Below are 112,357 nucleotides of genomic sequence, written 5' to 3'. Positions count from 1 at the left end.
GACCGCGGCGGTGGTCAGGTTGCCTTCGGCCACCACGGGCAACTCGATCATCTGCGACCACCAGGCAAAAAGATCGGCCTCCGCCACCTCGCCTGCGCCGGTCAGGCTGGCTGCGACCGGGCCGAAGGCAACGTAATCGGCCCCGGCCTCGCCTGCGGTCATGCCGTCATGCTGGGAGGCACCGCAATGGGCGCCGACCACGGCCTCGGCCCCGATCTCCTTGCGGACCTTGCGCACCGAGCGCGCGCCGTCGCCGAGATGGACGCCATCAAGGCCCAGCCGCTCGACCATGCGGAAATGGGTGTCGATCACCAGCGGCACATCCCGGGCATGGGCCACCTCGCGGCAGGCATCCGCCGCGCGTGCGATGCGATCCTCGTCGCGGGTGGACAGCGCCAGCCGCACACAGGCAATCTCGGCCCCGTCCAGAAGACGGGCGAGCGTGCCGGGGAAACTGGATAATTCGATCTCCGGCGGGGTGACGAGGTAAAGCTGCGGCTGCTCGGGCGTGTCGGCCATGGGTGGCTCCTGATTTTCTTGGACGTGCTATAAACCGGCTGGGCGGGCTTGACCATTGCCGTTGCGCGGCTCTGGCCCTATGACGCGGGCCATGACCGACACGCCTTCCCAACCGGCCTTCGTGCTCGTGCGCCCGCAGATGGGCGAGAATATCGGCGGCTCCGCCCGTGCCATGTGGAACTTCGGGCTCGACCGGATGCGGGTCGTGGCCCCCCGGGACGGCTGGCCCAGCGAGAAGGCCGTCGCCATGGCCTCCGGCGCGGGACGGCTGCTGGACGAAGCGGGGCTTTATGGCAGCACCGCGGAGGCGCTGGCCGATGCCGATTACGTCTTTGCCACCACCGCCCGGCCCCGCGACCTGACCAAGCCCGTGGTCACGCCGGAGCGCGCCATGGAACAGGCCCGCGCCCTGATCGCCGAAGGCCAGCGGGTCGCGGTCCTGTTCGGGCCGGAGCGCGCGGGCCTGGAAAACGAAGACATCGCGCTGGCAAACGCGATTGTCTCGGTCCCCGTCAACCCGGCCTTTCCGTCGCTGAACCTCGCGCAATGCGTGCTGTTGACGGCCTATGAATGGGGCCGCCAGACCACCGATACGCCCGCGGAAGTGATGGAGATGGCCGGCACGCGCTACGCCAACGGGGCGGAGATCACGGCCCTTGGCGACCATTTCGAGACGCGGATGGAGGAGGCCGGGTTCTTCTTCCCCGACCACAAGGCCGAGAGCATGAAGCTGAACATGCGCAACATGTGGTCGCGCCTGCCCCTGACGCTCGCGGATGTGCAGACCCTGCACGGGGTGCTGCGGCAACTCGTACGCTGGAAGGATCGCTCCGGGGGCGCATCTTGAAGCGCGCGGCGCAGGGCAATACTGTCCGCGCCAAACAGAGCCGAGGCGAGAAATGAGCAAGAAACGCAGCATTTTCGAAGAGGTCAGCGAGGCACAGCCCAAGGCGCAGCCGGTCCAGCCGGGCGTGATCGACCGGGCGGCCCGCACGGGCGCGCGCGGGGCGGTGCGGGTCTGGCTGATGATGCTGTTCGGGCTGGTGGTGATCATGATCGCCGTGGGCGGTCTGACCCGGCTGACCGATAGCGGGCTGTCGATCACGGAATGGGCGCCGATCGCGGGGGCGATCCCGCCGCTCAGCGCCGAGGATTGGGCGCGGGAGTTCGACCTCTATCGCGCGATCCCGGAATACCAGTTGCAGAACAAGGGCATGACCCTGGCCGAGTTCCAGTTCATCTATTGGTGGGAATGGGGCCATCGGCAGTTGGGCCGGGTGATCGGGCTGGTCTGGGCGCTGGGGTTCTTCGGCTTTCTGGTGACGCGAAAAATCCCGCCGGGCTGGACCGGTCGGCTGTTCCTGCTGGGGGTTCTGGGCGGGCTTCAGGGCGCGATCGGCTGGTGGATGGTGGCCAGCGGGCTGACCGGCACCATGCTGGACGTGGCCTCCTACCGGCTGGCGACCCATCTGGGGCTGGCCTTCTTCATCCTGGGGCTGATCGCCTGGTACATCATGGTCCTGGGCCGTCCCGAGCGCGACCTGTTGCAGGCCCGCCGGTCCGGCGAAGCAGGGCTCGTGACGGGGGCAAACTGGCTCATGGGGCTGGCGGCGGTGCAGATCCTGCTGGGCGCGCTGGTCGCCGGGATCGATGCGGGCCGGACCTATACCGACTGGCCGCTGATGGCGGGCGGGTTCCTGCCCCTGAACATGTGGGAGCTCGAGCCGATCTGGCGCAACTTCTTCGAGGATCCGGGGCTGGTGCAGTTCAACCACCGGATGGTGGGGTACCTGTTGCTGCTCGTGGGGCTCTATGTCTGGTGGCGGTCGCGGCGCAGCGCCCATGTCACCACCAAGCGCGCCTTTGACTGGGTGGCGGTGATCCTTTTCGGGCAGATGGTGCTGGGCATCGTCACGGTGCTGAACGCGGCGCCCTGGACCTGGGCCATCGCGCACCAGTTCGGCGCGGTGGTCACGATCTGCCTGATCCTGCGGGCGCGGTTCCGGGCGCGGTATCCGGTCGCAACCTCCCTGCGCGGGGCCGTGGCATGAGCGCACTTGCCGAGCTGATGGCGTATCAGCGCGAGACCGAAGCCCTGGCGCAAGTCGCCGGGCGGCTCGGCTGGGACCAGGAAACGGTCATGCCGCGCGGGGCCGCGGAGCAACGCAGCGCCGAGATGGCCGCGATGGAGGGCGTGCTGCATGCCCGCCGCACCGACCCGCGGATCGGCGACTGGCTGGCCGCCGCCACGCCCGAGACCGAGGTGGAGGCCGCCAACCTGCGCGAGATCGCACGCAGCTACGCCCGCAACACCAAGGTGCCCGCGCGTCTGGCGGCGGAGCTTGCCCGCGTCACGTCGCTGGCGCAGGGTCGCTGGGCCGAGGCACGCGCGGCCGAGGATGTGCCCGCCTTCCTGCCCGTGCTGGAAGAAGTCGTCGCCCTGCGCCGGGAGGAGGCCGAGGCACTCGCCGACGGCAGGCCTCTCTATGATGCGCTGCTGGACGACTACGAGCCCGGCGCGACGGAGGCCGAGATCGCCGCACTCTTCGACCGGATGCGCCCGCGCCTCGTGGCCTTGCGGGACCGGGTGCTCGGGGCGGATTACGCGCCCCCTGCCCTTGCCGGGACGTTTCCGCGCGATGCGCAGCTCGCCCTGTCACGGGATCTGGCGCTGGCGTTTCAGTACGACCTCGATATCGGGCGGATCGACCTCGCAGTGCATCCCTTCAGCTCCGGCTCGGGCCGGGACGTGCGGATCACCACGCGGGTGGCCGAAGACGACCCGTTCAACTGCTTCTACTCCACCATCCACGAGGTCGGGCACGCCACCTACGAGCAAGGGGTCGATCCCGCGCACCTGCTGACCCCGATCGGGCGCGGGGCCTCCATGGGGGTCCATGAGAGCCAGAGCCGGATCTACGAGAACCAGCTGGGGCGCGGCCGGGCCTTCACCGGCTGGCTGTTCCAGCGCATGGGCGCGGCCTTCGGCGGGCTGGGGATCGACGATGCCGACGCGTTCTACGGCGCGGTGAACCGGGTGCGCCCGGGCTACATTCGCACCGAGGCGGACGAGATCCAGTACAACCTCCATGTCATGCTGCGCTTCGATCTGGAGCGGGACCTGATCGCCGGACGGCTGGAGGCCAGCGATCTTGAGGAGGCGTGGAACACCCGGTTCAAAGCCGATTTCGGGGTCGCGGTCGACAAGCCGTCTAACGGGCTGCTGCAGGACGTGCATTGGTCGGTGGGGCTGTTCGGGTATTTCCCGACCTACAGCCTCGGGAATGTCTATGCCGGGTGCCTGTTCGACGCGCTCAAGCGCGATCTGCCCGACTGGGAAGATGGTCTGACCCGAGGCGATGCCAGTGCCTGCACCGGCTGGCTGCGGGAGCGGCTGCAACGCCACGGCGCCTTGCGGGGCCCGCGCGAGACCATCGAAGCGGCCTGCGGCGCGGCCCCGAAAGAGGCGCCGCTGCTCGACTATCTCGACGCGAAATTTACCGAGATTTACCGGCTCTGAAAGCAAAAAAACCGCCGCGCTCCGGTCAGGAGGCGGCGGCAAGGCAGCGGATCTGTTGGGGAACGGCGCGAGACAGGCAAATCTCGGATCGTCCGGTGCGCAAAACTACGCGGGGACTGGCGTTTCGAGTGGGGGCCCGAGAACGCGGGGCGCCAAGCACAGACCGCAGGCAGATCAGATCAAAACAGGCAGGTGCAGCATGGCCGCGAAGAGGACGAGGATCGCGAGCGCCCCGGTGGCATCCTGCGCCAGAGATGCCGGTGCGCGGGTTACGATAGACTTAATCTCAGTAAACATCTCGACCTCCTCAACCTGTTTGTTGACTCTTTGTTCTCATTTCTAGCAACGGAAGTAAAGAACTTTTTAAGAACAGGTGTGAACAAACCGGATCGGCAGGCTCTACCCCACGGAGATCAGGCGGATCGCCTCGTCCTGCCCGGTCAGCCACAGCAGCATGCGAACTGCCTCGCCCCGCGGACTGTCGAGCTTGGGATCCTTGGCCAGCAGCGCCCGGGCATCCGATTGCGCCATCGCCATCAGCCCGGCCTGGCGTTCGAGATCGGCGATGCGGAACCGGGGCAGACCCGATTGCGCGGTGCCGATCAGATCCCCTGCCCCGCGCATCTCCATATCCGCCTCCGAGATCCGGAAGCCGTCCTCGGTCTCCCGCATCAGCTTGAGCCGCTTGGTCGCCGTCTCGCCCAGGGGCGGCGCATAGAGCAGCAGGCAACTCGACGCGGTGCTGCCCCGCCCCACCCGGCCGCGCAACTGGTGAAGCTGGGCAAGCCCGAAATGCTCCGCCCCTTCGATCACCATGATCGACGCGTTCGGCACGTCCACGCCCACCTCGATCACCGTGGTCGCGACCAGCAATCGCGTCTCGCCCGCCACGAAATCCGCCATGGCCGCGTCCTTCTCGGCCACGGGCATCTGGCCATGGACCAGCCCGACCCGCCCCTCGCCGAACCGCGCGCGCAGATGCTTGAACCGCTCTTCCGCGGCGGTCAGGGCGAGGGTTTCACTCTCTTCGACCAGGGGGCAGACCCAATAGACCTGGCGCCCCTCCGACAGTGCCGCGTCGAGATGGGCGAGCAACTCGTCCAGCCGGTCGGCCGAGACCAGCGCGGTTTTCACCGGCGTGCGGCCCGGGGGTTTTTCATCGAGGATCGAGACATCCATGTCGCCATAGGTCACCAGCGCCAGGGACCGCGGGATCGGCGTGGCCGTCATCACCAGCACATCGACCGCCGCCCCCTTGGCCCCCAGCCGCATCCGTTCGCGCACCCCGAAGCGGTGCTGTTCGTCGATCACCGCAAGGCCCAGATCGTGGAAGGCGACATCGTCCTGGAACACCGCATGGGTGCCCACGAGGATATGGATGTCCCCGGCGGCCAGGGCGGCGAGCTTGGCCGCCCGTTCCCGCCCCTTGTCGCGGCCCGTCAGCACCTCGACCACCACGCCCGCCGCCTCGGCCAGCGGCAGAAGCGCCGCCAGATGCTGCCGCGCGAGGATCTCGGTGGGCGCCATCATCACCGCCTGTGTCCCCGCCTCCACCGCCAGCAACATTGCGACCAGGGCGACCAGGGTCTTGCCCGCGCCCACATCGCCCTGCAGCAGCCGGTTCATCCGGTGGGGGGCTGCGAGGTCCTCGGTGATCTCGGAAATCACCCGCTGCTGCGCGCCGGTGGGGGTGTAGGGCAGTGCGGCGAGCACCGGCCCGACCCGCCGCCCGTCGCCCGTCAACCGCCGCCCCGGGGCCCGGCGGCGGTGCGCCCGGGCCAGGGCCAGCGTGGTCTGATGGGCCAGCAACTCGTCATAGGCCAGCCGCCGCCGCGCGGGCGTGTCGGGCCCAAGCTCTTTCATCGACTGCGGCGCATGGGCCGAGGCCAGCGCGGAGGCGAAATCGGGCCAGCCTTCCTGCGCCACGAGAGCGGGGTCGGCCCATTCGGCCAGATCCGGCACGCGGTCCAGGGCCCCCGCCACGGCCTTCTGCATCGTCTTTTGCGTGATCCCGGCGGTCAGGGGATAAACCGGCTCGAACCCGCCGAGGGTTTCGGCCTCCGCCTCGGTCAAGACGTGGTCTGGATGCGGCATCTGGGCCTGACCGTCATAAAGCTCCACGCGGCCCGAGATGATCCGCCGCGCCCCCGGGGGCAGCAGCTTCATCAGGTAGTCGCCCCGGGCGTGGAAATAGACCAGCGTGATCGTGGTCGCGGCATCGGCGACCTCGATCCGGTAGGGGCGGCCCTTGCCCGAGGGCGGCAGGTGGCGGGTGACGGTCACGGGCACGGTCATCACCGACGGGAACGGGCCGGTCTGCACCGTATCGACCAGCCGCCGTTCGATGCCCGAACTCGGCAGGGTGAAGATCAGGTCCCGCGGCCGCGCGATGTCCATATGCGCCAATGTCTGCGCCGTCTTCTTGCCGATGCCGGGCAGGGTTTCCAGCTCTGCAAAGAGCGGGAAGAGCGCCGCGGGGCGGCTGCTCACGCAAGCCCCGCCAGAACGCGCCAGGCGTCCTCGTCGATCACCTCGATGCCCAGGGCTTCGGCCTTGGTGGCCTTGGAACCGGCCCCCGGCCCGGCGATCAGAAGGTCTGTCTTCGCCGAAACCGACCCCGCGACCTTGGCCCCCAGTGCCTCGGCGGTGGCCTTGGCCTCGGCCCGCGACATGGTCTCCAGCGTCCCGGTGAAGACCAGCGTCTTGCCCGCCACGGGACTGTCCCCGACCTGCGGCGGCGTCGCCGGGGCCGGATCGATCTGCGCCAGCAACCGGTTGACAGAGGCGCGCTCCGCCTCTTGTGTCAGGGTGGTGACCAGGGCGCGGGCCATCACCTCCCCCACCCCATCGATATTGAGCAGATCCGCCCAGGCATCGCTGGTCTCGTCCACGGCCGCGTCGACCGCGGCCAACAGCGCCTCCATGGTCAGGTAGTGATTGGCCAGAAGCGACGAGGCGCTCTCGCCGATATGGCGGATGCCGAGGCCGAACAGGACCTTGGCAAAAGGCGCCGTGCGCGCGGTATCGATGGCACGGAACAGGTTCTCGGCGCTCTTGTCGCCCCAGCCCTCGCGGTTCTTGAGCTGCTGCAACCCCTGGCCGAAGCGCGCGCGCAGGGTGAAGATATCCGCAGGCTCCGCGATCCAGCCGTCGCGGTAGAACTGCTCCACCTGCTTGGCGCCCAGCCCGTCGATATCCAGCGCCCCGCGGGAGACGAAATGCTTCAGCTTCTCGACCGCCTGGGCCGGGCAGATCAACCCACCGCTGCACCGGCGCACCGCATCGCCGGGCTCCCGCGGCGCGTCGGAGCCGCATTCGGGACAGGTCGTGGGAAAGTCGAAGGGGGCTGCGCCTTCGGGGCGGCGCGACAGATCCACATCCCTGATCTTGGGGATCACATCGCCCGCGCGGTAGACCTGCACCCAGTCGCCCACCCGGATATCCGTCCCCCACCGGATCGGCGCGCCGGTGTTGTCGCGGCCCTGGATGTAGTCCTCGTTATGCAGGGTGGCGTTCGACACCACCACGCCGCCCACGGTGACCGGGGCGAGCCGCGCCACGGGGCTGAGAGCGCCGGTGCGCCCGACCTGGATGTCGATCGCCTCCAGCCGGGTCCAGGCGAGCTCGGCCGGAAACTTGTGGGCAATCGCCCAGCGGGGCGTGGTGGAACGGAACCCGAGCCGGCGCTGCAGGTCGAGATCGTCGAGCTTGTAGACCACCCCGTCGATGTCATAGCCCAGCGTGGCACGCTGCGCCTCGATCGCGCGGTACTGGGCGAGCATATCTTCGGGGGTCTCGCAGCGCACGGTCAAGGGGTTTATCGTGAACCCGAATTCGCGAAACCGCGCCAGTGTTTCGGTCTGGGTCTCGGCAAGCGGGGCGGAGATCTCCCCCCAGGCATAGGCGAAGAATTTCAGGGGCCGCGCGCGGGTGATCTCGGCATCGAGCTGGCGCAGCGACCCGGCGGCCGCGTTGCGCGGATTGGCGAAGGTCTTGCCCCCGGTCTCGGCCTGGCGCGCATTCAGCTCGGCGAAATCGGCGTGCGACATATAGACCTCGCCGCGCACTTCCAGCACTTCCGGCGCCCCGTCGAGCCTGTGCGGGATGTCGTCGATGGTGCGCGCATTGGCGGTCACGTTCTCGCCCACGGCCCCGTCGCCCCGGGTGGCGGCCTGCACCAGCGTGCCGTGTTCATAGCGCAGCGACAGGGACAGACCGTCGATCTTGGGCTCGGCGGTGTAGGCGAGCGGGGCGTCTTCGGCCAGCCCGAGGAAGCGGCGGATGCGGGTGTCGAAGTCCCGGATATCCTCGTCGGAAAAGGCGTTTGCCAGCGACAGCATCCGCACCGCGTGGGTGACCTTCGAAAACGTGTCCGAGGGTGCGGCGCCGACCTGGTCGCTGGGGCTGTCACCTCGTTTCAGGTCGGGAAAACGCGCCTCGATCGCCGCGTTGCGCTGTTTGAGCGCGTCGTAATCGGCATCCGACAGGCTGGGCGCATCGTCGCGGTGGTATTCCGCGTTGGCACGGGCGAGCAGCTCCGACAGGCGCGCAAGCTCTTTCCGCGCCGCCGCCTCGCTCAGCGCTTCGACCGCAACATACGTGTCGTTCATCGGGGTCCCCATCCACACTCCCAGCGGGTCAAGGAATAGCAGCGCTTGCCCCGAGGTCCAGAGCCCGCGGGCGCCGAAACGGAAAGGACCGTCCTTCGACATGCGAAGAACGGTCCCGGTCGCCAGTGCGGAGTGGAGGGGTCAACCGGTGGCGAGTTGCGGCGCCGGTGCTTCGACGGGGTCCGGATCGCGCAGCACGTAGCCGCGGCCCCAGACAGTTTCGATATGGTTCTCGCCGCCCGTGGCCTGGCTGAGCTTCTTGCGCAGCTTGCAGATGAACACGTCGATGATCTTCAGCTCGGGCTCGTCCATGCCGCCGTAGAGATGGTTGAGGAACATCTCCTTGGTCAGGGTCGTGCCCTTGCGCAGCGACAGCAGCTCGAGGATCTGGTATTCCTTGCCGGTCAGATGGACCTGCATCCCATCGACTTCCACCGTCTTGGCGTCGAGATTGACGAGGATTTCGCCGGTCTTGATGACCGACTGGGAATGCCCCTTGGACCGGCGGATGATCGCGTGGATCCGCGCGACCAATTCTTCGCGATGGAAGGGCTTTGTCAGATAGTCGTCGGCGCCGAAGCCGAAACCCTTTATCTTGCTTTCGGTATCGTCGGCGCCCGACAGGATCAGGATCGGCGTCTCGATCCGGGCCAGCCGGATCTGACGCAGCACTTCGTGCCCGGTCATGTCCGGCAGGCCGAGGTCCAGCAGGATCAGATCGTAGTCATAGAGTTTGGCAAGATCGATCCCCTCCTCGCCCATGGCCGTACAGTAGACGTTCAGATTGGCGTGGGTCAGCATCAACTCGATGCTCTTCGCCGTTGTCGGGTCGTCTTCGATGATCAGGATGCGCATGGGGGCATTTCTCCGCTTCGGCTCGCAATGGTTAACGCTCACTCTGGCGGGAAATAGTTAATTGCGAGTTACCAACTCGCTTAACTTTGCCAAAACAACTCAGGGTTGTCTATACTCTTGCAACTTTGTTGCCTTCAGGCCTTTCAAGCCGTGGCTTTCGATGGCGGACAACCAGGAGGCGAACTCTTCCTCCGACAATCCGTACCATCGGCAGGCCTCTTCTTCTGAAATCAGGCCCGACATCACCCCCTTGACCACCGCGGCCTTGCGGCTCGCCACCCACCGGCGCGTATTGCGATCCGGCAGATCCGATCGGGTCATGATGCTCCCATCCGGCAAGGTTACCGATGCGGGGCCACTTTCTTTACGCATATACATCGCAGTCTACCTCTTGTCCCTCAGACGGGGTCACTTTCGGCCAACAGCCTTAAGAGGAAGTGAAGCGAGGGCTTGAGAGTAAGCCGTATTTTTCTATATTTGGACTGTTCTTCCGGAGAGACCCAATGACTTCAGCGACAGCGTCCCTGACGCCTGCCCTCAACTCCCTTGGCTTTGCCAAACCGCCCTCGGAGACCCGCGTCGTCGTGGCGATGTCGGGCGGTGTCGACAGTTCTGTCGTCGCGGCGGAGCTGGCCTGCGAAGGCTATGACGTGGTGGGCGTGACGCTTCAGCTATACGACCACGGCGCAGCTCTGGCCAAGAAAGGCGCCTGCTGCGCCGGGCGCGACATCCACGACGCGCGCCGGGTGGCCGAAGAGATGGGCTTCCCCCATTACGTGCTGGACTACGAGAATACCTTTCGCGAGGCGGTGATCGACGAATTCGCCGACAGCTACCTCGGCGGCGCGACCCCGGTCCCGTGCATCCGCTGCAACGAGCGGGTGAAGTTCAAGGACCTGCTGGAGACCGCCAGGGACCTGGAGGCCGACTGCATGGCCACCGGGCACTATATCCAGCGCAAGATGGGTCCGGCCAAGGCGGAGTTGCATTCGGCAGCGGACGCCAATCGTGACCAGTCCTATTTTCTGTTCTCCACCACCCAGGAGCAGCTCGATTACCTGCGCTTCCCCCTCGGCCACCTGGCGTCGAAGGCCGAGACCCGCGCGCTCGCGGCCAAGCACGGGCTGAGCGTGGCCGACAAACCCGACAGCCAGGACATCTGTTTCGTCCCCAACGGCGACTATGCCTCGGTGATCGAGAAACTGCGCCCCGGCGCGGGCGAGCCGGGTGAGATCGTGGATATGGACGGGACCGTCCTGGGCGCCCACCGGGGCGTGATCCACTACACGATCGGGCAGCGGCGGGGGCTGGGCATCGGCGGGCTGGAGACGCCGCTCTACGTGGTCAAGCTCGACCCCGACGCGCGCCGCGTGATCGTCGGCCCGAAAGAGGCGCTCAGCACCCGCCATGTGCCCCTGCGCGAGATCAACTGGCTGGGCGATGCCCCCCTCAGCAGCCGCGCCGAATGGCCCATCGCGGTGAAGGTCCGCTCCACCCGTCCCCCGCGGGACGCGATCCTGCGCCCGATCTCGGACACGGAGGCGACGGTCGAGTTGCTCACACCCGAGGAAGGGGTGTCTCCGGGGCAGGCCTGCGTGTTTTATGACCCGGATGGCACGCGGATCTTCGGGGGCGGCTGGATCTGGCGGGGCGCGTGATCCCGCAGCACGAACGGCAAGACTCCACTACAGAACGGCAAGACCCCGCCACACACGCCGCCCATCCCCGCTCCCGTGCGGTTTTTTGTTGCAAACATCGCGGCACTGCGCCTCATTAACAATTGATTAATTTACAGTCTTGGTCGCATCCGCGACAGGAGGCACATCCATGGTCGCAAGTCTTTCAGGGGTCGTTTTCGGACAAATCTATCCGGACAATACCGGTGGACCGGAGTTCGATTCCGATCTCGATGGCACCGCCAGCCAGGAAGACGAATTCGTCTCGATCACCAACACCACGGGCGCGCCGATCGATATCTCGGGCTGGCAGATCTGGTCCGACAGCACGGGCTCCGGCGCGCCGGACCGGCCCCAGGACGGGCTCTACCATACCTTCCCGGCCGGCTCGACGCTCGCGCCGGGAGAAACCCTCTACATTATCAACGAGATCACGGGCACGCCGCCGGGCTGGGCGCAGGAAGCCTCCGAAGGCGGGGTCGAGTCCGGGCCCGGGGGCCAGAGCACGAACCTACTGACCGAAGGCAGCACCCCGAATTCCGACAGCGAGGCGATCGCCCTCGTGGATCCGGCATCCGGAGAATACATCGTTTTCAACATGGCCGGGCGCGTCCGCGTCGACGACCTGCCAGGCTTTCCGGGAACCGACGAGGTGGGCCGGGTGAACGCCCAGAGCGTGCAGAAGGACCCGGGCGCGGGTTTCTCCTACCAATACGACGCGGCCACCGACAGCTACATCTACGCGGCGGCCTTCGTGCCCTGTTTCGCGCGCGGCACCCGGATCGACACGCCCGAGGGCCCCGTCCGCGTGGAGGAGCTGTGCCCCGGCGACCTGGTGCTGACCCGCGACCACGGCCCGCGCCCGGTGGCGGCCGTGCTCTCTCGCGAGTTGCCGCTGACCGCCGACACCATGGCCGACCACAAGCCGATCGAGTTCAAGCCCGGCAGTCTCGGGCCGAACCAGCCCGCCGCGCGCCTCGTGGTCTCGCCGCAGCATCGGATGCTGCTGCGCACGGTGGAGGGGCGCGAGTTGCTGGTGCCGGCCAAGGCGCTGGTGGATATGGGCGGGGTGCGCGTGATGCAGGGCTGCCGCAAGATCACCTATGTGCATCTGGTGTTCGACCGGCACGAAGTGGTGCGCGCCGAAGGGGCCTGGACCGAGAGCTTCTTTCCCGGCGCCTATGCTCTCTCGGCCTGCGACCGCGCCACGCGGGAAGAGATCTTCCGCATCTTCCCCGAAACCCGAACCGGCGCGACCCCCGCGCCCGTGCGCGCACTCGTGCCCGTCGGCAAGGGGCGCAGCATGGTCGCCGAGAAGGCCCTCAGCCCGGTGCCCGCAGGTCTCTAGCGGCGCAACACCGCCCGCGCGGCCCGAAGGCCTGGCGCCTCCCCACCCTGCCCCAGCCGCGTCATCGTGCTGGTCATCGCCTCTCGCTGGGCCGTCTGGGCTGCGGGATCGTTCAGCAAGCTGACAAGCCCCTGCCCGATCCGCGCAGGTGTGCAGTCCCGGCCGAGGCATTCCGGCACCGCGCGCGTGTCCGACACCAGGTTGACCAGCGTCACCGTGTCGATCCTCAGCAACCATCCGATCAGCAGCCGTGACAGCCAGTTCATGTCATAGGCGATCACCATGGGCGTCCCGCTGGCCGCCAGTTCCAGCGACACGGTCCCCGAAGCCGCAAGCGCAAGGTCCGCCGCCCGGAACGCCGCGCGTTTCTCCGCCAGATCGCTGCCCGAGGTCAGAACCGGCGCGCCGGGCCAGTCGCGCAGCGCCTCGGCCACCATCGCGCGCACGGCGGGGGCCGGGACCACGACAACGCGGGTCTCCGGGCGCGCCGCCACCGCGATCCGGAGCGCTGCGCCGAACCGCTCCGCCAGCCGCGCCACCTCGCCGCGGCGCGAGCCGGGCAGCGCCAGGATCAGCGGCGCCTCCGGCGCGATCCCGTGCGCCGTGCGAAAGGCGTCGGCCTCCGCCTGCGTCGCGACAGGCTCGGCCACGACCGGGTGGCCCACGAAATGCGCGCCCATCCCGGCCTCGGTCATGTAGGGCGGCTCGAAGGGCAGCAGGCAGAGCACCTCGTCCACCACCCGCGCCATTTTCCTGGCCCGCCCCGGACGCCAGGCCCAGACCGAGGGCGCCACGTAATGGACGATGCGCTGCGGCCCTGCGGCCTTCACGATCTTTGCCACCCGCAGGCAGAAATCCGGGCTGTCGATGGTCACCAGCACATCCGGCGCGGCCGCGATCACCGCCTCGGCAGTCTGCGCGATCCTCCGCTTCAGCGCGCAGTATTTCGGCAGCACCTCGGCGATCCCCATGACGCTCAGCTCGTCCATGGGAAACAGGCTCTCCATCCCCTCGGCCTGCATCAGTGGGCCGCCGACACCCTGGAACGTCACCTCCGGGGCGAGGGTCTTCAGCCCCGCCATCAGTGCCGCGCCCAGCTTGTCGCCCGACGGCTCCCCCGCGATCAGGAACACGCGCATCACGTCACGCCCCAGATCGCGATCCCGGCCGCGTCGGCGGCGGTCCGGGTCGCATCGCGGTCGAGGATCAGGATATGCCCGGCCTGCAGCACGATGCCCGCAAGGCCCGCCGCCTGCGCCGCGGCCACGGTGTCCGGACCGATGGCGGGCATGTCGATGCGCAGGTCCTGCCCTGGCTTGGCGCGCTTGACCAGAACGCCGCCCGGTCCCGGATCGGGCCGGGTCTGCGCCACGAAGCGCAGCATCGCATCGGTGCCCGGCAGGGTCTCGATGGCAAGGCACAGCCCGCCTGCAACCACGCAGCCCTGCCCGATATCGAGCGGCCCGGTGACGCGCAGGATCTCCGCCCCCCGCGCGGCCTCGGCGCGCAGCGTCTCGGAAGGCGCGACATCGCCCAACGCGCCCTTGGGGGCCAGCAACCCGGGCGCGATGTCATGCGCCCCCAGCACCCGCAACCCGGCCTCCTCGAAGATCGCGATGACCTCGCGCAGAAGCCGGTCGTCACCGTCACCGATCACCTTCATCAGGCGCGGCACCAGCGGCAGGCTCAGCGGATGCAGCTTGCCCATCTCGACCTTCGGGCGTTGCATGGCGCCGGCGAAACAAACCTCGGTGATCCCGGCCTTGCGCATGTCCCGCACCACGCGGCCCAGGGCCTCGACCCGAAACACGGTGACCTGCGGCAGATCGGGCGCGAAACCTTCGAGCGCATAGACCCGGTAGGGCGTGCCCGCCGCGCCCAGGGACGCGGCCAGTGCCAGGGGCAAGCCGCCCTGCCCTGCGATCAGCGCCAGCATGGGCTAACGCGGGGTCAGGAAGGACCGGTCGGATTCGGCCAGGATGAAGGTGACGATCTCGCGGACATAGGCGCTCTCGGTCTCTTCGCCCAGCCGCGCGGCCCGGTCGAGGAAGGCGCCCTCCCCCTGGGCCAGCATCTGGAACGCCGCGCGCAGGGCGGTGATGTCCGCGCGCGACACCCCGCGCCGCTTCAGCCCGACCAGGTTCAGCCCGTCCAACTCCCCCCGCGGGGCCTGCACGAGGCCGTAGGGGATCACGTCGTTGGTCACCATGGTCACGGCCCCTATGATGGCGCCATGACCGATCCGCACCCATTGGTGAATGCCCGACAGCCCGCCCACGATCACATCGTCGCCCAGCACGCAATGCCCGGCCACGGCGCAGTTGTTCACCAGGATCACCCTGTCGCCGATCACCGCGTCATGGGCCACGTGGCAGCCGGCCATGAACAGCCCGTCATCGCCCACGCGGGTCACACCGCCACCGCCCTCGGTGCCGGTGTTCATGGTCACATGCTCGCGGATGCGATTGCGCTTGCCGATCACAAGGCGTGATCTCTCGCCCGAGAATTTCAGGTCCTGGGGGATCTCCCCGATCGACGCGAAGGGAAAGACCACCGTTTCGTCCCCGATCTCGGTCCAGCCGGTGATCACCGCATGGCTCTTGATCTCGACCCCCGCGCCCAGGCTCACCTCGGGCCCGATCACGCAGAACGGGCCGACCTTGACCCCCGGCCCGAGGGTCGCGCCCTCTTCGATCACCGCGCTGGGGTGGACGGTGGCCGAAGGGTCGATCCCGCTCATGCGGCCGCTTGGGGAAAGCTGATCATCGCGGTGAACTCGGCCTGTGCGGCCACCGTATCCTCCACGATGGCCTCGCCGAGGAACTTCCAGACCTTGCCGCCGGGCTTGCCGCGCATGGTCTCGACCCTGAGCGACATGACATCGCCCGGCACGACCTTGCGGCGGAACTTGCAGTTGTCGATCGACATGAAATAGACGCTCACATCCTCGTCCGCGGACGCCATGGAGTGCCCCACCAGAACCGCCGAGGTCTGCGCCAGCGCCTCGACGATCATCACGCCGGGCATGATCGGCTCGCCCGGGAAATGGCCCTGGAAATGCGGCTCGTTGAAGGTCACGTTCTTGATGCCGAGCGCGGATTTGAACCGGACCATGTCGATCACCTTGTCCACGAGCAGGAAGGGATAACGATGGGGCAGGATGCGCTGGATCATCGCGAGATCCGCTGTCGTTTCAAACTCCGCGGTCTCGTTATCCTTGGCGTTCATCGGACTCTCCTTGTTCTCGGGCCGGTGTGGTGCGCCCTCGCCTAGCAATCCCAGCCGGTGGTGACAAGAGAGACGCGCATGGGCTCACTCCGGCGTCGGGGGTGTTTGGGCCTCCGCCTCGCCGGGCTCCGTGAAGGTCGCATCGATGCGGGAAATCGCCTCGTCCGTCACGTTGATGCGGTCATCGGACAGGAACACCTGGCGCGGGTCGAGAAAGACATAGGCCCCGTAATCCGACAACAGCCCGCCGAGAATGGGCAGCACCAGTTCCAGGAACTGCGCCCGTGCCTGTTCCCGCTGCTCGATCAGGGCCTGGGACTTGGCGTCCTGTGCACTCCGGATCCGGTTGACCCGCGCGTCGAATGCATCGGCGGCCTCGCGAAACGCCTCCGGGGTCATGGTGGGCCGCGACGTGGTCAGGGCCTGCTCTTCCTCGATCAGGGTGCGCTCGATCTCGCGGTTCTCTAGGGCAAGCGCGCGCGACTGCGCGTCGACATCCTCGATCAGCTGTGCGCCCAGCCAGGTTTCGAGGAACAGACGGTCCTGCTCGATCACGAGGATACTGGACTGGATACGTTCCTGCGCACCGGCGACGGTCCCCGTCCCCGCCAGAAGACACAGGGCCAGCGCCACGGCCCGCCAAAGCCGCCAGCCCCTCATGTCAGAAGCGCGTCGAGACGGTGAAGTCGAAGTTGCTCACATCGTCATAGTCTTCTTTCCGCAGCGCCCGCGAAAAGTTGAAGCGCAGCGGGCCGATCGCCGTGTCCCAGAACACCGAAACCCCCGCGGCGGAGCGCAATATGAAGTCGTCATCCACTTCCACGCCACCTGCTCCGGCGGTGTCATCGAGGTCCCAGACCGTGCCGATATCAAGGAACGCGCCGAACTCGATGCCGTATTCCTCCGGCAGACCCAGCGGGAATTCCGCCTCGAACCGGGCAACGACATACTTGTTGCCGCCCAGGGCGTCCTCGTTGCCGGCTTCCCGGTCCCGCGGGCCGATCCCGTTGGACGCGAACCCGCGCATCTGCCGCCGCGACAGGAAATAGCGGTCGGTCACGCGGCTGCTTGCATCGCCGATCGCGGTAATCGCGCCCCCTTCCAGGGCGGCGCGCAGCAGCACCTCTTCGTTGAACACCCGCGTCTGGGCGATGGCGGTCGCCTCGGTGAACAACAGCGTGTTGTCGCCCAGCGGGCTTTGCAACGTCTGGTCGAAGCGCAGCAGCACGCCGGCATTGGGGTTCAGACCCGTCCGCCGGGTGTCAAAGGTATAGGCATAGCCGATGCGCGCCCCGGATTCCTTGCCGGTCTCCCGGAACAGGATCGGCGAAGAGTTGACCGGGTCGAGATCGGACAGCTCCTCGCTGAAATACCCCGCAGACAGGCTGAGGCGCCCGTTCTCGCTCACCGGGAAACCGACGCCGATATCGAGGAAGGTCCGGTCGATATCGAACTCCCGGTTGGAGTTGTTCGAGCTCACCGTCCCCACCGAGAAGGAGAACGACACGTCCCGCGCCAGGAACGACGGCTCCACGAAGCGGAAGGACAGGTTCTGGTCCCCCGACGTGCCGTCGAAATTCAACGAGACGGTCTGACCGCGACCGAGAAAATTGCGCTCCGTCAGCGAGACGATCAACCCAAAACCGTCATCGGGGGAAAACGAACCGCCGAAGGACAGCGACCCGGTGGGCTGCTCCTCGACATCCACATCGACGATGACCGAGTCCTCGGTGGAGCCCGAGCGCGTGTTCACATCCGCCACGGAGAAGAACCCGAGCGCGCGGATCCGTTCTGCGGCCTCGCGGATTTCCCGCGGATTGAACGGATCCCCCTCGACCGTGTCGAACTGGCGCCGGATCACCCGGTCAAGCGTGGTCGCGTTGCCTTCGATATCGATGCGTTCCACGAACACGCGCGGCCCCCGTTCGACCACGAAATCCAGGTCGAGCGTCCCGGCCGCGTCGTTGCGCGTCACCCGGGGTGTCACGCGGATGAAATTCAGCCCCTGGGCCAGCGCCAGCCGTTCGAGCCGGGTGATCGTGCGATCCACCTTGGCGGGGGAATAGACCTCGCCCGGGTCCACGTCGATCGCCGCGATATAGCCGTCGATGTCCACCTCGCTCAGGTCCGAGCTGGCCGTGACCTGGCCGAAGCGAAACTGCTGGCCCTCGCGCAGATTGAAGGTCAGGAACACCGCATCGCGCTCCCGCGACAGCTCCGGCGTCACCGACAGGACCTGGAAATCCACGTAACCGCGGGCCTGGTAGAAATCGGTCAGAAGCTGGCGGTCGAAGGCCACCCGGTCCTCGATGAACGTGTCGGCACGGATGATCTGGCGGAAAATCCCGGCCTGTTTCGTGGCCAGCTCCCGACGCAGGCGGCGATCCGAGAATACCCGGTTGCCGACGAAGCTGATGCGCTCGTTTTCCACCACCGCACCTTCAGTCACCTCGAACACCACGTCGACGCGGTTCTCGCTGCGCCGGATGATGCGCGGCTCCACCGTGGCGGCCAGCCGCCCGCTGAGCTGATAGGCCTCGATGATCGCGGCGGCATCGGCCTCGGCGGTCTCGGGGGTGAAGACCTGGCGCGGGGCCGATTGCAACACGCTCAGCAGCTGATCGTCGTTCAGCCGCCGGTTACCTTCGATGCTGACCTGGTTGATCGTCGGAAACTCCACCACGTCGATCACCAGCGTGTTGCCACGCGGGGTCAGGGTCACGCTCTCGAAAAGACCGGAGTTTTGCAGCCGCACGAAGGCATCGTTGAGCTGCCCGCCGGTGACCGTCTCACCCCGGGCGATCTCGGCGAAGTTGAGGATGGTCGCCGCCTCGATCCGCTGGTTGCCGTTGATCTCGACATTGGTGAAGCGGAAGTCCTGGGCCCGGGCCATATCTGGAGAGGTCATCCCCAGTCCCATACAAAGGATTGTGGTCAGGACAACGCGACCCCCGCACGTCCCCCAGTTCCGTGAACGCCAGCCCATAGATTCTGCCCCGCACTTTGCCTGTCTTCTTCCCGTAGCCGGAAATGGGGGGCATTGTCAAAAAAGCGGCGTCCAAACGTGCAAAAAAATACATGCCCTTGCGGCCTCGCCGGGCCGGGGCGCGGCCGGTCAGAGGCCGGTGAGCAAAGACGTGCCGAGGATCACCGCGGTGCTGACCGCCGCAGTGATCGCAACGGCCACCAGAAAGCTGTCCCCGAAGACGCCCAAGGTCGTCCTGATGCCCGAAAGCCGCTTGCCTGCACGGTCCATTGCCACCTCCCTGTTTGCGCAGGGAAAGCTGCGCCCCGAATAGGGCCGGAATAGGGCGAAACCCGGGAAGTTTGCAGGCAGGACCCCGGGTCAGGGGCAGAAGAGATCGTTGCTCAGCGCGAACACCATCAGCGTCAGCAGGAGCGCAAGTCCGGTGGTCATCATCACCCGCAGTGCCTTGTCGCTGGGCGGCTTTCCGGTGACCGCCTCATAGGCGTGAAACACCAGGTGCCCGCCATCGAGCACCGGCACCGGGAAGAGGTTGAGCATTCCCACCGCCGTCGACAGCACCGCGATGAACCAGATGAACTGGTCCAGCCCCTGCGAGGCCACCGCGCCGGAGGTCTCGGCAATCCCGATCGGCCCCGAGATGTTGCAGGTGCTGATCGCGCCAGTAATCATGTGCCACAGCCCCGACAGGGACGAGCGGATGATGAACCACATCTGCTCCACCCCCTGCCACAGGGCCATGAGCGGGCCCGGGGTCACGGTTTCGGGCTCGAAGAACATCCCCCCTGTGATCCCGATCAGCCACCGGGTCTCGAACCCGCCTTCGGGCAGCGGCAGGTCCATCCGGCGCGGGGCGACCGTGATCTCGACCGTCTCGCCGTCGCGCCAGACCGCCATCACCATGTCCGCGCCCGCCGAGGCCTCCACCGCCTCGCGCAGATCCTCGAAGGCGTAGATCGGCGTGCCGTCGATGGCGGTGATCACGTCGCCGACCTCGAAGCCCTGGTCCATGGCGGCACTGCGCGGCTGCAGGCCCGAGACCAGCGGCGGCATGATGAACGGCCCCTGCACGTTCAGGGTGCTGCCGTCCCGCTCCACCGTGTAGGTCAGCGACGGCTCTCGCGGCAGGGTCTCGCGCAAGGCGTTGAGCGCGGTGTAATCCGGCGTCGCCTCGCCCTCGATCGCGGTGATCACGTCCCCGCGCTCCAGCTCCGACACCCCCACGGGCAGCTCGGTCAACGCCCCGATGGTCGGCCGCTCCGTCGCCGTGCCCTGCCACAGGATCATGCCGCCGAAGATCACGATGGACAGGATGAAGTTGAACACCGGCCCCGCCGCCACGGTCGCGGCCCGTTTCCACAACTTCGCGCCATGCATGGTGCGCGCCAGCTCCGCCTCCGACAGGGTGGACATCCCCTCCCCGTCCTTGCCGCTGGCCGCGTCCGCATCCCCGAGGAATTTCACGTAGCCCCCGAAGGGCAGCGCCGCCACCTGCCACTGGGTGCCGCGGCGGTCGGTGCGTTTGTACAGAACCGGCCCGAAGCCCAGCGAGAAGACCTCCGCATGGATGCCGCACCAGCGGCCGACGATGTAATGCCCGTATTCATGGATCGCGACGATCACGGAAAGCGCCACGATGAAGGCAATGATCGTGAATGCGAGCCCGCCGAATGAGGGGATCAGTCCAACAAGGTCCAAAACGTGTCCTTCGTGTTGCGGTCGGATGGGTTGCGGTCAGATATCTCGCGCTCGGGTCCGGTCAACGCCGCGCGGCGCGGTCCGCCGCCGCCCGCTGCGCCATGTCCCTTGCGAGATGGTCTACATTTGCGACGCAATCAAGGCTTTGGGGTGGAATCGACAGGGAGCCGTCGCGATCCATGCCCTCCAGCGTCGCCTCCACCACCGCCGCCATGTCGAGAAATCCGATCTGCCCGGCGATGAACGCATCGAGCGCGGCCTCCTTGGCGGCGTTGAACACAGCGCCCGCGCGCCCGCCCGTCGCCATGACCTCGCGCGCCAACCGCAGCGCCGGGAACCGCGCCTCGTCGGGCCGCTCGAAACTCAGCGACCCGATCGCCGCCAGATCGAGCCGCGCCACCGGCAGATCGCGCCGTTCGGGCCAGTGCAGCGCATAGCCGATGGCGTGCCGCATGTCCGGCGCGCCGAGATGCGCCATCAGCGCGCCGTCCTTGAACCCCACCAGCGCATGCACGATGGAGCCCGGGTGCACCACGGCCTCGATCCGCGCGGGGTCGAGGCCGAAAAATTCCCGCGTTTCAATCAGTTCCAGCGCCTTGTTGAACATGGATGCGGAATCGATGCTGATCCGCTGGCCCATGTCCCAGTTCGGATGCGCCACCGCCTCGGCCAGGGTCGCCTTGGCGATCGCCTCCAGCGGCCAGTCGCGGAACGGCCCGCCGCTGGCGGTGATCACGATCCGCTCCACCGCGTCCATGTCTTCGCCCACAAGCGCCTGGAACACCGCCGAATGCTCACTGTCCACGGGCAGGATCCGCGCGCCGTGCGCCCGCGCCTCAGCCAGCAGGAGCGGCCCCGCCGTCACCAGGCTTTCCTTGTTGGCCAGCGCCAGCGACCCGCCATGGCGCAGCGCGGCAAAACCCGGATAGAGCCCCGCGGCCCCGACAATCGCGCTCATCACCCAATCCGCGGGCCGGTCCGCCGCGTCGCACAGCGCCTGCGCGCCGGACGCGACCTCCACCCCCGACCCCGCAAGGGCCGCGCGCAAGTCTTCCAGCCGGTCGTCATAGGCGGTGATCGCGATATCGGCGCGCAGGACCCGCGCCTGCTCGGCCAGAAGGGCGATATTCGCCCCGCCCGTCAGCGCCACGACATCATAGGCGTCCGGGTCGCGCTGGATCAGGTCCACGGTGTTCTGCCCGATGGAGCCGGTCGACCCGAAAATGGAGATGCGTCGTGCCATGCCCCTTCTTGCCCGTTTCCCGCTCAGAGAGGAAGGGGCGGAAAGTCGATGATCTGCTCCACGAGCAGCAGCAGCACCGAAGCCCCGAGCATCCCGTCGAACCGGTCCAGCAGCCCGCCATGACCGGGGATCAGCGCAGAGCTGTCCTTCACCCCGGCCCTGCGTTTCAGCGCGCTTTCGGTCACGTCGCCCAGCTGGCTCGCCATGGCCAGGGCGATGGAGATGCCGATCAGCTCTGCACCGGCGATGGTCTGGGTCATGAAACCCCAGCCCACCAGTCCCGCGCCGATCCAACCCGCGACCGTGCCCGACCAGGTCTTCTTGGGGCTGACCCGGGGCCAGAATTTCGGCCCCCCGATGATCCGCCCGGCGAAATACCCCGCCACGTCCGTCACCACCACCAACAGAACCAGCCACAGCATCCAGACCATGCCGAAATCCTGTCGCAGCACCCACAGGCCCAGGCCCGCAACCCCGATGAACGCGGTATAGAGCGCAAAAACCCGCCGGGACGATTCGAACCGGCCCACCCCGATCATCGCGGGCAGGATCAGCAAGGGCAGGGCAAATCCCAAGGGCAGCACCGCGCAGGAGGCCAGCGCCGCCGCCGCAGCCCCCGCCACGACCACGGCGCCGGTCTTGTCCTCGGGTGCCACCATCCGGGCCAGTTCCCACACCATCGCACCGACAACCGCCGCCAGCAGGAACAGGAACAGGTATCCGCCGTACCAGATCGCGACAACGCCCACGAGCACCATCACCACCGCCGACGCCAGGCGCGGCAGCAGGTCTTCGAAACTGGCATTCAGGGGCATTCCGGGCGGTCCGACGGCTGCTAGAGCACGGCGCCGAAGCGGCGCGCGCGCCCGCCGAACCGCTCGACCACTTCGGCGAAGATCTCGGGCGTGAAATCGGGCCAGAGCGTGTCGATGAACTCGTACTCCGCATAGGCCGACTGCCACAGCAGGAAGTTCGAAATCCGCGCCTCCCCGGAGGTACGGATCACCAGGTCCGGGTCCGGCAGCACACAGGTGTCGAGAAACCGGGTCAGGGTGGTCTCGTCCACGCACTCCGCATCGAGCCGCCCGGCGGCGACCTCCTGGGCCAGGCGCTTGGTGGCGCGCGCCACCTCGTCCCGGCCGCCGTAATTCAGGGCGATCGTCAGGTTCACGCGGCAATTATGGGCCGTCAGCGTTTCCACCTCGTCCATCAACTCGCGCAGTTTCGGGTCCAGCCGGATCCGGTCCCCGATGAACCGCACCCGCACCCCTTCGCGCAGGAAACCTTCCATCTCCTTGGTGATGTAGCGCCGGAACAGCCCCATCAGGCCCGAGACCTCGGACTGCGTGCGCTTCCAGTTCTCGGTCGAAAAGGCGAAGATCGTCAGGTACTCGATCCCCAGATCGGGGCAGGCCTCCACCACCGCGCGCACCCGCCTTGCCCCGGCCTGGTGACCGAACAGGCGCGGGCGTCCGCGTTGCTGCGCCCAGCGTCCGTTGCCATCCATGATGATCGCCACATGGCGCGGACCCTCTGCCGGGGGCTTTGGTTTCGGTGCGTGCTGCATCCTGTGTCTCGCTTTCTCGCCCCCCGGTTACAAACAACCCCGCCTGGGTCAGGCGGGGCTCGGTCTCAGACCTGCATGATCTCGCTCTGCTTGTTCTCCAGAGCGTCATCGACCTTCTTGATCTCGGCATCGGTCAGGGCCTGCACCTCGTCGGACCAGATCTTGTGATCGTCCTCGCTCATGCCGTCGGCCTTGAATTTCTTGAGCTGGTCCATGCCGTCGCGGCGCACGTTGCGGATCGCCACGCGGGCGTGCTCGGCATATTGCGCAGCGACCTTGGTCAGCTCGCGCCGGCGCTCCTCGTTCAGCTCCGGGATCGGCAGCATGATGATCGTGCCGTTGAGCTGCGGGTTGATCCCCAGCCCGCTTTCGCGGATCGCCTTCTCCACCTTGCCCACGAGGCTCTTGTCCCAGACATTGATCGTCACCATCCGGGGTTCGGGCACGTTGACGGTGCCGACCTGGTTGATGGGGGTTTTCTGCCCGTAGGCATCCACCATCACCGGCTCCAGCATCGACGCCGAGGCGCGACCGGTCCTGAGAGAGGCGAACTCCGTACGCAGGGAGGCGAGCGCGCCGTCCATCCGGCGCTTGAGGTCATCGAGATCGAGGTCGAAATCTTCGTCGGACATGTGTGTCTCTTGGTTCGTTACGTCTGCTGCTGCCTGTTGGGTGTATGTAGCCAATGGATGCGGACTTGTATAGCGAGCAATCGGGGCGAAGCTGTGGCCCGCCCACGCCACCCCGTGCCGCGCGCGAGGATCAGCCGTTGTTCACCAGCGTATAGGTGCCCTCGCCGGCAAGGATGCCGCGGAACCCGCCGGGCTCGTCGAGGGAAAAGACGATGATCGGCAGCTTGTTGTCGCGCGCCAGGGCGATGGCCGAGGCATCCATGACGCCCAGGTGCTGGGCCAGGCAATCGTCGTAGGAGATCTCGTCATAGCGCACCGCGTCGTCATGCTTGGCCGGATCCTTGTCATAGACCCCGTCCACCTTCGTGCCCTTGAAAATCGCCTCGCAGGACATCTCGTTGGCGCGCAGGGTCGCGGCGGTGTCGGTGGTGAAATAGGGATTGCCCGTGCCCGCGGCAAAGATGCAGACCCGCTTTTTCTCCAGGTGCCGCACCGCGCGGCGCCGGATATAGGGCTCGCAGACCTGGTCCATGGGAATGGCCGAGATCACCCGGGTGTGGATGCCGAGCGCCTCCAGCGCGGCCTGCATCCCCAGCGCGTTCATGACCGTGGCCAGCATGCCCATGTAGTCGGCGGTCGTGCGCTCCATCCCCTGGGCCGAGCCCTGCAGCCCGCGAAAGATGTTGCCGCCGCCGATCACCATGCAGATCTCGACCCCCATGTCGTGGACGGTCTTCACCTCCTGGGCGATGCGCTGCACCGTGGGCGGGTGCAATCCGAACCCTTGCGGGCCCATCAGGGCCTCCCCGGAGATTTTCAGCATCACCCGTTTGTACTTGGTGGCGTGCGGGGCGGCGTCCATGGTGATGACCTCTGTCTTGTATCCGGAAGGGATTTGCGCGCAAAATGGTCCGAAACCCCGCCGGGATCAACGGCGAAACCGCCGCGCCCTGTCCTGAACCGGTTCTCCGATGCCCCTGCCCGACCTCTCCACCCTGTCCGCCGACCAGCCTGTGCTGATCGCCGGGCCCACCGCGTCGGGCAAATCCGCCCTCGCGCTCCGCATCGCCGAACGCCAGGGGGGCGTGATCGTGAACGCCGACGCGTTGCAGGTCCACCATGCCTGGCGGGTGCTCACCGCGCGCCCCTCGCCCCAGGACGAAGCCCGCGCGCCCCACCGCCTTTACGGCCATGTCGCCCGGGGCACGCCCCATTCGGTCGGCCACTGGCTGCGGGAGGTCACGCCGCTGCTGTCGGGTCAGCGCCCGATCATCGTGGGCGGCACGGGGCTGTTTTTCACGGCCCTGACCCAAGGGCTGAGCGAGATCCCCGAGGTGCCCGCAGAGGTGCGCGCCCGTGCCGACGCCCTGCGGGAGGGCGACTTCGCGCGGATGCAGGCGGATCTGGGGGCGCGCGACCCCGAGACCAGCGCCAGGATCGACATGGCCAACCCGATGCGGGTGCAGCGCGCCTGGGAGGTGCTGGAGACCACCGGCCGCCCGCTGGCCCGCTGGCAGGCCGATACCCCGCCGCCGCTTCTGCCACGCTCCCGCGCGGCCCGCTTCGTGCTCGAGGCCCCGAAGGACTGGCTGGCCCCGCGCATCGCCCGGCGGTTTCGCCAGATGCTCGACCAGGGCGCGCTGGACGAGGCCCGCGCCGCCCTGCCGCACTGGGACGCGGCCGCCCCCTGGGCCCGCGCCATCGGCGCGCCCGAACTGATCGCCCATCTGCGCGGCGAAATCACCCTCGACGCCGCCGAAGAGGCCGCGACCCGCGCCACCCGCCAATACGCCAAACGCCAGCGCACCTGGTTTCGCGCCCGGATGCGCGACTGGACCCCGGTCCCCCCCGGATCGGCCTGATTTCGCCGGAATTTCACAGAGACTGGCCCCGCGCGCCCGGGAACGGTAGGGTTCGGCCATGACGACACCCGAGCGCCCCGTCTCCACCTCGTCCCTCGCCGCGATCCTGCAAGCCGGGCGCTGGCGATTGACCGACTGGCATGCCGAACCCACCCCCCTGCTCTACGTGGTCAATCGCGGTCAGGGGCGCGTGTCGGTCTGCGGCAAGACCCGCGGCTTCAGCGGCCCCTGCCACCTCTACGTGCCGGCCCGGGCGACCACCCGGTTCGAGTTTCCCACCCCCGTCTTCGGCCACCGTGTCGCCTTCGGCCCCGGCTTCGATGGCCAGTTGCCCGACACTCCCGTCCTGCTGCGCGCCACCACGACCCAGACCCAGGGCGAGATCACCTGGCTTCTGGGCCAGATCGAGGGCGAGGCGGACGCCGCGACCAAGGATGCGGATGTGGCCATCGCCGCCTATGGCACCCTGCTGGCCCTGGCGGTCACCCGGCTGCACCAGCGCGAATGCGCCGCCGAATGGAGCCAGTCCAAGGCCGAAACTATCGTTGCGGGGTTCACCGCGCTGATCGAACGGGATATTGCCGCCGCGCCCGAAAGCCCACCCTCCGTGGCGGCCTATGCCGCGCGGCTGGGGATCACGCCCACCCACCTGACCCGCGTCTGCCAGACCGTCACGGAGCTGGGCGCCTCGACGCTGGTGCAGGACCGGCTGCTGGCCGAGGCCCGGCGGCGGCTCGCCGACACCCCGGCCCCGGTGCACCAGATCGCGCAATCGCTCGGCTACGGCTCGGCGGCCTATTTCGCGCGCAGCTTCGGCGCCCGGATGGGCCAAACCCCGACCGCGGCCCGACGCATGTTGCGGGCCGAGTGATCCTCGACTGACCCTACGTCAAGCCGCTTTGATCCTCGACCGTTTCGGGGGTGATGTCGCTTTTGGACCAAAAACATGTCGTTTTTTCCCCGATTCGGCCCGGGCTGGCGGTTGACCCCCCGCAGAGAATGAGGCGTGATGCGCGCATCAACAGCTTCCTCCGCCGCGCAGTGACCCAGCGCCCCCAACCGAAGGCATCACAGCTCGGGGGCGAGCGCGCGGAAAATAGCAAGAACACGTATCTCAGGGAGATCAGAATGACGATGTCCACCATCAACGGCAAACCCATGCATCCGGCGGTCGCAACCTACGCCCAGGACTGCCGCACCGGCACGCTCAGCCGCCGCGAATTCCTGTCCTACGCCACTGCCCTCGGCGCCACCTCCGTCGCCGCCTACGGCATGATCGGGGCCAAACCGGCCCGCGCGATGACCGCCACACCGGCCCAGGGCGGCACGCTGCGCATCCAGCACCTGGTCAAGGCGATGAAGGAGCCGCGGACCTATGACTGGTCCGAGCTTGGCAACCACTCCCGCGGGTTCCTCGAATATCTCGTGGAATACAATGCCGACGGAACCTTCCGCGGCATGCTGCTGGAAAGCTGGGAAGTGAACGACGACGCCACCGTCTATACCCTCAACGTCCGGCCCGGCGTGACCTGGAACAACGGCGACGCCTTTACCGCCGAGGACGTGGCGCGCAACATTACCGGCTGGTGCGACAGCTCGCTCGAAGGCAACTCCATGGCCACCCGCGTGCAGGGGCTGATCGACGAAGCCACCGGCCAAGCCCGGGAGGGCGCGATCGAGATCGTCGATGACATGACCGTGCGCCTGACCCTCAGTGCGCCCGACATCACCCTGATCGCCACCATGTCCGACTACCCCGCCGCGATCACCCATGCCAGCTACGAGGGCGGCAACCCGTTCGACCACGGCATCGGCACCGGCCCCTATCGCCCGGTCAGTTTCGAGGCGAACGTGCGCGCCGTGCTGGAACGCGCCACCGACCACACCTGGTGGGGCACCGAGGTCTATGGCGGCCCCTATGTCGACCGGATCGAGTTCGTCGATTTCGGCACCGACCCGGCCACCTGGCTGGCGGGCGCCGAGGCCGAGGAATTCGACCTGACCTACGAGACCACCGGCGAGTTCGTCGACATCTTCAGCGCCATCGGTTGGTCCGTCACCGAGGCCGTGACCGGCGCCACCGTCGTGTGCCGTCCCAACCAGGCCGCCGAGATCGACGGCGTGACGCCCTATGCGGACGTGAACGTGCGCCGGGCGCTTGCGATGGCCGTGGATAACAGCGTGCTGCTGGAGCTGGGCTACAACAACCAGGGCACCGCGGCGGAAAATCACCATGTCTGCCCGATCCATCCGGAATACGCCGATATCGGCGCGCCGGAAACGGACCCGGCCAAGGCCAAGGAGATGATCGACGCCGCCGGCCTGGGCGATTTCACCCACACCTTCATCACCCCCGATGAAGAGTGGCTCGCCAATACTGGCGCCGCCCTGACCGCGCAGCTGCGCGACGCGGGCATCCAGGTCGATCACCGCATCCAGCCCGGCGCCACCTTCTGGGGCGACTGGACCAAGCATGCGTTCTCGGCCACCTCCTGGAACCACCGGCCCCTGGGCGTGCAGATCCTGGCACTGGCCTACCGCTCGGGCGAGGCATGGAACGAATCCGCCTATGCCAACCCGGAGTTCGACGCGGCCCTCGCCGAGGCCCTGGCCATCGCCGATGCCGACAAGCGCCGCGAAGTCATGGGCAAGGTGCAGCAAATCCTGCGCGACGACGGCGTGATCATCCAGCCCTACTGGCGGTCGCTCTACAACCACCACCGGGGCGACGTGGTCAATGCCGAGAAGCATCCGAGCCACGAGATCCACGTCTACAAGCTCGGCTTCGCGGCCTGACGCGACGCACGACACCGGCCGGAGCCCGCCATCGGGCTCCGGTCTTTTGCTCCTGATCCCGCGCGTCACCCGACCAGCCCGACAGAGAGGCCCTCATGTTCGCTTTCATCCTGCGCCGTTTCGGCGTCATGGCCCTGACCGCGCTTTGCGTCACCTTCATCGTCTTCTTCATGACGAACCTGCAGCCCAACCTCGAGAAGGTCGCCAAGAGCGAAGGCTCGGTCCGCATGACCGATGCCGAGGTCGCAAGCTGGCTGTCGAATAACGGCTATGACCGGCCGATGCTGGTGCGCTACGGCGAATGGCTGGGCCTGGTGCCGGGCTGGACCCGCACGCTGGAGGATGGCGGGATGCGCGGGCGCTGCATCGATGGCATCTGGCGCAGCGGCGATCCCGAACCCCCGGGCTTCTGCGGCCTGCTGCAGGGGGATTTCGGCACCTCGACCGTCTTCAAGGCCGATGTGGGCGGCGTGATCGCGGAACGCCTGGCCCTCACCGGCAAGCTGATGTTCTGGGTGATGGTGGTGATGGTGCCCTCGGCGCTGCTGGTCGGTGTGCTGGCGGGAATGCGCGAGGGCTCGCGCACGGACCGTACCCTGTCCACCGCCTCGATCATCACCACCGCCACGCCGGAATACGTCTCGGGCGTGGTGCTGGTGGTGCTCTTCGCCTCCTCTACCGCCGGGCTCTCACCGCTCTTTGCCGAATGGGGCTGGATCGACGGGCGCACGATCCTCAAGGGCTCCGCGGCCTCGGCGGCCGAGGACGCCACGCTGGAAAACTTCACCCTGCCGGTGCTGACCATGGCGCTTTACGGCATGGGCTACATCGCGCGGATGACGCGGGCGTCCATGGCCGAGGTCATGACCGCGCAATACATCCGCACCGCGCGGCTCAAGGGCGTGAGCTTCCGCAACATCGTGCTGAAACACGCCCTGCGCAACGCGCTGATCGCGCCCTTCACGGTGATCATGCTGCAATTCCCCTGGCTGCTCACGGGCGTGGTGATCGTGGAAACGCTGTTCAACTACAAGGGCTTCGGCTGGACCCTGGTGCAGGCCGCCTCGAACAACGATGTCGAGCTGCTGCTGTCCTGCTCGGTGGTGGCGGTGATCGTGGTGCTCGTGACACAGCTGATCTCGGATATCGGCTACGTCTTCCTCAACCCCCGTATCCGGATCGCGTGAGGAGAGCCCGATGGAGCCGATGACACCTCTCGAGATCTGGATCCAGGTCTTCATCCAGTTCATGCCCGTCTGGGTCATGCTGATCGCCACCTTCACCCTGTCCATCGTCTACAAGCGACGTCTGGGGCTTTACGGCAAGCTCTTCGACAGCCCGATCGGGATGGTGGGCTTCGGGATCGTGATGTTCTGGGTGTTCACGGCGATCTTCGCCGACATGATCATCACCCATGACCCGATCCAGGTGGTCTCCGGCATGAAGAACAAGGTGCCCGGCACCCCGGTGCCGGAGGGCACGGCGGGCTTCTCGCACTACCTCTTCGGGGGCGACAACCTGGCGCGCGACGTGTTCAGCCGGATGGTGATGGGCGCGCGCGAGGTGCTCAAGATTGCGCCGGCCGCCACACTGTTCGCCTTCATGGTCGGCATCGTGCTGGGCCTGCCGGCGGGGTATTTCGGCGGCAAGTTCGACACGGTGCTCAGCTTCATCGCCAACCTGGTGCTGGCCTTCCCGGTGATCCTGCTCTTCTACCTGCTGGTCACGCCCGAGATCGTGGCGACCGGCATCCCGACCTACATGGCGGCGGTGCTCTTCGTGTTCCCGATCCTGTTCCTGGTGGTGCTGTGGAATTCGCGCTATTTCACCCAACCGGCCAAGCGGAACCTGTTCGTCGCGCTGACCGTGGTGATCGGCGGCTGGCTCTATCTTGGGCTGGCGTTCAACGCCGATCCGCTGGGCATCGTGTCGATGCCGCCCAACGTGCTGATCGTGTTCGTGTCGGTCGTGTTCGTGAACTCGCCCACGGTGTTCCGGATCGTGCGCGGCATCGTGCTCGACATCCAGACCCGCGACTACGTGGCCGCCGCGCAGACCCGGGGCGAGGGCCCGTGGTACATCATGCTGTGGGAAATCCTGCCAAACGCCCGCGGGCCCCTGATCGTCGATTTCTGCCTGCGCATCGGGTATACCACCATCCTGCTCGGGACTTTGGGCTTCTTCGGCCTCGGCGTCAGCCCCGAAAGCCCCGATTGGGGGTCCACGATCAACGAGGGCCGGCGCCTGCTGTCGATCTACATCCACCCCGCCCTGCCGCCCGCGCTCGCGCTGATGAGCCTTGTGCTGGGCCTGAACCTGCTGGCCGACGGCCTGCGCGAAGAAAGCCTGAAGGACTGAGGGGAACGGTTCGTGGGGGCGCTGCCCCCACACCCCCGGAGTATTTCAGCACAAAAGAAAAGGGACGCGATGACCGAGACCTATGACGGCCCAATCCTCGAGATCGAGAACCTTTCGATCTCCTTCTTCACGCGCCTGCGGGAAATCCCGGCAGTGATGGATTTCTCCTGCACCGTGATGCCTGGCGAGGCCATGGGACTGGTCGGAGAATCCGGCTGCGGCAAGTCCACCGTTGCCCTGGGGGTGATGCAGGATCTCGGCGTGAACGGCCGCATCGTCGGCGGCACCATCAAGTTCAAGGGCCGCGACCTGAACACCATGAGCCCCGAAGAGCTCCGCCGCATCCGCGGCAAGGAGATCGCCATGATCTACCAGGAGCCCATGGCCTCGCTCAATCCGGCCATGCGGATCGGCAAGCAGCTCATGGAGGTGCCGATGATCCACGAAGGCGTCTCCGAAGACGTCGCCTACCAGCGTGCCCTCGACGTGGTCACCGACGTGCGCCTGCCGGACCCCAAGCGCATCCTGAACAGCTTTCCGCACCAGCTCAGCGGCGGCCAGCAGCAGCGCATCGTCATCGCCATGGCGCTGATGGCCAACCCGGCGCTGCTGATCCTGGACGAGCCGACCACGGCGCTCGATGTGACCGTCGAGGCCGCGGTGGTCGATCTGGTGAAGGACCTGGGCAAGAAATACGGCACCTCGATGCTGTTCATCTCCCACAATCTCGGCCTGATCCTGGAGACCTGCGACCGGCTCTGCGTGATGTATTCCGGCGAGGCGGTCGAGACCGGCTCGATCGAGGACGTGTTCGACGAGATGCAGCACCCCTACACGCAGGCGCTGTTCCGCTCGATCCCCCTGCCCGGCGCCGACAAGAACGCCCGCCCCCTGGTGGCCATCCCGGGCAACTTCCCCCTGCCCCATGAGCGGCCCAAAGGCTGCAATTTCGGGCCGCACTGCGACTATTTCCAACCCGGGCTCTGCGACGCCCAGGACATCCGCATGCGCAAGATCCCCGGCGACGACCGCCACGGCTCCCGCTGCCTGCGCTTCGAGGAGATCGACTGGAACGCCCCGGTCGAGAAGGCCGACCAGACCGAGAAGCCCGAGCCGGGCCGCGTCGTGCTGAATATGGACAACCTCAAGAAATACTACGAGGTCGCGGCCTCGGCCCTCTTCGGCGGCAAGAACAAGAAGGTGGTGAAGGCCAACGAGGATCTCAGCTTCGAGGCGCGCGAGGGCGAAACCCTCGCCATCGTCGGCGAGAGCGGCTGCGGCAAATCCACCTTCGCCAAGGTCCTCATGGGGCTGGAGACCGCCACCGACGGCACCATCCTGCTCGACAACCGCGAGATCCAGGACATCGAGATCCAGGACCGCGACACCAAGACCGTGGCCGATGTGCAGATGGTATTCCAGAACCCGTTCGACACGCTCAACCCGTCGATGACCGTGGGCCGCCAGATCATCCGGGCGTTGGAGATCTTCGGCGTGGGCGATACCGAGGACGCCCGCAAGCAGCGGATGCTGGAGCTGCTGGATCTGGTGAAGCTGCCCCGTGCCTTCGCCAACCGCATGCCCCGGCAGCTCTCGGGCGGCCAAAAACAGCGCGTCGGCATCGCCCGCGCCTTTGCCGGGGATGCCCGCATCGTGGTGGCCGACGAGCCGGTCAGCGCGCTCGACGTCTCGGTGCAGGCCGCGGTCACCGACCTGCTGATGGAGATCCAGCGCCAGAACCAGACCACGCTCCTGTTCATCTCCCATGACCTGAGCATCGTGCGGTACCTCAGTGACCGGGTGATGGTGATGTATCTCGGCCATGTGGTCGAATTGGGCACCACCGACGAGGTCTTCTCGCCCCCCTATCATCCCTATACCGAGGCACTGCTCTCGGCCGTGCCGATCGCCGACACCAGCATCCAGAAGGAGCGGATCGTGCTCGATGGCGACATCCCCTCGGCGATGAACCCGCCGCCGGGCTGCCCGTTCCAGACCCGCTGCCGCTGGAAATCCGAAGTGCCCGGAAACCTGTGCGAAACCCAGGTCCCGCCCCAGCGCAAGACCCCCACCGGCCACCAGATCAAATGCCACCTGAGCGAAGAGAGCTTCGCCAGAATGGGCCCGGTCATCAAGATGGCGGCGGAGTGATCCCCCGCCTTCCGACGCCCCTGTCGCCCGGGCCGGATATGCCCCGCGCGGCCCCCCGGGCCATCCGCCCATGGGGCAAACGTCCCATGGATTGCGACAACAGGGTCAGTTTGCGTCAAAAAGAGGTCGTTTTTGTTATAAGTACCCGTTAAGACTACCGACACACTGAGTTTGCGCGTGCCCCGGTACACCCAAAACCAAAGCGCAACAATCGACGCGGCCGCGCGGGACAGGCTCCCTGCGTAAGGCGGCGCAGAGGGAGAAAAGACAATGCCAGTCAAACCGCCGGTCACAGACCTGCCAATTCGAACCGCCGACAGCGGATTTTACAAGGGCTTCACCAAGGACGTCGCGATCACCGGGAAACTCCTGGTCGGCGGGCTGATCCTCTGGGCCATCGCCTTCCCGGACCAGGCCGCCAGCGTGCTCGGCGCGCTGAACTCGATCATCTTGGCCACATTCAACATCTGGTACGTCTACACGATGGCGTTCTTCGTCATCCTGTGCTTCGCGCTGGCGCTCTGGCCCACGGCGGGCAAGCTGCGGCTGGGGCACGACGATGACAGGCCAGAATTTTCCAATTTCTCGTGGTTCTCGATGATGTTCGGCGCGGGGATCGGGATCGGGATGCTGACCTTCGCAACCGCCGAACCGATGTACCATTTCGGCGCGAACCCGGCCACGATCATGGGCGACACCGAAGGCTCGACCGCCGGAAACGTGCGCGACGCCTATATCTGGTCGTTCACCCATTGGGGCCTCGCGGCCTGGGCGTCCTACGCCATCGTGGGCCTGGCCTTGGGCTATTTCTGCTACCGGCGCGGCCTGCCGCTCACGATCCGCTCGGCGCTCACGCCGATTTTCGGCAACAAGCTCTCGGGCCCCGTGGGGCATGTGGTGGATATCGTGGCCGTCGTGGCGACCGTGCTCGGCGTGTCCCAGACCCTAGGTTTCGGGGTCGAACAATTCATCGCCGGTCTCAGCCGGATCGGCGTCGGCGACTGGCTCTACACGGCCACGGCCGATGGGGGGCAGACCTCCTCGACCATGGGGATCATCGTCGCCCTGTGCGTGATCATGGGCCTGTCGACCCTGTCTGCGCTCTCGGGCGTGGGCAAGGGCATCAAGTGGCTGTCGAACCTCAACATGGGGCTCAGCTTCTTCGTGCTGATCTTCTTCCTGATCTTCGGCTCGACCTTCTTCGGTCTGCAAACCCTGTTCGTGGGCATGTTCGACTACCTGGTGTCGATCCCCGGCAATATCTTCACGGTCTGGGTCGGGGCACCGGCCGAGGCGATCATCGCCAGCGTACCGGCGTCGGTGCAGGCCCTGCCGGCCGAGGATCTCGCCGCCATGGTCGAGAGCGCGACCAGCCCCTGGGGCACCCTCGCGTCCTTCACCGAGGGGCTTCCGGCCAGCGCCGCGGCCCTGCCCGCAGCCGACATCGCGGCGGTCTATGCCGCGGCGACCGAGAATCGCCTGTCGGGCTGGCAAGGGGCCTGGACGATCTTCTACTGGGCCTGGTGGATCGCGTTCGCGCCCTTCGTGGGCGTGTTCCTGGCGCGCATCTCCAAGGGCCGCACGGTGCGTGAATACGTGCTGGGCGCGATGATCATCCCGGCGATCATGTGCTTTGTATGGTTCGCCCTCGTGGGCGGCACGGCGATCGACCTCGAACTTCGCGGCGTGGCCGATGGCGCGATCCAGGGGGCGGGTCAGGCTGACCAGCTCTTCGCGATGCTGGCGGTGATGCTGTCCGAGGGGCTGGCCTATGCCATGTCAGTGCTGATCGTGATCCTGCTCTTGACCTACCTGGTGACCTCTGCCGACAGCGCGGTGCTGATCATCAACACGATCAACGCCGCGGGCGACGAGGGTCCCAAGGCCCGCCCGCATATCCTGTTCTGGGGCGCGGCCCTGGCGCTGGTGGTGGGCGGTCTGATCATCGCGGGCGGCCTGGGCGCGATCCAGACGGCCATGGTGATCGGGGCGCTGCCCTTCTCGGTGGTGATGGTCCTGATGGGCCTGTCCCTGATCAAGGCGGTCTACCGCGACGGGCTGCGGCTCAAGCACGGGCTGCCCGCCACCCATGTGGAGCCGGCGGACACGGACGCCGCCCCCACCCCCGCGGAATGACGCGGACCCTTTGACAAGGACACAGGGCGGGGATCTTCCCCGCCCTTTTTCGTGGCCACACACCCCAACAACCTCGCCCGCCTCACGGGGCCACGCCGAAAACAGACCGCGCGATGTCGGGAACGGGCGGGCCACCGACCCGGGCCAGACGCCACCGTGTCCCAACGGCAGGAGGCGCACGATGAAATCCCACACTCAGGTCTGCGTGATCGGCGGCGGTGTTGTCGGCTGTTCGGTGCTCTACCACCTGACGAAGCTTGGCTGGTCCGACGTGATGCTGCTGGAGCGCTCCGAACTGACCTCCGGCTCCACCTGGCACGCGGCGGGGGGCTTTCACACCCTGAACGGCGACACCAACATGGCCGCCCTGCAAGGCTACACCATCGGGCTCTACAAGGAGTTGGAGGCACTGACCGGCCTGTCCTGCGGTCTGCACCACGTGGGCGGCATCACCCTGGCCGACACTCCCGAGCGCTTCGACATGCTCAAGGCCGAGCGCGCCAAGCACCGCTACATGGGGCTGGAGACCGAGATCCTCGGCCCGGCCGAGATCAAGGCCATGGCCGATCTGGTCAACACCGACGGGATCCTCGGCGGGCTCTACGACCCGCTCGACGGCCATCTCGACCCCTCGGGCACGACCCACGCCTATGCCAAGGCCGCCAAACTCGGCGGCGCGCAGATCCACACGCACACCATGGTCACCGCGACCACACCGAACCCCGACGGCACCTGGACCGTCGAGACCGACAAGGGCACCGTGATCGCCGAACACTTGGTCAATGCCGGCGGCCTCTGGGCGCGGGAGGTCGCGGCGATGGCGGGTGTCTACCTGCCGCTTCTGCCCATGGCGCACCAGTATATCGTCACCGACGACATTCCCGAGATCTACACCCGCGCCACCGAGTTCCCCCATGTGATCGACCCCGGCGGCGAAAGCTACCTCCGGCAAGAAGGCCGCGGCCTCTGCATCGGGTTCTACGAGAAACCCTGCGAGGCGTGGTCCGTGGACGGCACGCCCTGGGACTTCGGGCACGAATTGCTCAACGACCAGTTCGAGAAGATCGAGGATAGCATCGCCTTCGCCTACCGCCGCTTCCCGGTGCTGGAAACCGCAGGGGTCAAATCGGTGATCCACGGCCCCTTCACCTTCGCCCCCGACGGCAACCCGCTCGTCGGTCCCGTGCCGGGGCTGCGCAACTACTGGTCGGCCTGCGCGGTCATGGCGGGCTTTTCGCAAGGGGGCGGCGTGGGCCTGGCGCTCGCGCAATGGATGATCGAGGGCGAGACCGAACGCGACCCCCGCGCCATGGACGTCGCCCGCTTCGGGCGCTGGACGACGCCGGGCTACACGGTCCCCAAGGTAATCGAGAACTACCAGAACCGCTTTTCCGTCAGCTACCCCAACGAGGAACTGCCCGCCGCGCGCCCCTTCCGCACCACGGCGATGTACGACATCTGGGACGGCATGGGCGCGGTCTTCGGCCAGACCTACGGGCTGGAGGTCGTCAACTACTTCGCCCCTGAAGGCGCGCCGCGCTTCGAAACCCCAAGCTTCCGCCGCTCCAACGCCTGGGGCGCGGTGAAGGCCGAGGTCATGGCCGTGCGCACTGGCGTCGGCATCAACGAGTTGCAGAATTTCGGCAAGTTCCGCGTGACCGGCCCCGGCGCGCGGGCCTGGCTCGACCGGATCATGGCCGGCCGCATCCCCGCCCCCCGACGCCTGTCGCTCAGCCCGATGCTCGCACCCTCGGGGCGGCTGATCGGGGATTTCACCATCTCCTGCCTTTCGGAGACCGAGTTCCAGCTCACCGCCTCCTACGGCGCGCAGGACTATCACCTGCGGTGGTTCCAGACCCATCTCGACGACGGCGTCACTGTGGAAAACATCTCGGATGCGCGCACGGGGTTCCAGATCGCCGGACCCAGGGCCCGCGAGGTGCTGGCCGCCTGCACCCGCGCGGATGTCTCGGCGGAGGCGTTCCGCTTCTTCGACGTGGCGCCCATGACCATCGGCATGGCCCACTGCCTCGTCCAACGGGTCAGCTACACGGGCGATCTGGGCTACGAGATCTACTGCAGCCCGACCGAACAGCGCCACCTCTTCCACACGCTCTGGGAGGCCGGACAACCCCATGGCATCCGCCCTTTCGGGATGCGCGCCATGATGTCCCTGCGGCTCGACAAGTTCTTCGGGGCCTGGAGCCGCGAGTATTCGCCCGACTACACCGCCGCCGAGACCGGGCTCGACCGGTTCATCCATTTCGGCAAGAACACCGCCTTCATCGGCCGCAACGCGGCGGAGGCGGAGCGCGCCACGCCCCCCGCGCGCCAACTCTGCGCCTTCGAGGTCGCCGCCACCGACGCGGATGTCGTGGCCTACGAGCCGATCTCGCTGGACGGCGAGGTCGTGGGCTTCTGCACCTCGGGGGGCTACGCGCATTTCACAGGCAAATCCATCGCCCTGGGCTTCGTGCCGCGCGAAATGGCCCAGGACGGGCTGGAGGCCAGCATCGAGATCCTCGGCGACCATTGCCCGGCCACCCTGATCACCACACCGCTCTTCGATCCGGACGGGGCCCGCATGCGCGGCTGAGGCATCCCGCGAACACGCGTTTTCGAAAACGCGTGACGGCACGCCGGGCCCGAGGGACGCGCCCCCGCGCGGGCCCCCGCGCGCGCCCATGGCAGGCTGGCGTCCGATCTCCGGGCCTCCAAGCGTTTTCGAAAACGCTTGGGCGCATCCCCTTCCCGACGCGCGCCTTTCCGGGCAGGATCACGTTATGGCCGATATCGCCCTCCTCCTCGCCGCCGGCGCCTCGTCGCGCATGCGCGGCCGCGACAAGCTGATGGAGCTTGTGGACGGCACCCCCCTCGTCGCCCGCCAGGCCGCCCTCGCGGCCTCCGTGGTCCCGCATGTCCTCGTCGCCCTGCCGCCCGCGCCGCACCCGCGCCACGCCGCGCTGGATGGGCTCGACGTCACCCGCCTGAGCCTGCCCGACAGCGCCGAGGGCATGGGCGGCACCCTGCGCGGTGCTGTCGCCCGCCTGCCCGCCGATTGCACGGGCCTGCTGCTGCTGCTTGGAGACTTGCCGGAAATCACCGCCGAGGACCTGCGCGCCGTCCTCGCCGCGCGCCGCACCCACCCGCAGGCCCGCATCTGGCGCGGGGCCACCGAGGACGGCGCTCCGGGCCACCCGATCCTCTTTGCCCCCGACACCTTCCCCGATTTCGCGCGGCTTTCCGGCGATGCGGGCGGCCAGTCCGTGATCGCCAGGCACCGCGACCACCTGCACCTCGTGCCCCTGCCCGGCACCCGCGCCCGCCGCGACCTCGACACGCCGGAAGACTGGGCGGCCTGGCGGGACATGCGCTCCCAAACGCCCTGATCGAAGTTGAACGCCGGTGTGCCCGGGCTGATCCATGCGAGCTCTGGTCGTCGCAGTATCGTCGCAGAAATTCCCAAGCCGTACCGCTTTCGCAGCCGACAAGGACAAGGCGGCGCGCGCGGCCTGTGCCGCCGCTATCGTCACGAAAGATCATGGGTGAGTTATGAGAGTTCTGATTGTTGCCTTGATTGCAACGGCAACCCTTGCCGGATGCGCCAAACCTCCGAAAAGCATAGCGCCTACCGCTGTGTCCACATCCAACTACGAAGGCTACACATGTGCCGAGTTGCAGGCGGAACTGAGCCACAACATGCGCGAGTTGGCCGCCGCGGAGAGTCGACAGCGCGCCGCTGTGGCCGGGGATGCGGTCGGCGTGTTTCTCGTGCTGATTCCGCCCAGTGCCTTCACCGGTGATGCGTCTGCGGATGTGGCGCTGAACAAGGGCGAGGACATCGCTTTGCAGACGGTTTACAACCGCCAATGCGCCCCACAGCGTCTGGTCTCCCGTGGCAGTACCTGGAACAGGTGGTAACCCGAAGCGGCAGCGACCAGCCGGATCTCAAGGGGGATGCGGCTGGTACCCGAGGTCGGACTCGAACCGACAAGATGTTGCCATCGGGGGATTTTGAATCCCCTGCGTCTACCAATTCCGCCACTCGGGCACGGGCGTTGTGCTAGCGCCAAGCCCGCGCCGCGTCCAGAGCAAAAACGCCCTAGAACATCACGCCGACCAGCCACAGCGTGATCCCCGGAAAGGCCACGAGGATCACCACCCGCACCAGGTCCGAGGCGACAAAGGGCGCCACCCCGCGATAGGTCCGGCCCATGGGCACGTCGCGCGCCATGGAGTTGATGATGAACAGGTTCATCCCCACCGGCGGCGTGATCAGCCCGACCTCCACCACGATCAGCGCGAGAATGCCGAACCAGATCGCTGCCTGCTCGGGCGTCAGGCCGAAATCCAGTGCCATGACGATGGGAAAGAAGATCGGGATGGTCAGCAGGATCATCGACAGGCTGTCCATCACGCAACCGAAGATCAGGTAGCAGACCAGCATCGCCGACAGCACCACCAGCGGCGCGAAGCCCTGGGCCGTCACCCATTCGGCCAGCTGCTGCGGCGCCTGTGTGAACGCAAGGAAGGAATTGAAGAGCTGCGCGCCCAGCACGATGAAGAAGATCATCGCCGAGGCCTGCGCGGTCTCCAGGATCGACTCGAGCAACCCTTTCCAGGTCAACCCCCCCGTGGCCCAGCCGTAGATCCCCGTGGCCACCGCGCCCACCGCCGCGCCCTCGGTGGGCGTGAACAGCGCCTGCACCCCGTCCTGCGCCCAGTTCCAGTCCCCCGCAATGCCCCCCATCACCAGACCGAAGATCACCACCACCGGCCAGATCCGCCACAGGGTCCGCATCCGGTCGGCCATGGGAATGCGCGGCGCGGTGGTGGCCGCGTCCGGTTTCACGCGCACATAGATCGCCACGGTCAGCATGTAGCCAAGGGCCGCGATGATGCCCGGGATGAGCGCGGCGATGAACATCTTGACGATGTTCTGCTGGGTCAGGATCGCATAGATCACCAGGATCACCGAAGGCGGGATCAGGATGCCCAGCGTGCCCCCCGCCGCCAGCACCCCGGTGCTGAGACTGTCGGAATAGCCGCGCTTCTTCATCTCCGGCAGGGCCACCTGCCCCATGGTCGAAGCCGTGGCCAGCGACGACCCGCACACCGCCCCGAACCCCGCGCAGGCCCCCACGGCTGCCATCGCCACCCCGCCCTTGCGGTGCCCCAGCCAGTCCGACGCCGCCTGGAACAGCGCCGCCGACATGCCCGACTTCGTGGCGAACTGCCCCATCAGCAGGAAGAGCGGCACGATGGACAGCGAATAGCTCGAAAACGTGTCATAGGTCAGCGTCTTCATCTGGCTCAGGGTCGCGTTGGGATGCCCCAGCACGACCCAGGTCCCGATGAACCCGGTAAGCCCCATGGCCACCGCGATCGGCACCCGCAAAAAAATCGCCCCCAGCATCAGCGCAAAGCCCGTGAGCGCCAGCTCCACGCCGCTCATGCCCGGCCCTCCCGCCCGGCAAGCACCCAGTTCAGGCTGCGCCACACCGTATAGAGCGCCACGACCAGGAACACCGCCGCCCCGGTCACCGCCAGCGCATAAGGGATCCACACCGGCAGCTCCAGCTCATAGGTCGTCTCGGGAAAGAACGGCTTGAAGCCCATCCCGAGCGCCTCCCGCAGCCCCTCGGAGCCATAGGGAAACTTCTCCCCGAACCCCAGCCACAGCCGCCAGAAGATCACGCCCGCCGCCAGCGCGATCAGCCCGTCACCGATCAGCCCGGTCAGCGCATGGATCCGCGGCGGCAGCCGGTCCACGAAGATATCCACCGTCACATGCCCGCGCTTGAGCTGGCACCAGGGCAGAAACGCGAAGATCGCCACCGCGCAGCCCGCCTCCACCAGCTCGAAATCCCCGGTGATCGGCCCCAGGCCCAGCCCGATCAGCGCCCGCCCGATGATCGACGCCACGGTGATCACCGCAATCGCCACCAGCACCAGCCCGCCGCCATAGGCCATGGCGCGCGCCAGCGCTTCCAGCGCCCGGCCCGTCCGGGCCTCCCAGGTGGGTGCGATCATGCTAACGAGCCTCTTGCGGATCGGGATCGGACAGCCCGCGCACGCAACCCGCGCATCCGGACGCCCCCCGGTTTAGCGGTCCCGTCGCGCGGCGCAAGGGGCCGCGCGGCGGAAAAAAAGGGGCCGGACGGATGCGCCGCCCGAACCCCGGTCATCAAAATGGCTCCGCTCGGACGACCCGCCGCTCAGCTGCTGCCATCCTCGTGCTTGGTGATCAGCATCCTGGCATCGTCCACCATGGCCGCACCGGGCAGGCCCTTGTCCTCCATTTCGGCGATCCAGGCCGCGGTCAGATCGTCGCCGATCTTGCGCAGCTCCGCCACCGTGGCATCGTCCAGCGTGTGGATCTTGTTGTCCGTGCCCGCCACGACCTCCTCGCCGAGCCCGTCGCCCTGGTCCATCGCGCGCCCGGCCCAGGCCGAGGCCTCCAGTCCGGAATTGGCGTCGATGATCGCCCTGAGATCCTCCGGCAAGCCCTCATAGGTCGCCTTGTTCATCCCCCACAGGAAGAAGGTGTTGTAAAGCGCCCGGTCCCCGCCGATCTGGGTGTGGCTGTCGGCCAGCTCATGCACCTTCAGCGGCGGCACGATCTCCCACGGGATGACCCCGCCATCGACAATCCCCTTGGACAGCGACTCGGGAAACGCCGGAACCGGCATTCCCACCGGCGTCGCGCCCAGGGTCTCCAGCAACTTGTTGGCCTGCCGCGACGGACCACGCAGCTTGAGCCCGTCGAAATCCGCGGTGCTCATGATCGGCGCGCCCTTCTTGTGGATCACCCCGGGCCCGTGGACATGGACCGCCATCAGGTGGATGTCGCCCATCCGCTCCATCAGGTACTTCTCGGTAAACTCCCACGCCGCACGGGAGGAGTTTTCCGCCGACATGGTCGTCATGAAGGGCAGCTCGAACACCTCGCTCTCGGGGAATCGCCCGGGCGTATAGGCCGGCAGCGCCCAGCCGCAATCGATCACCCCGTCGCGGATCTGGTCATAAAGCGCGGGCGGCTTGCCGCCCAACTGCATCGCCGGATAGATCTCCACCTTGATGCGGCCTTCGGACTCCGCCTCGATCTTCTCCGCCCAGGGCGTGATGAAGAACTTCGGGATCGACCCCTGCGGGCTGAGGAAATGCTGACAGCGCAGCGTGACATCCTGCGCGGCGGCGAGACCAGCGGACAGTGACAGGGCCACTGCCCCGGTCAGGGCAGTTTTGAGCAATGTGTTCATGGTGTTCCCTCCCTGGAACGAATGATCGCGATATCCCGGGCGCGCGCCGGTTCTTGGTGCCGTGCATCGCCTTGGGCAAACTCTAACGCGCCCTGTCCAAAGTGCCAGATGTTTGATGCCCCCTGTGCCCGGCCAGGGGATTGACCGCGCGCCGCGCGCATGGTGCATGGGGCGCAAAGTCATCGAGGCAAGCATGATCCGGAAACTGCATGACTGGGGTGTCGGCCCGACCCCGCCTCGCCACGCGCCCCGGCCTGCGTGCCCCTCATCGCAGGCGCGGTCTTTCCCGCGCGTGCCGGGCATGCCGCTGCCGACCACCGAGAGATGCGCTTGCTGGCGTCCCTCCGCCCCCGATGCGCTCTGCGGCGCGCGACCGACGCGGGAGCCTCGATAATGCCATCATCGCCCGAGCATTTCGCGATATCCCACCGCCTGCACCAGTTGGCGGCGGATGCGAACGGCCCCTCCGTGTCGCTGGGCTGGGTCATGTCGCAGCTTCACGAACGGGCGTTCGGCCTGTTCCTGTTGATCCTCGCCCTGCCCTGCTGCATCCCCTTTCTCTACGGCATTCCGCAGATCGTCGCCCTGCCGCTGATGTTCGTCTCCGCCCAGATCCTGTTCGGACGGCAGACCCCCTGGCTGCCCGAGCGCCTGAGCACGCGCGAGGTTCAGACCGAGGCGCTGTCGCGCCTTGCGGCGCGCGCGGAGCCTTGGCTGCACCGGATCGAGGCCGTCAGCCGCCCCCGTCTTGCCGCCCTGACCCATGGGCCCGCCGACCGCATCGTCGGGCTGGCGCTGGTCCTGTTCAGCGCGTCGATCCTGGTGCCGCTGCCGTCGACCAACACCGTGCCCGGCTTCGCGGTCGTCATCATCGCCATGGGCCTGTTGCAGCGGGACGGGATCCTCGTCATCCTGGGCACGCTCCTGGGCACAGCCTGGATCGGGGCGCTGATCGTGGCCGGAGCGACCCTGATCAGCTTGCTCACGTCATGGATCGGCCTGTGATTGCGTTCCGCGCCCGTCTTGTCCCATTCTGGGACAACGCCCATTTCGCGGCCCCGTCCGCGCCTGTCCGAGGTTCCGATGCTCGATAATCCCCGCACCCTTGCCGTTCTCGCCGCTGGTGGGTCGCTGGCGCTGCTGCTCGCGGCCTGGGGGTTCCAGTATCTCGGCGGGCTGGCGCCCTGCGCGATGTGCGTCTGGCAACGCTGGCCCCATGCGCTGGCCGTGGCCGCGGGCGGGCTGGCTTTGGTCACACCGCTGGCAGCCTGGCTGGGCCTGGGCGGTGCGCTCGCCACCGCCGGGATCGGCGGCTATCACACAGGCGTGGAGCGCGGCTGGTGGGAAGGCCCCTCCACCTGTTCCTCGGGCGAGATCGGCGGGCTGAGCCCGGACGAATTGCTCGCACAGATCATGGAGGCGCCGCTGGTGCGCTGCGACGAGGTCGCCTGGCAAATGCTCGGCCTGTCCATGGCCAGCTGGAACGTGGTGCTGAGCCTCGGCCTCGCCGGGCTCTGGGCGCTCGCGCTGCTGCGCGCGCGCCGGGCCTGACCGCCGCGCCACAGCCGCCGGAGACGTTACCGGATCCTTGCACCACCGTGCGAAGGTGCCCGACACATGGCCGACACCTGTCCGACAGCGATCCGACGCGGTCGGACAGCGCCCGGTCGGGGCGATTTCAGTGCAGCGTGACCTCGTGGGTGACATGCCGCCAGTCGCCCGGCGAGATCTGTTTGCGATGCGCGAACCGGACCGAATGCAGCGCGCCTTCGATCTCGTCCTGCCAGAATTCGATGAACTTGAAGAGCCGCGGATAATCCGGTGCCAGATCGTAATCCTGCCAGATGAACGTGTTGAGAACACTGGGGTGATCGGGCATCCTGTAGAACATCTCCGCCGTGGTCAGCCCGTAGCCGCGAAGCATCAATTCGGTCTCACTTGCCTTCATCAAGATCTCCATTCTGAGTGCCGTGAGACCATCTCGCCATAGAAAAAATAATAAATCAATAAGAACAGTATGTTAGCACTCACCGCCCGAGGCTGCTTACAGGCAAAACGCACAACTTGTGCGCAAGATGAAGGTTCTGTTATACTTTCGACAACTAAATATTGTGCACCTTGTAAAGGACGCCTGCCCTCGTGACCGATACCCCGGAACCCCCTGAAAACACAGACGAAACTCCGCCCGGCGGCGGTCGGATACAGGAAACCATCTCGATCGCCGAAGAGATGAAGAGCTCCTATCTCGATTACGCCATGAGCGTGATCGTGAGCCGGGCGATTCCGGACCTCCGCGACGGGTTGAAACCGGTGCATCGGCGGATCCTCTACGCCATGCACGAGACCGGCAACACCCACGAGAAGGCCTATCGCAAATCCGCCCGCCCCGTGGGCGATGTGATGGGCAAGTACCACCCGCACGGCGATTCCGCGATCTATGACGCCCTGGTGCGGATGGCACAGGATTTCTCCATGTCCCTGCCGCTTCTGGACGGGCAAGGCAACTTCGGCTCCATGGACGGCGACAACCCCGCCGCCATGCGCTACACCGAGGTGCGGATGGACAAACCGGCGGCGGCGCTTCTCGCGGATATCGAGAAGGAGACCGTTGATTTTCAAGACAATTATGATGGCAAGGATCGCGAGCCCACGGTCCTTCCGGCGCGGTTTCCGAACATGCTGGTCAATGGCGCGGGCGGCATCGCCGTGGGCATGGCGACCAACATTCCGCCCCATAACCTGGGCGAGGTGATCGACGCCACGCTCGCGCTGATCGAGACCCCGGATCTCGAGGTCGAGGACCTGATGCAATACATCCCCGCCCCGGATTTCCCCACGGGCGGGCAGATCCTCGGCCGGGGTGGCGCGCGCAAGGCCTATCTCGAAGGCCGCGGCTCGGTCATCATCCGCGCCAAGACCCGGATCGAGGAGCTGCGCAAGGACCGCTACGCCATCGTGCTCGACGAGATCCCCTACCAGGTCAACAAGTCCTCCATGATCGAGAAGATCGCCGAACTGGTGCGCGAGAAGCGGATCGAAGGCATCGCCCATGTGCAGGACGAGAGCGACCGGGTCGGCGTCCGCGTGGTGATCGAGCTGAAACGCGACGCCACCCCCGAGGTGGTGCTGAACCAGCTCTACCGCTTCACCCCGATGCAGACCTCTTTCGGCTGCAACATGCTGGCGCTGAACGGCGGCCGGCCCGAGCAGCTGACGCTCAAGGATTTCCTGAGCAGTTTCATATCCTTCCGCGAGGAAGTTGTCGCGCGTCGCACGGCCTATGACCTGCGCAAGGCGCGCGAGCGGTCCCATGTGCTCTGCGGTCTGGCGGTGGCGGTTTCGAACGTGGACGAGGTGGTGGCCACCATCCGCGCCTCCGCCGACGCCGCCGAGGCGCGCGAGAAGCTGATGACCCGGCGCTGGCCCGCCGCCGACATCGCCGATTACATCCGGCTGATCGACGACCCGACCCACACGATGAACGAGGACGGCACCTACAACCTGTCGGAAACCCAGGCCCGCGCGATCCTCGATCTGCGGCTGCAGCGCCTGACCCAGATCGGCGTCAAGGAGGTGACTGACGAGCTGCAGGAGCTCGCCGCGAAGATCCAGGAATACCTCGACATCCTGCGCTCGCGCTCCCGGATCATGGCGATCATCTCGGACGAGCTGCGCGAGGTGAAGGATCAATTCGCCGTCCCCCGCCGCACGGAGATCACCGACTGGTCCGGCGACATGGAGGACGAGGACCTGATCGAGCGGGAGGACATGGTCGTCACCGTCACCTCCGGCGGCTATATCAAGCGCACCCCACTGGTCGAATTCCGTGCCCAACGGCGCGGCGGCAAGGGCCTGGCGGGCATGGCCACCAAGGAAGACGACGTGGTCACGACCCTCTTCGTGGCCAACACCCACACGCCGCTTCTGGTCTTCACCACGGACGGGATGGTCTACAAGCTCAAGACCTGGCGCCTGCCTTCGGGGGGGCGCAACGCGCGTGGCAAGGCGCTAGTCAACGTGCTGCCGATCGACCCCGGCACCTCCATCGCGGCGATCATGCCTGTGGACCGGGCCGAGGAAGACTGGGCCGACCTGCAGATCGTCTTCGCCACCTCGGCGGGCGACGTGCGGCGCAACGCGCTGAGCGATTTCACCAATGTCATGCGCAACGGCAAGATCGCCATGAAACTGCCCGAGGGCGTCAGCCTGGTGAAGGCGCGGATCTGTTCCGAGGAGGACGACGTGATGCTGGTCACGGCCCTGGGCCGCGCGATCCGCTTCCGGACCACGGATGTGCGGGTCTTCAAGGGCCGCGATTCGACCGGCGTGCGCGGCGTGCGGCTGGCCGAGGGCGACCGGGTGGTGTCGATGGCCGTGATCCGGCATTTCGTCGCCGACCCGCAGGAGCGCGCCGCTTACCTGAAAATGCGCCGCGCCGTGGCCGGGCTCTCCGAGGAGGCCGAGAGCGAGGACGAGGACACCGTCGAAGCCGGGCAGCTGAGCCCCGAGCGCTATGCCGAGATGTCGGCGGCCGAGGACCTGATCCTGACCATCACCGAGGGCGGCACCGGCAAGATCAGCTCGTCCCACGACTACCCGGTGCGTGGCCGGGGCGGCCAGGGGGTGACGGCCATGGACAAGGCGATGCGGGGCGGCCCGCTGGTGGCGTGCTTCCCGGTGGAGATCGATGACCAGATCATGCTGGCCACCTCCACCGGCCAGTCGATCCGCTGTCCCGTGGATGGCATCAGCTTCCGCTCCCGCGCCGCCGGAGGCGTCAAGGTGTTCAACACCGCGCCCGGGGAACAGGTGGTCTCGGTGGCCTATATCGCCGACCGAGGTGAAGCGGATGGCGACGACCCGGCCCCCGAGGCGGGCTGAGGCCACCAACCGGTCCGGGGCTGGACAGACCGGCCCGAAACAGGTGATAGACGGAGCCCGACGGGCTCCGTTCCCCCGGTCGGGCCCCGGGGCTCGGGGCAGATGCAGGCGCCCGGTAAAAAGAACAAAGCCGACAGGCTTTTCCGCTGGATCAGGAGGATACCGTGATGACCGAGACCCTGCATATCGTTGGCGGCGGCATGGCCGGATCCGAGGCCGCCTGGCAGGCCGCGCAGATGGGCGTGTCCGTGGTGATCCACGAGATGCGCCCCAAGGTCGGCACCTTCGCCCACAAGACCGGTCACCTGGCCGAGATGGTCTGTTCGAACTCCTTCCGCTCCGACGATGACGAGCAGAACGCGGTGGGCCTGCTGCATTGGGAGATGCGCGCCGCGGGTGGGCTGATCATGGAGATGGCCGATGCCCATGCGCTCCCGGCCGGCGGGGCGCTCGCCGTGGACCGGGAGCCTTTCGCGGAGTCGGTGACCGCACGGCTCCACGAGCACCCGAACATCCGCGTGGAAGGCACTGAAATCACGTCGCTTCCCGCGGAGGGCAAGTGGATCATAGCCACCGGTCCGCTGACCTCCGGCGCGCTGGCCGAGGCGATCGCCGCCGAGACCGGGCAGGAAAGCCTGGCGTTTTTCGACGCCATCGCACCGATCCTGTATTTCGACAGTATCGACATGACCAAGGCCTGGATGCAGTCGCGTTACGACAAGGGCGAGACCGAGGAAGAGCGCACCGCGTACCTCAACTGCCCCATGGATCGCGACCAGTACGAGGCATTCATCGACGCGCTGCTGGCCGCGGAGAAAACCGAGTTCAAACCGGGCGAGACCGCCGGTTATTTCGACGGCTGCCTGCCGATCGAGGTGATGGCCGAACGCGGGCGGGAGACATTGCGCCACGGGCCGATGAAACCCGTGGGCCTGACCAACCCGCACCAGCCCGACGTCAAGGCCCATGCCGTAGTTCAACTTCGCCGGGATAACGCCCTGGGAACCCTTTATAATATCGTGGGTTTCCAGACCAAGATGAAGTACGGCGCGCAGAAAGAAGTCCTGCGCATGATCCCGGGGCTGGAGGAGGCCCGGTTTGCCCGGCTGGGCGGCATTCACCGCAATACGTTCATCAACGCGCCCACCTTGCTCGATGACCAGATGCGGCTGCACTCGCGGCCCAACCTGCGTTTTGCGGGGCAGATCACCGGAGTCGAGGGTTATGTGGAGAGTGCGGCGATGGGGCTCTTGGCGGGGCGGATGGCTGCCGCCGAGATCCTCGGCACGCCGCTGGCCAGCCCGCCGCAGGAGACCGCCATGGGCGCCCTGATCCATCACATCACCGGGGGCGCGGAGGCTAAGACCTTCCAGCCGATGAATGTCAATTTCGGGCTTTTCCCGCCGCTCGACGGGGTGCGCGGCGGGCGGCGGGGCCGCAAGGAACGCTACAAGGGCTATACCGACCGCGCCAAGGCCGCCTGGCAGGGCTGGCTGGGGCAGACGGCGCTGGCGGCGGAGTGATCGGGCGTCAAGGTCGCGTTGCAACCCATTGATCCTTCGATGAATACCCGCTTCGCCCCTTCGCCCACCGGGCCGCTTCATCTGGGTCACGGCTTCTCCGCCCTGACGGCGTGGCGGATGGCGCAGGCGGCGGGCGGCACCTTCCTGCTTCGGATCGAAGATATCGATCCGAGCCGCGCGCGCCCGGAATGGGAGGCGCTGATCTACGCGGATCTGCGCTGGCTGGGCCTGGATTGGCCGGAGCCGGTGATGCGGCAGTCCGAGCGGGCCGAAGCCTATGCCGCGGCGCTCGATGTCCTCTGGGATTGCGGCTTGCTCTATCCCTGCAGCTGCAGTCGCCGGGACATCCAGGAGGCCGCGCGCGCCCCGCAGGAGGGCGCGCCGCTGCTGGGCCCGGACGGCGTGGTCTATCCCGGCACCTGTCGCGGGCGGGACCGGGGCGGCGCCCGGCCCGAGGGTGCGGTGCTGCGGCTGGACATGGCGGCGGCGCTGGCCGCACTCGGCGCGCGCGAGTTGGGCTTTAGCGAGACGGGTCAGGGGCTTGAGGGGCACGGTGGATATGTCGGTTTGACCCCGGAGAACTTGCTGTCCCATGTGGGGGATGTCGTCTTGTGCCGCCGGGACATGGCGACCTCCTATCACCTGTCGGTGGTGGTGGACGATGCCGCGCAAGGGATCACCCATGTGGTGCGCGGGCGCGACCTGTTCGAGGCAACCGCGATCCATGTGGTGCTGCAGGCCCTCTTGGAGCTGCCGGTCCCGGACTACCACCATCACCGCCTGATCCGCGACGCGACCGGCAAGCGGCTGGCCAAGCGCGACGATGCGCGGGCGCTGTCGGCCTATCGGGCGGAAGGGCTGTCGCCTCAGCAGGTTATCGCGTTGTTTGAAAGTTCTGCGTGAAACGCCTCGCGGATGCGGGTTTCGCAGAGTTGGGCGAGGGCCTTGCGGTCGGTTACCTCCGAGACCGCGATGGGATCGTGGAATTGCACCACCACTTGGCCCTGACGCGGCAGCGCCAGCACCTGCAGGAAATGCGCGCCGAACTCCATATCGCCCCACCAGCCATAGACGCGCGGGTCGGCCCCCGCGGGCGCGTGGTAGGTCACGGTCACCGGCTGGATGGCGCAGGTTTCACGCAGCCCGTCGGTGAAGAACGCCGCGAAAAGCGTTGGTTTGAAAGGTAGAATGCGCTGGCTGTCCGAACTCGTGCCCTCGGGGAAGAACAGCAGGCGATGCCCGGCAAGCGTGCGGTTGCGAAAGAGCGCGGTTTGCGCCGGCGCCTCCCGTCGGTCGCGGGCGATGAACACCGTGCCCGTGGCTCGCGCCAGCCAGCCGATACCGGGCCAGCGGGCGACCTCGGCCTTTGAGACGAAATAGACGGTCTGACACGCGTTCAGCACGAAGATGTCGAGCCAGCTGGCATGGTTGGCGACCTGCGCGCCCTGCCCGGTCATGGGCCGCCCGCGCACCCCGTAGCTCAGCCCGATCAGCCAGAGCGCCGCACGGCACACGGCGGTGGTGACATGCGGCGTCACCGGGCGGTCCGGCCCGCAGAGGGGGCGCTCGACCAGACGCAGGAGCAAGAGCACCGCGAGCCCGCCGAACACCACGACCGCCAGGGGCACACCGCGCAGCCCGATCCGCGCCCAGTCCCCCGCGCCGAGCCGCCGCGGCGTGCAGGGCGGGGCGTCGCCGTACCAGGTGCTCATGACACGCGTGCGATGTGAAATGCCTTGCGCTTCTCGGACATGCGCGTGGTGTCCATCACCAGGCAGACATCGGTGGTGTTGAAGGCGTGATCCACGAAGGCGCCCTCCCCGACCCCGCCGCCGAGCCGCAGGTAGGCCTTGATCAGGGGCGGGATGGCACGGTTCGCCGCCACGATGTCGAGCTGGGCCTCGGGGATCAGGTTCATGGTCTGGAAATGGTCCGGCTGGGCCCGCACGCGCAGGTCCCTCGGCGCCATGTGCCGGTGGTGTAGCAGCGACAGAGGCGCCGCCAACGCGTCGAGATCGGTGCCATGGAAGCTGGCGACGCCGAAGAGCACCTCGATCCCGTAGGCTTCGACATATTCCGCCAGCCCGCCCCAGAGTGCCATCATCGCCAGCCCGCCGCGGTAATCGGCATGAACGCAGGAGCGCCCAAGCTCCAGCAGGCGGCGGCCCGTGGCGCGCAGGGGCGCAAGATCGTACTCCCCCTCGGAATAAAAGGCTCGCCCCGCCGGCAGGGCCGCATCGCGCAAGAGCCGGTAGACCCCGACCACCCCGCATAAATCGTCGGCAGGCCGCGCCAGATCGCGCAGAAGAAGATGCTCGTAGAGCGGATCGAACGCATCCCTTTCCAGCCGCGCGTCGTGATCCACCAGGTCCCCGCCACCGCCCAGCTCGGCCACGAAGACCTCGTAGCGCAACCGCTGGGCCGCACGCAATTCCTCTGCCGTGGTGGCGAGTTTCACGTCAAATCGGGGCGTGTGGGTCAACATGGTCCGCTGTCTGCAAGGCGTGTTCAGGCATCATGTCATCCGCATCGTCCATGGGACATGACATTCGTTGACACAACCTAGGGTTGTTGTTAGCTTTTTGGTACACTCATTCAAGGAACGTCAGTCCATGTCGAAAAGCCGATCCAGCGCGACGCGCCGACCGTCGAGGACCACCTTTCCCTCGTTCTCGAAATTCACGGTGATGCGGCTGTCGATGTTCGACTGCACCTGTCCGATGCCCCAGTCCGGCTCGGCGGGGTTGCGCACGAACATCCCGGGCTCCAGCAGGGCGTTGAGTTCAGACATGGCCGCACGTCCTTTCGACGGAGGTTGCTATGGATGAGCCTGGGGGGACTCAGGCGCGCAGCGATCTGAGCGCGCTGATCGGATCTCGCATCTGTCACGATCTTATTAGCCCATTGGGCGCGATCGGCAATGGTCTGGAGCTTTTGCAGATGTCCGGGGCGTCCGAAAGCCCGGAAATGACCCTGATCGCAGACAGCGTCACCAGCGCCAATGCCCGGATCCGGTTTTTCCGGATCGCCTATGGCGACGCGGTGCAGAACCAGATGATCAAGGGCGCGGAATTGCGCGGTGCGCTCCATGGCAGCTACCAGGGCAGCCGGTTGCAGATCGACTGGCAGCCGGAGGACATGCTGCGGTCGACCGCCAAGCGCGGGTTCCTGGCGTTGCAATGCCTGGAGACGGCGATGCCCTATGGCGGGCGCATCCGCGCGGTGGATGTGGGCGCGCGCGGCCTGGTCTTCGAGGGCAGCGCGGAGCGTTTTGCCTATGACGCGACCTTGTGGGAGGGGCTGACACAGAACGGCCCCTGGGACGGGGTCCGGCCCGCACAGGTGCAATTTCCCCTGCTGGCCGAACTGGCGCGGGAGGCCGGGAATGCCATCTCCGTATCGAGGACCGACGCGACGCTGACCCTGAGTGTCTGAGCGGCCCGGGGGGGTCAGGCGCGGATCGTGCCGTCACCCTCCACCAGGTATTTGAAAGAGGTCAGCTGCTCGGCCCCCACCGGGCCGCGGGCGTGCATTTTGCCCGTGGCGATGCCGATCTCCGCCCCCATGCCGAACTCGCCCCCATCGGCGAACTGGGTGGAGGCGTTGCGCATCAGGATCGCGCTGTCGAGCCGTTGGAAGAAACGCGCGGCGGTGGCGTCGTTCTCGGTCAGGATGCAGTCGGTATGCTGCGAGCCATAGCGCCGGATATGGGCGATGGCCCCGTCCACCCCGTCGACGACCCGCGCGGCGATGATCATGTCGAGAAACTCGCGGCCGAAATCGTCGGCCTTGGCCGGGACGGTGCCGGGGATCGCCTGCAGGGTGTCGTCCGCGCGCACCTCGACCCCGGCCGCGATGAGGTCCGCGATGAAGGTTGCGCCGTTCCGGTCGTACCAGGCGCGGTCCACCAGGAGGCATTCGGCCGCCCCGCAGATGCCCGTGCGCCGGGTCTTGGCGTTGAGGATCACGCGGGCGGTCTTATCGGGATCGGCGTCGGCATCCACGTAGATGTGGCAGATCCCTTCGAGATGGGCGAAGACCGGCACGCGGGCCTCGGCCTGCACCCGGCCCACGAGGCCCTTGCCGCCCCGGGGGATGATCACGTCGATCGTATCGGTCATGGTCAGCATCTCGCCCACCGCGGCCCGGTCGCGGGTCGGCACCAGCTGGATCGCGGTCTCGGGCAGGTCTGCGGCGCGCAGCCCGTCCCTCAGGCAGGCATGGATCAGGCTTGAGGAATGGAAGCTCTCGGACCCGCCGCGCAGGATGACCGCGTTGCCGGATTTCAGGCACAGGGCGCCCGCATCCGCCGTGACGTTGGGCCGGCTTTCATAGATTACGCCGATCACGCCCAGGGGCGTGCGCACCCGGCGGATATGCAGCCCCGTGGGCCGGTCCCATTCCGACAGAACCGCGCCGACGGGGTCGTCCTGGGCGGCCACGGCGCGCAACCCGTCGACAATGCCCTGGATGCGCGCCTCGTCGAGCGCGAGCCGGTCCATCATCGCGGGGCTCAGCCCCTTGTCGCGACCATAATCCAGATCGCGCGCATTGGCTGCGATGATCTCGTCCCGCCGGGCCCAAACCGCATCGGCGGCGGCCGTCAGCGCCTGCGCGCGCTGGTCTGCCGGGGCAAAGGCCAACTCCGCAGCGGCCGCCTTTGCGGCGGTCCCGATCTCGGCCATCAGGGCGGGGATATCGGCGAAGTCTTTCATGGTTCGCGCCTCCTTTGTTGGATGCAGGAAATACCCCGCTCCTGTCCCGCCGACAACGAAAAAGCCCCGGCGCGAAACCGGGGCTTCGATCTGATGGCCAGCTCAGGTCCGCCTGCGCCGCATCAGCACCATCCCGAGCAGGCCGCTCAGCAATAACGCCCCACCGGCCGGCAAGGGAATTGGCGCCACCTTGGACAGGGATGTAATGGTGAAATTTGTCCGCTCAAACCCGCCGTCCGCGTTCGCGCCGAAGAAGTAAAGTTGAACGAGGTCGAAATCCGCAAGGTCGATCGTGTCCGGCAGATCAATGGAGTCGAAAACCGTGCGCGTGTTGTCGATGAGAAAAAGGCTCACTCGTTCCCAGGACACCGCAGGCGGGTCGACCTCATAAACCAGTCCCACGGTGTCATTGACGTCGTTCTCTTCGATCCGAAACAAGTCCGGCAGTGCGACGCCCGAGAGATCGAGGCCATCGACCCGCAAATCGATCACCGAATAGAGCGAGCGGGTAAAGTTCGGACTGGGACCAGTATCGCCGGTCTCTGTCCGAAGCAGTTCATCGTCGAAGGTGAAGCTGCCCGAGAGATTTCCAAGGTCCTCGGCCGCGTCAGCGACGGAGTTTGTCGGAACGTCACTGGAGCGGAAGGAAAATGACGCTTCGAAGTCGTAGGTGACGGGGGCGGCGGGGGCGCTGGCCGCGGAAAAAAGGACTGCGGCCGCGCAGGTTACAAGTTTCATGGTTAAAAGCCTTTTGTCGTATAAGGCTAATAAAGTGGCATATTTCACCGATTCGTTCAATAAATGTGCAATTTTCGGACAGCCAAGCCGGGGGCGATCAGAGCACCATGTCGTCGCGGTGGATCAGCACCGCGCGGCCCGGGTAGCCGAGCACCGCCTCGATCTCGGCGCTGCGGTGGCCGCGAATGGCGCGCGCCTCGACGGCGGTGTAGCGGGTCAGGCCGCGGCCCAGGGCGGTGCCGTCCGGTGCGAGGATGATGACAGGATCGCCGCGCCCGAAAGCGCCCGAGACCTCGGTGATGCCCGCGGGCAGCAGGCTCTTGCCCCGTTTCAGCGCGGCACAGGCGCCCGCATCCACGGTGATCTCGCCGCGCGGTTTCATCGCCGCGATCCAGTGCTTGCGCGCGGCCAGCGGGTCGGTGCGCGGCACGAACCAGGTGGCGGGCGCGCCGTCCATTAGCGCCTTGAGGGGGCGCGGGCGGGCGCCTTCGGTGATCGCCATGGCGCAGCCTGCATCCATCGCCGTGCGCGCGGCCATCAGCTTGGTCTTCATCCCGCCCTTGGACAGGCCCGAGACCGCGTCGCCCGCCATCGCCTCGATCTCGGGGGTGATCTCGTCCACCCGATCGAAGCGCGTGGCGGTGGGGTCGGTCGCCGGGTTCGCGGTATAGAGCCCGTCCACATCCGACAGCAGCACCAGCTGGTCCGCCCCGGCCATGACCGCGACCTGCGCGGCCAGCCGGTCGTTGTCGCCATAGCGGATCTCATCCGTGGCGATGGTGTCGTTCTCGTTGACGATGGGGGTCACGCCGAGCGACAGGAGCGTGCCGAGCGTGGCGCGGGTGTTGAGGTAGCGGCGGCGGTCGGTGCTGTCCTCCAGCGTCACGAGCACCTGGGCGGTGGTGATCTTGTGGGGGGCGAGCACCTCTTCATAGGCGCGGGCGAGCCGGATCTGGCCCACGGCGGCGGCGGCCTGGGCCTGTTCCAGCGGCAGCGCGCCAGTGCCGAGGCCCAGCACCCGGCGCCCGAGCGCGATGGAACCGGACGACACGAGGATCACGTCCGCCCCGCGCGCGCGGATCTCGGCCACGTCCTGGGCCAGCCCGGTCAGCCAGTCCTGCCGCAACGCCCCGCTGGCCTGGTCCACCAGCAGGGCAGAGCCGATCTTGACCACGAGGCAGCGCGCGGCACTCAGGGTTGCCAAGAGGTATCCTCCCGATCCGTGGCCTCCTCGGCCTGGCGCGCGCCGTCGATCCGTCGGCGCACGGCGCGCAAGACATCCTGCACCCCCTCGCCCGACACGCCCGAGAGCTGCAGCACGGGAAAGCCGCTGGCGGCCTGGAGGGCGGCGGCCTTCTCGGCACGCTCTTGCTCGTCCAGCGCGTCGATCTTGTTCAGGGCCGTGACCCGCGGCTTGGTCGCCAGGGCGCCGCCATAGGCCTGCAACTCGGTGAGGATGGTGCGGTAGTCGGCCACCACGTCCTCGGCGGTGCCGTCCACCAGGTGCAACAGCACCGCGCAACGTTCCACATGGCCGAGGAAGCGGTCGCCGATGCCGCGGCCCTCATGGGCGCCCTCGATCAGGCCGGGGATGTCGGCCATCACGAACTCGGTCCCGTCCACGCCCACGACGCCCAGGTTGGGATGCAGGGTGGTGAACGGGTAATCGGCAATCTTGGGCCGGGCGTTGGAGGTCGCGGCGAGAAAGGTCGACTTGCCCGCATTGGGCAGGCCCAGAAGCCCCGCATCGGCGATCAGCTTCAGCCGCAGCCAGATCGTCCGCTCCACCCCCGGCTGGCCGGGATTGGCCCGGCGCGGGGCCTGGTTGGTGGCGGATTTGAAATGCAGGTTGCCGAAGCCGCCATTGCCGCCCTTGGCCAGAAGCACCCTTTGGCCGATCTCGGTCATGTCGGCGATCACGGTCTCTTCGTCCTCTTCGAGAATCTCGGTGCCCACGGGCACGCGCAGGGTCACGCCGGCCCCGTCCTTGCCGGTGCGCTGCTTGCCCATGCCGTGCTGGCCGGACTTGGCGAAGAAATGCTGTTGGTAGCGGAAGTCGATCAGGGTGTTGAGCCCGTCGACCGCCTCGACCCAGACATCGCCGCCGCGCCCGCCATCGCCGCCATCGGGGCCACCGTATTCGATGTATTTCTCGCGCCGGAAGCTGATCGCCCCGGTGCCGCCGCCGCCGGAGCGGATATAGACTTTGGCCAGATCGAGGAATTTCATGAAAGCGCCTTTTCGGGTTGGCGTCGCTCGTACAGGAACACCGGCGCAGGCTCAAGCCGCGCGCGGGAGGTTGCCATGCTCTGCCCCGTGCGCGCAAAGCCGCAGGCCTTTAGCACCTTGCCGGAGGCGGGGTTGTCGGTGAAGACCTCGGCCCCGAGCACCGGCAGGTCGAACCGGGTCTGCACCGCGTCGGCAAAGGCCCGGACCGCCTCGCGGGCGTAGCCCCGGCCCCAGCTGTCGGGGTCGAGAAAGTAGAAGATATGCGGCTGTCGGCTGACCCCGATGGAGCCGATCATCCGCCCCTCCGGCAGGCAGATCGCCAGCCGGAAGCCCAGGGTGCCGCGCCAGGTGTCGCGCGCGATCAGGGCCGCGGCCTCGACCTCCGGCCAGGGGATGGTGGCCACGAAGATGTTGGGCGCGACCTTGGGGTGTCCGGCGATGCGCGCGAGCGCGGCGGCGTCGCCGGGCGCGAGCGGGCGCAGGTGCAACCGCGCGGTGCGCAGCTCGGGCAGCGGGCCGGTCATGGCACGTAATCCTCCTGGTCCAGCCACATCCCCTTGATGACGACCTCCTGCCCGGTGGAGAGCGGCGTGATGCGACGGTCCGCGCAGGGCGTGAAGCCCAGCTTGCTCAGCACCCGGGCCGACCGCGTGTTGCCCGCGTGGTAGCCCGAGAGCAACCCCGGCGCATCGGGGGCGGCAAAATGATGGGCAAGCACGGCGCGCGATGCCTCGGTGGCATAGCCCTGCCCCCAGGCGGCGCGCCGCAGCCAGTAGCCGAATTCCCGACGCCGCCCGATGCAGCCGACAAGACCGCCCGCGTCATGGATCATCCAGACCTCGCCCGCGTTGCCGCGGTTCTTGGCGATGAAGTCCACGGCATCGGACAGCCCGTAGGGATAGGGCGCACGGGAAAGCCAGCGCAGCACCTCGAAATCGTGGATCGCCGCGACGATCGCGGCGGCGTCGGCATCGACGACCGGGCGCAAGCAGAGCCGGGCCGTCGTCAGAACGTGGCCCGGCGTCTGCATCGGCTCAGTCCACGGTCTTGAGGTAGGTCCAGGTCGGCACCTTGGCGTTGCGCGCCACGGAAAACGCCTCCGCATCGCCGAGATAGTCGAAGCCCGCATTGGTCAGCACCCGCGCCGAGACCGGGTTGTCCTGGAAGACCGCGCCGAAGATCGTCTTGTTCGCCAAGGGGTTGGCATCCACGAGCGCGTGCACCGCCTCGCTCGCGAACCCGGCGTTCCAGCAGGCGGGCGCCACCCAGTAGCTGATCTCGGACTGGCCGCGGTCCATGCGCTTGAGGGAGATCACGCCCAGCAGCTCCCCCCCGCCGAACTCCGACGCGTCGATGGCCCAGACGATCTCGTCGCTGCCCGGTGCGATCACGCGGGCGATGAAGGCCTCCGACGTACCGGGGGGCAGCGGATGGGGGATCGATGTCGTGCCCTCCGCCACGCGCTTGTCGCTGGTATAGAGCGCCATCAGCCCGGCATCCGACGCCCGCAGGGGCCGCAGGATGAATCGCTTGGCCGGAATGGCCGCTGCGGGTGCGATCGTTTCGTAACTCATGCTGGTCCTCCTCCGAACAGCACATAAAGGACGCTGGCGAGCGTCAGGCCCGCCAGGACATACATCAAGATCGGCTCCACCGCGGTGCCCGCGACCCGGGCCGCCATGGCCGACCCGCCCCAGGCCCAGATCGGCTGCAGCACGATCTGGCAGGCCAGAAGGCAGAGCGCGATGGTCAGCGTGGCCTGCAGCGCAGGCGTGCCGGGGGCGGTGAAGCTGGTGAAGCCCGCGGTGATCATCGCCCAGGCCTTGGGGTTGAGCGGGTGCACGATCAGCCCGGCGGCAAATCCCGGCGCGGGGGCGCCTTCGGCCTCGGGTGTGCCGAGACGCAACCGGGTCACGCGCCAGGCAAGATAACAGATATAAGCCGCCGATACCCATTTCAGGGTCTCGAAAATCCATGGCTGCCTCGTGCCGAGCGCCAGCAGGCCGAACCCCATGGGCCAGATGATGAACTGCTTGCCCGCAATCACCCCGGCCAGGAACGGCACTGCCCGACGCAGCCCGAACCGCGCGCCGGTGGCCATCAACGCCATGTTCGCCGGGCCGGGGGTTCCGACCTGGCTGGCGGCGAAAACGAGGAAACTGCCGATGGCGACGCTCATGGGGGACTTTCGGGTTGCGCGATGCGGGACGGAATGCTGCGATTGCATATGCCGCGGGGCCAAAACGAAAAGGACCGGCCTTTGGGGCCGGTCCGTCAGGACGCGTGTTCCTGAAGTGCGGTCGGCTTACTCGGCGGCCTCGGCGACCGGGAGCACGGATACGAAGGTCCGGCCCTTGAAACCCTTCTTGAACGACACGTTGCCTTCCACGGTCGCAAAGAGGGTGTGGTCCTTGCCCATGCCCACATTGTCGCCCGGCCACCACTTGGTGCCGCGCTGACGCAGGATGATGTTGCCGGGGATGACGGTCTCGCCACCGAATTTCTTGACGCCGAGGCGACGGCCCGCGGAGTCGCGCCCGTTCCGGGATGAACCGCCTGCTTTTTTATGTGCCATTGGTCGTGCCTCCTATCAGCCGTTTGCCAGTTCTTTGGCCTGAGCGATCCAGCCTTCACGCTCGATCCGGCCCTTGAACGACAGTTTCTCGTCCATAGCAGCCACGTCCTCGTCGGTCCATGCTGCGATTTGTGCGAAGGTGGTCACGCCCGCCTCCAGCAGTTTCTTCTCGAGCGCCGGGCCCACGCCCGACAGCTTCTTGAGGTCGTCCGCGCCTGCGGGCGCTTCGGCCTTGGGCGCGTCGGCTTTCGGGGCCGCCTTCTTGGGCGCGGCTTTCTTCGGCGCAGGTGCGGCCGCTTCGACGGCGGCACCGGAGACCGAGCCTGCGCCCACGGCGGCTTTCACGCCGGTCGCGCCTGCGCCGGAGGCCAGGATGTCGGTCACGCGCAGCAGCGTCAGTTGCTGGCGATGGCCCTTGGTGCGCTTGGAGCCATGCTTCCGCCGACGCTTGACGAAATGGATGACCTTCTTGCCCTTGATCTGCTCGATCACTTCGGCCTGCACACCGGCCCCATCCACCAGGGGGGCGCCGACGGTGCCGTCGACCATGAGAATCTCGTTGAACTGAACGGTTTCACCCGCTTCGGCGGCCAGTTTTTCCACGCGCAGGATATCCCCGCTGGAAACCTTGTACTGCTTGCCACCGGTCTTGAGGACCGCAAACATATGATCTTCCTTCATTTTTACCCGCGTCCTGTGGCCCCGGCCCTGCCGGTGTTCGTGGTCTGCCTTGCGCATCCCGCCGCGAACAGCGCGCCCACATCGGGCGACATTTCTAGAGCCCGCCAGGCGATCACCTGTCCGGACGGTGGCTTATTGTCAAAAGCCCCTTGCAAGTCAAGCCCCGTCCGGGCCTCGGGGGGCTTGGGCCTCACAACTCTTCGCTGGCCATGAAGCGCGAGGCCGCGGCCCCGAGGTTGCGGGAGATTTCGATGAACATCTCGTCGAACCCGGCAAAGAGCGCTCGGGTGAAGGCCTGCCCCGCCTCGGAGCGCGACATCTCGAGGTAGTCCTCCATCGCCTCGGTCTCCAGCGGCAGGTAGGCCGTCAGCAGGAAGGCATAGAGCCATTCGGTGGTGCTGGCGCGGATCTCGGGTTCCTGGCCCCAGACATCGGCGAGGATGGCGGTCTCGCTCAGATCCCCGGAAAAGCCGCCGCCATCGATCAGCCCCATGTAGAAGGCGTAGTTCGAGTTCAGCGCGCCGACCACGTTCTGCTCCACCAGGTCGTTGACCTCGATGAATTCGGTCACTTGGGCATAGGTCTCGGGGTGCTCTGCTTCGAGTTCGGGGATCCGCGCCTTGGTGGCATCCTCCAGCGTCTTGTCGAGAAACGCCTCCCGCGCCGCCAGTTCCAGCGACACGATCTCGGTGCCGGTCTCGGAGGTGTAGAACGCCTCGACCGGGTCGAGCAGGTCCTCGTCCATGCTGTCCTCGAATCCCTCCTTGAGACGCAGGCGCATCCTGTCGAGATCATAGACATCCTGCACCGCCGCATCCCAGGACCGGCCGCCGTTGCCGCCGAGGAAATCCTCGGCCAGCTCCGTGCCGTAGACCAGCCCCTCTTCTCGCATCAGCTCCAGCATCCGCTGGATGCCCACCGCATCGAGCAACGCGTCGATCCGCGGGGTAGCGAGCGCAGGCAGGGGCGCAAGGGCAAGACAGGCGCAAAGCGCGACAGCGGAACGCAGCATGGGACCTCCGAGAGTTGTTGCACTAGAAATATGGGACGGCGGCGCAGTTTCCAATGGCGATTGCGGGTTTTGTCCGGGATGTGAAGACTTGAGGCGGCTTCCCCCTTGCACCCCCGGCGCGGCGCGGCTACACGATCCGCCACAGACCCTTCGCGGAGAGGTGCCGGAGTGGTCGAACGGGGCGGTCTCGAAAACCGTTGTGGGTGCAAGCCCACCCAGGGTTCGAATCCCTGTCTCTCCGCCATTTTCATATAGATCAGCGACTTAAGAGTTGGGCAGGCAAGTGCGACACAAAGTGGACCACCACGCCCATGAAACTGTCCACATACCTATCTCCATCACGCCACGGGATTTACTACAACCACTGGCCCTTGCCTGCCCTCAACCGCCAAAGTCGCAGAACCGTTCGGATTTCCCTCCGCACGAAGTGCCCAGATCGTGCTGGCGATCTGGCCCGCCATCTTGCATCATGCGGGCGATTGGTTCGGGATAACAAGGCATTGGCGAGGCTCAGACAAGACGAGATGCGCGAGATTGTGCGAAGCTACTTCGCGGCCTCGCTGGATGCGTATGTTGAGACGCTGAACGATACCGGCCTGCCAGATCGGTCCCTTCAGGCCCCACGCCAAGAACTTGCTGCCCATGTCCACCGCGCTGTCATACTTGCGCTTTTTCCCGCGCCGCGTCGGGCTGGTCCGGAGCCATGAAGGGGAAGTACCGGGCACCGCGTCCGATCAACTGAGCCTCGGCCATTGTGGTCTTGCCCACTTTGTTGGCCTTGCCGTCGCGCGTATCGTACAGCCGCACGATGTCGAACAGGTTCAGCGCGTCCCAGCCCTCGTTCAGCTTATCGACGGCAAAGATCACCCGTATCTCGTTGTCGCGGTCCTCCAAGGCATTGAGTTCTATCTGTCTGTTTTCCAAATCCTTGGGGTTGTTAACGTTCACCACCTTCTCGGGGGCAAAATCGCCCTGTAGCTCACGGGCGAAATCCGCACCGCTCATGGCCCTTTCATCCATGATGAAGGTGAAGGCCCGAGAAAGGGTCTCATCGCCCTCAGAGGCCGCCCTGAGCGCGTCCAGCGCCTCGCCCGTCAGCCCGGCCACCATCGCCGTGAACGCGGCCTCGTTATCGGCGCTGTCCTTGATCGTCTTGGACTTGATCAGGATCACCGGCTTGCAATGCAGCCCATGCGCCTCGGCCACCTTGCGGCGGTACTGGCTCAGAACCATTGCCTGCATCATCCGTTCCGCCGGTGGTAAATCGGCCTGCCGCAACTCGATGTCCTTGGAATAGCCGTCTTCGCGAATCTGGCGCAGGGAATAGTCGTAGAGTATCTTGTCGGCGTACTTCGCGCGGATCGCATCGTGGCTCAGGTCCACGGTTGCCGTAAGCTCCAACAGCATGTTCTCGGGGTGCTGGCGGAAAATCTCGGATACCGTGCCTTCCCAACTGGCCTTCTCTGCCTTCTCGCCTTCCGTAAGCGTCTTCTTGGTCTCTGCGTTCAGGTGGTGTGCTTCGTCCGAGATCATCACCACCTTGTAGTCGCGGAAATCCTCGATGGTGACGGCGTTCTCTTTCGGGGCCTGCATCCGCGTGTGCAGCCCTTGGATGGTGGTAAAGTGGATGTTGATCGCATCGCCTGACACCGCGTCGAAGGTGTCCACCGCGCGGATGTCCACGGGCTTGTCGTCAATGCGGATCGTGGGCGCGAACAGGTGCTTGGCCGATGCGGCATTAAGGAAGTTTTCCTTGGTCTTCTCGATGATCTGGGCCGAGTTCACGAAGAACAGGAAGTTGCGGTAGCCGCGCCGGTACAGGTCCAGGATCAGTGCCGCCATCAGGACCGTCTTGCCGCTGCCCGTGGCCATGTGGAACAGCAGGTGCGGGGCCTTGGGCCGTCCGTCGTACTTGTCGATGTAGAACAGCCAGCGTTCCAGCGCCGTGCGCTGATAGGGACGCAACTCGATCCGGGGCGCAAGGTTGCCGGTGATGTCGTTAGAGATGTCGGGCTTGAGCATCCCAAACTTGGCAACCGCGTCAATCTGTTCGTTCAGCGTTCTGCGCCTTCAAACGATCCCCCGGATCGTTTGATCCGCTGCACGGACCAGCTTGAACTCCCAGACATTTCCCGATCGGCTCATTGAACAGGTGATGCCGTGATCAGCCATTAGCCTTTGGAACGGCTCGCTGGTGTATTGGCTGCCTTGGTCCGAGTGGTGCAGCAGCTCCTTTGCTCGGCCTCTGCGCCAGATCGCCATGATCAAGGGGTCCGTGATCATCTGGGACGTCATCTGATCGCTCATGGACCAACCGACGACACGGCGCGAGAAGAGATCAATGACGGCCGCGACGTAGAGCCAGCCCTCAGCCGTCCAGACATAGGTGAAGTCGGCCACCCATTTCTGGTTAGGGCCGTTTGCATCGAACTCTTGCTCAAGCACGTTGGTAGCTATGATCGACCTCGTGCCCTCGTCTTTCGGTGGTTGCCGACGCTTTGGACGAGCTCTGAAGGCCGCTTGCCGCATCAATCGCTCGACGCAATGCAACCCACAGGAATAGCCCTCTTCGAGAAGATCGTGCCAGACCCGTGGAGCACCATAGGTCCGGTCCGATCGCAGAAAGCTGGCACGGATCGCCGCCGACAGCTCTTCGTCGCGGATCGACCGGTCGCTGCGTGCTCGCGTCAGCCAGGCATGGAAGCCGATCCGTGACACACCGAACGCGTCACACATCCAACTGACTGGCCAGACCCCTCGGTGTTTCGCCACAAACCCAAACATCACAGCGGGTCCTTGGCGAAGTGGACCGCGGCCTTTTTTAGGATGTCCCGCTCCGCCTTCAGTTTCGACACTTCGCGCCGCAGGATCCTGAGCTCTTCCTGTTCTGGGGTTAGCTTGCCGTGACCGGGGAACGCAGTTGACACCCGCATCGAAGCGCTCCTCTAGACCGGAGCGCCCGGCGCCCCCGGCCGGCCACCGGGTGTCGCAGTCCCGAGACACCAGCCGGCGCGCGCTGCGCAGCCAATGGCGCGGGCGGCGATCTAAAACCTGACAAAATTGATCAACATCAAGGCTTGCCTGGACCGTGCCCTGTTATCTGTCCTCTCGAACACACCTTTTACGATCGGCGCCCCGAATCATGACACAGCTGACACCCCCCTTCGCAGGCGCCGTCCGGCCCCTCTGGGCCGCTGCCGGGGTTGTCTCGCTTGCGACCGGGTCGGTGGGCGCGGTCCTGCCCGTCCTGCCAACCACACCCTTCATGATTCTCGGCGCGTTCTGCTTTGCCAAGGGCGCGCCCCGCCTTGCGCAAAGACTGGAACAGCACGGGATTTTCGGCCCGATGATCGCCGAATGGCGCGCCCATCGGGCCATCGCCCCGCGCGTCAGGGTCGTGGCGCACCTGATGATGGGGGCCGCACTGGTCCTCAGCCTCGTGGCGGGCGTGTCCGGGCCGGTGCTCGCCGTCCAGATGACCTGTCTGCTGGGCGCAAGCGCCTATATCCTCAGCCGCCCGAGCGGCCGCCCCACCCTCTCAGAGCCAGGCGCCGACACGGCCCCAGCCAGATCCCCGCGCCCCTCCGGCGCCAGCCCATCTGGAGTCTCTGCATGGTCCGTTCCCGCCTCCCGCCGCTGATCCCGGCGCCTCACCAATCAGACCCCCCCGATCCGGCAGCGCCCACATCCGGCGTGCCCCGATCATCCATGCCGCCCTTCAGGAGCCCCTTGACATGACCTCCCTTACCCGCCGATCCACCCTCGCCCTTCTCGGCGCCGCCACTGGCGCCCTTGCCCTGCCCCGCCGCACGGTCGCCGCCCCGATCCCGCGTCTAGCGCTCTACGGGCCGCCCGCCGGTCCGTCGATCACGCTCGCCCATGCGGTCACCGCCGGACTGCTGACCGACATCGCGGACGAGACGCGCTTTACCGCCTGGCGCAGCCCCGACGAGTTGCGCGCCGGGCTGACCTCGGGCGAGATCCTCGCCTCGGTGGTGCCGATCCAGGCGGCGGCGAACCTCTACAACCGCGGCTTCCCGATCCGGCTGGCCAATGCCATGACCAACGGCCTGCTCTATGTCCTCGCCGAAGATCCCGGGATCGCGGCGATCCCCGATCTTGCGGGCCGTCACATCGCCGTGCCCTTCCGCGGCGACACGCCCGAGATCATTTTCGGCCAGCTTCTCGCCCATTACGGTCTGGGCCCGGACGATCTGCAGATCACCTATGCCGGTACCCCGACCGAGGCGATGCAGCTGATGCTGGCCGGGCGCGTCGACGCCGCCCTGACCGCCGAGCCCTCGACCACGGCGGCGGTGCTGCGGGGGCGCGAGGCGGGCAAGCAGATCCGGCGCGCGATCAACCTGCAAAACGCTTGGGGCGAGATGACCGGGGCCGCCCCCGTCCTGCCGCAGGCGGGACTGGCTCTGACCGGAACCTTCCTCGCGGAGCATGGCGAGACGGTGCCTGCGCTTCTGACCGCGCTGGAGCAGGCGACCGCCGATGTCCTGGCCAAGCCGCAGGCGGCCGCGGCCCATGCAACGAAGGCCCTCGGCCTGCCAGCGCCGCTTCTGGCGGCCTCGATCCCCCATGCGAACCTCGTCGCCCGTCCCGCCACCGAGGCGCGGGCGGATATCGAACGGATGCTGACGGCCATGGGCGGGACGGACCTCGCCCGGATCGGCGGCGCCCTGCCCGACGACGCCTTCTACCTCTGACCCGCACCGCAGGGCGGCCCCGTGCCGCCCTGCCCTTCCGCCCGAAAGATCGGCACCATGATGATCCAGCCCTTCCTGATATCGCTCGCGGCCCGCCTCGGACGCATTGGCGCCTTCCTGTGGTCGGGCTGGGCCGGGCTGGCGGCGCTGGCGCTTCTCTTCGCCGCATGGCAGGCCGGGCACGAGGCCTACGGGCCGTTCATCCTCTCCGCGCCGCTCGACACGATGGGCACGGTCGGCGCTCTTGCAGTCGACCCGGCGGCCTGGGAGATCGCCGCGCTGACCCTGCAACGCGCCCTCAGCGGGTTCTTCCTCGTGGCCGCGGCCGGGACCGCGCTCGGCGTGGCGGCGGGATACTTCCCGGCGATCCTGCGCCTCGTCACGCCGCTGGTCACGGTCCTGCTCGGCGTGCCGCCCATCGCGTGGATCGTCCTTGCGATGATCTGGTTCGGCGGCTCCGACGCCACCGTGCGCACGGTGATCCTCATCTCGGCCCTGCCGGTGGTCTTCATGGGGGCGGCGCGCGGCATCACCACCCGGGACCGGCGGCTCGACCGGCTGGCCGAGGCCTTCGGGGCCGGCCCGCTGCGGCGCTTCCTGACCATGGGGCTGCGGCAAACGACAACCACGCTCTTTCCCGCCCTCGCCCTGGCCCTGGGCACCGCCTTCAAGGTGGCCGTGATGGCAGAGCTTCTGGCCAACGCGGGCGGCATCGGCGGGGCGCTCGCGGACGCGCGCATCAACCTCGACATCGAACTGGCGCTCGCCTGGGTGCTGATCGCGGTCACGTTGCTGATCGCGGTGGAGTACACGCTCGTGCAGCCCGTGAAGGCCGAGATAGACCGCTGGCGCCATGCGGCCCGCCCCTGGGGGGTGAAGCGATGAGCGCCCTGACCCTCTCCGGCATCGGGCACGCCTATCTCGGCCGCACGGTGCTCGACGGGATCGACCTGCACGTCGCCCGGGGCGAGATCGTCGCCCTGGTCGGCCCCTCGGGCTGCGGAAAATCCACCCTTGCCCATATCGCGGCCCGGCTGACGGAGGCCCGCGCGGGCCGGGTCACCCATGGCTACGCCCGCCACGCGATGATCTTCCAGGACCCCGCGCTGATGCCCTGGGCCACGGCGGCGGGCAATATCGACTACGTGCTGCGCCTCGCGGGACTGTCGCGCGCCGCGCGGCGTGCGCGCATCGCCCGGGCCGCGGCCCAGGTGGCGCTCCTTCCCGAGGATCTCGGCAAGTACCCGGTGGAGCTTTCCGGCGGTATGCGCCAGCGCGTGGCCATCGCCCGGGCCCTCGCGGTGGAACCCGATTTCATCTTCTTCGACGAGCCCTTCACCGCCCTCGACGTGGCCCTCAGACGCCGCATGCAGGACCTGGTGATCGAGACCTGCGCCGGGGGCCACCTGTCGGGACTGTTCATCACCCATGACCTGTCCGAAGCCGCAAGGATCGCCCATCGCATCGCCGTGCTCGACACCCATGGGCGCGGCATTCTCGGCGACCGGCCCCTGACCGGAGACCCGCGCGACCGCAGCGACAGCGCGGTCTTCGATTGGGTTCGCACCGCCACTCGCCGCGACCCGATCTTCCGCCACATCCACGACGTCGACGAAAGGCAGATCGCATGAGCTGCGGCCCCGCCACCGGCCACGACCGACCCCTGCCCCGAGGCTGGCGCGCCACGCTCGGCGACGAGGGGTTCCGGCTGTTCTTCGCGCTTGGGGCACTTTATGCCGCGCTCTTCCCGCTGCTCTGGGTTGTCGCCTGGGGGCTGTCGCTGCCCCTGGCGCAGGCGGTGCCGCCCGGGCTCTGGCACGCCCATGAGATGCTGATCGGGGCCTTCGGCGCCGCGCTGATCGGGTTCGTCACCACCGCCGCGCCGGAATGGACCGATACCGCGCCACCCCGGGGCCGTCCGCTCTGGGCGCTGGCGGGGCTCTGGGGCCTTGGCCGGCTGGTCGGCCTGCCGGGGTGGGAGGCCGCGGGCCTGCTCGGCGCGCTCGCCGATCTGGGCTGGATGCTCGCGCTGATCGCCTGGCTGGTCGCCCTGTCTGTCCGCCGCCGCACCGACCGGCTGTTTGCCTTCATCTTCTGGCTGGCGCTCCTGGCCGCCACCACCGCCACCGCGCGGCTGGGCTTCGCCACCGGAGATCTGGCCCGCGCGACCCTCGGCCTCCACCTCGCCGGTTTCGCCTTCCTCGGCCTCTTGGGGCTGGCCCTGTCGCGGATCACCGCGCCGATCACCAACCTGGTGCTCGACCCGACCGAGCGGACCTCCCCCTTCCGGCCCCATCCCGGGCGGCTGCACCTCGCGCCCGGCCTGGTCCTTCTGGCGATGGCGGGGGAGGCGCTGGGGGTCAGCGCCGCCGTCTCCGCCTGGCTGCTGATCGCGGCCGGTGCGGCCTTCATGGACCGGGTCGGCGAGGCCTTCATCGGGCGCGAGGCCGCCCGGACCGAGATCCTCATGCTCGCGGGGTCGAGCGCCCTTGCGGGGCTCGGCCTGATGCTTGCCGGGGCGGCGCGCCTCGGGGCGCCCTGGCCGGACGTTACGGGCCTGCACATCGCCTTCATGGGGGGGCTCGGGCTGGGCGTCTACGCGGTCTACTGCATCGCGGGATGCCTGCATACGGGCCAGCCGCTGGGCCTTTCGCGCCCCGCGCGGCTCGGCGCCTGCGCGCTCGTGGCGGCGGTCCTGCTCCGCGTTGCCCCGGATTTCGGCATCAACCTGCCCCTGCCCACGATGGCACTCGCCGCCACCGCCTGGGGGGGCGGCTTCCTGCTCTGGCTTGCGGCCTATTGGCCCGCCCTGTCGCGCATCGCGCCCCCGGTCGCTCAGCCCGGCAGCGCCGAGGCCGCCCTCCCACCGACCGCCGCGGCGCCCTACCCCGCCGCTGCCGAATAACCTTTCTCATCGCGCCACCGTAACGGCAGCCGTCACACCAACCGAAAGACCGGATAATGCCGTTCACAAGACCCCTGACCGCCACCGCGGTCGCCGCCCTGATGCCAACCCTCGCCCTCGGCCAATCAGCCACGCCGGGCACCACCATCGAACTGGAACCGATCGTCATCGACGGCACCAGTGGCGCCCTGGCCACCGCTGAGGACCGCCAGCGCGCCACCCCGGGCGGGACCGACCTGCTGCGAGGCGACAGTTATCGCGACAGCGCGACCGTGACCCTGTCCGATGTGCTGGACGGGGCGCCGGGTGTGGTGGTGCAGGACTTCTTCGGCGGGTTCGATCAACCCCGGGTACAAATCCGCGGATCGGGCCTGCAACAGAACCCGGTCGAACGCGGTGTGCTGTTCCTGCAGGACGGCCTTCCGCTCAACCAGGCGGATGGCTCCTATATCGTGGGCCTGTCCAATCCGAGGGCCGCCGAGTTCGTCGAGGTCTATCGCGGCTACACCGCGAACCGGCTCGGGGCGACGGTGCTGGGCGGGGCGCTGAACTTCGTCTCGCCCACCGGCTCCTCCGCCCCGGGCCTGAGCTTTGGCCTGACCGGGGGCAGTTTCGGCTATCTCGAAGGCGAGGCGATCGCCGGATGGCAGGGCGACGGGTACGATGCCCATCTGCGCTTCGAGGCCCTGACCCGCGACGGCTTTCGGGACGACAACAACGACTCCGAGCGGCAGGCCTTCAACGCAAACCTCGGGATCGAGCTGACCGACCAGATTTCCGCCCGGGTCTTCGCGGGCGTCACCGACCTCTCCTTCGGCGTGCCCGGACCCATCACCGCCGCGGCACTGGACCGGGACCCCGCCTCCGTCCATGCCGGGCCGGTCTTCACGCCGGGGACGCCGCCGAGCGTCGCCAATCCGGGGCCGAACGTGCCGCGGGACGACCCGGGGCGCGAAGCGACCCAGGCGCGCATCGGGGCCCGGATCACCGGCGAGTTCGGCGCGAGCGTTGCGGATCTCGCCTTCGGCTATGCCCGCACCGAAGACAGCTTCCGCTTCCCTGTGTCCTCGGGGGTCCGCGAAACGGACGGGGACGATTTCACCTTCGTAGCACGCTATGCCTATCGCCCCGACCCTGAGGCGGCCCTGCCGCTCTTCGAGGCCACCGCCTCCTACATCACCGGCACGGCGGACCGCGACTATTTCCTCAACGAGGCGGGCACGCGGGGCGCACGGTTCGGCCGCAACCGTCTTTCGGCCGACACCCTGACGGTCTCGGCCATCGCCAATATCCCCCTTTCGGACCGGCTGGTCCTGTCCCCGGGCATCGCGTGGTCCCATGCGACACGGGACAATGACGACCGGTTTGGCGCCGCCACACGGCCCACGCTGGCCTTCAACCCGGCGATGCCCGATATGGCCCTGCCCCCGGGCGTCGTCCCTTTCGAGGACACGAGCTATTCCCGCACCTACGAGGGCTGGAGCCCCTCGCTCGCCCTCAGCTACCAGGTGAACGACCGCAACCTCGTGTTCGGCGCGATCAGCCGGTCCTTCGAGCCGCCGACCCATAACGACCTGCTCGCGACCATCAACGGCACCCCGAACAGCAGTGCGGGCCGCCCGCAACCACCGAACCCGGCCTTTCCCGCCTCCGCCTTCGCCACTCCGGACCTGGAGGCGCAGACCGCGACCACCGTCGAGATCGGCTGGCGCGGCCAGGTCGGCGCGTTCGATGTCGATGCGGTGGTCTATCACGCCGCGATCGAAAACGAGCTGCTCTCGCTCCGCGACGTCACCGGGGCCTCGCTCGGCGCCGTCAATGCCGGAGAGACCACCCACAAAGGGGTCGAGCTCGGGGTCTCCGCCGTGTTCGGCGATGTCGCTGCCCGGCTCGCCTACACCTATCAAGACTTCCGCTTCGACGACGATCCCGTGCGGGGCAATAACCGCCTCGCGGGCGCCACGCCCCATGTGATCGACCTCGCGCTTGATTGGGCCGCAACCGACCGGCTCAACCTCGGGGGACGGCTTTACTGGCGGCCGGTCAAGACCCCGGTGGACAATCTCAATACGCTCCACGCGGATCCGTTCGCGACGCTGGACCTCAATATGCGCTATGCCGTGACCGAAACCACCACAGCGTTCTTCGAGATCCGCAACGCGACCGACGAACGCTATGCGGCCTCAACACTGATCGTCGACCAGGCGCGCAACGATCAGGCCGCCTTCATTCCCGGGGACGGCCGATCCTTCTATATCGGTCTGCGTTCAACATTCTGAGCGGGAAGCTGGCGGGCGCCTTTTCTGAGGGGCCCGCAAGAGCGGAACATCGGTCAGTCCCGCGCATCCCTGCGCGCACGGCAGGCGCAATGGTCGCACAACAGCTCCAGCACGCAGCATGCCGCAACCGTGTCGCGCCCGCATTCCTGCAGCATGCGCTTGAGTTCCGCGCGCGGCACCTCGAGCCAGGCGATCCGGGCCTCCACCTCCTGGAGTTGGCGATGTGCAATTTGGTCCACCTCGGCACAGGGGCGGTTCGGCGTTTCCGACAGCGCCATAAGCTCGCGGATCGCGTCGAGCGTGAAGCCAAGTTTGCGCGCACAACGGATGAGGCGAGCCGGTTGATATCCGCCTCGCCATAGCGCCTCTGTCCACCTTGGGTCCGCCTAGGTTAGGGCATCAGCCCGATCTGCTTGTAATAGCGGAACGTCTGTACCTTGGTGCCGGTGCGCGTGGCGAGTGTGCCGATGGCTAGGATGTGAGAACTCTGGCTAGATACAAAAGATGTAGGTTTTCACCCCGTTCGCACAAGGCCCTCAAACAACGTCAGCACCGCCGACCCTGTGCGAAATCCGCTTGAATCTCTACCCGCTATAGCTTTTAGGCCTGCTCCAAAAGACGGACATCCGAGGCTTTTTAGACACATGACGAGACATCCCGAGGATGCGGGGTCACCCACGTGCCGCCCCTGCGCCGCGAGACGCACTGTGTCGGAGCGGCTTGCCTGCCGTGTCCTCGGCCAGCATCGATCGACGCAGCGGCAGGTTCCACGCGGGCGTCCCCAGGAAGACGTTCTGACCGCGGACATCACCGCGCTTGCATCCCAATAAGGTCGCTACGGCTACGCCCGGACCCTGACCACCGCAATCGCCCGCCCCACTGCGCGAGATGAAATCTCCGCGCGTCGGTCGATCTTTCAACATGCGCCGATCGGCGTAAACACCATCCGGGCTCCGGTCGCGGCTGGATGAGAGTTCCGTGGCAGGTCACGTTCTGTATTGACCAAACCCAGCCTGTTCAAGTGGTTCAAGATCGGCCCCAAGATTACCCGCCTGCCGGTCATGATGTATGTCCGGTTCCCGCTGTCCCTGCGTAACGTCGAGGACTTGCTGCGCGAACGCAGCGTTAAGACTGGTTGCAAGACGGCACGGTTCTAGTGGCTGCGGTTCAAGCCACAGTCCGCATACGAGATCCTGATGCAGCGCCGGCAGTCGGCTTTTGTTGAATGCATGGCTTACTTGTAGGTTCGAGGAGTTGGTTCTCAGTCTCGCTTGCTGCAGCCGGCAGCTCAATTTTCTAAAACCCTTTATAAACCGACGGTTCTGGAGCAGAGAAGATTGTATATCAGGCCTGTCCCCTTAGCCACTTTTCCCCAACGATTTCAGACCTGCGGACTGCGCCCGCGCGGCGTTCAGGCCTGCGTGGCGGCCATTGCGTCGTCGATGGCCTCGGCGAGCATGTGGACCAGCGCGTCGATCTGCTTGTCTTCGATGATGAAGGGCGGGGCCAGCAGGATGTGGTCGCCGTGTTTGCCGTCGATCGTACCGCTGCCCGGGTAGCAGATCAGGCCGCGCGCCATGGCGGCGGCCTTGATCCGGGCCGACACCTTGCGCGCGGGATCGAGCGGGCGCTTGGTGTCGCGGTCCTCGACCAGTTCGATGCCGCGAAAGAGGCCCCTGCCCCGGATATCGCCCACATGGGAATGCTGGCCCAGCGCCGCCTCCAGCCGCGACTGCAGCGTCGCGCCCTTGGCACGGACCTGCGCCATGGTGCCCGGCGCGCGCAGGGTTTCGACCACGGCCCCGGCCGCCGCGGCGGCGAGCGGGTGCCCGTGATAGGTGTGGCCGTGCTGGAAACTGCCGCTGCCTTGGGCGATGGCGTCGTAGATCCGGCCAGAGGCCAGCATGGCGCCTATGGGCGCATAACCTGCGCCAAGCCCCTTGGCGATGGTCACGATGTCCGGGCTGATCCCGTCCTGTTCACAGGCAAAGAGCGTGCCGGTCCGGCCCATGCCGCACATCACCTCGTCGAGGATCAGCAGCACGCCGTATTCATCGCAAATCTCGCGGATGCGCTCGAAATACCCCGGCGCGGGCGGCACGGCCCCGGCGGTGGCCCCCACCACGGGCTCGGCGATGAAGGCCATGACGGTCTCGGGGCCGAGGCGCTCGATCTCGGTGCGCAACGCGTCCGCCGCGCGCCGCCCGTAGGCGGCATCGCTCTCACCCACGGCCTGATGCCGGTAGGCATAGCAGGGATCTATATGGTAAGTTTCCACCAGCAGGGGCGCGTATTTCTCGCGGCGCCAGGCGTTGCCACCTGCGGCCAGTGCGCCGAGCGTGTTGCCATGGTAGCTTTGGCGCCGGGCGATAACGCGGTGGCGCCGGGGCTCTCCGGTCTCCAGGAAGAACTGCCGCGCGAGCTTGAGCGCGGCCTCCACGGATTCAGACCCGCCCGAGAGCAGATAGACCTTCTCGATCCCCTTCGGCGCCGCCGCGATCAGCGCATCGCAGAGCACCTCGGCAGGCTCGGAGGTGAAGAATCCGGTATGGGCGAAGGCAATCTTGTCGATCTGGGCATGAAGTGCTGCGCGCACCGCCGGGTGGTCGTGGCCCAGACAGGACACAGCCGCGCCGCCCGAGCCGTCGAGATAGCGCTTGCCGTCGGCGTCAATGATGTAGCAGCCCGCTCCGGCCACGGCCGTGGGCATCTGCGCCGCACTGCGTCCGAAGACATGACCGGCCATGGATCAGGCCTCTCCACGCACCACGAACACCGATTGCCTGGCGTGGCGCACGACACGCGCCGCGTTCGGACCGAGCAGGTAATCGGCCAGGTCCGGCCTGTGGGAGCCGAGCACGATCGCGTCCACATCGAGCCGGTCCGCCGCGCGGATGATCTCGTCATAGACCCGGCCGTGGAGGACATGGGGATGCACCTCCACCGTGTCCGGCACGTTCTCCGCCACCCAGTTGCGCAGCTTGTCCGACACCTCCTGGAGGGCCTTTTTCTCGAACCCCTCCTCAAAGAAGGAGCCGACCACGGACAGGCCGAAATCGGGCACCACGGTGACGATATGCAGGGCGCTGTCCTCGCTGTCGCGCAGGCGCAAGGCGGCCGGCAGGGCTTTCTCCCAGCTTTGCGGGCTGGACAGGTCCACGGGCAAAAGCAGGGTCTTGAACATGGGAGGTTCCTCTCAGAAAGCGGGCTTGGTCTGGCGGCGCCGCTGCAACGCGATCACCCCGCCCAGCAAGAGCAGCGCCGGGATGTAGAAGACCTGCTCGGGCAGTTGGGTCTGCGGCACCTGGATCGAGGCGATCTGCACAGGCTCATCCGCGTAGAAGTCGAAATCCGCCAGGATCTCGGCGACCTTGGTGCCGAACATGGGCTCGTCGAGGCGCACCTGGTCGCCCTCGGGCAGCAGCAGCAGGCCCGAGGCGTCGATCCGCTGCGCAAGATCGCCGTCGCCGATCTCCATCAGGATCGTGGTTTCCGCCGCCTCGCCGGTGTTGAAGTCCGGGCCGCGGATCAGCAGGCGCAAAGCCTGGCCGGTCTCGGCCGCTTCGACCACCTGCTCGAATTCCGTGGCCGGGGCTTCGCGGAAGGGCGGCTGCACCATGTTGAGCCAGACATTCGGCACAAAGAGCGTGAAGGCCACCAGAAGAAGCGCAAAGCTTTCATGCAGGCGTGACTTGGCGAAGAAATACCCCTGGGTGGCGGCGGCAAAGAGCAGCATGGCAAAGGTCGCCACGATGAACACCCCGATGGCCTGGAATATGCCCGGCCATGTCCCGAGATCCACGCCATAGAGGATCAGTGTCGGGTTGAAGATGAACAGGAAGGGCAGCGCCACCGTGCGCAGGGAATAGAAGAAAGCAGTGAACCCGGTCTTGATCGGGTCGCCCCCGGACACGGCGGCGGCAGCAAAGCTCGCCAGGCCCACCGGCGGCGTCACATCCGCCATGATCCCGAAATAGAACACAAATAGATGCGCCGCGATCAGCGGCACGATCAGCCCCTCCTGCGCGCCGAGCGAGACCACCACCGACGCCATGAGCGACGAGACAACGATGTAGTTGGCGGTCGTCGGCAACCCCATCCCGAGGATGAGCGAGAACAGCCCCACCAGCACGAGCATCAGGAACAGGATGCCGAAGGACAACTGTTCGACCAGCCCGGCCAATTCGGTGCCGATGGGCGTCTTGGTGACCGTGGCCACGATGATGCCGGCGGCGGCCGTGGCCACACCGATGCCGATCATGTTGCGCGCCCCCGCGATCAGCCCCTCGACCAGGTCGTTGAAGCCGCCCTTGAACTCTTCCACCGCGTCCGCGGCAAGGCCGCGGAAGAACGCCTTGAGCGGGCGCTGGGTCAGGATGATGAAGATCATCAGCGACGTTGCATAGAAGGCCGATTTGGCCGGGCTTTGCCGTTCGACCATCAGGAACCACACCAGCACCACGATGGGCAGGATGTAGTGCAGGCCCGTGGCATAGACGTCCTTGACCTGCGGCAGCACGATTTCCTTGGCGTTGGGATCGTCGACCTCCAGGTCCGGGCGGCGCGACGCGATGGCCACCAGCCAGACGTAAACCGCCAGAAGGGCGACCATCATCACCGGCCCGGTCAGCGCGGGGGCCGCGGCTTTCAGCGCGCCCACGGCGTAGATGAGAACAGTGAACCCGGCGCCCGCAATGGCGAAGCCGAGGAAGAACTTGACGATCATGCCGACGAAGCTCTTGGCCTCGCCGAGCGCGGGCATGTCCTTTTTCAGGGCTTCGAGATGCACGATGTAGATCAGCGCGATGTAGGAAATCACCGCCGGGATGAAGGCGTGCTTGATCACCTCGACATAGGAAATGCCGATGAACTCCACCATCAGGAAGGCCGCAGCGCCCATCACCGGGGGCATGATCTGGCCGTTGACCGAGGACGCCACCTCGACCGAGCCGGCCTGTTCGGCGGTAAAGCCCACGCGCTTCATCAGCGGGATGGTGAAGGTGCCGGTGGTCACCACGTTGGCGATCGACGACCCCGAGATCAGGCCCGTCATGGCCGAGCCGACCACCGCCGCCTTGGCCGGCCCACCGCGCAGATGGCCGAGCCCCGCGAAGGCGAGCTTAATGAAGTAGTTGCCCGCGCCGGCCTTGTCCAAGAGCGAGCCGAACAGCACGAAGAGGAACACGAAGGCGGTCGACACCCCCAGCGGGATACCGAACACCCCCGCCGTGTCGAGCCATTGCGCGTTGATCAGGGCGGTGAAGGACAGGCCCTCATGCTCGATCAGGTTCGGGATCAGCCAGCCCTGCCCCATATAAGCATAAAGCAGAAAGAGCGATCCGACGATGGTCAGGGCAGGCCCCAGCGCCCGGCGCGACGCCTCCAGCAGGCACAGCAGTCCAATCGCACCAATGATGATCTGGGTCTGCGTCGGCAGGCCGGAGCGCGCGGTCAATGCGAGCGTGTCGGCGAACCAGAAGATGTAGAAGGAACAAAACCCGCCCACGGCCACCAGCATCCAGTCGAAGAGCGGAATGCGGTCGCGCGGCGAATTCTTGAAGGCGGGATAGGCCAGAAACGCCAACACGATGGCGAAGGTCAGGTGCAGGGGACGTGTCTGGGACGAGTTGAGAACCGACACATATTCGGCGAACCAAAGCTGGGGCTGGGCGATCCAGAGCTGGAAGAGCGACCACGCCAGGGCGAGACCGGCAATCAGCAAGGCCACACTACGGCTGGACGGGTTGCGCGCCCCGCTATCGGTGGAGGCGACCAGATCCTGGAGTTCCTCGTCGGTGAACTGGCGGCCTTCGCCACCCTTGCCGCCGGGCTGCTGGTTGGGATCGGTCATGGGGCGCCCCCGAAAAATCTGAATACTGAAAAGGACCCGGGGCGCAGATGCACGCCCCGGGCGAAAGTCATGCGCGCGGACCTTATTCGATCAGGCCGGCTTCGCGGAAATACCGCTCAGCACCCGGATGCAGCGGCGCGGACAGACCGTCATTGGCCATCTCCTTGGCGTCGAGATTGGCGAAGGCCGGGTGCAGGCCCTTGAACTGGTCGATATTGTCGAACACGGCCTTGACCACCTCGTAGACCACCTCTTCCGGCACGGCCATGGAGCTGACGAAGGTCGCGCCGACGCCGAAGGTCATGGTGTCCTCGTCGGTGCCGCGATACATCCCGCCGGGGATGGTGGCGGTGCGATAGAAGCTGTTATCGGCCACGAGCTGGTCGACCGCGTCGTTGGCCACGGTCACGAGCACGCTGTCGCAGGCGGTGGTCGCCTCCTGGATGGAACCGGAGGGGTGGCCCACGGTGTAGATCATCGCGTCGATGTTGTTGTCACAAAGCGCCTGGGACTGCTCGGCCGCCTGAAGCTCGGAGGCGACGGCGAAGTCGTCCATGGTCCAGCCCATGGCCTCCATCAGCACTTCCATGGTGCCGCGCTGACCCGAGCCGGGGTTGCCGACATTGACGCGCTTGCCCTTGAGATCCTCGAAGGTCTCGATGCCCGCATCGGCCCGCGCCACGACGGTGAAGGGCTCGGGGTGAACCGAGAAGATCGCGCGCAAATCCTCGAACGGCCCCTGCTCCTCGAAGCGGGAGGTGCCGTTGAAGGCGTGGAACTGCCAGTCGGACTGGGCCACGCCGAATTCCAGCTCGCCGCCCCGGATCGCGTTGATGTTGAACACCGACCCGCCGGTGGATTCGACACCGCAGCGGATGCCGTGCTCGGAGCGGTTGCGGTTCACCAGGCGGCAAATCGCGCCACCGGTGGGGTAGTACACGCCGGTCACGCCGCCGGTGCCAATCGCGATGAAAGTGTCCTGAGCTGCGACAGAGCCACCGCCGAGCGCGGTCGCCGCGGCCACAAGGGCCCCAGTGAGATAGGTTCTCATGTTTTTCTCCCGTTGGAACATACGTTCGGTACCGAGCAAGCGTGCCCGCATTCGTCGAGGGGCGTCAAGCGCCCATTCTTCGGTAGAATTGCCCAGTCGCCCTGCCCTGCCCGGCCACGCGGACCCGGACAGGCTCGCGCGCCTCAGGCGGTCCCGGGCGTGTTGAGCGGGGTCTTGAGTGCCTGTTCGGCCCGGCACGATTGCGCCACGAACCGCAGCGCCGCGAGGCTCGGCATGAAGAAATACGCCCCGCCCTTCACGGTCACGAATTGCGGCAGCTTCTTCAGCACCCGGCGATATGGGCTGCGCGGGATCGTGTAGCGGTCGATCGCGTCGAGCCCGAAAGCGGCCTGCCGGTGGGTACCGATGATCGGGTCGACCTCCTTCTGAAGGCCCTGGAAGAAGGCATTGTTGCACCAGGCCGACTGCATGAATTCGAATTGCCGCACGATGGAGGCGTTGAAGCAGATGAACTGCAAACCCGTCTCGCCCGCATCTTCGTAGATCCGCGCGCGGCGCAGGATGCGGTGACGCATGGTGACGTCGAGGGAGACATCCGCGCTCTGGATATTCACGGCGCGGTTGTTGGACCGCCGCACATGGGAGCCGATGGGGCAATGTTTGCCGTCCCTGTCATCGGTGAAATCGAAGCTGTTATTGTCCTCGGGTGTGGCGTTGGGGGCCATGGCATCGCCGTTGATCCGGCGTCCGACCATCTTCTCGGCCAGCGCGATCGGGGTGTCCTCCCCCTCCCCCGTGGCGGCGTCGTTGCAGTAGTTCCAGAACGCGTCAGTGTCCTGTTTCAGGGTCCGGAGCACAAGGTAGGAGCCGTCCTTGCCGAAATCCCGCCGCTCGGACCATTCGGGATGGGGCGGCAGGATCCCAAGCGGGTCGAGCCCGGCGCTCGTGGCAGGGGTTTCGGGCAGTGCGCCGGTCGAGTCCGCATAGCCGAGGATCAATTCGCCCGGCGGGACGATGGACACCCGCGCCTCGTCCGGGCGCTCGGTCCTGAGCTTTTTCGCGCGCGGGGTGCCGTCAAGCACGGGCTGCGAGATCCCGTCCTTGAACCCGAAGGGCTCGTGCTGGGTATGCTCCAGCCGCCCGAAGGTGACATGGGTGCACTCGGCCCCGTTATTGGCACTCAGGCAATCGCGCAGACGGGTTTCGGCCACCTCCCGCGAGGGCGCGAAGGACATCAGCACCCCGTGGATATCGTCATGGCAGCCCCAGTCCCAGGTCTGCGGCGCATTCACCTCCACATCGCCGAGGATCCGGCTGCGTTCTGGCGCGACCATGCCGCCGGTGAAGGAATGGTCGTAGCTCTCGCCCATGAACCCGTCCTGCAACAGGGCCTTGAGCCCGGCGGCAGTGAAAGCGATGTTCATGCGGTTGACGACGCCCGCGTCGGGCTGTCGCTCGGCGGCGGAAGTGATGCCGTCCGCCTTCAGCAGCTTTGACAGCCAGTCCTGGAAGGCCAGACGATCCGTGACGCGGAACATGCCGTAGGCGGTATGGTCGAGCTTGACGTAGCCACGAAAGAAGATGCCCTGGATGTTCGGGCTGTTGCTGAGATCGGGATAGATCATGGTCAGACGAGCTCCAGCCAGGATGTGTCGGCGCTGCCCTTGCGGGCCTCTTTCAGGGCTGCGCGCAGGGCGCGATTGCGGGCGATATTGGTGACGCTCAGCTCGGGATAGGCGTTGTACCACATCAGCGTGGGATACATGGATCGGCGCGCGAAGTTGATGAATTGCGGCCCCTTGGACGCGCCACCCCAGATCATCGCCCAGGTCTTCGGAAACCACCGGGAATGGGCCCAGGCCAGGTTCAGCCCGTTCGACGCCTTGAGCGTGAAGTCATCGAGATAGCTGCGCCAGGAGCCGTCATAATTGCTGACGAAGATCAGGCGCCGGTTGTTGTTGGCAAAGGCCCAGTGTGCGAAATGGATCGTGTTGATTTCCCCCAGGAAGCTCTTGTTGAACACCAGCGCCACGAGGGCCCGCAGCATGCCGAAGGCCGCGTGCTTGGCCAGGAACCGTCCGGCATCGGTATGGACATGCACGACGCTGAGCATGTGGTTGGTGGGCACGAAATCCTCGCCGATCTCCAGCGACCGGCGCAGATCCGGGTCCGGGCGCGCGCGATCGGTACGCGCCGCGCGTTCAGGGATCAGGTTCCACAGGGCCAGTCCGAGAAACGCCACGCCATTGCCCAGCAGCGCCAGGCCCATCTTCAGCTTGTCGCCCGTGGGCAGATCGACGCCCGGGTCTTCAAGGCTGTGCCAGCGCCCCTGCGTGCCGGCATCTGCATCGAGCGCTGCGAGCACGGCCGCCTGCGCTTGCGCCGCGGACATCGGCACGCCGCCCTCGCCGAGGACGCGATCCGCAACGTCGTGGACCGCGGCATCCAGCCGGATCTGATCCCGGGTCATGTTGACGGCCGAGATGAACCCGGCCACCGGGCGGTGCACCCGGCTGTGCAGGTAGTTGTGCAACCCATCGAGGCTGGTTCCATCGAACCCCTCGCAATGACCGTAAAGCGTGCGCAGGAAGAGGCCCGCGTCGCGCCTCTCGGCCGTGTCGATCAGCACGCGCAGGTAGTCACCGATCCCACCATCCACGTTATGCTCGCACAGCAGCGACCAGCCATCCTCCGGGTCGTCATAGAGACAGACCGAGGCATAGTGCAGGCTGGCAATGTCCTGGAAGCCGAACGATTCGGCATCGGCGCCGGGATAGACGAAGTTCCGGCCCCTGAGCATTTCTACAATCTCGGCCTGATGGCCGGGCCGAACGCGGGCCACCACGGTAAACTTGTTGTGCATCAATGGTTTTCCTCAAAATCTTCGTGTCGTATGCCGGGGTGCGGTCAGGTCGCCTGCCGACGCGTTTGGAAAAACGGATATCGTCAAATGCCGAAAGCGTAAGCTGGATCGCGCGATCCGGCAATGGTCTTGCTTGCTTGCGCCTGCCGGGCCACCGGGTCAGGCAGGCACGAGGCTGACCGCCTGCCGAACCTCCAGAAAGGACCAGAGCGCGCGGGTCACGCGGTTGGACCGCTCGGCGTTCCGGTAGATCAGGATCTCGAGGGGGATGTCCCAATCCGGCGGGCCGGTACGCACCAGCAGACCACCGGCCAAGTCCGGTGCGACGAGGCTATGGGGCAGCCAGGCCACCCCGTCGCCCGCCCGCGCCCGGATCCGCAAGGCCCCCGCCATGGAATTCTCGTAGACCGTGCGAAACCGGCTGCGCAGGCCGTGAGCGGCAAAGAGCGGCTCCAGATGCATCCCGATCGGCGCGGCATCCCCGAACCGCAGGAAGGGCATCCGCACCCCGGCGGCGGCGCAATCGTAGATCGGCGCGCCCGCCCCGTCGGGCTTGCAGACCGGGATCAGGTCATCCGACCCGATCCGCACGCCCGGCTGCCCGGCCTGGGGGCGGATTTCGGCGCTGGCGTAGGCGATGACGAAATCCACGGCGCCCTGTTTGAGGTCATTCAGGCAGTTGGGCAGATCATCCGCCCGCAGGCGCGACAAGATGGGCCCGTAAGCCTCTTCCAGCGCCTGCAACCAGGCCGGATAGAAGCGCCAGCCGATGGAATGCTGGGTGGCGAAGGTCACCACGTATTTGTCCGGCAGGGATTGTGCCTCCCGGATCTGGCTGCGCTCCTGCTCGATCCGGGCCAGCGCCTGCATCCCCGCCTCCAGCATCTGGGTTCCTGCCTCGGTCAGCACCACCGGCTGACGCGAGCGATCGACCAGAACCGCGCCCACCCATTTCTCAAGGGACTTGATCCGGCGGCTGAAGGCCGGTTGGCTGAGATTGACCAGCGCCGCGGCCTGGGAGAAATTTCCGGTTTGCCGCAGCCGGTCGAGATCGCGAAAGAGCGTGATGTCCATGGCTGCAACATAATGCAAATTTTGCATAATGTCATTTCAACATGGCATTGGACCGAGATTTTGATCTGCCGCACACTTTCCCTCGAACATGAGGGGGAGACATCCATGAGCAGTACAGAGACGCTGGACCGCCAGCACGCGCAGATCGACCTGGACCGCTTTCCGCGGACACCGCTCTGCCACCAGCCGACCCCGATCGAGGCAATGCCACGGCTGAGTGCGGCGCTGGGCGGCCCGTCGCTGTTCGTGAAGCGCGACGATTGTACCGGGCTCGCCATGGGCGGCAACAAGACGCGCAAGCTCGAATTTCTGGTCGGCGAAGCCATGGAGGAAAAAGCCGACATGCTGGTCACCCAAGGCGCGGTGCAATCTAACCACGTGCGGCAGACCGCGGCCGCCGCTTGCAAGCTGGGCATGAAATGCCACGTTCTGCTTGAGCGGCGTGTGCCCGGGCGCGATGCCTCTTACGAGAGCACCGGCAACGTGCTGCTGGACAACCTCTTCGGCGCCACGCACGAGTTTCGTCCCGCCGGGCTGGACATGAATGCCGAGGCCCGCACCGTGACAGAGCGGTTGCAGGCCGAGGGGCATCGGCCCTATTTCATTCCCGGCGGGGGCTCGAACCCCACCGGCGCGCTGGGCTACGTGGCCTGCGCCCGCGAGATCGCCGAGCACAGCCGCGCGACCGGGCAGAGCTTCGACTGGCTGGTGATGAGCACTGGCAGTACCGGCACCCATGCGGGGCTTGTGGCAGGGTTTCATGCCATGGGCCACGAGTTGCCCGTCATGGGCGTCAGCGTGCGCCAACCGCGGGAGCGGCAGATGCAGGCGGTCCATGCCCTGACCCAGGCCACGCTGGAAAAACTGGGCCATGACGGCGTGCCGCTGAAAAAGATCATCGTCGATGACGGCTATGTCGGTGAAGGCTACGGCATCCCTGCCCCGTCCACTTTGGAGGCGATCCGCCTCACCGCGCGGCAGGAGGGCCTTCTGCTCGACCCGGTCTATTCGGCCAAGGGGATGGCGGGCCTGATCGGCATGGTGCGCAGCGGCTTTTTCAAGCCATCCGACAGCGTGCTGTTCCTGCACACCGGCGGGGCCTCGGCCCTGTTTGCCTACGAGGACCAGATCACGGCCCTCGCCGACTGACCAAAAGACATAACGCCGAAAAACGGCACCCCCAACAGAGGAGCAATTCACATGAAAACAACGTTGAAATCCTTCGGACTGGCCACCGCGGTCAGCGTGCTGGCCCTGCCGGCGCTGGCCTCGGAGAAGGTCAGCATCGGCGTGCCGTCCTGGACCGGCGCGCAGGCCATCGCCCATGTGCTGGGCGAGGTCGTCACCTCGCGCATCGGCGGCGAGGTCGAGTACGTGCCCGGCAACAACGCCACGATCTTTCAGGCGATGGACCAGGGCCGCGGCGATATCGACGTCCACCCGGATGTCTGGCTGCCCAACCAGGAGAGCTTCACCAACAAGTATGTGGACGAGGCCGGCACCGTCACCCTGTCGTCGAACCCCTACCAGGGCAACCAGGGCTTCTGCGTGACCCAGGATTTCGCCGCAGCCCATGACATTACCGACATCGCCGATCTGGGTCGGCCGGACGTGGCCGCCCTGATGGACAGCGACGGCAACGGGCGCGGCGAGATGTGGATCGGCGCGCCCGGTTGGGCCTCGGCCAATGTCAACGAGGTCAAGGTCCGCGACTACGGCCTGCTGGACTTCATCGAGCCGATCCGCGCCGAGGAGGCCGTGAAAACCGCGCGCATCAAGGACTCCATTGCCAAGGGCGAGGGCTATGCGTTCTATTGCTACGAGCCCCACGCGGTGTGGTTCATGTTCGATGTCACGATGTTGACCGAGCCGACCTTTGACCCGGCGAAATACGTCATGGTGCAGCCCTCCGATGACGCGGACTGGTACGAGAAGTCCATGGTCGCGACCAAGGACGCCCTGAAGGACGTGCAGATCGCGTGGTCGAACTCCCTCGTGGATCGCTCGCCCGCAATTGCGGAGTTCTTCGCCAATTTCCAGCTGAATGCCGAGGATGTCAGCCAGCTTGCCTACCAGATCAGTGCCCAGGGCCGTGATCCGGCCGAGGTCGCGGCGGAATGGGTGAACGCCAACTCCGACCGCGTCGATGGCTGGCTCGGCCTCTGATCCTTTCGCTTCCCATGGGCGGCACCGGACCCCGGTGCCGCCTCCTTCCACGCGCGACAGGGATGGATCCGACATGCACGGCGATACCGTCATCGAGATATCGAATGTCTGGAAGATTTTCGGCGCCAACGCCCAGGCAGCCCTTGAGGCGGTCCGCGACCGGGGGCTGAGCAAGGCCGAGATCCTGGCCGAATTCAACGCGGTCGTGGGCGTGGCCGATGTCAGCCTGTCGGTGCGGCGCGGCGAGATCTTTTGCATCATGGGGCTGTCGGGCAGCGGCAAGTCCACGCTGGTGCGCCATTTCAACCGCTTGCTGGAGCCGACCGCGGGCAGGATCGAGATCGAGGGGACCGATGTCATGGCGCTCGGCACCCAGGAGCTTCAACGCTTCCGCAACCGACAGATCGGCATGGTGTTCCAGAACTTCGCGCTGATGCCGCACCGTTCGGTGCTGGACAACGTGGCGATGCCACTGGAGATCCGGAAGGTCCCCAAGAACGAGCGCATGCGCCAGGCCGCCGCGATCCTCGACATCGTCGAGCTGGGCGCCTGGGGGGCGAAGTTCGCCCATGAACTGCCGGGCGGGATGCAGCAGCGGGTGGGGCTGGCCCGGGCGCTGGCGGCGAATCCGGACGTGTTGCTGATGGACGAGCCCTTCTCGGCACTCGATCCGCTGATCCGAAGGCAGTTGCAGGACGAATTCATCCGATTGTCGAAGATCCTCAAGAAAACCACGATATTCATCACCCATGACCTCGACGAGGCGGTGCGCATCGGCGACCGGATCGCCATCATGCGCGACGGCAAGGTGGTGCAGATGGGCACCGCCGAGGACATCGTGATGCACCCGGCCGATGACTACGTGGCCGATTTCGTGGCCGGGATCTCGCGGCTCAAGGTGGTTCATGCCCACGCGGTGATGCAGCCGCTGGAGGCCTATCTCGCCACTCACGGCCCGCTTCCGGCCGCCGTCCCCAAGGTCGACGAGGGCGAAACCCTGAGCAACCTGATCACGCTCGCCATCGATGACGAGAATCCGATCCTCGTGCAGGACGCGGGTCGGGACGTCGGTATCATCACCCGTGCGGACCTGTTGCGCACGGTCATCGAGGGAACGGAAGTCTCATGAAAGACAGCGACATCAATCCGCTCGAAGACACCGAGAGCGCCGCGGCCCTCGCCTATGCCGCCGACCGGCGCGCCAATATCGCGACCTTCGTGCGCACCAACCCGGATTACTACGCGGCGATGTTCGACAAGATCGGCGCATCGTCAAAATTCGTGCCCACGATCAATCTCATGGCGGGGCTGTTCGGGCCGGTCTGGTTCGGGGCGCGGGGATTGTGGAACTGGGCGCTGGCCTTCCTGATCCTGGAGACGCTCGCGCTGGTACAGATCGCGCGGGGCCTGTTCGGGGATCTCGCGGCCGACGCGATGGCCCGCATCGCATCGATCGAGGGCACGCTGGAGCTGCGCCGCCAGCAGCTTGCCGCCGCCATCGAGAGCGGCTCGGACCGGGTGGACGCCTTCCGGCGCACGGTGGAGTCGCTGGAGGCCAATATCGGCGGCATCCGCGCCGAGGCCGAGGCCATGGCCGCCGAGGGCCCCACCATCGCGCTCACCGGGCTCGTCCTCCTGATCCTGGCCAAGATAGCCCAGGCGGTCATCGCCAACACCGCGCTGGAGGCCCGGTTTTCCGAATGGCTGAGCGACCGCAGCATCCGCTCCGGCATGCCGCCGCAGCATATCGTGTTGAGCGCCATCTTCATGGGGCTGATCGTGGCCACGGCCATGGTCCATTACAGCTTCCCGGGGCGGTTCGACCTCCTCAGCACCTTCCCGACCGACCCGGACATCCGGCTTACCGGGATCGCCTGGGTGGAGGATTTCATCGCCTGGACCGTGCGCAACACCGAAGCTTTCTTCGACGCGCTGACCTTCGGCATCCGGACGCTTCTGGACGCGCTGGAGGTGATCCTGGTCCAGACCCCGTGGATCGTGATCGCCAGCCTGATCGTGCTTCTGACCTGGCTCACCGCGGGCCTGCGCACGGCGATCTATTCCAGTGCGTTTCTCGCCTATATGGGGCTTCTGGGCTTCTGGGAGGCGGCGATGACCACGCTGGCGCTCCTGGGCACGGCGGCGTGCCTGTCGATCGTGATCGGCATCCCGCTGGGCATGTTCGCCGCCCGCCGCCCGCGGTTCTATGCCTTCATCCAGCCGATCATGGATTTCATGCAGACCATGCCCGCCTTCGTCTTCATGGTGCCCGTGATCGCGTTTTTCGGCGTGGGCAAGCCCGCGGCGGTGATCGTGACGATGATCTTCGGGGGCACGCCCGTGGTACGCCTGACCGTGCTGGGCCTGCGCGGGGTGCCCGAGAGCGTCCGTGAGGCAGCGATCAGCTTCGGCGCGAACAAGTGGTACCTGCTGACCAAGGTCGACCTGCCATTGGCGGGCCCGTCGATCCGGGCCGGCATCAACCAGACGATCATGCTGTCGCTGGCGATGGTGGTCGTTGCCTCGCTGATCGGGGCCAAGGGTCTGGGCGAGGATGTGCTGGAGGCGCTGCAATACGCCAATGTGGGCCAAGGCATTCTCGCAGGCTTCTCGATCCTGTTCTGCGCGATGATCCTTGACCGGATCGTGCAGGGCGCGCGCAAGTGACCCCGCTGGTTCTCGTCCATGGGTTCATGGGCGGGTCCGCGCAATGGGCGTTGCAGGCGCCCCTCGGCGCAGGACGGGCGGTGATCGCGCTCGATCTGCCAGGCTTCGGGGCCAATGCGGACTTGTCGCCGATCGACGCGATCCCGGATTTCGCCGCCAGGACGCTGGCACGGCTCACCGCCCGCGGCGTGGACCGTTTCGACCTGTTGGGTCACTCCATGGGCGGCATGATCGTGCAGGAGATGGTGCGCCAGGCGCCGGATCGGGTGGGAAGGCTGATCCTCTACGGCACCGGCGCGCAAGGCGTGCTGCCCGGACGGTTCGAGCCGATCGAGACCTCGATGGCGCGCGCCCGTGCCGAAGGGGCGGCCGCCACGGCGAGCCGGATCTCCGCCACCTGGTTCCTGCACCGCGAAGACGCCGCGCACTATCCCGCCTGCGCCGCCATTGCCCGCAACGCAGGGCTGGAGGCGATCCTCGCCGGGCTGGCGGCCATGCGCGACTGGTCGGGCGAAGACCATCTGCCCCGGGTCGCGTGCGAGACCCTCGTGCTCTGGGGCGACAGGGACCGCACCTATGGCTGGAGCCAGATAGAGCAGCTCTGGCGGACCATTCCGAGCGCGCAGCTCGCCGTGGTCCCGGGCTGCGCCCACGCGGTCCACATGGAACGCCCCGAGATCTTCAATGCCCTCGTGGAGGGGTTTCTGGCACCGCTTGGCTTGTCGGGCGGGCCGCCGTCAGAAGCTCAGTCAAAGGCGAGCTTGTAGATCACGCCATCCTTCATGATCATGTCGAAGTTCTCCGAAGGGTCCGCCACAAGGTCGAGATCCTCCAAAGGATTGCCGTCCACCAGGATCATGTCCGCATAAGCCCCCGCCGCGATCACGCCGAGCGGGCCCAGCGGATAGGGTGTGAGATCGCCAGACATCTTCAGCAACTCGGCATTGTCGCAGGTCGCCATCTTCAGCGCCTCGAACGGGGTAAACCAGCGTTGCAGCTAGGCCAGTTGCGCACCTTGCGGAACAGTGTCTGGCAATTCGCGCGAAACCCCCAGCTTCCGGCAAGTTTCTCCGGCGCGTTGGCGACCACCCACCGCGCCGTGCAGATCGGATCGCTCACACCCCGGATCGAGGCAAGCGCCGCCTCGGTTGCCAGCGCGGCCTCGGCATGCTTGGCGCCCAAGAGACGCAGAAAACGGGCAAAGGCCGCTTGCGTCCGTCTGCCCACCACGATCAGGTCGAGCAATCGGCGTGCAACCTGATAATCGTCCGAACGCTCCGCCTGCGTTTGAGCTGAGCCGCTCCATACAATGCCTACACAGCCAAAAAAGAGCCCTGCAGACCCGCTCTGCGCGGCCGCAGACAGCGGCAAGAAGACCAGCGTCAGACAAAAGACCATGCCTCTGACAGGCGCAAAACTGGCCAGAACAATATGCGCCCCCTCCAAATTCTCGACACACCCCGGAACTGTAAGCTGTCCATGCCCGAACCGTCCACCGGGACACGCCTTTGAAGACCCTGTCCCGGCTGTCGCATCGCGAAGTCTGGCGCTGCCTACATCCATAGAGATCGCCGCCCCAACCCGGAGCCTCCAAAAGCTGTTGCGCGCGAGTGTGGGTCTTGTCTTCGCACAATGCCGCAATCAGAGAATGGCTCTGGATCGGGGGTTTACCGTACTCGAAGAAAGCGGCGTAAAGCTGCGCGTTGATGCCCAAAGGCAGTTGCACCAAAAGTCGGCGTGCATACGCACTTGCACATCGCTTTGCGCTGCGCGGTCACTTACCGGCCAGAAGCGTGCCCAAACGCGGGGAAAACTCCTCGCGAATGCGCTGGGTATCCCGACCAAGCTCCGGGACCGAACGGAATTGGGTGTCTTCGCCTTTGACAAGCGCGCCGGGTGCCAGCAGGTCGACCGAGTTGCCGGACACGTCTACCGTAACAACCCGGTTTTGCGGATGTGAAACCAGATCGTCAGGATCGCTCAGTCGGCCAAACGCGATATCGGCCTGCTGCATCATCTCGATCGCCCTGTCTCTCGGTACTTGTGCAAAGGCTTGCGCGACGGCTTCGTCCACGGCCTGCCGGTTTGCCACCCTTTCCGAATTGGTGCGCCAGCCTTCGCGGCTGGGCAACTGCGGATCCTTCAGAAGGGTTGCGCACAAGCGCGCCCATTCCCGCTCGTTCTGGATCGAGATCAGGATCTCTTTGCCGTCGGCGCACCGAAACGCCCCGTAGGGCGCGATCGTGGGGTGTTTGAGACCCATGCGCGCGGGCTTCTTGCCGCCGTATTTGTACTGCAGATACGGAACGTTCATCCAGTCGGACATGGCATGAAACAACGACACCTCGATCTCGCGCCCCTGCCCCGTCCGGGCACGCGCGATCAGCCCCTGAAGGATCGCCTGGTACGCGGTCATACCCGCAGCGATGTCGCAGACCGACACGCCCACGCGCGCAGGCCCATGCTCGGTTCCGTTGATCGACGACAGGCCCGTCTCGGCCTGGATCAGCAGGTCATAGGCCTTTTGATCCTTCGCCGATCCCTCGGTGCCGTAACCGGAGATTGAACAGACGATCAGCCCGGGGTTGTCCGAACGGATGGTTTCGATCGGCAAGCCCAATCGGTCGAAGGCGCCCGGCGCGAGGTTCTGAATGAACACGTCCGCAGATCGCAGCATATTGCGCAGAATATCGAGGTCTGCCGTCTCTTTCAGGTCGAGACAGACCGATTCCTTGCCGCGGTTGATCCATATGAAATAGGCACTCTCACCGTGGACGAGCTGATCGTATGTGCGTGCGAAATCGCCTTCGGGCCGCTCGACCTTGATCACGCGCGCGCCGGCATCCGCCAGCTTGCACGAGGCATAGGGTGCCGCCACAGCATGCTCCACCGACACAACCAGCAGTCCCTCCAGATCGGACATCTTCTTTCCTCTCAGGCTTTTGCAATCGCGAGCTTAAGCCGTGGGACGGCGTTGACCATCCACGGGAACTCTTGATGCGCTATAGGATCAAGCTATCGTAACTTCGTGTGGGACAGGTGGGGAACGCAGCATGGAATTCAAACAGCTCGAGTATTTCCTGGCCATTGCGCGCTGCGGGTCTCTCGCCTCGGCCGCGGAGGTTATAGGTATCGCCCAACCCTCGCTTTCGGTTCAGTTGAAGAACCTCGAGCAGCGTCTGGGCGCACAGCTCTTCGTCCGCTCGCCGCGTGGTGTCATGCTGACGGATGCGGGCACAGTCCTGCTGAGCCATGCCGAGGGTTTGTTGCGGTCGGTGAGGGATGCAAAACTGGCCGTGAGGCAAGCGGGCGAGGACGCGTCGGGCCGGGTGGTGTTCGGCTTTCCGTCGTCGGTCTCCATGGTCCTATCCGTGCCCCTCGCCGAGACGATCCGGCATGAACACCCCAAGATCCGCCTGCGCGCCGTGGACGCCATGAGCGGCTTCATCAAGGAATGGCTCGAAGAGCAGACCGTTGATCTGGCAATCCTCTACGAGACCAGTGGTTTGAAAAACGTCGAAGTCACGATGCTGCTCGAAGAAAACCTGCATTTCTATGCACCCCGGGACCTCTGGCCGCTGAAGACGCCGCCGGGCACGCCGGTCGCGATAAAGGACCTGTCCGGCGTCGAACTGGTGCTGCCGTCGAAATCCCACGGGCTGCGGATGCTGATCAACCACTCGACCAAGGGCGCAATCCGCGATTTGAACGTGGTTGTGGAGATGGATTCCCTCACGCAGATCAAATCGCTGGTTGCGCGCGGCAGCGCGTCGACTATCCTGGCGCCTGCCGCGGCCAGCGATTTTGAGGCCCGCGGCGAACTCGCGTCATCGAAGATCATCGATCCCGTGATCAGTCGACCCGTGTATCTCGTCCGAAATCCGGAAAAGCCCCGCACCCGGGCCTCGTCAGAGGTTGAGAAGGCGACCATCGCTGTGGTGAAGGATCTGGTCTTGCGCGGGCAGTGGCGCGGAAAGCTCGTGGAAGAGACCCAAAGCGTCACGGTATAGGTGTTTCCTATACGGGCCATGTTGCCATCGGAATTGCCGATACCGGGTGCCGGGCCCTATCCTTGGCCTCGCAATCAGCGAAACTGGGCGGACGCAGCATGAACACGCAGGCCGAAGTGAAAAGGTCTTTCCCCTGTATCATCGGCTGCGCAGCCGAGTTCGCAGACCATCGTCCTCGCATCGACGTGACAAACCCTGCGACGGGCGAGAAGATCGCCCAGATCCCGGCATGCGGCCCCGACGAGGTCGACCGGGCGGTGACCGCAGCCCGCAGAGCCTTCGAGGATGGGGAATGGTCCAGGCTCACGGCCGTTGACCGGGGCCGCCTGCTGCACAAGCTGGGCGAAGCCATCACCGCCCATGGGCAGGAGCTTGCCGAATGGGAGGCGAAGGATACCGGGAAGCCTCTGGCACAGGCCCGGGCCGATATGGTCGCCGCAGCCCGCTATTTCGAGTATTACGGCGCCGCGGCGGACAAGGTGCATGGCGAGACCATCCCGTTCCTGTCGGGCTATCAAGTTCAGACGATCTTCGAACCCTACGGGGTCACGGGGCATATCATTCCTTGGAACTATCCCGCGCAGATGTTCGGACGCTCCTGCGCACCTGCACTGGCCATGGGCAACGCGGTGGTTCTCAAACCGGCCGAAGATGCTTGCCTGACGCCCCTGCGCATCGCCGAACTGGCGCTGGAGGTCGGGTTTCCGGGGGGCGCGATCAATGTCGTCACCGGATATGGCCAGGAGGCGGGGGCGGCGCTCACCACCCACCGCGACGTGGATTTCCTGTCGTTCACCGGCTCGCCCGAGGTCGGCGTCATGATCCAGACCGCCGCGGCGCGGAATCATATCGGCTGCACTCTGGAACTTGGCGGCAAGTCGCCGCAGATCGTCTTTGCAGATGCCGATCTCGACGCGGCTATCCCGGTTTTGCTGAACGGGATCGTGCAAAATGGCGGGCAGACATGCTCCGCCGGGTCGCGCGCGCTGATCCAGCGCGATATTTTTGATGCGGTGCTGGCCAGGCTGAAGGCCGGGTTCGAAGCGCTGACCGCCGCACCCTGGCAGGAGAACGGCAATCTCGGCCCCTTGATCTCGCACAAACAGAAACGTCGCGTCGAAGGCTTCATCGCCGAGGGCGGTGGTGCGGACGCGCCTCTGGTCGCCCGGGGCAGGATCGCCGCTAGCGCCTCCGAGGCGGGCAGCTTCGTGGCCCCAGCCCTGTTTGGCCCCGTGATCGAGGGCCATGTGCTGGCCCGAGAAGAGGTCTTCGGCCCGGTCCTGTCCTGCATTCCGTTCACCGACGAGGCAGACGCGATCCGCATTGCCAACGCCACCGACTACGGTCTGGTCGCAAGTGTCTGGAGCGCGGATGGCGGTCGCCAGATGCGGCTCGCCAAACGTCTGCGCGTCGGACAGGTCTTTCTCAATTGCTACGGCGCGGGCGGCGGGATCGAGTTGCCGTTTGGCGGCATGCGCAAGTCCGGCCATGGCCGAGAAAAGGGCTTCGCAGCGCTGCACGAGTTCTCACAGATCAAGACAGTGGTACAGAATCATGGCTGAGGGACGGGCCTTTCAATGACGGAAACGAACACTTCGAGACGCCTGTCGGGCAAAACCGCGATCGTGACGGGTGCCGCCTCCGGGTTCGGTCGCGAGATTGCCCGCCGGTTCGTGCGTGAAGGCGCCCGGGTGGCGATCGTGGACCTGAACGGCGAAGGCGCAAAGGCCGTCGCCGACGCGTTGCAGCAGAATGCCATCGCGGTCACCTGCGATGTCTCCAAGGGCGCGGATGTTTCGCGGGCCGTCCAAGAAACGATCGACGCTTTCGGGCGCGTGGATATCGCCATCAACAACGCAGGCTGGAGCCACCGCAATCAGCCCGCGCTGGATGTGGATTTCGAGACTTTCAAACGCGTTTATGAAGTCAATGTGGACAGCATCTTTCATGCCACCCATGCTCTGGTGCCCCATTGGCGTGACATCGGGGGCGGCGTGATGATCAATGTGGGCTCCACCGCGGGTATCCGACCGCGCCCGGGTCTGAGTTGGTACAATAGCTCGAAGGGGGCCGTGAACATGATGACCAAGACACTCGCCGTGGAACTGGCCCCCGACCGGGTAAGGGTCTGCGGTCTGGCCCCGGTCATGGGCGCGACGCCCTTGCTCGAGACCTTCATGGGAATGCCGGACACGCCGGAGAACCGCGCGAAGTTCCTCGGCACCATTCCGTTGGGGCGCCTGTGCGAGCCAGAAGACATGGCCAATGCGGCGCTCTACCTGGCCTCTGACGAAGCGAATTTCATCACCGGCGTCATCCTGGAGGTCGATGGCGGGCGGACGGTCTGACACACGCGCCGCGCGCGCGAGGCATATCGCGGTCACGCGATCAAAAACCCCGGGCGCACTCCGGGATCTAAGGAGGACAACATGGGATATTTTCGATCCGCAGGACATGGCGCACTGGAGCGCGCTGTCTTTGACTACCGCCAGGGCGCCATGAGCCGACGCGATTTCCTGCGCCGTGCAATGGCGCTGGGGGCGACCGCCGGCATGGCCGGTGCGCTCGCGACAGCCTGGTCCGGCACGGCAATCGCGCAGTCTTCGACCACCGCGCCGCAGCCCGACGGGGAATACGACTTCATCGTGATCGGCACGGGCTCCGCCGGGGCCGCTTGCGTGTATCAACTGGCTCAGACAGGCGCGCGGATCCTCGTGCTCGAAGCCGGGCGCAACGACGACCTCGAAGAGGTCCATGACAGCCGCCTGTGGGCTGCGTCCCTTGGCACCGACGCCACGAAATGGTTCGAAACCCTGCCCTCCAGCCATACGGATGGACGCAATCACATGTGGCCGCGCGGCAATGTGTTGGGCGGGACATCTGCCTTGAACGCGATGGTCTATGCGCGCGGGCACAGGACCGATTTCGACGTCTGGGAGACGATGGGTGCCACCGGTTGGAGCTATGAAGACGTACTACCGCATTTCATGGCGATGGAAAGCTATGAGCCCGGGGGCGAGAACCGCGGCACCAGCGGCCCGATCTTTGTCAGCCAACCCCAGGACCCACACCGCCACGAAGGGGCCGTCGCGTTCATGGATGCCGCGGCGGGGCTGGGATACAAAGAAACGCCGTCCTTCAACTCCGATCGGATGTCCGGTCAGGCCTGGATCGATTTCAACATCAAGGACCAGCGGCGTCAGTCGTCTGCAGTCGCATTCCTGCGCCCGGCGATCGAGAACGGCAACATCACGCTGCTGACCGATGCCCCGGTCCAGAAGCTGACCCTGGAGGGCACGAAATGCACCGGGGTCACCTACCTGCACAACGGCGCGCCCGTCAGCGTCCGGGCGGCGAACGAGGTGATCCTCTCGGCCGGGGCCATCGACAGCCCCAGGCTGCTGATGCTGTCGGGGATCGGCATCGCGTCCGACCTCAGGCAGGTCGGGATCGACGCCGTCGTCGACTTGCCGGTTGGTGTCGGGCTCCAGGACCACATTCTCGGCGCAGGTGTGAACTACGAAGCCAAGGGCCCCGTGCCGGTCAGCCATTACAACCACTCCGAAGTCTACATGTGGGAACGATCGGATCCGGGCCTGCGGTCACCCGACATGATCGCGCTCTATGTTTCGGTGCCCTTCGCCTCTACCGGTCACAAGCTGGATTACGAGCACGGCTACTGCATTCTCTCGGGCGTCGCGACGCCGCAATCGCGCGGCTACGTCAAGCTGGCGTCTGACGACATCGCGGATGCCCCGATCATCGAGACCAATTACCTGGCCGAGGAACAGGATTGGAAGTCCTACCGTGCCGCGACCGAGCTGTGCCGCGAGTTGGGCGCCTCGGACGCTTATGCCGAGTTCCGCAAGCGCGAGAGCCTGCCGCAGAAGGACGGGGAGCTGACGGATGCCGAATGGCGCGACTTCCTCTCCGCGTCGGTCAACACCTATTTCCACCCCACATCCACATGCCAGATCGGCAAGGTGGTGGAGCCGGATCTGCGCGTGAAAGGCATTGAGGGCCTGCGAGTTGCGGATGCGTCCGTCATGCCGCAGATCACCACCTCCAACACCAACGCGCCGACCATGATGATCGGTTGGCGCGCGGGTGACATGATCTCCAAAGCAACCTAGACAGACCACTCGAACGCCACCACTCCTGACCCCGTCCGCGCCTGCGGGCGGGGTTTTTCGTTGCAACGGCCGAAGGAACACTGCGCGGCGGCGCTACACCCAATCGAGGATCAGGCCATCGCGGCGCTCGATATGGACGGACGGACGCTCGGCAAGGGGTGCGGGGCTGTGCGCAGCCTGGGCCCCGGCGATGCGCGCGAGATCCTCGATCTCTACCGGCTTCAGTCCCGCCCGCGTCAAACGGGCGACCAGGTCCGCACGGGCCGGGTTGATGGCAAAACCGGCTTCGGTAACCACCACATCCACATCCACGCCCGGCGTCGAAACGCAGCGCACGGCGGGGACGATCTTGGCAAACCCGCCGCCCGTCAACGACGTCAAGACGATGCTCAGATCCGCCCCCCGGGCCGCATCGGGATGCCCGCCCGGCCCACCGAGGATCCGGCCATCCGTGCCGCTGACCACATTTACGTTGAAGCCGAAATCCACCTCGACCGCGCCCAGCAGCATGACCGACAAGTCGTCCACGCAGGGGTTCGGGTGCAGCGGGCTGGCATATTCGGCGGCTGTCATCATCTGGTGATCGGGGTTCTCGATCGCCGAGCGTACGGCTTCGAGGTCGAAACACTGCACATCCCGGATCGCGCGAAAGACACCGGCCCTCAGAAGCTCCACATGGGCCGACGTGATCCCGCCCGACATGAAGGCGCCGCGCATGCCCTGCGCTGCCAACAAGGATCCCACATGCGGCACCGCGGCGAGGGAATAGCCCCCCGCCCCGCTTTGAAGGGCGAACTCTTCGGTCAGCAGCCCCGCCGCCGCGATGATGTCCGAACTCCGCTCTGCGATGCCGCGCGACAACGGCGTCTCGCTCGGCACGGTCGACCCGGACCGGATGCGGTTGGCGTCTCCGGGGCGCTCGAACGGCACGACGAGATCCACAAACCGGGCGGGAATATCCACGCGGGGCAGCGCGGCGTCGGTCACGTCATGGGCCATGCCCACCGTGGCCTTTGCATACTGCGCATCGACCGCCGGGTAGCCAAGCGGTCCGCAAGCCAGGGCGCCTGCCCGCCCCGTCAGGTTCCCCCTGCGGTCTGCCAGGGACGCGCCGACAAAGGCGACATCGATCTTCAACTGGCCCGATGAGATGGCCCGCGCGCGCCCCCCATGGCTCTGCAGCAGGACCGTGACACGTCCGGGATGCGCCGTTATCCAATCGGCTACGGGACCCCGCATGTAGTCGGTCACGATGCTTGTGATCGTGCCATCTTCGAGCAACGGAACCAGGCTGGAATGGGTCGGAAAGATCGAACTCGGGCAGATCGTGAGCCCCTTCAACCCGCGTTCCCGCGCAAGTCGCATCACCTCGACAACCACCCGGTCGCCGTCGCGGTAGTGATGGTGAAAGGACAGGGTCCGGCCATCCGCAATCCCGAGCTCGTCGAACACGACCTCCAGACCCGGGCGCAGTTTCCGACCGTCCCCGGCGTCGGCGCGCGGCGGCAACACGGACAGGGCCGGTGCCGGGTTGCCGACCGGCAGGAGCAAGCCGAGCGGCGTTGTCACCGGGGCGGCCCCGGCGGGCCATCGCGCCGTGTCTAGGATTGAGCCTTGTGGTGTCACGCTCACGCCTCTCATCGCTCCGGCGTCACGCCGGAGCGCTCTGCTGGGCACCTCTCCAAGCCGCAGGTCCGGTCTGATGGATCGCCGCCCCTTGCGTCGTGACCGCCACCATGACTGGCATGTCCTCGACCGTGAACTCCCGGATCGCCTCCATGCCCAAATCCTCGAACGCCAGCACCTTCGAGGACCGGATCGCCTTTGCCACCAGGACCGCGGCGCCACCTACCGCGATCAGGTAGGCGGCCTTGTGGCGCGCTATGTCCCGGACGGTCTCCGCGCCCCGCTCGGCCTTGCCGATCATGGCAAACAGACCCTGGCCCAGCATGTCGCTGGTGAACGGATCCATGCGTGTGGCGGTAGTGGGACCGGCGGGTCCGACCGCCTCCCCATCCACCGGGTCCACCGGCCCGACATAATAGATCACCCGTCCCCGCAACGACACCGGCAACTCTTCTCCACGCGCCAGCATGTCGGCCATGCGCTTGTGGGCCGCGTCGCGCCCGGTCAGGATCCGGCCCGACAGCAGCAGCGTCTCGCCCGGGGCCCATCCGGCCATCTCCTCACGCGTGAGCCTGTCCACGTTCACCCGGCGCAGACCCGCCATTTCCGACCCCTCGATCCGCGGCCAGGCAGCCAGATCGGGCGCATCGAGATAGGCCGGACCGCTGCCATCCATCACGACCTTCGCATGTCGGTTCGCGGCGCATTGCGGCACCAGCGCCACAGGCTTGGACGCGGCATGCGTGGGCGCGGTGGCCAGTTTCACATCGACCACCGTGGTCAAGCCGCCAAGACCCTGTGCCCCGATCCCGAGCGCGTTTATGCGGTGGTAGAGCCGCACGCGCATCTCCTCGAGCGGTGTGGACGCGCCGCGGGCCAGCAGGTCGGACATGTCGATTTCCTCCATGACCGCGCGCTTGGCGATCAGCATAGCCTGCTCCGCGCTGCCCCCGACGCCGACGCCCACCAGGCCGGGCGGACACCACCCGGCCCCCAGCCCTTCGATCGTCGAGACAACCCAGTCTTCAACCGAGGCCGCCGGGTTGAGCATCGTGTAGCGCGCCTTGTTCTCGGACCCACCGCCCTTGGCCGCAATCAAGAGCTCCAACTTATTGCCCCGCGTGAGCTCCACATGGGTGACGGCGGGGGTGTTGTCGCCGGTGTTTCTGCGCTCTAAAAGCGGGTCTGCCACCATCGAGGCCCGCAAGGGATTGCCCGCATCCAGGTAGGCCAGGCGCACGCCCTCGTTGACCAACTCGTACAAGGTCCGGTCCCCGGCGATCATCGCCGATTGTCCCAACCGCGCAAAGACCGTCACCATGCCCGTGTCCTGGCAAATCGGCCGTCGCCCCAGTGCAGCCAGGCGCGAACTTTCCAGGATCTGCCCCATCGCCGCCTTCGCGGCGGGGCTCTGCTCACGGGCATAGGCGCTGGCCAGATGCGCCAGGTAGTCGGGGGCATGATAAACGGCGATGTATTGCAGCGCCGCGCGTACGGTTTCGACGATGTCATCGGGTTTCAGAACTGTGGCTTGCGTCATCATGGTCCCTGGCGGCTCACAGGCGGCCCGAACGGGCGGGCCGCCTAGCCGTGTCTTGCACTACTTCCTGAACATATAGGTCTTGGTGTTGGTGAACTCCTTCAAACCTTCCTGCCCGTTCTCTACCCCCATGCCCGACTGCTTGTGTCCACCGAAGGGGATATCGATTCCGTGAATGTGGATCTCGTTCACCCAGACAGTGCCCGCCTCCAGTCTGTTTGCAACCCCGATCGCCGTGTCGCGATCCGGCCCCCAGACCGACGCGGCAAGACCGAATTCCGTGTCATTTGCATCGCGCACGACCTCGTCCAGGTCCGACCACTTGATGATCGGCAGGATCGGGCCAAACGGTTCTTCGCGCACGACACGGCTGTCTTTCGGGGGATTGTCCACAATGGTGATCGGCACGAAATTCCCCGGACCATCGGGGATCTCACCCCCCAGCGGCACCGACAGACCCTGCGCCTTCACATCGGCGAACAGATCCTTGAGCTTGCCGTATTGCATCTTGTTCTGGATCGGGCCGAGATCAGTGTTGGGGTCCATGCCGTTGCCGACGGTCTTTTCCGCCGCATGGGCGACGAAATCCCGCAGGAAATCGTCATAGAGGCTCTCGTGGACATAGAGGCGCTTGACCGCGATGCACCACTGACCGGAGTTGCCATAGGCCGCGTCGAACAGCGTGGGGATCAGCGGCTTGTAGTCCGTGCCGGGCAAAAGGATCGCCGGATCGTTGCCGCCAAGCTCCAGCGTGATCCGCTTGAGGTTGCACGACGAAGACGCCATGACCTTCCGGCCCGTCGCCGTCGACCCGGTGAACGAAATTTTCGCGATATCGGGATGCTCGGTCAACCAGGCCCCCTGTTCGTTGCCCCCCGCCACGACGTTGAGTACCCCCGCCGGGAACACCTGCTGCGCGATCTCGCCAAAGCGCAGCGTGCAGAGGGGAGTGTAGGGCGAGGGTTTCATCACCATCGTGTTGCCGGTGACGAGACACGGCGCGATCTTCCACAGGCCCAGCAGCACGGGAAAATTCCACGGCGTGATCGCGCCCACCACGCCCAGGGGCGTGTGCGCAACCTTCACCGTATGCTCGGGCGTGTCCTCGATAACCTCGTCTTCGAGCCGCCGCTTGGCGACTTCGCGGACCCAAAAGATGGCGTACTCGACCTCCGTGGTCGCCATCGAATGGCGCGGCTTGCCCTGCTCGGTCGTCAGCAGCGTGATCAACTCCTGCTTGTGCGCGTCCAGAGCGTCCGCATAGGCCGCGATATAAGCCCCGCGTTCGTCCTGGCTCAGCGCGGCCCAGCCCGGTTGCGCAGCCTTTGCCGCGGCGATGGCCTGCTCCACCTGATCCCGTGACGCGTTGGGGGCGTGTGCCACCACCTCGTCGGTGGCCGGGTTGAACACCTCGAAGCTCCCGGCACTGTCGACCAGCGCCCCGTTGATGGCGTGCCGGTAAGGCCCCGTGAAATCCACCCGAACGTCCTGTGCGAAACCTGTTTGTACGTTCATGCCGTGTCTCCCTTTGGTCTAGATTTGATAGCGGATGTGTGGTGCGCGGGCATAAAGCGCCACCATCGGCAGGATCAGCAGCCCGAAAACCGTCTGTTGCGCGGCGTAGTCCAAGCCCATGCCGACGAGGAAAGAGGTCAAGACCTGCAAGACCAACACACCGATCACCGTGGCGCCGTAACCGCCCGTCCCGCCCAGCAGGGAGGTGCCCCCCACCACGACCGCGGCGACGGTGGTGAACAGATACGGGTCGCCCACGCCCACGAAACCGCCCCCCGAAAACCCCAGCAGCAGGCACCCCGTGGCCGCCGCCGTCAGGCCCGAAATCGTGTACGTCGACACCCAGACCCGGAACTCAGAGATGCGCAGCCGGGCCGCCGCCGTCCTATTGCCGCCGATGGCATAGATCGCGCGGCCCGCACGGGTCCGGTTGATCCAGAAGATCAGGCTTGCCGCAATCGCGGCCCAGATCAGGATGACCGGCGGCAGTTTCAGCCCGAAGGTCGTCCCGCTGATCGAGGCGATGTTTGAAAACCACCCGGGCACCTGGCTGAAGACCGTGCCCGAGAACTGCGACCCCAGGCTCGTGAAAATCTGGGCACCGCCCACTACGGCAAACCCCACGCCCAGGGTCAGGATCAATGCCTGGCCCTGGATCCGGTAGCTCATCACACCGTTCAGAACCCCGATCAGCGCCCCCATCGCGAGAATGCAGAGAATGGCGAGGGGCGCAGGCAGGCTTGTGCCGAAAAGATAGGCCAGAAGAATATTGGAAGCGCCGATCACGAAGGGGATCGACAGATCGAGCCCCCCCACCGTGGCCACCATGGTCTGCCCCAGGGCCGCGAGCCCGAGGAAAGCCGCCAGCAGCAGGATCGACCGGATGTTGTTTGCCGAGGCAAAGCCCTCCACCAGGATCGACGCGGCGGTGAACAGCGCGACCAGAAGAAGACTTCCCAGAACGAGGCCCCGATGTTCCGCGCGCAGTCTTTTCGGTCTGCGTGACATGGCGTGCGCTCCTGTATCTGCAGTGGGAAAAGGCCAGTCCATCACACCGCCGCGACCCGACGGCGCGATGTGACCAGCGCCAGCATGAGCGAGATCACGAGCATTAGCCCATAGAAAAGCTGCGTCATGAACCCCGAGATCGCGCCGAAGTTGAACGAGGACAGCACGACGAAAACCAGGTACATGGCAAGCGCGCCCAGAATGGACCCGGTGATACCACCCTTGCCACCGGACAGCGACGTGCCCCCCAGAACGAGCGCCGTGATCGCCTGCAGGGTCAGGGTGTTGCCCTGGGTCGGATCGCCCGATCCGATCAACCCGGTCAGGCACAGCGCCGCCAACCCCGCGAACACACCCGCCAGAAGATGGGCGGCGTAGCGGGCTTTGACGATGTCGACGCCACTGGTATAGGCCGTGCGCTCATCCGCACCCATCAACCGAATATGCTGAAAGAGCGGCGTGCGCGAGAAAAGCGCCCAGATCACGCAGGCCGCGACCAGGATGTACAGAACCGGGCTCAGCAGTTCCGTGCCCCACCCCCAGTTGCCCAGCCATTCCGGGGCGAAACCGCCCGGACGCGACAGGATCACGAGATTGACCCCCGACAAGATCATGAACCCGGCCAGCGACGCGATGATCGGAGATATCCGCACGTGAATGATCAGTGCAGCAAGCAGCGCCTGCCAGGCACACGCGGCAAGGATCGCATAGGCGAAGACCAGCACCGGATGGGTGATGCCGTTCCCGGTCAGCCACACGACGATCGTGACGTTCACGAACCCGATCAGCGGACCGATGGACAAATCCACACCACCGCGCCCGGCAATGGCGATAGGCGTGATCGCAATGGCGGCGAGGATCAGCGGTGCCGCGACCAGCAACGCCCCGGCCAGCCCAACATAGGTAAAGGTCTGCGGCGCCCGGACCGCCGCGATGACGCCAAGGACAAGCACCAGTCCGAAGGGCACCAGAAGATGACGGTTGCGGCTGACAAGGCCTTCCATCACATCCGCCCTCCCGCTCTGACGGTCTCGTCGAATTCGATCGGGTGCGACTTGCCGAACATCGCGGCCAAAATGTTGTCTTGCGTGATGCCGCCCTGCTCGAAACTGGCAAACAGGCTGCCTTCGAAGAACACGTCCGCACGATCCGCGAAGTCGAAGAATTCCTCGATCTCGGTGGACAGGTAGACGACCGCTCCACCCTCGGAGGCGAAAGCGCGCAAATGAGTATAGAGATCCTGCTTGGTCCCGATATCCACGCCCCGCGCCGGATCGTTGAGCAGGATCACGCGCGGGTTCTGCGCAAAGGCGCGCGCAATCAGCACCTTCTGCTGGTTGCCTCCCGAGAGCGTCGTGATGCGATCCTGACGCGCCCCGTGCTTGATCGACAAGCGCGCCTCCTCCTGGGCGAAGCACGCATGCAAGGTCTCCGTGTCTATCATACCGCCCCGACCGGAATGGCGCCCATAAAGCGGCATCGCGAAATTCTCGAAGATCGACAGGTTCGGAAAAATGCCTTCCTTCTTGCGGTCCCCGGACACATAGGTGATAGCCGCCGCCTCTGCCTCGGCCAGGCAGGTGATCGAACGCCACTCGGTCGATTTGTCCCAGACCCGCACCGTCCCGGAAGGCGCGGGATCGATACCTGCCAGCCTGCGCAGGAACTCCGACTGCCCCGCACCATCGAGACCGGAAAGCCCCACGATCTCGCCGGGATGGATCTTGAAATCGATCGGCGCCCCACCGCCGGGCAGCCGCATCCGGCGTGCCTCCAACGCGGGTTTCTGCGCTGCCGGCACCACGGTCCGCGCCCGTGACCCGAGGGCGTTATGCCGCGTGTCGGCCGACATCAGCTGCAGAAGCCTGTCTTCGGTGACTTCGCCCTTTTCCAGCCGACCCACCGTCTTGCCATCCCTGAGAACCGTCGCCCTGTCCGTGATCTTGACCAGCTCGGCAATCCGATGGGTGACGAGGATGATGCACGACCCCGCCTCCCGGAGCGCGAGCATCTCCAGGTGCAACCGGTTCGTCGCGTCGAGGTCCAGCGCGGCAGAGCTTTCGTCGAAAATCAGAACCCGCGGCTTTTGCAGGATGGCCCTGGCGATCACGATCCACTGCTTGAGGTTCAGCGGCAGGTCCGACACCGGTGTGTCCGGGTCGATATCGACCTCCGCCAGCCGCTTGAGGACATCGCGCGCCAGAGCCTTCTTTTCAGACGTGCGGCACCTCTTGCGCCACAGCCCGTCGACCCCGGCAAAGATGTTCTCCCATATCGACAGGTCTTCTGCGACGAAAATCTCCTGATAGATGGTCGAGATGCCTGCCGCGATGGCGTCGGAGGGTCGGGTCGGGCGGACACCCAAGATGTCGATCTCGCCGCTGTCCGGCAGGATGACCCCGGACATGATCTTCGCCAGGGTGCTCTTGCCGCTGCCGTTCTCGCCCACGATCGCGTGTATTTCGCCAAGATCGGCTTGCAGCGAAGCCCCCTCCAGCGCACGCGTTTCGCCGAACGACATATGGATATCCGACAGGGAAATCGCTGACATGCTGCTGTGCCTCTTGGTGATCCGCCCCCGGGGACATCCCCCGGGAGCGATCTGCCTCAGTTGACGTTCTTGGCGGCCCAATCGAGCGGGTTTTCCGGCCGCAGGAAGTAGCCGGCGGCCTTGTCGTCGGGGAACCAGACGTCGATGCCCGGCTGGATGTACGCGGTCGAGTCGACCGAGCAGTCATCGCCCAGGCTCGCCACGTATTCCGCCGCGGGCAGCCGGTAGACCCCGCGCAGGATCGATTGCAGTTTGGGACCCTGGTTCTGCAGCGTGCGGATCACCGAGTTGAAGCCCAGTTCCATCTCGTCGCCCGGGGGCCAGATCTGGAACGCATGGCTGATCCAATCGGGGTTCTGCTTTAGATAGCAAGCCGCTCCGGCCGAGCCTGCCAGCGAGATCGGCATCACCTCGCGGCCCGACTGCAACACCGCCTTCAGCACACCGGTTTCCTGGGAGCCCTGCGCGATGATCCCGTCAATCCGCGCGGGGTTGGTTGCGAGGAACTTCTGAACCTCGGTCTGGGCGACTTGGTCGGTCCAGTTGCCCCAGACCTGGCCAACCAGCTTGGCGTTCGGAAACTCCTCCAAGGCGCGCATGGCGCCGGTGTCGAAGCTCTCCGAAGAGGCCGCGCCCGCGATCCCCGACACCAGCAGGAAGTTCCCCTCGCCGCCCACTTCCTCGATCATCGCCTTGGCGATTTCATAGCCGCCCAGCGTATAGTTCGACGAGGCGTTCAGCGCCTTGTCCGACGTCAGATAGCCCGAATAGGAAAACACCACGACACCCTTGGAGTAGGCATATTCGACGGCCTTGTTCAGGGCGACCGGGTTCGAGCAGCACACGATGATCGCATCCACGCCCTGGTCCACAAGCTGTCGGATCTGCTGGATCTGGCGCGCGTCGTTGAGATCCGATTGCGTGACGATGATCTCGTCAACCAGCCCCGCCTGCCTGTAAACCGGCAGCAAATCCTCGGTCAGACGGCTCAAGCCCTCTGCGCGCCACGTGTTGCCGGCATAGGAGCTTGCATAGCCGATGGTCCAGGGCGGACCGGACCGAGGCGTCCAGTCGCGATAGGCCGACGTCCCGATCGGCTGGCCCTCGTCGACCCCCTGATAGGCGGCCTGAAGCTTCGGCGGCAACTCTTCGAGGCCCTCTGCCATCGCGGCAGTGTTTATCATCAAGGTCGACACCAACCCCAAAGATGCCAAAATTCGCATTCTCATGATTTCCTCCCCAAACCGGTCCAACCGTCGAAAGACGATCGCTCAGTGGGGCGAAGCATGCGTTCGAACAGGGGAAAGGCGGAAGTCTCTGCCGCGTTATCAGAGCTATAGGAAACGTCTATATGTCGCGGACCTTGAAACCCGCGATTTCTGCCGAAGCGAACTGGCAACGCTTAGATCGGGTCGCCGCCTAGCGGCCCCCTGATGCGCACGCCGCCCCCCAGACCCAGGCCATAGCCCCCGCATCCGACGGGACCGCCTCGAAAGCTGGCCGAGGCTCTCTCATTGGCTTTCGACCCGACGACGCACACAGCCAAGCCCGCGGTGCCCGCCCGAAAGGCAGAACGCGCACAGATCCCCCAGATATCCGGGAAAATGGTGCCCCCACACGGACTCGAACCGCGGACCTACTGATTACAAATCAGTTGCTCTACCAGCTGAGCTATAGGGGCGCCGCGGAGTGAGTATCGCCGCTGGCCCGCCATGGCAAGACCCTGCCTGCCCGCCGGGTCAATTTTCCAGCGCCGCGCGTCGTTTCGCAAGGCCGCGATCACGCCCCATCGAAGTTAATGACAATGAAAGGAAAATGGGCGAAGACTTGCCCGACAAAACCCTGGATACCCCATGCAGATCGCTTTTCACATCGGAGCCCACAGTACGGATGACGACCTTCTTCTGAGCTGCCTGCGGCAGAACGCGGGCCTTCTGGCGCAGAACGGCGTGTTGGCACCGTCGGCCGATCAGTACCGCACCGTCCTGCGCGAGGCCGTGCGCCGCCTGCAGGGCGCGCAATCGGACCCGGCGGGCGAAGAGGCGGTGCTGGAGGCGATCCTCAACGGCATGGACGGACGCCGCCTTGTGATGTCGAGCGAGAATTTCATCTGCGTGCCCCAGGTGGTCTTCGACGACGCCGCCTTCTACGGCAAGATGGAGCAGAAGGCCGCCTGGCTGCGCAATGTCTTTCCCAGCCAGGAGGTATCGTTCCATATCGGCCTGCGCAGCCCCGCGACCCTCGTCCCGGCCCTGTTCGACCGCTGCGGCAAAGGCGACTTCCCGGCGTTCCTGAACGGCATCAACCTCGATGAACTGAGCTGGTTCGACGTGATCCGACGGTTGCGCTTCGCGGTGCCGGATGCACCGATCACCGCCTGGTGCAACGAGGATACGCCCCTGATCTGGCCCGAGGTCCTGACCGAGGTGGCCGGGATGCCCGCGCAGACCGACCTGAAGGGGCAACATGCCCGCCTGCGCGCGGTACTGAGCGAGGACGGGCTGAAACGCTACCTGGCCTATCTCGACCACCACCCGCAGATCACCGTGGCCCAACGGCGCTGGGCCGCGATCTCCTTCCTCGACCGGTTCGGCAACACCGAGGAGATGGAGGTGGATTACAATCTGCCCGGCTGGACCCAGGAACGGATCGAGGCGCTCGACATGGTCTATGAAGAGGATCTCGAAGACATCATGACCCTGCCCGATATCACGGTGATCCGGCCCTGATCCGCCCCGCGCGGCCTCAGCGCATGCCGAGCGCTTCCTTGTAAAGCTCCAGCACCGCCTCCTCTTCGGAGATATCGTCGGGGTCGCGCTTGCGCAAGGCGATGAGCTTGCGCATCACCTTGGTGTCGTAGCCGCGCGCCTTGGCCTCGGCCATCACCTCTTTCTGCTGCTCGGCGATGTCCTTCTTTTCCTGGTCGAGACGTTCGATCCGCTCGACGAACTGCCGCAATTCTCCGGCGGTCACCTTGTAGCTGTCGGGCGTGCCCGAGTGCTCTTCCAGAACGGCGTCATTCATCCTGCCCATCTCCCTGTCTCGCGGTTGCAGGCGGCAGGCGTAGCGCGTGCGCGCGCCCGCTTCAAGACCGTTTCCGCCCCCGACCTTGCACCCCCCGCCCGGGCGCGCTACCCCGCGCGCAAACCACCTGCAAGCGGAGCGCGGATATGGCTTACCTGGTGCCCGTCGGGGCGATGATCACGGTTCTGGGGCTGATCGGGCTGATCTATTGCATCGTCGAGGTGGCGCGCGCCAAACGCGCGGGCCTGTCGGACGCGGAACTCAAGGCGCGCCTGCAGAAGGCCGTGGCGCTGAACCTCGGCGCGCTCGCGGTCTCCGCGCTGGGGCTTATGGTGGTGATCCTCGGCGTGTTCCTCGCCTAAGGGGCCGGCGGCACCTTCTCGCCCCGGTCGAACGCCTCCCAGCCCTCGCCCGCGAAGACGTCCCGGCCCAGCTGCGCCAGCACATGGGGAAAATCTACCATGACCCAGTTGTCGACGATCTTGCCGTCCACCACCTTCCAGAAATCCATGTAGCGGATCTCCACCCGCTTGCCCGTGGGCGCGATCCCCATGAACGTGCCCGAATGCACCGCCTCCTGCCGCCCGAAGGCCGCCGCCCACTCGCCCATGTAGAGCCGCGCCTCGTCGATGCAGACCTTGTCGGAAAACGCCGCCTGGAACGGTTTCTGCCAGTTCTCCTGAAACTCCCGCAGACCCCGCTTGGTCCCGCACCCCCGGTTGCCATGCCAGCCGAAGCCCTCGGCGAAAAACTCCCCGATATCCGCGATCCTGTGATCGTTCAGCCCGTCGACCATCCCCTCGATCACCGCGCGGGTCGCGGCGGTCCGGCTCATGTCCGTGTCCCGGCTCAGAACCGCCTGCTCCGGACGCGCCCCGCTCACAGGTGCACCCCCGTTTGCGCATCAAACAGGTGACAGATCCCTGTCGGAATGCGGATCTGCACCGGCGCGCCGATCTCTGCCCGAAACTCCTTGGGCGCCTTCACGGCCACCAGCGTTCCGCCCGCCTTCACCGTCACCATGGTCGCATCCCCCAACAACTCCATGGAATAGACCGGCGCCGCGATCTGCCCGTCGCTGTCGACCACCTGCGCATCCTCGGCCCGAAAACCCAGCGTCACCCGCCCCGCAGCCCCCGACAGCCCCGCGATCGCCACTCGGTCGCCATGGAAGGTGCCATCCGTCACCGCCCCCTCCATCAGGTTCATCGCCGGCGAGCCGATGAAACTCGCCACGAAGGTGTTTGCGGGCCGGTCGTAGATCTCCATCGGGGTGCCGACCTGCTGCACCACGCCTGCCGACATCACCACCACCCGGTCCGCCAGGGTCATCGCCTCGATCTGGTCATGGGTGACGTAGATCGTCGTGACCTGCAATTCGTGGCTGAGGTTCTTGATCTGCGCGCGCGTGCTGACCCGCAGCTTGGCATCGAGGTTCGACAGGGGCTCGTCCATCAGGAACACGTTCGGCTCGCGCACGATGGCGCGCGCCAGCGCCACCCGCTGCCGCTGCCCGCCCGAGAGCGCCGCGGGCTTGCGATGCAGGAAATCGTCGAGCTCCACCATGGCCGAAGCCCGCATCACCCGCGCCTCGTGTTCGACCTCCGGCACCTTGCGAACCTTCAGCGGAAACCGGATGTTCTCGTAGACATTCATGTTCGGATAGAGCCCGTAGCTCTGGAACACCATCGCCACATCCCGGTCCTTGGGGTCGAGCGCGTTGACCATCCGGTCCCCGATCCAGATCTCCCCCGAACTCGGCTCCTCCAGCCCCGCGATCATGCGCATGGTCGTGGTCTTGCCACAGCCCGACGGGCCCAGCAGCACCAGGAACTCGCGATCCGGGATCGTCAGGTGGAAATCCTCCACCCCGACGAAGGAGCCCCAGCGTTTCTGCACATGGTTCAGCCGGATCTCAGCCATCGCGGCCTCCCCTTTCGCCCATCATCGCCCACCCTGCCCCGCTCATCCCTTCACCGCCCCGGCGGTCAGCCCACTCACGATCTGGCGCTGGAAGAACAACACCAGGATGAACAACGGCGCCGTGGCCGACACCACCGCCGACACGGCAAACATCACGTTGCCCTCCTGCTGCGTGGTGCCGAGGAAACTGGCGATCTTAGGGATCATCGTCTGGTTGTCCTGGCTCAGAAGCGTCGCGGTCACCGCGAAATCGTTATAGGCCAGCAGGAAGGAAAACAGCCCCGTGGTGATCACGCCGGGCCACATCACCGGGATGATCACCCGCCGAAACGCCTGAAACCGGGTGCAGCCATCGACCATGGCACTCTCGTCCAGGTCCTTGGGAATGTTCATGAAAAACGACCGCAGCATCCACAGGGTGAAGGGCTGGTTGATCGCCACCAACACGATGATCGTCGTCGGCAGGATCCCCCAGATATTGAGCTCGAAAAACGGCAAGAGATACCCCGAGACCAGCGTGATATGGGGCATCGCCCGAAAGATCAGCGCCGCCATCAGGATCCAGAACGTGTATTTGAACGACGACCGGCTGAGCGCATAGCCCCCCAGCGTGCCGAAGGTCAGCGAGATCGCCACCACCGACAGGGTCACGATCATCGTGTTCAGGCCCGCGCGCCAGAACTCCTCCTGCACCCAGGCGCCCGCATAGCCGCCACCGGTGAAATAGCCCCCCGTCTCGGCCAGCGTGCGCACCCCGGTCAGGGCATTGGTCCAATCCTCCCGGCTGAAGAAATCCCCCTGCACCTTGAACGACCCCCACAGCGTCCACAAAAACGGAAACGCCGCCAGCATCAGCCACAGCAGGACAACCCCCCACAGGAACAGCCGCAAGGGCATGGACCGACGCGTCGCGATGTTGTCGGCCATGCTCAGTGCCCCTTTGCCGAGAAATCGCGCCAAGTCCGGATCAACACCGGCGTCAGCAGGATCGCCACCCCCAGGATCGTCAGCATCGAGGTCGCCGCGGCCGACCCGAACAGCGCCACCTCGCTGCCTCGCAGGTCGTTATAGATGATCCAGCTGAGCGAGGTCGCGTTCGCCTCGGCGTTGAAGCCCACGATCGGCTCGAACACCCGGAAATTGTCCATCAACTGAATGAGCGCGATAAAGGTGACCAGCGGCATCAGGTAGGGCAGCACCACGAACCGGATCCGTTGCCACCGCGTCGCCCCGTCGATCATCGCCGATTCCAGGGTGTCCTGCGGCACGGTCTGCAGGCCCGCATAGAACACCACGAAGGCAAAGGGCGCCGACGACCACACCCCATAGACCATCAGCGTGATCCAGGTCAGCATCGGCGACGCCTTAAGGCTCAGGTCCGGGTCCTCGAAAATGAATTGCAGCGTCTTGCCGATCACCCCCCGGCTGTCGATCATCCAGAACAGGATCAGCGAGCCGACCAGCGGCGTGATGATCATGGGCAAGAGCGAGGTGAAGATCACCGGCCCCTTCAGGAGCCGCGGCAGCGCGTTCACCGCCACCGCGATCAGGAACCCCAGGGCGATGATCAGCGGCGTCACGATGAACGTATAGGCCAGGGTAAAGGTCAGCGCCTTGTAGAACGGCAGCCCGTAGACCTGGCGCGCAAACGCGCCCAAGCTGTCCGAGGACCGCCAGAATTCCGCCACCTCGGCAAAAGCCAGGTGATTGCGGTTGGCATAGGTGCCGAACCCGTTGAATTGCCCCAGGGGGTTGGCCGCGTTCAGCACCGCGGTCGCCGCCTCGTCCACCACCACCTGTGTCGTGGTCCCGAAAGGCCCGGAGGTCACCACCTCCACCAGCACCTTCTCGTTCTCGACAAACAGCGACTGCACAAAAACCGACACGATGGGCAGCGCGATGAACAGCAGCATCGCGATGCCCGAGGGCAGCATGAACCAGAAAAACGTCCTGTGCTTCATCCCGGCGGCTCCCCTGTTGGCCGCGCGGCGGGGGCTGGTGCCCGCCCCCGCCGCCCCGGCTCAGTTCAGAAAGCCCGCTTCGCGCGCGGCCGCCCTGTAGGACGCCTCCACATCCGACAGGGCCTGTTCCGCCGTCTCGCTGCCTTGCAGGAACTCGACGATCTCGGTGCCGAGCGCGGTGTGCATCAGGCTCATATAGGGCAGCATCGGATAGGGCGACGTGCCCATCTGCGCCGTAGCCAGAACGCCCACCGCCGCGTCGCCCGGGGTGTAGCCGTCGATCAGCCAGACCGCCGCGTTGGGATTGGCATTGGCCACCTCGGTCGAGGCGCCGTGGACCATGGCGACGAAGCTCGCCTCCGCATCCACGTCCGGGATGTTGGTGGCGATGGTGAACCCGTCCCACCACAGGGTCGACGCCGGCGTCGTGCCCCCCGCCACCGTGGGGGCCGCCGCGAACCCGATGGCCGCCGCGATCTCGGGGGTCGCGCCCTCCGCATCGGTCACGCCGCCGGCCCGCGAGCCCCAGAAATTGGCCAGCGCCACGTTTCCTGCTTCAAATTCGGCCTGCAAGGCATTGGAATCGTAGGTGAGAAAATCCGGGTTCATGTACGCGGTCAGCGCCTTCATCATCTCCAGCGCCGCAACCCCTTGGGCATTGTTGATCGCCGGGGCCGCCGAGCCGGGCTCGAAAAACGCCCCACCATGGCCGAGATACATGTTCACGAATTCCTGGGCCAGGTTCCAGCCCGCCTTGAACGTCCCGCCGAGGGGAAATTCCATCAGCCCCTGGTCGCGGATCGCCTCTGCCGCGGCGAGCACCTCCTCATAGGTCGTCGGCACCTCCAGCCCCGCCGCCTCCAGGATGTCGCGCCGATAATAGAGGTGCTGCGCATTGGCCATGAAGGCGATCGCCATGGTGCGCCCGTCGATCATGATCTTCTGGTTCGGCGACACCCCCGCCCCATGGGCCGCGATCAGATCGTCCAGCGGCCGCACCAGCCCGTCGGTCAGCAGCGGCACGAGGCTCGAATTCGACACCACGGCCGAGGTATATTCCGCCGGATCCGCGGTCAGGGCCGCCACCTGGATGTTGCGGTGCTCGGTCGTCAGGTTCGCCGTCACCGTCGCCCCGCCCGTGGCACAGGCCGCCGCCGCGCCGGTAACGGCCTGCAGGGCGGGGAAATCGTTGGACAGGATGCGCACGGAGCCTTCGGCCAGCTCGCAGGCCGACGCCCCGCCGATCCCCACGGCCAGAATCGCTGCGGGCAAAAATCCGGTTTTGATGAAATTCATTCTTGTCTCCTGTTCCAGCACCGGGTTTCCCCGGTTGGGCAACAGGCTGACAGCGGAGAAACCGCTTTGCAACCGCGCTGTGTAGCCCGGCGCGCGGCGCTAGAGCAAAACCCTCGGCCGTGACGGCTTCGGAATTTCCCGCCCCAGGCGCGCGAGTTGCACCAGCATCACCGGGGGACGGCACATCGCGATCGTCGGATCCCGGCCCAGCGGTTGCGGCACGTGCAGGTCGCGCGCCACCTCGGACGCAAGCCCCGGAGAGGCGAGCAGCGCCCGGATCTGCGCTCTGAGGCGATCTGAGTCGGTCTGCGACTCAGCAGCTTCCAAGGGTGTCTCGGTAAGCATGGTGAAACCCTCCCCGCGCGGAGTGGGCTGACAAGGGGCGCCGCCGCCCCTGCCGGTGACACATGGCCGATCGCGCGGATCAGACCGGCATGTTGTCGAATGCGTCTTCCTGGGCTTCGAAGGCCCGACGCTCCGCACGCAGACGCGCGCACAAATCATGGAGGGACGCAGGCACCGCCACCTCCATGGTCTCAAGCTCCGCAACCGCCCGCGCCAGTTCGGCTTCGCAGGCAAACCCGCGCGCCGGATCTGCCTGAACGCGGTCCAGAAGGCTGAATACCTTGGTCAAGGTCTGATCGGTGGTCATGGATTTTCTCCCCATAGACATCGGTTTGGAAGGGGCCCGACTGGACATCGGGCCTACCCCTCCCCTTTGCAAGACGCGCACAAGGCCGTGGCCGGACACGCATGCAGCCGCCCTGGCGAAATCTCTCCGCCACAGGCCATGCACAGCCCGTAGGCCCCGGTCTCGATCCGTTTGAGCGCGAGCTCCAGGCGCCGCAACTGTCGCAATTCGGGCGATCCGGCCTCGGCCCGCCGCCCCGGTCGCGTGACGGCCCCCGGCCGCCCCCGCCTGAGGGTTTCGATCAATGCCCGCCGCTCGGCGCGCAACTCGGTCTGGCGTTCCAGAAGGTCCATTCGCCTCTCCCCCGCGAAATCCTGCCAAGAGCTTAACGTCCAGCGCCAAGCGCTTCCTTGATACAGGTCAACGATGACAGGTTCGCGACATCGCCCGGCGGGGTTTCGGCCACTGGACCTCCCCCGGCGCGGCCTCTACAACGGGCCCATGACCTATCGCCCGCTCTCCGAGACCTACGCAGTCGCGCCGCAACTGATGCCGACGGATATTCCTGAAATCGCGGCGGCGGGCTTTACCACCGTGATCTGCAACCGGCCCGACATGGAAAACCCGCCGGAGCTGTCGGCGGAGGTGATGCGCATCGCCGTCGAGGCCGCCGGGCTGCGTTTCTGCGACAACCCGGTGATCGGCGGCGCGCTGTCGATGGACGATGTCACCGACCAGGCCGACGCCATCGCCGGAAATCCCGAGGGCAAGGTGCTGGCCTATTGCGCGTCCGGGACGCGGTC

103 protein-coding genes, 3 tRNA genes and 4 pseudogenes (2 of these 110 cut by a window edge) are annotated in these 112,357 nt (G+C 66.3%); 42 read left to right on the top strand and 68 right to left on the bottom strand.

Going from position 1 to position 112,357, the window contains the following annotated elements; translation table 11 throughout:
* A protein-coding gene (locus DSHI_RS07710; RefSeq protein WP_012178186.1) for a thiamine phosphate synthase crosses the window boundary here: on the bottom strand, positions 1–519 show its 5' portion. Its footprint begins 105 nt before the window's first position; only the first 519 of its 624 coding nucleotides appear in the window; its start codon is at positions 517–519; the stop codon falls past the left edge of the window.
* A 91-nt stretch (positions 520–610) separates the two neighbouring features.
* Here DSHI_RS07710 and DSHI_RS07705 point away from each other — a divergent pair, with 91 nt between their 5' ends.
* The 3 genes from DSHI_RS07705 to DSHI_RS07695 are packed head-to-tail and all read left to right on the top strand — an operon-like array spanning position 611 to position 4,039.
* Positions 611–1,366, top strand: a complete 756-nt coding sequence (locus DSHI_RS07705; RefSeq protein WP_044027681.1) for an RNA methyltransferase — start codon at positions 611–613, stop codon at positions 1,364–1,366.
* Between the two features lie 52 nt (positions 1,367–1,418).
* Positions 1,419–2,570 carry a heme A synthase gene (ctaA, locus tag DSHI_RS07700; protein WP_012178184.1) on the top strand — a complete coding sequence of 384 codons (1,152 nt, stop codon included), beginning with the start codon at positions 1,419–1,421 and terminating at the stop codon, positions 2,568–2,570.
* The gene (locus tag DSHI_RS07695) at positions 2,567–4,039 is read left to right on the top strand and encodes a carboxypeptidase M32 (protein WP_012178183.1); all 1,473 of its coding nucleotides are present in this window, start codon (positions 2,567–2,569) and stop codon (positions 4,037–4,039) included. The genes ctaA and DSHI_RS07695 overlap by 4 nt, the downstream gene beginning before the upstream one ends.
* A 174-nt stretch (positions 4,040–4,213) precedes the next feature.
* Here DSHI_RS07695 and DSHI_RS22975 read toward each other — a convergent pair whose 3' ends face one another.
* From DSHI_RS22975 to sciP, 5 genes are all read right to left on the bottom strand, one after another.
* Positions 4,214–4,336: a hypothetical protein gene (locus DSHI_RS22975; RefSeq protein WP_274580190.1), complete on the bottom strand. Its 123-nt coding sequence runs from the start codon at positions 4,334–4,336 to the stop codon at positions 4,214–4,216.
* 102 nt (positions 4,337–4,438) lie between these two features.
* Positions 4,439–6,529, bottom strand: coding sequence for an ATP-dependent DNA helicase RecG (gene recG / locus DSHI_RS07690; RefSeq protein WP_012178182.1), 2,091 nt, complete (start codon positions 6,527–6,529; stop codon positions 4,439–4,441).
* A complete protein-coding gene (gene ligA, locus DSHI_RS07685; RefSeq protein WP_044028529.1) occupies positions 6,526–8,649 on the bottom strand; it encodes an NAD-dependent DNA ligase LigA in 2,124 nt (707 codons plus the stop codon). Before ligA ends, recG begins: the two co-directional genes overlap by 4 nt.
* A gap of 141 nt (positions 8,650–8,790) precedes the next feature.
* A complete protein-coding gene (gene ctrA, locus DSHI_RS07680) occupies positions 8,791–9,504 on the bottom strand; it encodes a response regulator transcription factor CtrA (protein ID WP_012178180.1) in 714 nt (237 codons plus the stop codon).
* Between the two features lie 99 nt (positions 9,505–9,603).
* Positions 9,604–9,882 carry a CtrA inhibitor SciP gene (gene sciP / locus DSHI_RS07675; protein ID WP_012178179.1) on the bottom strand — a complete coding sequence of 93 codons (279 nt, stop codon included), beginning with the start codon at positions 9,880–9,882 and terminating at the stop codon, positions 9,604–9,606.
* A gap of 125 nt (positions 9,883–10,007) precedes the next feature.
* Between sciP and mnmA the strand changes: the two genes are divergently transcribed.
* A complete protein-coding gene (mnmA, locus tag DSHI_RS07670; protein ID WP_012178178.1) occupies positions 10,008–11,162 on the top strand; it encodes a tRNA 2-thiouridine(34) synthase MnmA in 1,155 nt (384 codons plus the stop codon).
* A gap of 169 nt (positions 11,163–11,331) precedes the next feature.
* Positions 11,332–12,528: a Hint domain-containing protein gene (locus DSHI_RS21340; protein ID WP_012178177.1), complete on the top strand. Its 1,197-nt coding sequence runs from the start codon at positions 11,332–11,334 to the stop codon at positions 12,526–12,528.
* Here the strand turns inward: DSHI_RS21340 and lpxB are convergent.
* The 13 genes from lpxB to pyrH form a co-directional block, all read right to left on the bottom strand.
* Entirely contained in the window at positions 12,525–13,667 is a 1,143-nt protein-coding gene (lpxB, locus tag DSHI_RS07660; protein WP_012178176.1) for a lipid-A-disaccharide synthase, read from the bottom strand. The two genes, DSHI_RS21340 and lpxB, sit on opposite strands and share 4 nt — an antisense overlap.
* Positions 13,667–14,464 (bottom strand): LpxI family protein, encoded by a 798-nt coding sequence (locus DSHI_RS07655; RefSeq protein WP_012178175.1) that lies wholly within the window; start codon positions 14,462–14,464, stop codon positions 13,667–13,669. The genes lpxB and DSHI_RS07655 overlap by 1 nt, the downstream gene beginning before the upstream one ends.
* Before the next feature lie 3 nt (positions 14,465–14,467).
* Positions 14,468–15,268 carry an acyl-ACP--UDP-N-acetylglucosamine O-acyltransferase gene (gene lpxA, locus DSHI_RS07650; protein WP_012178174.1) on the bottom strand — a complete coding sequence of 267 codons (801 nt, stop codon included), beginning with the start codon at positions 15,266–15,268 and terminating at the stop codon, positions 14,468–14,470.
* The gene (gene fabZ, locus DSHI_RS07645; RefSeq protein WP_012178173.1) at positions 15,265–15,756 is read right to left on the bottom strand and encodes a 3-hydroxyacyl-ACP dehydratase FabZ; all 492 of its coding nucleotides are present in this window, start codon (positions 15,754–15,756) and stop codon (positions 15,265–15,267) included. The genes lpxA and fabZ overlap by 4 nt, the downstream gene beginning before the upstream one ends.
* A gap of 84 nt (positions 15,757–15,840) precedes the next feature.
* A complete protein-coding gene (locus DSHI_RS07640; RefSeq protein ID WP_012178172.1) occupies positions 15,841–16,416 on the bottom strand; it encodes an OmpH family outer membrane protein in 576 nt (191 codons plus the stop codon).
* Between the two features lies 1 nt (position 16,417).
* Entirely contained in the window at positions 16,418–18,664 is a 2,247-nt protein-coding gene (gene bamA / locus DSHI_RS07635; RefSeq protein WP_012178171.1) for an outer membrane protein assembly factor BamA, read from the bottom strand.
* A 207-nt stretch (positions 18,665–18,871) separates the two neighbouring features.
* Entirely contained in the window at positions 18,872–19,012 is a 141-nt protein-coding gene (locus DSHI_RS22260; protein WP_157865284.1) for a hypothetical protein, read from the bottom strand.
* A 90-nt stretch (positions 19,013–19,102) separates the two neighbouring features.
* Positions 19,103–20,440, bottom strand: coding sequence for an RIP metalloprotease RseP (gene rseP / locus DSHI_RS07630; protein ID WP_012178170.1), 1,338 nt, complete (start codon positions 20,438–20,440; stop codon positions 19,103–19,105).
* A 61-nt stretch (positions 20,441–20,501) separates the two neighbouring features.
* Positions 20,502–21,683 carry a 1-deoxy-D-xylulose-5-phosphate reductoisomerase gene (gene dxr, locus DSHI_RS07625; protein ID WP_012178169.1) on the bottom strand — a complete coding sequence of 394 codons (1,182 nt, stop codon included), beginning with the start codon at positions 21,681–21,683 and terminating at the stop codon, positions 20,502–20,504.
* 23 nt (positions 21,684–21,706) lie between these two features.
* Complete coding sequence (locus DSHI_RS07620) at positions 21,707–22,498, bottom strand: phosphatidate cytidylyltransferase (protein ID WP_012178168.1); 792 nt, start codon at positions 22,496–22,498, stop codon at positions 21,707–21,709.
* A 20-nt stretch (positions 22,499–22,518) separates the two neighbouring features.
* The gene (uppS, locus tag DSHI_RS07615) at positions 22,519–23,250 is read right to left on the bottom strand and encodes a polyprenyl diphosphate synthase (protein ID WP_012178167.1); all 732 of its coding nucleotides are present in this window, start codon (positions 23,248–23,250) and stop codon (positions 22,519–22,521) included.
* Between the two features lie 65 nt (positions 23,251–23,315).
* Complete coding sequence (gene frr / locus DSHI_RS07610) at positions 23,316–23,882, bottom strand: ribosome recycling factor (RefSeq protein ID WP_012178166.1); 567 nt, start codon at positions 23,880–23,882, stop codon at positions 23,316–23,318.
* A 130-nt stretch (positions 23,883–24,012) separates the two neighbouring features.
* Positions 24,013–24,750 (bottom strand): UMP kinase, encoded by a 738-nt coding sequence (gene pyrH / locus DSHI_RS07605; protein WP_085930397.1) that lies wholly within the window; start codon positions 24,748–24,750, stop codon positions 24,013–24,015.
* Between the two features lie 103 nt (positions 24,751–24,853).
* Here pyrH and miaA point away from each other — a divergent pair, with 103 nt between their 5' ends.
* The 10 genes from miaA (at position 24,854) to DSHI_RS07555 (ending at position 39,106) form a co-directional block, all read left to right on the top strand.
* Complete coding sequence (gene miaA / locus DSHI_RS07600) at positions 24,854–25,744, top strand: tRNA (adenosine(37)-N6)-dimethylallyltransferase MiaA (RefSeq protein ID WP_012178164.1); 891 nt, start codon at positions 24,854–24,856, stop codon at positions 25,742–25,744.
* 58 nt (positions 25,745–25,802) lie between these two features.
* Entirely contained in the window at positions 25,803–26,615 is an 813-nt protein-coding gene (locus tag DSHI_RS07595; RefSeq protein WP_012178163.1) for a helix-turn-helix transcriptional regulator, read from the top strand.
* A gap of 257 nt (positions 26,616–26,872) precedes the next feature.
* The gene (locus tag DSHI_RS07590) at positions 26,873–28,540 is read left to right on the top strand and encodes an ABC transporter substrate-binding protein (RefSeq protein ID WP_012178162.1); all 1,668 of its coding nucleotides are present in this window, start codon (positions 26,873–26,875) and stop codon (positions 28,538–28,540) included.
* Positions 28,541–28,635: 95 nt separating this feature from the next.
* Positions 28,636–29,727: an ABC transporter permease gene (locus DSHI_RS07585; protein ID WP_012178161.1), complete on the top strand. Its 1,092-nt coding sequence runs from the start codon at positions 28,636–28,638 to the stop codon at positions 29,725–29,727.
* 10 nt (positions 29,728–29,737) lie between these two features.
* On the top strand, positions 29,738–30,898 hold the full coding sequence (locus DSHI_RS07580) for an ABC transporter permease (RefSeq protein ID WP_012178160.1): 1,161 nt from the start codon (positions 29,738–29,740) through the stop codon (positions 30,896–30,898).
* 69 nt (positions 30,899–30,967) lie between these two features.
* Positions 30,968–33,049, top strand: coding sequence for a dipeptide ABC transporter ATP-binding protein (locus tag DSHI_RS07575; protein ID WP_012178159.1), 2,082 nt, complete (start codon positions 30,968–30,970; stop codon positions 33,047–33,049).
* 270 nt (positions 33,050–33,319) lie between these two features.
* Positions 33,320–35,185 (top strand): BCCT family transporter, encoded by a 1,866-nt coding sequence (locus DSHI_RS07570; RefSeq protein WP_012178158.1) that lies wholly within the window; start codon positions 33,320–33,322, stop codon positions 35,183–35,185.
* Between the two features lie 181 nt (positions 35,186–35,366).
* Positions 35,367–37,781: a GcvT family protein gene (locus DSHI_RS07565; RefSeq protein WP_012178157.1), complete on the top strand. Its 2,415-nt coding sequence runs from the start codon at positions 35,367–35,369 to the stop codon at positions 37,779–37,781.
* Between the two features lie 187 nt (positions 37,782–37,968).
* Entirely contained in the window at positions 37,969–38,574 is a 606-nt protein-coding gene (locus DSHI_RS07560; RefSeq protein ID WP_012178156.1) for a nucleotidyltransferase family protein, read from the top strand.
* A 247-nt stretch (positions 38,575–38,821) separates the two neighbouring features.
* The gene (locus DSHI_RS07555; RefSeq protein WP_157865282.1) at positions 38,822–39,106 is read left to right on the top strand and encodes a hypothetical protein; all 285 of its coding nucleotides are present in this window, start codon (positions 38,822–38,824) and stop codon (positions 39,104–39,106) included.
* Positions 39,107–39,149: 43 nt separating this feature from the next.
* On the opposite strand, the gene DSHI_RS07550 is transcribed toward DSHI_RS07555, so the two are convergent.
* From DSHI_RS07550 to DSHI_RS07535, 4 genes are all read right to left on the bottom strand, one after another.
* A tRNA-Leu gene (locus DSHI_RS07550) sits at positions 39,150–39,236 on the bottom strand.
* A 51-nt stretch (positions 39,237–39,287) separates the two neighbouring features.
* A complete protein-coding gene (locus DSHI_RS07545) occupies positions 39,288–40,640 on the bottom strand; it encodes a TRAP transporter large permease (RefSeq protein WP_012178154.1) in 1,353 nt (450 codons plus the stop codon).
* Positions 40,637–41,218: a TRAP transporter small permease gene (locus DSHI_RS07540; RefSeq protein WP_012178153.1), complete on the bottom strand. Its 582-nt coding sequence runs from the start codon at positions 41,216–41,218 to the stop codon at positions 40,637–40,639. Before DSHI_RS07540 ends, DSHI_RS07545 begins: the two co-directional genes overlap by 4 nt.
* 185 nt (positions 41,219–41,403) lie before the next feature.
* Positions 41,404–42,447 (bottom strand): TRAP transporter substrate-binding protein, encoded by a 1,044-nt coding sequence (locus DSHI_RS07535; protein ID WP_012178152.1) that lies wholly within the window; start codon positions 42,445–42,447, stop codon positions 41,404–41,406.
* Positions 42,448–42,840: 393 nt separating this feature from the next.
* On the opposite strand from DSHI_RS07535, the gene DSHI_RS07530 reads away from it, so the two are divergent.
* Complete coding sequence (locus DSHI_RS07530; protein WP_012178151.1) at positions 42,841–43,452, top strand: exopolysaccharide biosynthesis protein; 612 nt, start codon at positions 42,841–42,843, stop codon at positions 43,450–43,452.
* Positions 43,453–43,530: 78 nt separating this feature from the next.
* Positions 43,531–43,998, top strand: a complete 468-nt coding sequence (locus DSHI_RS07525) for a disulfide bond formation protein B (protein WP_012178150.1) — start codon at positions 43,531–43,533, stop codon at positions 43,996–43,998.
* A 127-nt stretch (positions 43,999–44,125) separates the two neighbouring features.
* Here DSHI_RS07525 and DSHI_RS07520 read toward each other — a convergent pair whose 3' ends face one another.
* Positions 44,126–44,395: an usg protein gene (locus DSHI_RS07520; protein WP_012178149.1), complete on the bottom strand. Its 270-nt coding sequence runs from the start codon at positions 44,393–44,395 to the stop codon at positions 44,126–44,128.
* Positions 44,396–44,586: 191 nt separating this feature from the next.
* On the opposite strand from DSHI_RS07520, the gene gyrA reads away from it, so the two are divergent.
* The 3 genes from gyrA to gluQRS all read left to right on the top strand — a co-directional run bounded on the left by gyrA (position 44,587) and on the right by gluQRS (position 49,754).
* Positions 44,587–47,328, top strand: coding sequence for a DNA gyrase subunit A (gene gyrA, locus DSHI_RS07515; protein ID WP_012178148.1), 2,742 nt, complete (start codon positions 44,587–44,589; stop codon positions 47,326–47,328).
* A gap of 167 nt (positions 47,329–47,495) precedes the next feature.
* Positions 47,496–48,851: a methylenetetrahydrofolate--tRNA-(uracil(54)-C(5))-methyltransferase (FADH(2)-oxidizing) TrmFO gene (gene trmFO, locus DSHI_RS07510; RefSeq protein WP_012178147.1), complete on the top strand. Its 1,356-nt coding sequence runs from the start codon at positions 47,496–47,498 to the stop codon at positions 48,849–48,851.
* Positions 48,852–48,890: 39 nt separating this feature from the next.
* Positions 48,891–49,754 carry a tRNA glutamyl-Q(34) synthetase GluQRS gene (gene gluQRS, locus DSHI_RS07505; protein ID WP_012178146.1) on the top strand — a complete coding sequence of 288 codons (864 nt, stop codon included), beginning with the start codon at positions 48,891–48,893 and terminating at the stop codon, positions 49,752–49,754.
* Here gluQRS and olsA read toward each other — a convergent pair.
* The 3 genes from olsA to DSHI_RS07490 all read right to left on the bottom strand — a co-directional run bounded on the left by olsA (position 49,718) and on the right by DSHI_RS07490 (position 51,642).
* Positions 49,718–50,563, bottom strand: a complete 846-nt coding sequence (olsA, locus tag DSHI_RS07500; protein ID WP_012178145.1) for a lyso-ornithine lipid O-acyltransferase — start codon at positions 50,561–50,563, stop codon at positions 49,718–49,720. The two genes, gluQRS and olsA, sit on opposite strands and share 37 nt — an antisense overlap.
* On the bottom strand, positions 50,560–51,336 hold the full coding sequence (gene olsB, locus DSHI_RS07495) for an L-ornithine N(alpha)-acyltransferase (protein ID WP_012178144.1): 777 nt from the start codon (positions 51,334–51,336) through the stop codon (positions 50,560–50,562). Before olsB ends, olsA begins: the two co-directional genes overlap by 4 nt.
* A 120-nt stretch (positions 51,337–51,456) precedes the next feature.
* Complete coding sequence (locus tag DSHI_RS07490; protein WP_012178143.1) at positions 51,457–51,642, bottom strand: DUF3553 domain-containing protein; 186 nt, start codon at positions 51,640–51,642, stop codon at positions 51,457–51,459.
* Positions 51,643–51,671: 29 nt separating this feature from the next.
* Between DSHI_RS07490 and DSHI_RS07485 the strand changes: the two genes are divergently transcribed.
* Positions 51,672–52,286, top strand: a complete 615-nt coding sequence (locus tag DSHI_RS07485) for a histidine phosphotransferase family protein (protein WP_012178142.1) — start codon at positions 51,672–51,674, stop codon at positions 52,284–52,286.
* Between the two features lie 14 nt (positions 52,287–52,300).
* Here DSHI_RS07485 and DSHI_RS07480 read toward each other — a convergent pair whose 3' ends face one another.
* The 11 genes from DSHI_RS07480 to DSHI_RS07430 all read right to left on the bottom strand — a co-directional run bounded on the left by DSHI_RS07480 (position 52,301) and on the right by DSHI_RS07430 (position 60,801).
* The gene (locus tag DSHI_RS07480) at positions 52,301–53,566 is read right to left on the bottom strand and encodes a glutamate-5-semialdehyde dehydrogenase (protein WP_012178141.1); all 1,266 of its coding nucleotides are present in this window, start codon (positions 53,564–53,566) and stop codon (positions 52,301–52,303) included.
* Positions 53,567–53,668: 102 nt separating this feature from the next.
* Positions 53,669–54,304 carry a VPLPA-CTERM sorting domain-containing protein gene (locus DSHI_RS07475; RefSeq protein WP_012178140.1) on the bottom strand — a complete coding sequence of 212 codons (636 nt, stop codon included), beginning with the start codon at positions 54,302–54,304 and terminating at the stop codon, positions 53,669–53,671.
* 97 nt (positions 54,305–54,401) lie between these two features.
* The gene (gene proB, locus DSHI_RS07470) at positions 54,402–55,508 is read right to left on the bottom strand and encodes a glutamate 5-kinase (protein WP_012178139.1); all 1,107 of its coding nucleotides are present in this window, start codon (positions 55,506–55,508) and stop codon (positions 54,402–54,404) included.
* Positions 55,496–56,533, bottom strand: coding sequence for a GTPase ObgE (gene obgE, locus DSHI_RS07465; RefSeq protein WP_012178138.1), 1,038 nt, complete (start codon positions 56,531–56,533; stop codon positions 55,496–55,498). The genes proB and obgE overlap by 13 nt, the downstream gene beginning before the upstream one ends.
* Complete coding sequence (locus DSHI_RS21335) at positions 56,530–57,057, bottom strand: GNAT family N-acetyltransferase (protein ID WP_012178137.1); 528 nt, start codon at positions 57,055–57,057, stop codon at positions 56,530–56,532. Before DSHI_RS21335 ends, obgE begins: the two co-directional genes overlap by 4 nt.
* Positions 57,054–57,563 carry a GNAT family N-acetyltransferase gene (locus DSHI_RS07455; protein ID WP_012178136.1) on the bottom strand — a complete coding sequence of 170 codons (510 nt, stop codon included), beginning with the start codon at positions 57,561–57,563 and terminating at the stop codon, positions 57,054–57,056. Before DSHI_RS07455 ends, DSHI_RS21335 begins: the two co-directional genes overlap by 4 nt.
* A 4-nt stretch (positions 57,564–57,567) precedes the next feature.
* On the bottom strand, positions 57,568–58,107 hold the full coding sequence (locus DSHI_RS07450; RefSeq protein ID WP_012178135.1) for a GNAT family N-acetyltransferase: 540 nt from the start codon (positions 58,105–58,107) through the stop codon (positions 57,568–57,570).
* The gene (locus tag DSHI_RS07445) at positions 58,104–58,712 is read right to left on the bottom strand and encodes a LysE family translocator (RefSeq protein ID WP_044027679.1); all 609 of its coding nucleotides are present in this window, start codon (positions 58,710–58,712) and stop codon (positions 58,104–58,106) included. Before DSHI_RS07445 ends, DSHI_RS07450 begins: the two co-directional genes overlap by 4 nt.
* 126 nt (positions 58,713–58,838) lie before the next feature.
* Positions 58,839–59,108 (bottom strand): 50S ribosomal protein L27, encoded by a 270-nt coding sequence (rpmA, locus tag DSHI_RS07440; protein WP_012178133.1) that lies wholly within the window; start codon positions 59,106–59,108, stop codon positions 58,839–58,841.
* A 15-nt stretch (positions 59,109–59,123) separates the two neighbouring features.
* Positions 59,124–59,774 carry a 50S ribosomal protein L21 gene (locus tag DSHI_RS07435; protein WP_044028522.1) on the bottom strand — a complete coding sequence of 217 codons (651 nt, stop codon included), beginning with the start codon at positions 59,772–59,774 and terminating at the stop codon, positions 59,124–59,126.
* A gap of 205 nt (positions 59,775–59,979) precedes the next feature.
* A complete protein-coding gene (locus tag DSHI_RS07430; RefSeq protein ID WP_012178131.1) occupies positions 59,980–60,801 on the bottom strand; it encodes a DUF2059 domain-containing protein in 822 nt (273 codons plus the stop codon).
* 154 nt (positions 60,802–60,955) lie between these two features.
* Here DSHI_RS07430 and DSHI_RS07425 point away from each other — a divergent pair.
* Positions 60,956–61,045: transfer RNA gene (locus DSHI_RS07425), tRNA-Ser, on the top strand.
* Between the two features lie 413 nt (positions 61,046–61,458).
* Here DSHI_RS07425 and DSHI_RS07420 read toward each other — a convergent pair.
* Together DSHI_RS07420 and DSHI_RS07415 are read right to left on the bottom strand one after the other, a co-directional pair.
* Positions 61,459–62,823 carry a DEAD/DEAH box helicase family protein gene (locus tag DSHI_RS07420; protein WP_012178129.1) on the bottom strand — a complete coding sequence of 455 codons (1,365 nt, stop codon included), beginning with the start codon at positions 62,821–62,823 and terminating at the stop codon, positions 61,459–61,461.
* A 96-nt stretch (positions 62,824–62,919) separates the two neighbouring features.
* Positions 62,920–63,725, bottom strand: a pseudogene (locus DSHI_RS07415) (IS3 family transposase); the annotation flags it as partial.
* Positions 63,726–63,943: 218 nt separating this feature from the next.
* Between DSHI_RS07415 and DSHI_RS07405 the strand changes: the two are divergent.
* The 6 genes from DSHI_RS07405 to DSHI_RS07380 all read left to right on the top strand — a co-directional run bounded on the left by DSHI_RS07405 (position 63,944) and on the right by DSHI_RS07380 (position 70,703).
* Positions 63,944–64,441 (top strand): YbaN family protein, encoded by a 498-nt coding sequence (locus tag DSHI_RS07405; RefSeq protein WP_012178126.1) that lies wholly within the window; start codon positions 63,944–63,946, stop codon positions 64,439–64,441.
* Positions 64,442–64,535: 94 nt separating this feature from the next.
* Positions 64,536–65,519 carry an ABC transporter substrate-binding protein gene (locus DSHI_RS07400; RefSeq protein WP_012178125.1) on the top strand — a complete coding sequence of 328 codons (984 nt, stop codon included), beginning with the start codon at positions 64,536–64,538 and terminating at the stop codon, positions 65,517–65,519.
* Positions 65,520–65,576: 57 nt separating this feature from the next.
* The gene (locus tag DSHI_RS07395) at positions 65,577–66,404 is read left to right on the top strand and encodes an ABC transporter permease (protein WP_245533062.1); all 828 of its coding nucleotides are present in this window, start codon (positions 65,577–65,579) and stop codon (positions 66,402–66,404) included.
* Positions 66,401–67,150 (top strand): ABC transporter ATP-binding protein, encoded by a 750-nt coding sequence (locus DSHI_RS07390; protein ID WP_012178123.1) that lies wholly within the window; start codon positions 66,401–66,403, stop codon positions 67,148–67,150. The genes DSHI_RS07395 and DSHI_RS07390 overlap by 4 nt, the downstream gene beginning before the upstream one ends.
* Entirely contained in the window at positions 67,147–68,424 is a 1,278-nt protein-coding gene (locus DSHI_RS07385) for an NnrS family protein (protein ID WP_012178122.1), read from the top strand. The genes DSHI_RS07390 and DSHI_RS07385 overlap by 4 nt, the downstream gene beginning before the upstream one ends.
* Before the next feature lie 56 nt (positions 68,425–68,480).
* Positions 68,481–70,703, top strand: a complete 2,223-nt coding sequence (locus DSHI_RS07380; RefSeq protein ID WP_012178121.1) for a TonB-dependent receptor family protein — start codon at positions 68,481–68,483, stop codon at positions 70,701–70,703.
* A 53-nt stretch (positions 70,704–70,756) separates the two neighbouring features.
* Here DSHI_RS07380 and DSHI_RS07375 read toward each other — a convergent pair.
* Positions 70,757–71,181: pseudogene (locus DSHI_RS07375) on the bottom strand (MerR family transcriptional regulator).
* A 229-nt stretch (positions 71,182–71,410) separates the two neighbouring features.
* On the opposite strand from DSHI_RS07375, the pseudogene DSHI_RS21685 reads away from it, so the two are divergent.
* Positions 71,411–71,530: pseudogene (locus DSHI_RS21685) on the top strand (IS3 family transposase); the annotation flags it as partial.
* A 15-nt stretch (positions 71,531–71,545) separates the two neighbouring features.
* Positions 71,546–71,674, top strand: a pseudogene (locus tag DSHI_RS22255) (IS3 family transposase); the annotation flags it as partial.
* Between the two features lie 440 nt (positions 71,675–72,114).
* On the opposite strand, the gene DSHI_RS07365 reads toward DSHI_RS22255, so the two are convergent.
* The 7 genes from DSHI_RS07365 to DSHI_RS07335 form a co-directional block, all read right to left on the bottom strand.
* Positions 72,115–73,449, bottom strand: coding sequence for an aspartate aminotransferase family protein (locus DSHI_RS07365; protein ID WP_012178118.1), 1,335 nt, complete (start codon positions 73,447–73,449; stop codon positions 72,115–72,117).
* A gap of 3 nt (positions 73,450–73,452) precedes the next feature.
* Positions 73,453–73,887: a universal stress protein gene (locus DSHI_RS07360; RefSeq protein ID WP_012178117.1), complete on the bottom strand. Its 435-nt coding sequence runs from the start codon at positions 73,885–73,887 to the stop codon at positions 73,453–73,455.
* A gap of 12 nt (positions 73,888–73,899) precedes the next feature.
* Positions 73,900–76,554, bottom strand: a complete 2,655-nt coding sequence (locus DSHI_RS07355) for a TRAP transporter permease (RefSeq protein ID WP_012178116.1) — start codon at positions 76,552–76,554, stop codon at positions 73,900–73,902.
* An 82-nt stretch (positions 76,555–76,636) separates the two neighbouring features.
* A complete protein-coding gene (locus DSHI_RS07350; protein ID WP_012178115.1) occupies positions 76,637–77,605 on the bottom strand; it encodes a TAXI family TRAP transporter solute-binding subunit in 969 nt (322 codons plus the stop codon).
* A 143-nt stretch (positions 77,606–77,748) separates the two neighbouring features.
* The gene (locus DSHI_RS07345) at positions 77,749–79,191 is read right to left on the bottom strand and encodes a Dyp-type peroxidase (protein WP_012178114.1); all 1,443 of its coding nucleotides are present in this window, start codon (positions 79,189–79,191) and stop codon (positions 77,749–77,751) included.
* A gap of 2 nt (positions 79,192–79,193) precedes the next feature.
* Complete coding sequence (locus DSHI_RS07340; protein ID WP_012178113.1) at positions 79,194–80,429, bottom strand: hypothetical protein; 1,236 nt, start codon at positions 80,427–80,429, stop codon at positions 79,194–79,196.
* Positions 80,430–80,588: 159 nt separating this feature from the next.
* On the bottom strand, positions 80,589–81,503 hold the full coding sequence (locus tag DSHI_RS07335) for a LysR family transcriptional regulator (RefSeq protein WP_044028513.1): 915 nt from the start codon (positions 81,501–81,503) through the stop codon (positions 80,589–80,591).
* 144 nt (positions 81,504–81,647) lie between these two features.
* Here DSHI_RS07335 and cuyA point away from each other — a divergent pair, with 144 nt between their 5' ends.
* From cuyA to DSHI_RS07310, 5 genes are all read left to right on the top strand, one after another.
* Positions 81,648–82,652, top strand: coding sequence for a D-cysteate sulfo-lyase (cuyA, locus tag DSHI_RS07330; protein ID WP_044028512.1), 1,005 nt, complete (start codon positions 81,648–81,650; stop codon positions 82,650–82,652).
* A gap of 51 nt (positions 82,653–82,703) precedes the next feature.
* Complete coding sequence (locus tag DSHI_RS07325) at positions 82,704–83,669, top strand: ABC transporter substrate-binding protein (protein ID WP_012178110.1); 966 nt, start codon at positions 82,704–82,706, stop codon at positions 83,667–83,669.
* A gap of 73 nt (positions 83,670–83,742) precedes the next feature.
* Positions 83,743–84,798 carry a quaternary amine ABC transporter ATP-binding protein gene (locus tag DSHI_RS07320; RefSeq protein WP_012178109.1) on the top strand — a complete coding sequence of 352 codons (1,056 nt, stop codon included), beginning with the start codon at positions 83,743–83,745 and terminating at the stop codon, positions 84,796–84,798.
* A complete protein-coding gene (locus DSHI_RS07315) occupies positions 84,795–86,336 on the top strand; it encodes an ABC transporter permease (protein ID WP_012178108.1) in 1,542 nt (513 codons plus the stop codon). The genes DSHI_RS07320 and DSHI_RS07315 overlap by 4 nt, the downstream gene beginning before the upstream one ends.
* Complete coding sequence (locus DSHI_RS07310; protein WP_012178107.1) at positions 86,333–87,103, top strand: alpha/beta fold hydrolase; 771 nt, start codon at positions 86,333–86,335, stop codon at positions 87,101–87,103. The genes DSHI_RS07315 and DSHI_RS07310 overlap by 4 nt, the downstream gene beginning before the upstream one ends.
* Here the strand turns inward: DSHI_RS07310 and DSHI_RS22560 are convergent.
* The 3 genes from DSHI_RS22560 to DSHI_RS07295 all read right to left on the bottom strand — a co-directional run bounded on the left by DSHI_RS22560 (position 87,082) and on the right by DSHI_RS07295 (position 89,259).
* Positions 87,082–87,297 carry a Xaa-Pro dipeptidase gene (locus tag DSHI_RS22560; protein ID WP_012178106.1) on the bottom strand — a complete coding sequence of 72 codons (216 nt, stop codon included), beginning with the start codon at positions 87,295–87,297 and terminating at the stop codon, positions 87,082–87,084. The genes DSHI_RS07310 and DSHI_RS22560 overlap by 22 nt on opposite strands.
* 2 nt (positions 87,298–87,299) lie before the next feature.
* Complete coding sequence (locus tag DSHI_RS22555; protein WP_203426316.1) at positions 87,300–87,734, bottom strand: hypothetical protein; 435 nt, start codon at positions 87,732–87,734, stop codon at positions 87,300–87,302.
* A gap of 376 nt (positions 87,735–88,110) precedes the next feature.
* Positions 88,111–89,259 carry a CaiB/BaiF CoA transferase family protein gene (locus DSHI_RS07295; protein WP_012178104.1) on the bottom strand — a complete coding sequence of 383 codons (1,149 nt, stop codon included), beginning with the start codon at positions 89,257–89,259 and terminating at the stop codon, positions 88,111–88,113.
* 130 nt (positions 89,260–89,389) lie between these two features.
* Between DSHI_RS07295 and DSHI_RS07290 the strand changes: the two genes are divergently transcribed.
* The 4 genes from DSHI_RS07290 (at position 89,390) to DSHI_RS07275 (ending at position 94,479) form a co-directional block, all read left to right on the top strand.
* On the top strand, positions 89,390–90,346 hold the full coding sequence (locus tag DSHI_RS07290) for a LysR family transcriptional regulator (RefSeq protein WP_012178103.1): 957 nt from the start codon (positions 89,390–89,392) through the stop codon (positions 90,344–90,346).
* Between the two features lie 98 nt (positions 90,347–90,444).
* Entirely contained in the window at positions 90,445–91,908 is a 1,464-nt protein-coding gene (locus tag DSHI_RS07285; protein ID WP_012178102.1) for an aldehyde dehydrogenase family protein, read from the top strand.
* A 15-nt stretch (positions 91,909–91,923) separates the two neighbouring features.
* Positions 91,924–92,694, top strand: a complete 771-nt coding sequence (locus DSHI_RS07280; RefSeq protein WP_012178101.1) for an SDR family oxidoreductase — start codon at positions 91,924–91,926, stop codon at positions 92,692–92,694.
* Positions 92,695–92,775: 81 nt separating this feature from the next.
* Positions 92,776–94,479, top strand: a complete 1,704-nt coding sequence (locus DSHI_RS07275; RefSeq protein WP_157865281.1) for a GMC family oxidoreductase — start codon at positions 92,776–92,778, stop codon at positions 94,477–94,479.
* A gap of 93 nt (positions 94,480–94,572) precedes the next feature.
* On the opposite strand, the gene DSHI_RS07270 is transcribed toward DSHI_RS07275, so the two are convergent.
* The 8 genes from DSHI_RS07270 to DSHI_RS07235 all read right to left on the bottom strand — a co-directional run bounded on the left by DSHI_RS07270 (position 94,573) and on the right by DSHI_RS07235 (position 104,400).
* A complete protein-coding gene (locus DSHI_RS07270) occupies positions 94,573–96,048 on the bottom strand; it encodes a citrate lyase subunit alpha (protein ID WP_157865279.1) in 1,476 nt (491 codons plus the stop codon).
* 82 nt (positions 96,049–96,130) lie between these two features.
* Complete coding sequence (locus DSHI_RS07265) at positions 96,131–97,645, bottom strand: fumarate hydratase (protein ID WP_012178098.1); 1,515 nt, start codon at positions 97,643–97,645, stop codon at positions 96,131–96,133.
* Positions 97,646–97,705: 60 nt separating this feature from the next.
* A complete protein-coding gene (locus DSHI_RS07260) occupies positions 97,706–99,160 on the bottom strand; it encodes an aldehyde dehydrogenase family protein (protein ID WP_012178097.1) in 1,455 nt (484 codons plus the stop codon).
* A gap of 18 nt (positions 99,161–99,178) precedes the next feature.
* A complete protein-coding gene (locus tag DSHI_RS07255) occupies positions 99,179–100,168 on the bottom strand; it encodes an ABC transporter permease (protein WP_044027675.1) in 990 nt (329 codons plus the stop codon).
* A 41-nt stretch (positions 100,169–100,209) separates the two neighbouring features.
* On the bottom strand, positions 100,210–101,172 hold the full coding sequence (locus DSHI_RS07250; protein WP_012178095.1) for an ABC transporter permease: 963 nt from the start codon (positions 101,170–101,172) through the stop codon (positions 100,210–100,212).
* Positions 101,172–102,719, bottom strand: coding sequence for a sugar ABC transporter ATP-binding protein (locus tag DSHI_RS07245; protein WP_012178094.1), 1,548 nt, complete (start codon positions 102,717–102,719; stop codon positions 101,172–101,174). The genes DSHI_RS07250 and DSHI_RS07245 overlap by 1 nt, the downstream gene beginning before the upstream one ends.
* Before the next feature lie 56 nt (positions 102,720–102,775).
* Entirely contained in the window at positions 102,776–103,903 is a 1,128-nt protein-coding gene (locus tag DSHI_RS07240; protein ID WP_203426314.1) for an ABC transporter substrate-binding protein, read from the bottom strand.
* Positions 103,904–104,324: 421 nt separating this feature from the next.
* Positions 104,325–104,400, bottom strand: a tRNA-Thr gene (locus DSHI_RS07235).
* Between the two features lie 172 nt (positions 104,401–104,572).
* On the opposite strand from DSHI_RS07235, the gene DSHI_RS07230 reads away from it, so the two are divergent.
* Positions 104,573–105,448, top strand: a complete 876-nt coding sequence (locus tag DSHI_RS07230; protein ID WP_012178092.1) for a hypothetical protein — start codon at positions 104,573–104,575, stop codon at positions 105,446–105,448.
* A 16-nt stretch (positions 105,449–105,464) separates the two neighbouring features.
* On the opposite strand, the gene DSHI_RS07225 is transcribed toward DSHI_RS07230, so the two are convergent.
* Positions 105,465–105,743: a DUF2312 domain-containing protein gene (locus tag DSHI_RS07225; RefSeq protein ID WP_012178091.1), complete on the bottom strand. Its 279-nt coding sequence runs from the start codon at positions 105,741–105,743 to the stop codon at positions 105,465–105,467.
* Positions 105,744–105,889: 146 nt separating this feature from the next.
* Here DSHI_RS07225 and DSHI_RS07220 point away from each other — a divergent pair, with 146 nt between their 5' ends.
* Positions 105,890–106,105, top strand: a complete 216-nt coding sequence (locus DSHI_RS07220; RefSeq protein WP_012178090.1) for a hypothetical protein — start codon at positions 105,890–105,892, stop codon at positions 106,103–106,105.
* On the opposite strand, the gene DSHI_RS07215 is transcribed toward DSHI_RS07220, so the two are convergent.
* The 8 genes from DSHI_RS07215 to DSHI_RS07180 all read right to left on the bottom strand — a co-directional run bounded on the left by DSHI_RS07215 (position 106,102) and on the right by DSHI_RS07180 (position 111,907).
* The gene (locus DSHI_RS07215) at positions 106,102–106,626 is read right to left on the bottom strand and encodes an ester cyclase (protein ID WP_012178089.1); all 525 of its coding nucleotides are present in this window, start codon (positions 106,624–106,626) and stop codon (positions 106,102–106,104) included. The two genes, DSHI_RS07220 and DSHI_RS07215, sit on opposite strands and share 4 nt — an antisense overlap.
* The gene (locus DSHI_RS07210) at positions 106,623–107,666 is read right to left on the bottom strand and encodes an ABC transporter ATP-binding protein (RefSeq protein ID WP_012178088.1); all 1,044 of its coding nucleotides are present in this window, start codon (positions 107,664–107,666) and stop codon (positions 106,623–106,625) included. The genes DSHI_RS07215 and DSHI_RS07210 overlap by 4 nt, the downstream gene beginning before the upstream one ends.
* Before the next feature lie 42 nt (positions 107,667–107,708).
* Entirely contained in the window at positions 107,709–108,593 is an 885-nt protein-coding gene (locus DSHI_RS07205) for a carbohydrate ABC transporter permease (protein WP_012178087.1), read from the bottom strand.
* Positions 108,594–108,595: 2 nt separating this feature from the next.
* The gene (locus DSHI_RS07200) at positions 108,596–109,627 is read right to left on the bottom strand and encodes a carbohydrate ABC transporter permease (RefSeq protein WP_012178086.1); all 1,032 of its coding nucleotides are present in this window, start codon (positions 109,625–109,627) and stop codon (positions 108,596–108,598) included.
* 60 nt (positions 109,628–109,687) lie between these two features.
* Complete coding sequence (locus DSHI_RS07195; RefSeq protein WP_012178085.1) at positions 109,688–110,923, bottom strand: ABC transporter substrate-binding protein; 1,236 nt, start codon at positions 110,921–110,923, stop codon at positions 109,688–109,690.
* 99 nt (positions 110,924–111,022) lie between these two features.
* The gene (locus DSHI_RS07190; protein WP_044027674.1) at positions 111,023–111,268 is read right to left on the bottom strand and encodes a hypothetical protein; all 246 of its coding nucleotides are present in this window, start codon (positions 111,266–111,268) and stop codon (positions 111,023–111,025) included.
* 79 nt (positions 111,269–111,347) lie between these two features.
* On the bottom strand, positions 111,348–111,575 hold the full coding sequence (locus DSHI_RS07185) for a hypothetical protein (RefSeq protein WP_044027673.1): 228 nt from the start codon (positions 111,573–111,575) through the stop codon (positions 111,348–111,350).
* Between the two features lie 53 nt (positions 111,576–111,628).
* Complete coding sequence (locus DSHI_RS07180) at positions 111,629–111,907, bottom strand: TraR/DksA family transcriptional regulator (protein ID WP_012178083.1); 279 nt, start codon at positions 111,905–111,907, stop codon at positions 111,629–111,631.
* A 148-nt stretch (positions 111,908–112,055) separates the two neighbouring features.
* On the opposite strand from DSHI_RS07180, the gene DSHI_RS07175 reads away from it, so the two are divergent.
* Positions 112,056–112,357, top strand: partial view of a protein tyrosine phosphatase family protein gene (locus DSHI_RS07175; protein WP_044027672.1) — the 5' portion only. 136 nt of this gene lie beyond the right edge of the window; 302 of the gene's 438 nt are visible here — the first part of the coding sequence; the start codon lies at positions 112,056–112,058; the stop codon falls past the right edge of the window.

Source organism: Dinoroseobacter shibae DFL 12 = DSM 16493 (assembly GCF_000018145.1).
Taxonomy (GTDB): domain Bacteria; phylum Pseudomonadota; class Alphaproteobacteria; order Rhodobacterales; family Rhodobacteraceae; genus Dinoroseobacter; species Dinoroseobacter shibae.
The sequence above is the reverse complement of the archived record's forward strand: the minus strand, read 5'-3'. Positions and strand labels throughout refer to the sequence as shown.

Coding starts and splice junctions, on each gene's coding strand:
- DSHI_RS07705 (WP_044027681.1), top strand. CDS start 611: ATGACCGACACGCCTTCCCAACCGGCCTTCGTGCTCGTGCGCCCGCAG.
- ctaA (WP_012178184.1), top strand. CDS start 1,419: ATGAGCAAGAAACGCAGCATTTTCGAAGAGGTCAGCGAGGCACAGCCC.
- DSHI_RS07695 (WP_012178183.1), top strand. CDS start 2,567: ATGAGCGCACTTGCCGAGCTGATGGCGTATCAGCGCGAGACCGAAGCC.
- DSHI_RS22975 (WP_274580190.1), bottom strand. CDS start 4,336: ATGTTTACTGAGATTAAGTCTATCGTAACCCGCGCACCGGCATCTCTG.
- ligA (WP_044028529.1), bottom strand. CDS start 8,649: ATGAACGACACGTATGTTGCGGTCGAAGCGCTGAGCGAGGCGGCGGCG.
- ctrA (WP_012178180.1), bottom strand. CDS start 9,504: ATGCGCATCCTGATCATCGAAGACGACCCGACAACGGCGAAGAGCATC.
- sciP (WP_012178179.1), bottom strand. CDS start 9,882: ATGTATATGCGTAAAGAAAGTGGCCCCGCATCGGTAACCTTGCCGGAT.
- mnmA (WP_012178178.1), top strand. CDS start 10,008: ATGACTTCAGCGACAGCGTCCCTGACGCCTGCCCTCAACTCCCTTGGC.
- DSHI_RS21340 (WP_012178177.1), top strand. CDS start 11,332: ATGGTCGCAAGTCTTTCAGGGGTCGTTTTCGGACAAATCTATCCGGAC.
- lpxB (WP_012178176.1), bottom strand. CDS start 13,667: ATGCGCGTGTTCCTGATCGCGGGGGAGCCGTCGGGCGACAAGCTGGGC.
- DSHI_RS07655 (WP_012178175.1), bottom strand. CDS start 14,464: ATGCTGGCGCTGATCGCAGGGCAGGGCGGCTTGCCCCTGGCACTGGCC.
- lpxA (WP_012178174.1), bottom strand. CDS start 15,268: ATGAGCGGGATCGACCCTTCGGCCACCGTCCACCCCAGCGCGGTGATC.
- fabZ (WP_012178173.1), bottom strand. CDS start 15,756: ATGAACGCCAAGGATAACGAGACCGCGGAGTTTGAAACGACAGCGGAT.
- DSHI_RS07640 (WP_012178172.1), bottom strand. CDS start 16,416: ATGAGGGGCTGGCGGCTTTGGCGGGCCGTGGCGCTGGCCCTGTGTCTT.
- bamA (WP_012178171.1), bottom strand. CDS start 18,664: ATGACCTCTCCAGATATGGCCCGGGCCCAGGACTTCCGCTTCACCAAT.
- DSHI_RS22260 (WP_157865284.1), bottom strand. CDS start 19,012: ATGGACCGTGCAGGCAAGCGGCTTTCGGGCATCAGGACGACCTTGGGC.
- dxr (WP_012178169.1), bottom strand. CDS start 21,683: ATGGCACGACGCATCTCCATTTTCGGGTCGACCGGCTCCATCGGGCAG.
- DSHI_RS07620 (WP_012178168.1), bottom strand. CDS start 22,498: ATGCCCCTGAATGCCAGTTTCGAAGACCTGCTGCCGCGCCTGGCGTCG.
- uppS (WP_012178167.1), bottom strand. CDS start 23,250: ATGCAGCACGCACCGAAACCAAAGCCCCCGGCAGAGGGTCCGCGCCAT.
- frr (WP_012178166.1), bottom strand. CDS start 23,882: ATGTCCGACGAAGATTTCGACCTCGATCTCGATGACCTCAAGCGCCGG.
- miaA (WP_012178164.1), top strand. CDS start 24,854: ATGCCCCTGCCCGACCTCTCCACCCTGTCCGCCGACCAGCCTGTGCTG.
- DSHI_RS07595 (WP_012178163.1), top strand. CDS start 25,803: ATGACGACACCCGAGCGCCCCGTCTCCACCTCGTCCCTCGCCGCGATC.
- DSHI_RS07590 (WP_012178162.1), top strand. CDS start 26,873: ATGACGATGTCCACCATCAACGGCAAACCCATGCATCCGGCGGTCGCA.
- DSHI_RS07585 (WP_012178161.1), top strand. CDS start 28,636: ATGTTCGCTTTCATCCTGCGCCGTTTCGGCGTCATGGCCCTGACCGCG.
- DSHI_RS07580 (WP_012178160.1), top strand. CDS start 29,738: ATGGAGCCGATGACACCTCTCGAGATCTGGATCCAGGTCTTCATCCAG.
- DSHI_RS07575 (WP_012178159.1), top strand. CDS start 30,968: ATGACCGAGACCTATGACGGCCCAATCCTCGAGATCGAGAACCTTTCG.
- DSHI_RS07570 (WP_012178158.1), top strand. CDS start 33,320: ATGCCAGTCAAACCGCCGGTCACAGACCTGCCAATTCGAACCGCCGAC.
- DSHI_RS07565 (WP_012178157.1), top strand. CDS start 35,367: ATGAAATCCCACACTCAGGTCTGCGTGATCGGCGGCGGTGTTGTCGGC.
- DSHI_RS07560 (WP_012178156.1), top strand. CDS start 37,969: ATGGCCGATATCGCCCTCCTCCTCGCCGCCGGCGCCTCGTCGCGCATG.
- DSHI_RS07545 (WP_012178154.1), bottom strand. CDS start 40,640: ATGAGCGGCGTGGAGCTGGCGCTCACGGGCTTTGCGCTGATGCTGGGG.
- DSHI_RS07540 (WP_012178153.1), bottom strand. CDS start 41,218: ATGATCGCACCCACCTGGGAGGCCCGGACGGGCCGGGCGCTGGAAGCG.
- DSHI_RS07535 (WP_012178152.1), bottom strand. CDS start 42,447: ATGAACACATTGCTCAAAACTGCCCTGACCGGGGCAGTGGCCCTGTCA.
- DSHI_RS07530 (WP_012178151.1), top strand. CDS start 42,841: ATGCCATCATCGCCCGAGCATTTCGCGATATCCCACCGCCTGCACCAG.
- DSHI_RS07525 (WP_012178150.1), top strand. CDS start 43,531: ATGCTCGATAATCCCCGCACCCTTGCCGTTCTCGCCGCTGGTGGGTCG.
- DSHI_RS07520 (WP_012178149.1), bottom strand. CDS start 44,395: ATGAAGGCAAGTGAGACCGAATTGATGCTTCGCGGCTACGGGCTGACC.
- trmFO (WP_012178147.1), top strand. CDS start 47,496: ATGACCGAGACCCTGCATATCGTTGGCGGCGGCATGGCCGGATCCGAG.
- gluQRS (WP_012178146.1), top strand. CDS start 48,891: ATGAATACCCGCTTCGCCCCTTCGCCCACCGGGCCGCTTCATCTGGGT.
- olsA (WP_012178145.1), bottom strand. CDS start 50,563: ATGAGCACCTGGTACGGCGACGCCCCGCCCTGCACGCCGCGGCGGCTC.
- olsB (WP_012178144.1), bottom strand. CDS start 51,336: ATGTTGACCCACACGCCCCGATTTGACGTGAAACTCGCCACCACGGCA.
- DSHI_RS07490 (WP_012178143.1), bottom strand. CDS start 51,642: ATGTCTGAACTCAACGCCCTGCTGGAGCCCGGGATGTTCGTGCGCAAC.
- DSHI_RS07485 (WP_012178142.1), top strand. CDS start 51,672: ATGGATGAGCCTGGGGGGACTCAGGCGCGCAGCGATCTGAGCGCGCTG.
- DSHI_RS07480 (WP_012178141.1), bottom strand. CDS start 53,566: ATGAAAGACTTCGCCGATATCCCCGCCCTGATGGCCGAGATCGGGACC.
- DSHI_RS07475 (WP_012178140.1), bottom strand. CDS start 54,304: ATGAAACTTGTAACCTGCGCGGCCGCAGTCCTTTTTTCCGCGGCCAGC.
- obgE (WP_012178138.1), bottom strand. CDS start 56,533: ATGAAATTCCTCGATCTGGCCAAAGTCTATATCCGCTCCGGCGGCGGC.
- DSHI_RS21335 (WP_012178137.1), bottom strand. CDS start 57,057: ATGACCGGCCCGCTGCCCGAGCTGCGCACCGCGCGGTTGCACCTGCGC.
- DSHI_RS07455 (WP_012178136.1), bottom strand. CDS start 57,563: ATGCAGACGCCGGGCCACGTTCTGACGACGGCCCGGCTCTGCTTGCGC.
- DSHI_RS07450 (WP_012178135.1), bottom strand. CDS start 58,107: ATGAGTTACGAAACGATCGCACCCGCAGCGGCCATTCCGGCCAAGCGA.
- DSHI_RS07445 (WP_044027679.1), bottom strand. CDS start 58,712: ATGAGCGTCGCCATCGGCAGTTTCCTCGTTTTCGCCGCCAGCCAGGTC.
- rpmA (WP_012178133.1), bottom strand. CDS start 59,108: ATGGCACATAAAAAAGCAGGCGGTTCATCCCGGAACGGGCGCGACTCC.
- DSHI_RS07435 (WP_044028522.1), bottom strand. CDS start 59,774: ATGTTTGCGGTCCTCAAGACCGGTGGCAAGCAGTACAAGGTTTCCAGC.
- DSHI_RS07430 (WP_012178131.1), bottom strand. CDS start 60,801: ATGCTGCGTTCCGCTGTCGCGCTTTGCGCCTGTCTTGCCCTTGCGCCC.
- DSHI_RS07420 (WP_012178129.1), bottom strand. CDS start 62,823: ATGCTCAAGCCCGACATCTCTAACGACATCACCGGCAACCTTGCGCCC.
- DSHI_RS07405 (WP_012178126.1), top strand. CDS start 63,944: ATGACACAGCTGACACCCCCCTTCGCAGGCGCCGTCCGGCCCCTCTGG.
- DSHI_RS07400 (WP_012178125.1), top strand. CDS start 64,536: ATGACCTCCCTTACCCGCCGATCCACCCTCGCCCTTCTCGGCGCCGCC.
- DSHI_RS07395 (WP_245533062.1), top strand. CDS start 65,577: ATGATGATCCAGCCCTTCCTGATATCGCTCGCGGCCCGCCTCGGACGC.
- DSHI_RS07390 (WP_012178123.1), top strand. CDS start 66,401: ATGAGCGCCCTGACCCTCTCCGGCATCGGGCACGCCTATCTCGGCCGC.
- DSHI_RS07385 (WP_012178122.1), top strand. CDS start 67,147: ATGAGCTGCGGCCCCGCCACCGGCCACGACCGACCCCTGCCCCGAGGC.
- DSHI_RS07380 (WP_012178121.1), top strand. CDS start 68,481: ATGCCGTTCACAAGACCCCTGACCGCCACCGCGGTCGCCGCCCTGATG.
- DSHI_RS07365 (WP_012178118.1), bottom strand. CDS start 73,449: ATGGCCGGTCATGTCTTCGGACGCAGTGCGGCGCAGATGCCCACGGCC.
- DSHI_RS07360 (WP_012178117.1), bottom strand. CDS start 73,887: ATGTTCAAGACCCTGCTTTTGCCCGTGGACCTGTCCAGCCCGCAAAGC.
- DSHI_RS07355 (WP_012178116.1), bottom strand. CDS start 76,554: ATGACCGATCCCAACCAGCAGCCCGGCGGCAAGGGTGGCGAAGGCCGC.
- DSHI_RS07350 (WP_012178115.1), bottom strand. CDS start 77,605: ATGAGAACCTATCTCACTGGGGCCCTTGTGGCCGCGGCGACCGCGCTC.
- DSHI_RS07345 (WP_012178114.1), bottom strand. CDS start 79,191: ATGATCTATCCCGATCTCAGCAACAGCCCGAACATCCAGGGCATCTTC.
- DSHI_RS07340 (WP_012178113.1), bottom strand. CDS start 80,429: ATGCACAACAAGTTTACCGTGGTGGCCCGCGTTCGGCCCGGCCATCAG.
- DSHI_RS07335 (WP_044028513.1), bottom strand. CDS start 81,503: ATGGACATCACGCTCTTTCGCGATCTCGACCGGCTGCGGCAAACCGGA.
- DSHI_RS07325 (WP_012178110.1), top strand. CDS start 82,704: ATGAAAACAACGTTGAAATCCTTCGGACTGGCCACCGCGGTCAGCGTG.
- DSHI_RS07320 (WP_012178109.1), top strand. CDS start 83,743: ATGCACGGCGATACCGTCATCGAGATATCGAATGTCTGGAAGATTTTC.
- DSHI_RS07315 (WP_012178108.1), top strand. CDS start 84,795: ATGAAAGACAGCGACATCAATCCGCTCGAAGACACCGAGAGCGCCGCG.
- DSHI_RS22560 (WP_012178106.1), bottom strand. CDS start 87,297: ATGGCGACCTGCGACAATGCCGAGTTGCTGAAGATGTCTGGCGATCTC.
- DSHI_RS22555 (WP_203426316.1), bottom strand. CDS start 87,734: ATGGTCTTTTGTCTGACGCTGGTCTTCTTGCCGCTGTCTGCGGCCGCG.
- DSHI_RS07295 (WP_012178104.1), bottom strand. CDS start 89,259: ATGTCCGATCTGGAGGGACTGCTGGTTGTGTCGGTGGAGCATGCTGTG.
- DSHI_RS07290 (WP_012178103.1), top strand. CDS start 89,390: ATGGAATTCAAACAGCTCGAGTATTTCCTGGCCATTGCGCGCTGCGGG.
- DSHI_RS07285 (WP_012178102.1), top strand. CDS start 90,445: ATGAACACGCAGGCCGAAGTGAAAAGGTCTTTCCCCTGTATCATCGGC.
- DSHI_RS07280 (WP_012178101.1), top strand. CDS start 91,924: ATGACGGAAACGAACACTTCGAGACGCCTGTCGGGCAAAACCGCGATC.
- DSHI_RS07275 (WP_157865281.1), top strand. CDS start 92,776: ATGGGATATTTTCGATCCGCAGGACATGGCGCACTGGAGCGCGCTGTC.
- DSHI_RS07265 (WP_012178098.1), bottom strand. CDS start 97,645: ATGACGCAAGCCACAGTTCTGAAACCCGATGACATCGTCGAAACCGTA.
- DSHI_RS07260 (WP_012178097.1), bottom strand. CDS start 99,160: ATGAACGTACAAACAGGTTTCGCACAGGACGTTCGGGTGGATTTCACG.
- DSHI_RS07255 (WP_044027675.1), bottom strand. CDS start 100,168: ATGTCACGCAGACCGAAAAGACTGCGCGCGGAACATCGGGGCCTCGTT.
- DSHI_RS07250 (WP_012178095.1), bottom strand. CDS start 101,172: ATGGAAGGCCTTGTCAGCCGCAACCGTCATCTTCTGGTGCCCTTCGGA.
- DSHI_RS07245 (WP_012178094.1), bottom strand. CDS start 102,719: ATGTCAGCGATTTCCCTGTCGGATATCCATATGTCGTTCGGCGAAACG.
- DSHI_RS07240 (WP_203426314.1), bottom strand. CDS start 103,903: ATGATAAACACTGCCGCGATGGCAGAGGGCCTCGAAGAGTTGCCGCCG.
- DSHI_RS07230 (WP_012178092.1), top strand. CDS start 104,573: ATGCAGATCGCTTTTCACATCGGAGCCCACAGTACGGATGACGACCTT.
- DSHI_RS07225 (WP_012178091.1), bottom strand. CDS start 105,743: ATGAATGACGCCGTTCTGGAAGAGCACTCGGGCACGCCCGACAGCTAC.
- DSHI_RS07220 (WP_012178090.1), top strand. CDS start 105,890: ATGGCTTACCTGGTGCCCGTCGGGGCGATGATCACGGTTCTGGGGCTG.
- DSHI_RS07210 (WP_012178088.1), bottom strand. CDS start 107,666: ATGGCTGAGATCCGGCTGAACCATGTGCAGAAACGCTGGGGCTCCTTC.
- DSHI_RS07205 (WP_012178087.1), bottom strand. CDS start 108,593: ATGGCCGACAACATCGCGACGCGTCGGTCCATGCCCTTGCGGCTGTTC.
- DSHI_RS07200 (WP_012178086.1), bottom strand. CDS start 109,627: ATGAAGCACAGGACGTTTTTCTGGTTCATGCTGCCCTCGGGCATCGCG.
- DSHI_RS07195 (WP_012178085.1), bottom strand. CDS start 110,923: ATGAATTTCATCAAAACCGGATTTTTGCCCGCAGCGATTCTGGCCGTG.
- DSHI_RS07190 (WP_044027674.1), bottom strand. CDS start 111,268: ATGCTTACCGAGACACCCTTGGAAGCTGCTGAGTCGCAGACCGACTCA.
- DSHI_RS07185 (WP_044027673.1), bottom strand. CDS start 111,575: ATGACCACCGATCAGACCTTGACCAAGGTATTCAGCCTTCTGGACCGC.
- DSHI_RS07180 (WP_012178083.1), bottom strand. CDS start 111,907: ATGGACCTTCTGGAACGCCAGACCGAGTTGCGCGCCGAGCGGCGGGCA.